The organism is Streptococcus rifensis (genome assembly GCF_053203525.1).
This window is the reverse complement of sequence record NZ_JBRUCW010000004.1, coordinates 1-115,343: the sequence shown is the minus strand read 5'-3', so window position 1 is coordinate 115,343 and position 115,343 is coordinate 1. Positions and strand designations below refer to the sequence as shown.

Sequence of the window (115,343 nt, the reverse complement as noted above, 5' to 3'; positions counted from 1 at the left end):
CATCCAGTTTATTCAAGACCACTCATCAACCATTCGAGCTGTTGCTGAGGATAATCGTGAAGTAATTGAGCAGTTGAATCGTCAGCAATTGGATAAAACAGTTTATGAGGACTACCTTGAGATTCAACGGTATTGGATTGCTCATGAGATCGAACGTTTTCGCCGCCTACAGGATTATCCCTATCATCTCATTGATTGGGGCGCAGAGGAGATTGCTTTTTACACCCTGCATTACCCGAAATCTATTGGTAAGGATTGGGATATCGAGCAGGCTTTGGCACCAGAGCTAGCAGCCTTAAAAGCTTGTTACCCGGAACGGGTCCTCTATTTAGACGCCATGCCTGAAACCCTTCTTGCCAGAAAGACTGGAGATGTGACGAGGAAGCGGAGCTTTTTCGACCATTATACGAATAAGCTGCTTCCTTATAAAAAAGAATGGCTGATGAGTCAGCTAACTGTCGATACTCTAACCGTAGACAATCTGACAGCTGAAGAGATGGGCTTGGCTGTTCTGAAATGGACGGAGGACCACTTTCAAATCAATCGAAAGGCTTGAAATCAAAACAGGAGTCTCCCTTTTGTGGTATAATAGAACAAGTAGTAAGATAAGGAGAGAGACATGACAAAGACAACCTTATATATTGCCCGTCACGGGAAAACCATGTTTAATACCATTGGCCGAGCGCAAGGGTGGAGTGATACCCCTTTGACAGTGGTTGGTGAGCGTGGTATCAAAGAATTGGGAGTAGGTTTGAAACAGTTTGACCTGACTTTTAATGAAGCTTTTTCCAGCGATTCAGGACGGACGATTCAGACTATGGAAATCTTGCTCAATGAGATTGGCCAGACCGATATTCCTTATACTCGGGACAAACGGATCCGTGAGTGGTGTTTTGGTAGTTTGGATGGTGGCTATGATGCTGAGCTGTTCATGGGAGTTCTGCCACGGATTTATGGGACTGAAACTGAATTTCGTAATTTGACCTATGAAGAGATGGCTAATGGCATTATGGAAGCTGATACGGCAGGCTGGGCGCAACCTTGGGATGTGATCAAAGAGCGCATTACTTCTGGATTTACAGATATTGCTCAAAAAATTGAAGCCCAAGGTGGAGGGAATGCTCTCGTGGTTTGTCATGGTATGACCATCAGTACCTTGGTTTACCTTATCAATCCTGAAATCCCTAAACAAAGCATTGATAATGGTTCTGTGACCGTTCTGACTTACGAAAATGGACAGTTTACAGTCGATATCGTAGGCGATATGTCCTATCGTGCTCATGGGGCAGAGGTGCTTGATGGAAGAGTTTGATATGCTAGAACCTGTTCTAGAGGACACTGTTAGCGAGGATGAAGTGACAGAAGAGGAAGATCAGACTGCGCTAACAGAATCAGACACAACTGATAAACCGATTAGCCTGTTTACGATTTTTGCTGGACTTCTGATGTTGTTGGCTCTCTTTATTGGGATTATTTTTGTACAAGAGTTTAGCAACCCGCAATTGAGTCGAGCAAAAGAACCATTGGCTCAGGCGACGACGGATACAAAATTGCTGACCTCTTTACAATCCGCTCAAGATTTGCCTGATCTGTCTCTCGACAGCTGGGATTTAGTCTTAGTTGGACCGAACTATGTGGCAGAGGAAATGAATCCTGAACTTAGAGAGGTATCGGGTGTTCTGGTGGATAGCCGAATCGCAGAAGCCACCGCTAATTTCTTAGCGGCAGCTCAGACGGTTGATCCAAGCGTGCATCTCATTTTAGGCTATCGCAGTCTAGCAGACCAATCGGGTCTTTATGAAACCTTCATTGCTCAAGAAATGGAAGCACAAGGAATCACACGGGAGGGAGCCATTCCCTTTGTGGATGCCTATTTCCAAGCGCCAGGCACCAGCGAACACATGACAGGTTTAGCGATTGATATGTCAACGGTAGATTATGTGAATCTCATGGATCCAGCTATTACAGCACAATTAGCAGCGATGGCTCCTGATTACGGTTTTGTTTTACGCTATAAGGAAAGCTATCAGGCCCAGACTGGGGTTGCGGCAGAGGATTGGCATTTCCGCTATGTCGGTGTGGAGGCGGCCCGCTATATGACAGATTATGACATGTCTCTAGAAACTTTCTTAACCCGTATCGCTAATGCCACAGGGACTGTTTTGGGAACCCGTCCATCTAGCAGTGCAGTGACGGATGAGGCAGATGTTAGTGATGCCGAAGAACAAATGGATGAAACTACTCCAGAAATGACGGAGATCACGGAGTGAACTGCATTGTTGGCAGCACTAGAACACATCTAAAGAGAGCCCTGTGGCTCTCTTTTTCATATAAAAAAGTAATGGGTACCATCATAGGAAAAACCTATTATCCAAGCTCTTAAAATTATGGTATCATAAGATATTCTATTTTTTAGGGGGAGTTATGGACAATCATAATTTTGAAAACGAAGGGCAGTTTAAGCGCGAGATGACTAGTCGTCACTTGCAGATGCTCTCGATTGGTGGGGTTATTGGGACAGGTTTGTTCTTGAGCTCGGGTTACACCATCGCTCAAGCTGGACCGTTTGGAGCTATCTTTTCTTACCTATTTGGTGGGATCATGGTGTATTTAGTCATGTTTTCACTGGGTGAACTTTCGGTAGCCATGCCTGTAACAGGGTCCTTTCATACTTATGCTACTAAATTTATCAGCCCAGGAACGGGCTTTATGGTGGCTTGGATGTACTGGCTTTGTTGGGTGGTTGCCTTGGCGTCGCAATTTATCGGAGCAGCACAGTTGACCCTTCGCTGGTTTCCAAGTGTGCCGATTTGGTTTTTTGCGACGCTTTATGCGATGTTAGTCTTTGGCCTCAATATGCTCAGTGTGGGATGGTTTGCTAAAGCTGAGGATTATTTCTCCAGCATTAAGTTTTACGCCATCATTATTTTTATCGTTCTTGGTGGTTTGGCTATTTTTGGTATCCTTCCATTTGAGGGAGCTTCTTCTGCACCGCTTTTTGCCAATATTACGGCTAACGGCTTTCTGCCAAATGGGATCATTGGTGTCATATCGGTCATGCTTGCGGTCAACTATGCTTTTTCAGGAGTCGAGATGATTGGGATTGCAGCTGGGGAGACGGATAACCCTAAGGTCGAAGTGCCCAAAGCCATCAAATCAACTATCGGCCTTCTGGTGGCCTTCTTTGTCTTGACCATGGTGGTCTTAGCCTCACTTCTTCCGATGGAGGCGGCTGGCGTCACAGAGGCCCCCTTTGTCACAGTTCTTGATAAAATCGGGATTCCTTATGCGGCAGACATCATGAACTTTGTTATCTTGACGGCCATCTTGTCAGCGTCAACTTCAGGTCTATACGCGTCTAGCCGGATGCTCTGGTCCTTAGCTAATGAAGGTATGATTAGTAAGAGTGTGGTGAAAATTAACAGATATGGTGTTCCTATGCGGGCCATGATTTTATCAATGGTCGGTGTCGTGATTGCCTTGGTTGCCAGCGTCTATTTTGAAGACACCATTTTCCTAGCCCTAGTATCCATCGCAGGCTTTGCGGTGGTCATCGCCTGGCTAGCGATTCCCCTAGCTCAGATTGGATTTAGGAAAGCGTTTCTCAAAAATCATACCGAGGACGAACTCGATTATAAGGCACCGTTCACACCAGTATTGCCATGGATAACTGTCATTTTGCTCTTGGTTTCCATCGTCGGAATCGCCTGGGATCCGTCTCAGCGAGCAGGTCTCTATTTTGGGGTACCGTTCATGATTTTGTGCTATGTTTATCACTATCTACGCTTTAAAAAATGGTAGGAGGCGCTTATGGGACAATTAAAAGAACTTTTAGCCACTAGAGCAGTCCTCATTTTAGACGGGGCTTTGGGAACAGAACTGGAATACCGAGGCTATGATGTGTCAGGTAAACTCTGGTCTGCCAAATACTTGGTTGAAAAACCGGAGGTTATCCAAGACCTGCATGAGACTTACCTCGAAGCAGGGGCGGATATCTTGACGACATCGACCTACCAGGCGACTTTGCCAGGTCTTATCGAGGCAGGTCTTTCTGATGCAGAAGCCGAGAAAGTCTTACGCTTGACAGTAGCCTTGGCTAAAGCTGCGCGGGACAAGGTTTGGGCAAAATTATCGGAAGAGGAAAAAAACAAGCGCCCTTATCCACTAATCGGAGGAGATATCGGGCCTTACGCTGCCTATCTAGCAGATGGGTCAGAGTACAGTGGGGATTATGGTGAGATTACTGTGGAGGCTCTTAAAGCCTTTCACCGTCCTCGCATAGCTATCTTATTAGAAGAGGGTGTGGATTTCTTGATTTTGGAGACGGTGCCAAATGGGAGTGAAGTCCAAGCTCTAGCAGAATTGCTCAGAGAGGAATTTCCAACGGTCGAAGCTTATCTCAGTGTGACCTCACCAAATGGTGAGGCTCTACCAGATGGGACAGTCTTAAAGAGTATTGGAGCTTTGGTGGAGGGGTCTAGCCAAATCCTAGCCGTTGGGATTAACTGCAGTGCGCCTAGGGTGGTCAGCAAGGCTTTGAGAGTCTTGCGCAAGGAGACTGACAAGCCTTTAGTGACCTATCCAAACTCAGGAGAGGTCTATGATGGGGCTACCCAGACCTGGTCAGAAGATGCAGACCACAGCCACAGCCTCTTGGAAAATACTAGAGTTTGGCAGGCACAGGGCGCCAAAATTGTGGGCGGCTGCTGCCGAACCAGACCTAGCGATATCGCAGAATTGAGTCAGGGGTTGAGAGGATAACTGCTTTAGAGGAAAGGTATTGAAACAGTGGCATCAGCCTTCAGACTGATTTTTGAGAGTGGGACAGAAGGCATGATTTCGAAGAAATTGACTTCGTTGTCCCACCTCCGCACAGTTGATTAGGATGGCCTCTAACAATTGCGTAGCAAGGGTTTAGGGCTTCCAATCAACCACTGCGTCAATCTGTTACTACTATCAAAAAGAGAAGCTTGAGACACTCTTGCCCCAAGCTCATTTTTTTGGTTTTTCTCAAAATAGGTATTTTTACGAGGGAAATTATAAAAATAAAGTTGCATATACCTAATTACCATCATCTCAGAACAACATCTGAAGTGTTTTTTGAACAAATGTCATTAACGAATGGCTATAAACAGGGTCTAAAGCTGTTTGTTTAGGGGGATTCTCCTTCGTCGACTTTTAGATGAACACCAAGATATTTTAGTTCTAAGCAGATTTTTAAGGGTCTCAATCGATTGAAAGAAGCTATCATCAATTGGATTTTGATGCAACAATTAAAAGGATTAAATATTATTATATAGAACTCAATCCATGTTTTTTAATAGTTTGTCTGACTTTTTGGAGAGACCTCAATTGAAACGCTTTTAGTATGGACATCCATGTCCTAACGCTTATCCGCAAAATAGAGTAAACTAGATTTAGCTAGAAAACAAAGGAGTTCGTATGACTTTTCTTGAAATTAAAAATGTTAGCAAGCATTATCAAATCTCTTCAACCGATTGGGAGAGGGCCTTGCAAGGGGTCAATCTACAGCTTGAACAAAACAAAATTATTGCCATCTATGGCCCCTCGGGCTGTGGGAAAACTAGTTTACTCAATATTATCAGTGGGCTGGACCGTGAATATGAAGGGGATGTTGTCTTTAAGGGGGAATCTCTGAGTAACTACTCTCAAGAAGAGTTGACTCTTTTTAGAAAAGAACATATCGGTTTTGTATTCCAGAATTTTAATCTTATTTCACACCAAACAGTCTTAGATAATGTTAAGATTCCTCTCTATCTCAAAGGTCTATCTGATAAGGAGATGAATCGCATTGCCGAGGAGCAGCTGGATAAGTTAAGTATGTCAGAATTTAAAAACAAGAATGTCAAACAGCTTTCTGGTGGACAGCGCCAACGGGTAGCCATTGCGCGCGCTTTGGTGAACTATCCCGAATTGATTGTAGCAGATGAGCCAACTGGTGCCTTAGACTCCCATTCTCAAAAAGTTGTGCTAGATATTTTTAAACAATTGGCAGACTCAGGCAAGACAATTATTATTGTTACTCATAATCCTGAAGTGGCACATTATGCCGATGTGATTATTAAAATGAAAGACGGTGAAGTCCTTGAAGAAATCAACTGTTAATCGAAATAAATTATCTTTTAGAAGTAAATATAAGCTATCCTTATCTAATTTTATGGAAAGGCGTTGGCGTAACCTAATGATTGCTATGGCAACGGCGATCGGTTTTATTGGGATTTTGATTTCCTTTGGTTTAGGAAATGCCATTGTTGATATGATCAATGAGGAAACAGATAATGGCAACTTACCAGCTCAAATCCAGATTTCGCTTAATAGTAAAGTAGCCAGTTCAAGTGTCCTCAATCAGACGGATATTGATACTATTACTGAGATTGTCGGAAAAGGTGAAATTAAGTATTTAGAAAGCCCCTTTTCAACCATGATGCAGAAGGTTAGTATTGATGGGAAGAATTTGGATTTAAGTACAACTTTACCAAACTATGCACAAGTTGTTAGTCTTTATGAAGATACCAGTATTTCTGTTTCTGCCAATACAAAAGATAGCATCTTGTCAGGAAAAGCATATCAGGACTCTTCTGAGCAGGGATTGACGGTCCCAATTACCTTTGTAGATGATTTTAATAGAGTTAATCAGACAAATTACACTGAGAAGACTATCCTTGGTAAAGAATTAGAAGTAGAGATTGTTGAAAATACGATAGAAGGAAGCCAGGTTGCTAGTATCCAAACGAAAATTGTCCGTGTTGTAACGGATGAGTTTGATGATAGCAATAGCTACATGGCACCTCAGCAGTTGAATAGTATTTTGGAAGCCAATGGTTTTTCAAAAAATAGGCCTTATCTCATTTTAGAATTAAATAATCCAGATAAAACGGCTACAATTACGGAAAGGCTTAAGGAACATCAAAAATATATGGTTCTGTCACAACAGGAAGTCCTCGATATTATTATTAATTTTATCAGGGTTATCCAGGGGCTTTTAATTGTCCTCTCGTCCCAAGCGATTGTTGTATCCATGGTCATGATTGGCGTTATTATCTATATCAATATCATGCAACGTTCTAAAGAAATTGGGGTCATGAAGGCGGTAGGCTACCTTAATAAAGACGTTAAAGCCATCTTTGTTTATGAATCCATGATTATTACCTTTGCCTCTCTTATCATTGCCTTTCTTGTAGCCCTTGGGATTGGAGGTCTGGCCAATATTATTGTTCGTCAACAATTTCCAAATATTAGTAAAGTCTTTGCTCTCAATTGGCAATCAGTCATTATCATGATTGCGCTTGCGACCATGATGGGATTTATAGCAGCTTACTTCCCCACTCGTAAAATCAGCAAGCTCGATCCAGTTGAATCTCTGAGATATGAATAAGGATATATATGATTGAAGCTAGTTTTTATGAGGAAGAGGAGATTGTTACCTATATTCAAGTGGAGAACAGGAGTAATAAGGATAGAGTCTGTCGCGTTTACGTTGATGGAAAGATGATAGGGATGGCAAAAATCGTAGCTCAGGGGCAACAGGTGTTTCCGGCAAGGAACTATAATGAAGGGAGTCTAGTTTCTATCAAAGGATAGGCAGTGATAACTGTTAATTGTAGTCAGGTATTAATGTTATTAACCTATTAATCTTTTCGGTGTTATTCTTATTAGTTGAAAAAGCATTGACTCATTAGAGTTTGTTTTAAATAGATACTTTACCAATACCGATGACTGTGATGAAAGTACTATCATAGTTATCGGTGTTTTTTGTAAAAAAGGAACGATATTAAAGGCATTTTGCAACAGGATTTGGTTATGTGTATGAAAAGCTCATAAGGTAGTTTTTATATTGGATTCTAACTTTAGAACCCCTTATCATTTAAGAATCATGACTAGGGGCTCCATATTGATATGGGGTACTGAGAGAATAGCTATGGATACAGAAGTTTATGCTTTTGGAGCGGAATCAATTTATTTGATATATTTTAAAAAACGAATGTCAGAATCTTTCAAAAATGATTGTAATAGTATATAATATCTGATATATAAATTTAAGCAAACAGGGGTTAAATGGGGATATGATTGATAAGGTATCATTAGGGCAACAGATCCAGAATATCCGAGAAAGTAAGGGAATGAGCCGTCAAGCGCTTTGTCAAGATGAGGAAATCTTGACAACCCGTCAATTGCAACGGATTGAAAAGGGAGTCTCATTGCCTAGTATTGCAACTGCCCATTACATTGCTCAGCAATTAGAAGTATCCTTAGATATCTTAGTTGATAAGGAAAGTTTGGAGTTGCCGCAAAGGTACTTAGATTTAAAATATCAGATAAAGCAAATCCACCATTATGGGAACGAGGAACGAATAGAAAAGCGTGAAGCTATTTTAGATGAGATTTACGAATGTTATTATGATAACTTACCTGAGGAGGAACAGTTGGCAGTTCAAATAGAACACGCTTTATTAGATATTTCAGCTTCTCAGAGTCCTGAATTTGACCAAGGGCTAGTGGATGAGTATCTGGAAAGTAGTCTTGCCAAGTCTCAATTGGACCTCAATGATATCGATATTCTTTTTTTAAGGCAGATGACGCTTGCTTTTGGGGAATTTAATAAGGAAGAGTTTGTGACTTTGTTAAGCCGTATTATCCAACAACGGTCTAATACAACTGTTGAAGGCTTGCACTTGATTCAGAATATCGTGATTACCAGTATTGGAGTTCTTTGCCATTACGAAGAGTATCATTTACTTTATCAGCTACATCAGGTTTTAGAGGAGATTATGGATAGTTTGAAGGATTATAATGACAAAACCTTCTTATACATGACAAGATGGAAAATCAATCTTTTTTTAGACAATGACCTTGAAAAAGCTAAGGAAAATTATAAATCAGCCCGTACCCTTGCGCACCTTTTATCAGAGGATTTGCTTTTCAACAACATCGGCCTAGAATGGGAAGAAGATATGAAAAAACTAGGATTAATCAATGAAAAAAGCTAGAGATTTCTAGCTTTTTTTTGACAGACTATATCGCAGTGTGATATACTTTTATATATCGAGGAACGATACATCGAAACTCTATATATGAGGTGCACATAATGGAAGAAAAAATTAAGCGAGTCTATATTCCCATGACGGAATCTGCTTTTTATATTCTCTTTGCCTTGCAGGAGGAACGGCATGGCTACGAGATTACCCAGCGAACTAAGGAGCTGACAGCTGGTCAGGTGGTCATTAGTCCAGGAACCATGTACGGAACTCTCTCCAAGATGGAGAAGGATGGCTTGATTGCCTTTGTGACGGAAGTCGAGAAACGTAAGCTCTACCGGATTACAGACTTGGGAAAAGAAGTCTTAGCAATTGAGCTAGCACGGATTGAACGGTTGTATAAAAATAGTAAGGGAGAAATCTTATGAAAATAAAAAAAGAATTCAAACTATTTCTGCTGACTGATTTTGAAAAAGAGGAAATCTATCTATCGGAAATGCATCATAAAGGCTGGAAATTTACCGGTGTTCAAGGAAGATTGCTTTATTGTTTCGAAGCTTGTAAACCAGCAGATGTGGTCTATAAAATTGATTTCAAGCGTAATAACCTGTCCGATCAGGAAAGTTATCACCAACTTTATCAGGATTACGGTTGGGAATACGTTGCAGTTTGCAATGGTTTTCATACTTTTCGCAAGTCTGATGCTGAGGATGGAGACATAGACATTTTCAGTGATAAGGCTAGTAAGTTAGATATGATTGAGCAGATTTTCAGGCGCCGCTTTTTACTATTATCATTCTTTTACCTGATGGCCTTCGGCTATGGATGGGTGTTTAAGAAACCAGATTTTGTATTAGGAGTAGCGACGATTGCCGTTCCGGTGACCATCTATTTGTTCTATCGTTTTTACCAATTGCGTAAAGAGTTAAAGGAGTAAGGAAGTTGAAGAATTGGACACCTAAGGTGCTACCAGCCCTCTCATTAAATGTGATTACTTTAGCCCTCTTTGTTGGGCCTCGTGTTGATTTCAAAACCACCAGTTTTGCAGGTTGGGCCATCAATGGTTTGGCTCTGGTGCAACTGGTGATGATTGTTGCTCTAGTGGTATTTCTTTTCAAAAAGAAAAAAGACTAGGTCCCCAGACTGATTTTTAGCACTCTTATAAAAAGAGTGCTAATTTTTTGAGTTTTCCTCTTGACTTTGTGCCAAAAAGGGGTATAATGAAATCATCAATTAGCACTCGAGGTATTAGAGTGCTAAAATTGAGGAGGTGAGGTTTTGATTACAGATCGTCAAAAGGCGATCCTTGATTTGATCGTTGACATCTTTACGCAAACGCACGAGCCAGTTGGCTCTAAAGCCTTGCAAGAGCGGATCAATTCCTCCAGTGCCACGATTCGCAACGACATGTCTACGCTGGAGAAGATGGGCTTGCTGGAAAAGGCTCACACCTCTAGCGGTCGTATGCCTAGTGTGTTAGGCTTTCAGTATTTTGTGAAAAATTCGCTGACCCTGACTCAGGTGGCTGAGCATGATGTCTACCAGGTGCTCAAAGCCTTTGATGACAATTTCTTCAAAATTGAAGACTTGTTGCAAAGAGCAGCGGACATCTTAGCTGAATTGACTGGCTACACTGCGCTAGCGCTTGATGTGGAAGCCAGTCGCCAAAAACTGACCGGTTTTGAATTAGTGACGACCTCCAACCATACAGGCCTTGCGGTCTTTACACTTGATGAGTCCTCAACTCTGACCAGCCAGTTCGCTATCCCTAAAAACTTTCTGCCCAGTGATTTGGCAACTATTCGTCAATTGGTGCATGAGCGTTTTATTGGAAAAACAGTTCTGGATATTCATTACCGCTTGCGGACGGAAATTCCACAGATTGTTCAGCGCTACTTTACCACGACAGACAATGTCATTGACCTGTTTGAACACCTTTTCAAGGATATTTTTTCCGAAAAAGTGCTGGTATCAGGCAAGGTCAGGCTCTTGGATTTTGCTAATCTTGATGCCTACCAATTCCTGGATAGACCCCAGATGGTGGCAAGAGAGATTCGTGAGAGTTTAGGCGAGGAGCAAATGCAGGTGGTTAAGGTGGCTGATAGCCACTCCTCAAATCTGTCGCAGTTAACGGTCATCAGTCAGAAATTCTTGGTGCCCTATCGGGGTTACGGAATTTTGACCTTAATTGGACCGATTAGCTTGGACTATAAGCGTATGGTCAATCAGGTTAATTTGGTCAATCAGGTGTTGGCTATGAAATTGACAGACTTTTACAGATATATGAGTAGTAATCACTACGAAGTGAATTAAAAAGGAGGCCAAGGTGTCTAAGAAAAAAGAAGAAAATAAAGAGCCAGAAGAAATTTTGGCAGACCAAGAAGAGGTCTTGGAAGAGGCAGTAGCAGAGGAGGCCATTCCTGAAACAGCTGAAGCTGCTGAACCTGAAAAATCAGAACTCGACTTGGCCAATGAGCGAGCAGAAGACTTTGAAAACAAGTACCTGCGTGCCCACGCTGAGATGCAAAACATTCAGCGCCGAGCAAATGAAGAGCGTCAAACCCTACAACGTTATCGTTCGCAGGACTTAGCTAAGGCTATTCTGCCAAGTCTAGACAATCTTGAACGAGCGCTGGCAGTCGAAGGCTTGACCGAAGATGTCAAAAAAGGCCTGGAAATGGTCCAAGATAGCTTGCTTCAAGCGTTGAAGGAAGAAGGGGTCACCGAAGTCTCAATGGAGAGCTTTGACCCGAATTACCACATGGCTGTTCAAAGTATTCCTGCAGACGACGACAATCCAGCAGATACCATCGCCCAAGTCCTTCAAAAAGGCTACCAACTCCATGAGCGCTTATTAAGACCAGCCATGGTGGTGGTGTATAACTAGGCCTATTTTTCACTCGCAACTCGTCGTTAAAGCCTTTCGCTGTACCGTCAGTACAAGCCACAAGGCTTTGCCTAGATTTGCATCGGAAAAATATCCCTAGCCCAGGTGGTCAAGATTTGATTTAAAGAACTTTATCACCAGACGGCAACCGCTATGGCGGCTTGCCTAGGGTCCTGGCAAGTTCTCGTCGTCCCAATAATTTTGTCTTAAATGACGGTAAACGATGAAAAGGTGGTGCATAACTCATGCTATCTTTACGAGAGATTGGAGAAGATAACTTCTTTGATTGTTTGAACTTAGACCCCGCCTTATCAGAAGATTACGTTGACCCTGTCGTCTTTTCCTTGGCGGAAGCTTGGTTGAATCAGAACTTTCGACCGTGGGCTATTTATCAGGAAGCTGAGTTGATTGGCTTCGTTTCCTTTTATGTTGGAGAGGAGCATTACCAAATCACCAATTTCTTGATTGACAAGGCCCATCAAGGTCGGGGGCTAGGTAAGCAGGCTGCTCAAGTTTGTCTTGCTTATTTGAAAACTCATTATGAGGCTAAACAAGTCTCGCTCCCTGTCCAACCAGACAATCACAAGGCTTACAGCTTTTGGGAGAGTCTAGGTTTCAAAGCATCAGATGTCATTGAAGATGGTTATGTCTTCATGAGATTGAGCCTATAAGCATTCGTCCGAAATGACGGTAAACTATATGAAATTGTCAATGATTTAGCGAGCGAGAGCGAGCTAGACCCATGGTTCACGCCGTGGCCAGAGTGAGATAAGCGTTAGCTTAGCTCACGAGGGAACTCTTGAGACCTTAGGCTCAAGAGTTAGGAATGGAACGCCTTAGGCGGTCGCTTCCGTCCCTGCCACCTAAGAGAACCATAAAAATAAAAGAAATAAAAAACAAGAGGTAACACACATGTCTAAAATTATCGGTATTGACTTAGGTACAACCAACTCAGCAGTTGCAGTTCTTGAAGGAACTGAAAGCAAAATCATCGCCAACCCAGAAGGAAACCGCACAACACCATCTGTCGTTTCCTTCAAAAATGGTGAAATCATCGTGGGTGACGCGGCTAAACGCCAAGCGGTAACAAACCCAGATACCATTTTGTCTATCAAATCAAAAATGGGAACGTCTGAAAAAGTAGAAGCTAACGGCAAAACTTACACACCACAAGAAATCTCAGCAATGATTCTTCAATACCTTAAAGGTTATGCTGAAGAATACCTTGGTGAAAAAGTAACCAAAGCTGTTATCACAGTCCCAGCTTACTTCAACGATGCCCAACGTCAAGCGACAAAAGACGCAGGTAAGATTGCAGGTCTTGAAGTAGAACGTATTGTTAACGAACCAACTGCAGCAGCTCTCGCTTACGGTCTTGACAAGCAAGACAAGGACGAAAAAATCTTGGTCTTCGACCTTGGTGGTGGTACCTTTGACGTGTCAATCCTTGAACTTGGTGACGGTGTCTTTGATGTCTTAGCAACTGCTGGTGACAACAAACTTGGTGGGGATGATTTTGACGAAAAAATCATGGACTACTTGGTGGCTGAATTCAAGAAAGAAAACGGCATTGACCTCAGCAAAGACAAGATGGCGATGCAACGCTTGAAAGACGCAGCTGAAAAAGCGAAAAAAGACCTTTCAGGGGTGACCTCAACGCAAATCAGCTTGCCATTTATCACAGCAGGTGACGCTGGACCGCTCCACTTGGATCTGACACTCTCTCGTGCTAAATTCGACGACTTAACGCGTGACCTTGTCGAACGGACGAAGACACCTGTTCGTCAAGCCCTTTCTGATGCTGGTCTTTCCTTGTCAGAAATCGACGAAGTTATCCTTGTCGGTGGGTCAACCCGTATCCCTGCTGTTGTTGAAGCCGTTAAAGCTGAAACAGGCAAAGAGCCAAACAAATCCGTTAACCCTGACGAAGTGGTTGCCATGGGGGCGGCTATCCAAGGTGGTGTCATCACAGGTGATGTCAAAGACGTTGTCCTTCTAGATGTAACGCCATTGTCACTCGGTATCGAAACCATGGGTGGTGTCTTTACTAAACTTATCGATCGTAACACAACCATCCCAACGTCTAAATCACAAGTCTTCTCAACGGCAGCGGATAACCAACCAGCGGTTGATATCCATGTCCTTCAAGGGGAACGTCCAATGGCAGCGGACAACAAGACGCTTGGCCGTTTCCAATTGACAGACATTCCTGCAGCGCCTCGCGGTATTCCACAAATCGAAGTAACCTTTGATATTGACAAGAACGGTATCGTATCTGTTAAGGCTAAAGACCTTGGTACGCAAAAAGAGCAAACCATTGTTATCAAATCAAATGATGGCCTTAGCGAAGAAGAGATCGATCGCATGATGAAGGATGCTGAAGCTAACGCTGAAGCCGATGCCAAACGCAAAGAAGAAGTAGATCTTCGCAACGAAGTAGACCAAGCCATCTTTGCGACTGAGAAAACCATCAAAGATACAGAAGGTCAAGGTTTTGACGCTGAACGTGATGCTGCTCAAACAGCCCTCGATGAGTTGAAAGCTGCGCAAGAAGCCAACAACATCGATGACATGAAAGCTAAATTAGAAAACCTCAATGAAAAAGCCCAAGCCTTGGCAGTGAAACTCTATGAACAAGCAGCTGCAGCTCAACAAGCCCAAGCAAACGCAGAAGGTGCTGAGTCAACAGGAGCAGCTGATAACGCAGGCGATGATGTCGTTGACGGCGAGTTTACGGAAAAGTAAGATGTGAGAGCGTTAAAATAACGACAGAAAAATAGGAACTTGACGATGAATGCTTGCATTCAAGGAAAGTTATCTTTTTTCCGAAGTTCTTAGCTCGAACTCAATTAAATCACATTACTATTTTGGTTACCTAGGTGTTTTAATAGGAAGTTCATCTTTTTCACTAGGATTTTAGGTCGTGTTCAGTTACAAAAGTCGCTATGGCGAATGGCCTAAACGACTGACTAGCTCGAACTCAATTAAATCATATTACTATTTCAGTCAAGCTGGGTGTTTTAATAACCCGTTAGCAATACAGTATCAATTTTGCATTCACACGTCGTAATAATGACTTGTGGGGAGAATCTTGAATAGCAAAAAAACAAGCATAGAGGTTGATCCCCAGCCTCTGTTTTTGGCTAAATAGATTTATTAGGAGGAGGAAACGATGAAAAAGTAGCTTGCTTGCTCTATCCCAATTTTTCACTATATGAGATTGCGCCTCTAACAAGTACGTTGGTCTTACATTTTGGTATAGAAATTGACTATATTGCTTCAAATCTTGAAACAGTCTTTTCGGAGGATGGGTTGCCCTGCGTGCCGACTAAAACCTTATCAGAAGTGCAGATGGATGATTATTCTTGCCTTTTGCTGCCAGGTATGATAGATTTTACATCGGCTTTGCTGGATGATGATCTCATTCAATATTTGGCGAATCTAGATACGCAACGTCTAAAAATCGTTGCCATTTCTTCGGCTCCAATCTTATTAGCTAAGGCGGGGCTACTAGATGACGCGACCTTTACAGGTGGCCTTTGGCAGAATTTCTTTGATTATTTCGATTTCCTTCCAAAAGAGAACTTTCGTCCTCTATCCGTTTGTGAAGATAAAAATATCATCACAGGGACAGGTTTTACGGTAAATGCCTTCTCACGAAAGGTTTTAGAAAGCTTAGACCTTGTGGAAAATGCTGATGGCTTTTTCAGAGAAAAGGAACACCTAGAGCCTAATGACTTGATTTTTACGCTTTCCGAGTCAGAATTTCAAGAATTTAAACAAAGTTTTGAAACAAATGCTATCAATAATCGGTAAATAGTGCTTCTTTGAGAGTAGCGAGAGTTAAGTCTACTGAACAAAAAAAGTTAGCATTCTACTAGATTTACAGAAAGAAATAAGTGTTCTTAACAGAACACGGGCTGAGGCGTATCATATCTGTTATAGATTTGAATACGCCTACGACTCTGTGAAAATCTTTTCTAATTTCCTGAACCTACTAATACAGAAAGGAATAAGTGTTCGCAACTGAACACGGGCTAGGGACTGGGCCAAAAAGATAATTTTAACTAGGACGCAAGACGTCCGTCATTAAAATTCCTATTTTGGCGGTGTCCCCTTAACGCCCTTTGTATCTTAATTATGAACAATACAGAATACTACGACCGTCTGGGCGTTTCAAAGAATGCCTCAGCGGATGAAATTAAAAAAGCCTACCGTAAGATGTCTAAAAAGTATCACCCTGACATCAACAAGGAGGCTGGTGCAGAGCAGAAATACAAGGATGTCCAGGAGGCTTATGAGACTCTGAGCGACGACCAAAAACGAGCTGCTTATGACCAATATGGCCCTGCAGGAGCTAATGGTGGCTTTGGTGGTGGCGCAGGCGGTTTTGGTGGCTTCGACAGCTCTGGCTTCGGTGGCTTTGAAGACATCTTCTCCAGTTTCTTCGGAGGCGGCGGTGCTACTCGTAATCCTAACGCTCCACGTCAGGGAGATGACCTTCAGTACCGTGTTAACGTCAAATTTGAAGAAGCTATTTTTGGAACTGAAAAAGAAGTCAAATACAATCGTGAAGCTAGTTGCCATACTTGTCATGGCTCTGGTGCTAAGCCAGGAACTAGTCCTGTTACCTGTGGCCGCTGTCATGGTTCTGGTGTTATCAATGTTGATACGCAAACACCTCTTGGGATGATGCGTCGCCAAGTGACCTGTGATGTCTGTCACGGTCGTGGTCAAGAAATCAAGGATCCTTGCCAAACCTGTCATGGAAGTGGTCATGAAAAACAAGCCCATTCGGTTAATGTAAAAATTCCAGCCGGGATTGAAACTGGCCAACAAATTCGTTTAGCAGGCCAAGGAGAAGCAGGTTTCAATGGTGGTCCTTATGGCGACCTTTATGTGGTGGTTAATGTCTTAGCCAGTGATAAATTCGAGCGCAATGGCACGACAATCCTCTACAACCTAGACATTAGTTTTGTCCAGGCTACTCTGGGAGACACAGTGGATATTCCAACGGTCCATGGGGATGTCGAAATGACGATTCCAGCAGGAACACAGACAGGTAAACGATTCCGCTTGCGTGGAAAAGGAGCGCCTCAATTGCGTGGCAATGGTCAAGGCGATCAGTTTGTCACCGTTAATATTGTAACGCCGACCAAGCTCAATGACCGTCAAAAAGAAGCTCTCAAAGCCTTTGCGGAGGCCTCAGGAGAGTCTGTTCAGCCCGGCAAGAAAAAAGGGTTCTTTGAGTCCATTAAAGATGCCCTCGAAGGGGAATAAAACACTAAGATAAAAGCTGATTCGTCAGCTTTTTTATTTAGGCTCTATAACTGTCCCCGTACAGACGCCGAGAGATTTCGTTGACTTCCCCCTTAAAAAGCGTAAAATAAGGTCTATGACACGATATAAAGCCATTATTTCTTATGACGGAACGCTCTTTTCAGGCTTTCAACGCCAGCCAGAAGCGCGGTCTGTTCAGGAAGAATTAGAAAAAACTTTAAAGCGCCTTAACCGAGGTCAAGAAGTGACCGTGCACGGGGCAGGTCGTACCGATGCGGGCGTCCATGCTTATGGGCAGGTCATTCATTTTGATTTGCCAGAAGTGCGGGATGTGGAAAAGCTGCGCTTTGGCCTAGACACTCAATCACCAGAAGACATTGACGTGGTGGCAGTGGAGCAGGTATCAGACGACTTTCACGCCCGCTACAACAAGCACAGCAAGACCTACGAGTTCTTGGTGGACAATGGCCGTCCTAAGAATCCCATGATGCGGCACTACGCGACCCATTATCCCTATCCGTTAGATTTGACCCTCATGCAGGAAGCCATTCAGGACTTGGTCGGTACTCATGATTTCACAGGTTTTACAGCCTCTGGCACTTCGGTCGAAGACAAGGTGCGCACCATCACAGAAGCGCGGGTTGAGCTGGATTCGCACACAGGGTTTCTCGTTTTTACCTTCTCAGGGAATGGCTTTCTCTACAAGCAAGTCCGCAATATGGTTGGCACCCTCTTGAAGATTGGCAATGGCCGTATGCCAGTGAGGCAAATCAAGGTCATCTTGGACAAGATGGACCGTAATCTAGCTGGTCCAACCGCTGCCGGAAACGGCCTCTATCTAAAGGAGATACATTATGACAACTAAGTATTTATTAGCTATTTCAGGCAATGACATTTTCAGTGGCGGCGGCCTCTATGCCGACCTCTCGACCTACTCAGCTAATGGCATTCATGGCTTTGTGGCAGTGACCTGCCTGACAGCCATAACAGAAAACGGCTTTGAAGTCTTTGGAACGGACGAAACTGTCTTTGGCCACCAATTAAATAGCCTCAAGGATGTGTCTTTTTCAGGTATTAAGTTAGGTCTCTTGCCCAATGTGGCTGTGGCTGAGCTGGCCTTAAACTTTGTCAAGGCCCATAAGGATATTCCTGTTGTCTTGGATCCTGTTCTGGTCTGCAAGGAGAGTCATGATGTCGAGGTCAGTGCCCTGCGGGACGAGCTCCTTAAGTTCTTCCCCTATGCCACCATCATCACCCCTAACTTGGTAGAAGCGGAGCTTTTAGCCCAAAGGCCAATCAAAACCCTTGAGGACATGAAGGCAGTGGCTAAGCACCTCCATGACTTGGGTGCAGCCAATGTTGTCATCAAAGGCGGTAATCGGTTCAGTCAAGAAGTGGCCCTTGATGTCTTTTATGACGGTGTGGACTATACGGTTCTGGAGTATCCAATCCTTAAGACCAACAATGTCGGGGCAGGTTGCACCTTTGCCTCTAGCATCGCTAGCCAGCTGGTCAATGGACAAGCTGTCAAGGAAGCGGTCCGCTTATCCAAGGATTTCGTTTATGAAGCCATTCGCCATTCAGATCAATATGGAGTAAAACAACACTATGAAAAAGACTAACCTACAAAAACTAACGCTTTTAGCTATTTTGACAGCTCTGACCATCACCATGGGGAATATCTTTCGCCTGCCAACACCGACAGGTATGGTGACCCTTCTGGATGCTGGGATTTTCTTCACTGCCTTTTACTTAGGCAAGCGTGAAGGAGCCATTGTCGGTGGTCTTTCAGGTTTCTTGATTGACTTAATTGCCGGATATCCGCAGTGGATGGTGGCTAGTCTTATCAACCACGGCTTGCAAGGCTATTTTGCAGGATTTAAGGGCAAGCTCTTCTGGCTTGGCCAAGTTTTGGCGCTGGTCAGCATGGTTGGGGGCTATTTTGTCTTCTCAGGTTTCATGCATGGCTGGGGCGCAGCCCTAGCCGATGTGCCGCATAACATCATGCAAAACCTTGTCGGGGCAGCCCTTGGCTATGCCCTCTACCGTCTCTTGGTTGTCGCAAAAGTCGTGGAGGCTTAGTCAGATGGATCTTAAAAAACTTTCACAGGAAACAAAGCTGATTCTAGCCGACATTCTAGAACGCAGTGCCATTTTAAAAGGCCAAATATTTGTCCTTGGCCTGTCGTCTAGCGAGGTTGCTGGTGGTGTTATCGGTAAGGCTTCTAGCCGTGAAATCGGTCAGGTCATTGTCAAAACGCTCTTGGACGAGTTGACCCAGCGTGGTATCTATCTAGCTGTCCAAGGCTGTGAGCACCTCAACCGTGCGCTGGTGGTCGAGCGGGAATTGGCGATTCAAAAAGACCTGGAAATCGTCAATGTTCTTCCCAGTCTTCATGCAGGAGGCAGCGGTCAGCTGGCGGCTTTTGACTATATGACGGACCCTGTTGAGGTGGAGTTTATCACTGCTCACACAGGCCTTGATATTGGAGACACGGCTATCGGCATGCACATCAAGCACGTCCAAGTTCCCCTAAGACCGATTCAGCGAGAATTGGGAGGGGCTCACGTGACCGCTCTGACCACGCGTCCTAAACTGATTGGAGGTGTGCGGGCCAGCTATCAGACGGATGCCATTCGTAAATTTTAAGAAATCATCTCATATGACATAGTGAGGCTGGGACAGAAATCCTAGCCTCGCTTTTTTAATTATCTGTCAGACAGGCGTAGCGATTGGGGAGCACATTTATTGGTTTTAGTAGCTTATTAGGTACCCCTGAATCCAGAGTCTCTTGCTGAGAGGTTTCTCATTTGCTGAACTCATGTAAATCATCTCTAGCCTCAACAGTCACAATTATGGCTGTTTGGGCAGTACGAGAGCCCTTGACAGGTCGAACGAACGATTGACAGAGTGATGGTAAATCCTGCCTAGAAGGTTTCCGATTTTTTCTACATCCACTTTTAGGTGGTTTCAAATCTTGGTTGTTTAACATTTTTATTTCCAAAATTGTAAAATGATAGCGTTTTCTATCAAAAAATGATATACTTTAAGTGTCGTAATATATTTAAGAAAATCAATAGAAAGGATTCTTTTATGCAAAAATTAACTCAATTTCCCCACGATGCTTTACCATTAGCCGGCAGTCCTTATGTCTCAATCATCATCGATCTAGACCCTGCTTCAGCTTACTCTGAAAAAGATGCCATCACCTTAAATAATTTTGTTAAGGAAGCGCAGTCCTTGACGGAGAAAGCTGGGGTAAACTTGAGCGATCAGCTGGAATTGGTCCAACGGGATGCTAGAACCTTGTTGAATAATACAGGGAGTCTCTTGCTTTATATTTCAGAAGATAGCATTGTTTATTATCATGTGGACACAGCAGTCTCGGACAAATTAGTTGTTGGTCAAGGGCCTTATGTAAAGCCATTGGTTCAGCATTATCAGTTTAACCATGATTTTGAATTACTGGTATTGAGTCAGGATGAGGCTCGGCTCTTCTCTGTCGGTTTGAACCATTTTGAAGAAATCACTGAAAATGACTGGCCCATCAGCTTAACAGACGCTTTGGGTGAAGAAAAAGTTGGTGGTGAATTGACACATGGAACCTACGGCTCTCGAGGCACAGCAGCAGAGCAAACCTACCATGGACACAATGAGACCAGTCAGGAAAAAGAAATTGACCGTGAAAACTTCTTCCGTTATGTTGACACCCATCTCGTTGAAAACCATGGCAATCAGCCCAGTCCTGGCTTAGTTCTCTTTGCACTCACTGAAAATCAGGCAGCCTTCCGGGGTATCAGCAAATACCAAGGCCTGTTAGAGCAAGGGATTGAGGCATCAGGTGCACAACTTTCAGATTTGGATATCGCAGAGGCGGCTAAGGCTTTCGCAAAAGAATCTGCTAATCGCCAAGAAGTAGATGTGTTGGAACGATTTAAGGAAACAGGACCAGAATTCCGCATTGATAATCACTTGGAAGACTTGGCGAATGCTGCTCATGAAGGACGCATTGATGAAGTTGTTATCTCAAGCGACTTGACTCAGGAAGGAAGTATCTCTACAGATGGTCGCTTTGATGGTGAAAGTGGTAATTTTGTCAAACAAATTATTCACCGAGTTCTAGGCTCATCTGGTAAGGTTTATATTCTGAGTCCAGATAAATTAGGCGAAGATGTTCAGATATCAGCGCGATTAAGATATTAGATTGGTCCAAGATTGAGGACCGAGCCATTGTGAGAAATTGGGTCGACTCTCCGTATAGGAGGAGGGTCGACCCTTTTCAGTACACTTCACCATGACGCTTAATACTCACTTTGAGACTTTAAGGAATTAGAGTTGCTCTTTGCTGAAAAGGGGAAATTCTGCTAGAATAGCTTTATGATTGATTTACAAGACTATGGCATTACCATGTGGGAAGAAGACAAAATTATCGCTTTTCGAAAGGCGCTTCTCGATTGGTACGATGCTAACAAGAGGGACCTTCCGTGGCGCAGGACGTCAAACCCTTACCATATTTGGATTTCAGAAGTCATGCTTCAGCAAACCCAGGTTGTAACGGTCCTTCCCTATTACAAGCGGTTTTTGGATTGGTTTCCAACGGTTGAGGATTTGGCTCAAGCGGACGAAGAGCGTCTGCTCAAGGCTTGGGAGGGTCTGGGCTATTATTCGCGTGTCCGCAATATGCAAGTGGCAGCCCAGCAGATCATGACTGACTTTGGTGGCGAATTTCCTCAGACCTATGCTGACATAGCAAGTCTCAAAGGCATAGGTCCCTACACGGCTGGGGCTATTTCCAGCATAGCTTTTGGTCTGCCTGAACCAGCTGTTGATGGCAATGTCATGCGGGTCATGGCCCGTCTCTTTGAGGTCGATTATGATATTGGAGACCCTAAGAATCGCAAAATCTTCCAGGCTATGATGGAAATCCTAATTGATCCTGATCGGCCAGGGGACTTCAACCAAGCCTTGATGGATTTAGGAACAGACATCGAAGGACCTAAAAATCCCCGTCCCGAAGAAAGTCCTATTAAGGCCTTTAGTGCGGCCTATCAGAATGGGACTATGGATAAGTACCCGATTAAAGAGCCTAAGAAAAAACCACGTCCTATACAGATACAGGCTTTTGTGATCAGAAACCAAGACGGTGCCTACCTCTTGGAGAAAAACAAACAAGGGAGACTTTTAGCAGGCTTTTGGTCATTTCCGATTATGGAAACTCAACTGCTTGAACAACAGCTCAGTCTTTTTGAAGGCAAGCCCCTTGTCATGGAGCGGTTATCCCAGACGGATAGTTTTGAGGATAAATACCAAATGAATCCCGTATGGTCAACACACACATTTTCAGCTGTCAACCATGTCTTTAGTCATCAAAAATGGCAGATTGAGCTGATCGAGGGAACGGTTGACACGGCAGACCTACCAAAAACAGGCCAGTTGGAATGGGTGGATCTGGAAGATTTTGAGGCCTATCCTTTTGCCACTCCGCAAAAGAAAATGGTCCAAGCTTACTTATCGGGAGACCGTTAGGACTAATGAAAGGATTTCAAAGCAGTGCTGAACCTTTCTTGGTCTGTCTTTTTTCACAAAAACCAGCAAAAACCTTTGAAAAATGCCAGTCTTATGGTAAAATTGTAAGGTATGTAATAAAACTTAAGGAGCGACATCAATGTCTGTATCATTTGAAACAAAAGAAACAAACCGCGGTGTGTTAACATTTACCATTGCACAAGCGGATATCCAACCGGAATTGACAAAAGTCTTCAACAAAATCAAGAAAGATATCTCTGTACCTGGTTTCCGTAAAGGTCACTTGCCACGTCCAGTATTCAATCAACGTTTTGGCGAAGAAGCCCTTTACCAAGATACTTTGAACAACCTCTTGCCAGAAGCTTATGAAGCAGCAGTTGAAGAAGCTGGTATCGAAGTGGTTGCTCAACCAAAAATTGATATCGCTTCTATGGAAAAAGGCCAAGACTGGACAATCACTGCTGAAGTGGTTACAAAACCAGACGTTAAACTTGGTGATTACAAAAACCTTGAAGTCTCTGTCGAAGATACAAAAGAAGTCACTGACGAAGAAGTTGACGCACGCTTAGAGCGCGAGCGCAATGGTTTGGCAGAACTTGCGATCAAAGAAGGAAAAGCTGAAAACGGCGACACTGTTGTAATCGACTTTGTGGGATCTGTTGATGGCGAAGAATTCGACGGTGGTAAAGGCGATAACTACTCCCTTGAACTTGGTTCAGGATCATTCATTCCGGGCTTTGAGGACCAATTGGTTGGTCACGAAGCTGGCGAAACCGTAAATGTTGAAGTAACTTTCCCAGAAGATTACCAAGCTAAAGATTTGGCTGGTAAAGCAGCAGTCTTTGTGACAACTATCCACGAAGTTAAGGCAAAAGAAGTGCCAGCCTTGGATGACGAATTAGCTAAAGACTTGGATGAAGAAGTGGAAACTTTGGACGAGTTGAAAGCTAAATACCGTAAAGAATTAGAAGCAAACAAAGAAGAAGCATACAACGACGCTGTAGAAGCAGCAGCAATTGAACTTGCGGTTGACAATGCAGAAATCGTTGATCTTCCAGAAGAAATGGTTCACGAAGAAGTTCACCGTGCTATGAACGAATTCTTGGGCAACATGCAGCGTCAAGGTATTTCACCTGAAATGTACTACCAAATCACTGGTACAACTCAAGACGACCTTCACAAACAACATGAAGCTGACGCTGACAAACGCGTGAAAACAAACCTTGTTATCGAAGCCATTGCTAAGGAAGAAGGCTTTGAAGCAACGGATGAAGACATCGAAAACGAAATCCAAACACTTGCTGACGACTACAACATGCCAGTTGATCAAGTTCGCGGCCTTTTGTCAGCAGATATGTTGAAACACGATATCGCCGTTAAAAAGGCAGTAGAAGTTATCACAAGCACAGCTAAAGTGAAATAAGTACAATAAGTTGAAAGTCTCACCGCTCAGGTGAGATTTTTTGGCTCATTGTCAACTGTAGTGGGTGACTTATATCATGTACGAGAGAGAATCAAGTTGGTTCTCTCTTTTTGCACGTTCAAAGCGATCAAAATTTTAGTTTTAAAGTTCTTGAAATTTCTAAATCCAAAGGCATTTCGTTTTATATCTTTGATCAGTTTATTAGTGGCTTCTAGTTTAGCGTTGGAATAAGGTAATTCTAGGGCATTAGTAATGTATTTTTTATATTTTTTAAAGGTCTTAAAGACGGTTTGAAAGGTTGAGTTGTTTGGTCACTTTTCATTATAGATCATATGGGACTTTCAGTTGAAATAGGAGTAGGAGTATATTAAAAGAAAAGGCTTTGTGAGGAAGCGTTATATTTCATAAAGAAAATCCTGACCATAATTGTTGACAAGTTTGTTTTTATGCCTTTGAAGAATTAGTTCTTGATGATCATTTCTGTGTGAAGTGGGGCAGAGAAGGCAACAGTAGCTTGCACGAGTGTGAGGTGTGTACTTAAAAGCCTCTTCAACTTAGTGTTGAAGAAGTCACTGATTAAAATTACACCTCATTCTTTTTGATTTGAGTTACTTCATAATTGAGTTGTAAATTGGAAAATCTACTGAATTGTGTTAAAATGTAGGCCAAAGATAGAAACTCTTTTATAGGTCATCCAATAAGATACGGAGATAGATATGACAATAATTCGAAGTGACATGACAGTAGCCCAGTCTTATGCTACAGGTCTTCAAAGCGCTGGCGAAGAACTGGCAGGCGTGGATCAGCCCCAGCAGGATAACCAGACAACTGTCGCAGGCAACACTAATGCGCACGAGGCTCTAGCAACGTCTCAGTCAACGCGGCAAAGTATAGCTTCTGCTATCACCTCTATGGTTACCAATCTTCGCAGTGTTGCCAGTGAGTTTGAAGCAGTGGACCAAGAGATCGGTAATCAGATATCTAATGGAGGAGACTGATATGACAGATTGTATAGAGGACAGCAGGCAGGCTGACAGCCCTAATTTGGAATTCAATTCGAAAAAAGTTGAAGCTAGTGTGTTGAAGAGTCAATCCCGGTTCAAGTTTGTTTACGAATTGGATATGGCGACAGCTGAACATCAGCAAACCAAAAAGGATCAACTTCAAAATTTTCAAGAGCAGGAAGAACTGAGACGGAAATTGTCCAATCAGCAAAAGATACTTGAGAGAATGGCTACCTCTCGCGACAGAGGACAAGTAGAATCACCCAAAAAAACTAAAGAGGAACGGATGGCCAATCTATTTCAGGAGGAAAGAAAGCGGTCTAATAAGGAGAGTGAATTAACTTATCGCATGCGACAATTATCGGATATGAAAGAGCGAATAAGTGAAAATGCCTATGATTTTCGTGCCCTTTATGAGCGGCTCATATTGACCTACCAGCCTAATTTCAAATTTGAAGCGTTTAATGAGGATATTCAAAGAAATTTCAATAGGATTAAAGACGAACTTGAGGCAGAAAATGCAGCTTTACAACAAGAGAAAAGGAAGGCTGTTGAGGAACAGGACCGTTTTTATTATGAGCGTATTCGTTTAGCTAACAGTCCAGATGAGGAGGGAAACGATGAGTATTGATATGTATCTAGAGCAATCTCAAAATCAGGCTTATAGCGCTTGGACCATGGCCGACAGTGAGATGCTAGCTTATGCACAGATTCGAGTAAGTCTATCGGAATTTGAAGCCAGTGCTGACCAACTCAAGGGTAAAGCTTTCGACTCGGCACGTGAGTATTCGTCGGCTGTCCTGCATCCTTTAGTAAGGGGTGGATACCTTTTAGCAGAAGCTATAGGGACAGCTATCAAGCGCTTTCCTGAGGCTTATGTAGAGCAGGTTACTGCTGAAAGCCTCAAAGAATCGGAATTAGAGACCGATATAGCAGCACTGGACAGTCAGATTACTTTAGCTAATCAACATCTTTTGGATCTAGTTAAAGAGGAGCTCAGTATTGGCAATTCTAGGTTAGTAAAGAGCTATCAGAATACCATTGATATAGCGACAGAGAGTCGTCAACTTTTACAGGATAAGCTTGATAAACTCCGTGCCTTTAATGCGAGCTCACCAAGTATTTTTAAAGAAATTTCGAATCTAAAAGGTTTCGTTAATCAAGGCCTAGCCCAATTGAGTACCGGTTGGGATGCTCAACGAGGCGTTTACGTGTTACCTACGAATCTGAATTGGGCAGCTAATATCAACAAGTTACCGATGAGTCCTCGAAGTCCTATGGATGACCTAACGCGTGAAGAGTTAGACTGGATTAAAATTCTCATGGAGCAATACGGATTTGATATGGAAACTGCTCAACTAATTGTTGACGTGAAGCGAGGAATTGATAAAAAATTTCCTAAGATGTCACAAGAAGATAAAGATTATCTATTAAACAGAGTATTGGGAGCACCTATCTATAATGGTTTCCAATGGGATAACACTGCAGGGGATTTAAAAGATTACTTCTCTGAGCTGGTTTATGAACCGGGTATGGCTTTTCCCGTACAATCCCCTTTATCTATAAAGGAGATTTTTCAGGAATTAGGACTTAGTGAAGCAGAATTTAATAAACTCTATTACGAAATTAGAAAACAATATGATTTCTCTGCCTTAGATAAGGGAGTAGTTATTGATCCAACAGCAACAAATTATGAAGACCGATTAAAGCTATACATAGATACCCATGATGTCTCGGGAATGACTAGAGCTGAAATAGAAGCAGCATTTAGAACTGACTGGTTAGAGCAGAACAGACGTTACGCAGATAAAACAGATTTTGCTCATCAGATGATTACAACCGCAACTCATCTCAATCCTGGCTTTCCATTAGCAGCCCTTGGTTTTGCTGGCCGTGGCGGTCTAGAGGAAGTTGCAGGCTGGCGCGGAGATGCAACTAAAGATGCTGAAGCGGAACCGAGCATGGGAAATGATGATTATCGTGCAGATTTAGATGCGGTAAATATTTCAGCAATTATGGAAGAGCAGAACCTATCTTATGTTGCTGCAGCCAATTATTATTATAATCACCTAGAGGACACTCCTAGTTTAGTGACTCCCAACCATTATACTAGAGCAGAGATATTTCTCCAGAATGTTGATTATAATCATGTCAAAGAAGAGCTTTATGATCTCGTTCCTGATTCGGCATCCGGCCGAGAAAAATATCATAGCCCTAGAACAGGGATGTCCTTTTACGAAGAACCGACTGAAGAGCAGAAAAGAGCCTACTTAAAAGAACATTATCCGGATTCATACCAGTTTTTAATCAGTTTGGAGAATAAAAGTAATGAACTGAAATAATCATCTGGAAATTATTGATACCCTAGGAGGTAATCTGATTGAGAAAAAATAGATTTGTGGTTTTATTGATACTTTTTTTAGCTGGCTTCATGTTTTTCTTCTTTGTTACAAAGCATGATGAAGCAGTTGATACTATTTTTGATGAAATTTATGTAGATGAGATGCGGTTCTTGCGCTCCAATACCAAAACTGGGACTAGGCTAGCACGAATAGAGGGAGCTGACCTTATCACGGAGAAAGAAAGCTCTGATTTTCAATCTGGTCTGGTCTTAGTGACCTATCAGTCTAAGCAGTTTCCTGATAGGAGCAATCTCAATATTATAGCTAGCGACAAGGATAGGTTGATACTAGATTTTGAGGAAAGTCTGGCAGATGATGTTCAACTGTCTTTAATCGATACTTATGATGTGTCTAAGAAAGAGCTCGTTAGGACTATCAAAATCTCTGATTATACTACAGAGAGTATTGAGATTCCGCAAAGTGCTTATGAGACTTATTTTAAAAAATATGGTCTACACAAAGAGAAAATTCAAAAGAGATTCTCTCTCTTTGAGCAGGCTCTCCTGAGTGAATGGATCTTAGTATATGATAGTCAGTTTTCTCCTGAAAATTGGGGAAATGTAAAGGTTATAGACAACTGGTGAGACTTGAGAAAAAACTGTCTTAAGATAATACTATTTTGCTAATTGAGCTATAAAATTTGCTATAATTATGATGTATAGGACTTCCAGATATCTTGTTACTAAGCATTATTCCTGCCCTAAACTCAACCCTCACTGTTTACTGGACAAAGCCTATCCTAGTCAGATTAGGGTACTGAAATCGGATCTTTTCTTGGAAAGTATAAACTCACAACATCATTCTTTCCTTTTCAAAAAAGAAAGTAGGCACTCATTTTATTAAATGTGTGAAGTTCGCGGCCTTTTGTCAGCAGATATGTTGAAACACGATATCGCCGTTAAAAAGGCAGTAGAAGTTATCACAAGTACAGCTAAAGTGAAATAAGTACAATAAGTTGAAAGTCTCACCGCTCAGGTGAGATTTTTTTGCTAGATAAGTTCCTATCCTAATGAAATGTTGTGAAATAGTTCCTAATCTCCTTAGAATCTGGTATAATGAAATCAGAAAGCGATTTTAAAAAGGAGGCGCTATGAAAGTTAAAGAAATAATGTCTATTTTAGAAGACATGAAAGTAGCTGTATTTGCAACGGTTGATAAGGATGGTCTCCCTCATGCCCGGCATGCCCATATCGGAGTTGCCAATGAAAAAGGGGTGTTCTTTATGACTAGCCCGACCACGAATTTTTACCGTCAAATGGTAGACACTGAGCATGTGGCCATTACGGCCATGTCACAGGAAGACTATCTGATTCAGGTGATAAGGATTGAAGGTAGGGTCAAGCAGGTTGGGCGTGATCGTCTGCAAGAATTGTTGAAAGATAACCCCTATGTCAACTATGTCTACCCAAGCAAGGAAGAGCAGGAAAGTGTTCAGGTTTTCCAGCTCTACGAGGGACAGGGGTTTTACCACAGTCTGACGCAAGGGCACAAGTATGTTTTCACCGTTGGATGTGAGAAGGAAACTTCAACTAGAACGATAGTGTAGAAGGCTAGAAGTTATTGTTGGGAAGAACAGGTCTAATTCCTTTTGATGACTTTTACAAAAAGTGCCTAATAGAGCTACATAAAAATAGACTAGAACAGATACTATAGCAAATTGTTTTACAGCTATTTGGCAGTCTATCCTTTTAAGATTGCTTTTACCCTTAAGCAGGTGAAAGAATTCATGGTTTGTGTTGATTTTATACGAGGAGGAATTTTATGCTAAATAAAGTGGTTTATAAAACGGCTATCTTGGCCAGTGTGTCACTTACCTTAGTGGCTTGTCAAACGGAGGGATCGACACCTGAAGAAAACACAAAACAGACGACAGAGGTGAAGAAAAGTTACCAAGGTATATCTGAATTTGCTAAAGCTGTAGAAGAAGCTAATAAAAAAGTGGATAGTGTCCATGTCGATACTCGCGTAGAATTTTATGACCAAAAGGATTCTCTTTCTCAGGCTATAGAGACGAAGGCTGATGTCACCTATCAAATGAATGAATGGAGCAGGATCAAAGGGGTGATAGAGGCTTTTGATGATGATCAAAAACAAATGCATTATGAGATTATCTCATTAGACGGGAAGTTATATGTCAAAGAAACCGAGAATGGCGATTTCGCCGAATCGACTTTTGACAATGCTGGAATCAGACCAGAGTATTTCACTCTATTGGATCACTTCTACGAAAATGCAGAAGATTTAAAATTTGAAGAAAAAAGTGATGAGTATCTTGTCACTTTAAAAAATAAAGACCTTAGCCTCATTTCAACGTTTGGCAAAGAATATGGTTTTTCCTTGAGTGGTTCCTTGACAGAAGAGGATGCTGAAAAAGAGTTAATGCTTTTATTTGATAAAGAAACACTCTTTATGAAAGAGATTAGGGTTGGACTCGCCATCGAAAAGAATGACCTCTATGGCGCCATCATTGGCTATTCCGAGTTCTCTCAGTGGAACGACATTAAGGAAGACGATATCCAAGCACCGATCTAATCCTGTGCGGATGAAGAGGTAAAAATCATTGGGGAAGACATGTATGATGGCTACGCTCTCACCCTACCCTTATAATAACGAAAACAGACACAAAGCCCTTACTAGGAATATCATCTTAGTGAGGGCTTTGCGGTTGATGAGGTCATCATTCTGTCTATGGAGGAGAAGACGGGAGTGGGAAAGAACTCGAAATGATAAAAAGAGTTCTTCCTGCTCCCTAATTTTTAGGTAAAAACCTGAAATAGTGTCTAAAATTTTTCAAAAAATGTAAAATACACTTGACAAAAAATGTAAAGCAAGCTATACTTATATTGTAAAGTTAACTTGACACTAAAAAGGAGGGAGTGTCGTGAAAAATCATATACAAACCCTGCGAAAATCCCAGAAGTTGAGTCAAGCTGAGCTGGCAGATGAACTAGAAGTGACTAGACAGACCATCATCTCTTTGGAAAAGGGGCGGTATAATGCTTCTCTAGAGTTAGCCTATAAGATTGCTCAATTTTTTGGAAAAACCATTGAAGAAGTCTTTGTGTTTGAAGATTAAGGGAGGAAAAAAGTTATTGAAAGAGTTAATTATCAATGGTAGAAAGTCAGAAGCCTCTTTTATCAAAAAGAAAAAGAGCAAGTTTAGTGTTTTCTATTGCTAGGAATTATATTTGGATTGTTGTCATTAATGCTTGATATCGAAGCTTTTTCTGCAGGAATGCTGTTTGGAATGGCAGTGGGTTTTTGATTCTGAGTGATCGAAACCTTTGGCTGTTAAGGGATAAGAAGCGACTCACGATGAACACAGCCTAGAAATCACACGATTAGCCATCAGTGGACTCTAGTCATTGTCAGCTCTATTGTGATTGTTTTCTTGCTACTGGATGTGTTTGTAGGCTATGGCATTTCCTATCGCATTTTTTAAATTCTGCTACTCTATGTTATCTTGCTAGGTTTTGTAGCAGTAAAAGTTATTTTAAATAAATTATTATAAAGGAGAAGTTTATGTTCTGGGAAAAAATAAAATATGTCTTACAAGCGTTTGGATTACTGGTTGTATACCAATTGCCGTCGCTCTTTGTAGGAATCTTAGTTGCTCTTGGCCAACAAACGGGACAATCAAGCCCTCTTTGGGGTTATGCTTTAGTGGCTCTATTGTATTTTTTAGTCATTGCTGGTTTTATCCTTTACGCTAAAAAGATGGGCTATTGGACACCCAAATCCCACTGGTTAAAGGGAAAGAATGCCATTATTATTATTGTGGGATATGTCTTAATCTTAGGGGTGAATATTGCGATTAGCCTTTTAGGGAATGTTGAAACCACAGCGAACCAGGAAGTGGTTGAAAGTTTATTGGGACAAGTGCCATTACCACTTTACTTTATCATGTTGGTCGTTGCGGCTCCCATTTGTGAGGAGATTATTTTCCGAGGGATTGTTTTTAAATCATTAGTTCCCAAGTCAGTGCCTCTGGCTTTTATCATCAGTATTGTAACGTTTGCCCTTGTTCATGGTCCGACAGACCTTGGGAGCTTTCTCATATACGCAGGCATGGGCGCTATTATCAGTTTGAGTTACTATCTAACCCAATCGCTAGAAGTATCTATTGGCGTCCATATGCTCAATAACTTTATTGCCTTTCTAGGGATTGTCCTTATGTCATACTTCTCCTAATAGAAAAACCTTTTGAGCAACTGTGGAGTTCGGGAGAGTAATTAGAAAAACCTTTGTTTCCTGATTGGAAGCAAAGGTTTTTTGACTGCTAGTAGTTTGTGATGGTTTCGTAGGTTGAACGGTCCAAGTTTTTGACGATGGCTTGGAGATAAGCTTGTGCTTGCTCAAAGTCTTCTAAACTAAAGAGGGTTTGATGCGAGTGGATGTAGCGGGCAACCACACCGATAGTCGTTGATGGAATGCCGTGATTTTTGAGGTGAGCCGCTCCCGCGTCTGTTCCGCCTTTAGAAGCAAAGTACTGGTACTTGACGCCAGCATCTTCAGCGGTGGACATGAGGAAATCACGCATATTCTTAAGCATCACATGACCTGGATCGTAGAAACGGAAAAGTGTTCCGCCACCCAGTTGGCCTTGGTCGCCATAGACATCGCCAGCAGCAGAACAGTCGACTGCCAGGAAAATATCTGGATTAAATTTAGTTGTCGAAACCGAAGCCCCACGCAGGCCAACCTCTTCTTGAACGTTAGCACCTGCGATTAAGGTGTTTGGCAAAGCTTGACCAGACAGACTTTCGAGGAGTTCTGTAACCATGAGGAGGCCAAAGCGATTATCCCAGGCCTTAGAGATGACATTTTTGCCATTAGCGGTCAAAATCGCTTCTGCTTGAGGAACGATGATGTTACCTGGTTGAACACCGTAGCTTTCGGCCTCTGCCTTATCTGTAAAACCAGCGTCAAAGACAATGTCTTCAATTTTTGGTGTAGTCGATGAGCCGAGATGTGGTGGGATAGAGCCAGAAATCACAGGAATTTTGGTCCCCTTGCTTGTGTGAAGGGTAAAGCGCTGGGCGCTAACGACCATAGGATTCCAGCCACCGATTGAGACCACACGGAAGGTCCCGTCTGCCTTGATTTGGTTGATCATAAAGCCGACTTCATCCATGTGCGCCGCCACCATGAGACGTGGCGCATCTTTTTCCGTGCTGTCTTTAATGCCAAAAAGACCACCCAGGCCGTCTGTCTCGATGCGATCAACGTGTGGGCTGATTTTCCCACGCAGGTAATCACGCACCTCGTGTTCATATCCTGCTAGCCCCTCGAGGGCTGTCACTTCTTGGATTTTTTGAAATAACTCAGACATATAGCCTCCTTAAAAAAGATTCTTGCCTCTATTCTACCATTTTGTGGTATAATTTTCTTATGAAAAGACAGAAACAGAGAAAATTAGCGATTGTAGGGGCAGGTTTAGGATTAGCTGTCCTGGCTCTTGGGACCAAAATTTATCTGGATGAGCAGCGGGAAGCGCATCTGGCTCAGGTTGTGCGTGAAGTGCGTGATTTTTTTGCTAATCTGGGGCCTATTGCCACGGTTTATATCGACCAAACCCAGTCTGACGAGGTTCAGACCAAGGGCGGTGTCATCATGGAAGACGGCAAGATCTACCTCTTTGACTACTTGGCTGGTGAAATTTTCTACGAGGAGGAAGCCTAGTGATTCAGCCAAAAACTTTAGAAGAATTAGCTCCACTGATCGAAAGTAACCAGCGGCTGGTCCTTGTTTTCATGACCGATTGGTGCCCGGACTGTCATTACCTAGCGCCTTATTTGCCTGAGATTGAGGCGGCTTTTTCTGCTTCGACCTTTGTGGAGTTGGACCGCGATGCCTTTATGCCCCTCGCTCAGCAGTGGGATATCTTCGGTATTCCCAGTCTTGTCGTTCTTGAAAACGGACAGGAAGTGGGACGCTTGGTCAATAAGGCCCGCAAAACCAAGGCCGAAATAATAGCATTTTTGGAAGGATTAGAAACGAAATGATTTATACCTATAACAAACCTTATGTCGGCGATGTGCTCATGGTCATAGTGGCGGACAGCCAAGGTCAAAAAGTGACCAGTGAGCGACGAGACAATGTCGCTGTGATTCGCCGTGCCGCAGATAACCAAGTGGTTGGAGTGAATATTTTTGACGTCTCAAACTTAATCACCATTGACGGTCAAGGCCAAGTTAGCCTCTCAGCAGATGATTTGGCTGTCCTCAATCAGGCTGTCGCGCAAGCAGGCTTTGAGCTGGTCCTTGAAGATGATGGTGCTCCAAAGTTCGTGGTCGGAGAAATTGTATCTATGGAAACCCATCCAGATAGCGACCACCTCAATATCTGTCAGGTAGCTATCGGAGCAGAGGAAACCGTGCAAATCGTGGCTGGCGCACCGAATGCAGCGGTCGGCCTCAAGACCATTGTGGCCTTGCCTGGTGCTATGATGCCAAAAGGCAACCTCATCTTCCCAGGTGAACTGCGTGGCGTGGCCTCCCATGGAATGATGTGCAGTCCCCGCGAATTAGCCCTGCCAAACGCACCGCAAAAACGTGGCATCATTGAACTCGCTCTAGACACCGCAGTCGGAGAGCCTTTTGACGCCAGTAAGCATTGGGGATAAAGAATATGAGGCTTGATTTTGGGATTAAAGCTTTGATCATCAATAAGGAGGGCCGTTTCTTAGCCGTGCACAAGTCTGGGCAACAATCACCACTACTGGAGCTTCCAGGTGGTAGGATGCAGTTTGGTGAGACGATTGAGGAAGCCCTTATCAGAGAAATTCAAGAAGAAACAGGATTGACGGTTGAACCAGTTTCAGTTCTTAGCACTTGGAATTACATGAAGAAGACGAGGGATTTCCAAGTAGCTGGCTTAATCTATAAAGTGACTGTTGGAGATTTTTCGGCATTTAAATTATCGGAAGAGCATGATGCCTACTATTGGTTAACATTTGAAGAACTGGATAAGTTAGTTCCTCATTTTAAAGAGAGCTTATTAAAAGCTTTGCCACTATCATAAATGCAAGGAAACCTAGGATGCCATTATCCTAGGTTTTGTGATTCTAATTGGTCAAAGGCTTTAAGAAGTTGTTCTTGTAAGACAAGTAGTTGTTCAGTAGTTATGAGCTTTTCTTCTGAGTACATTTCAGTATGTGGTAGCCACCAGACAGGGCCTTTGCCAGACATATCATGATTGCCAAGATCGCCAGATTTTCTAGGAAAGAGGTGCCAGTGAAGATGGGCATCGCCGTTGCCTAAGGATTCGATATTCATTTTCTCGGCTTCAAAAGCAATAGCTACAGCTTCTGAGGCAAGTGTCATGTCACTGAGGTGCTGTGTCTGACTGTTTTTATCAAGATAATGGAGTTCTGAGACATGCTTTTTGGACAAAAATAGTGTGTAGCCAAGAAAATGTTGGTGATCACCAATGACAACATAACCTGTTTCCAACTCTTTAACAAAATAGGGATTTTGATTTCTTGTAATGAGATTAATACGATCGCAAATGAGACACATACTCTATTCTCCTTGCTTCAAATAGGAAGCTGATGGTTGTCGGAAGGACTATTTTTCACAATCTCTGTAAAGCGGTGCGTGAAGCGGGCGGTCATGCCCCAGAGATTTTCATTGTCCTGGTTGTAGAAAGGCACCCGTCTGAAATGCTCTTTAAAATTGTAGTTGGCCCCGTTTGGGATACGTTCAAAAGGAAAATCCCTTGAGGGTGCGACAACAGCCGTTAGATCATAATAGGTCGGAGGAATCTCCAAAAGGAGATCCAAGGGGAGAGTGAAGAGGCGCTCCACTTCCTCATTGGGCTGGATCTGAGTCCAATCCTCAACCAAGAGTTGGCCGACAAAGCAGTGAATGGTGCGAGGACCATTGACCATGTAATCCATCTCACCGATAATAGTAACCTGGTCTGCTGAGAGATTGAGTTCCTCCATGGTTTCACGGATAGCCGCTTCTCTAATCATCTCTCCAGGTTCAACACGCCCACCGGGGAAAGCGACCTCCCCTGGTTGAGAGATGTGCTGGGCCCTGACTTGGTAGAGGATATGACAGACCCCATTGACCTTAATGAGGGGCAGTAAGACGGCATAGACCCTCTTTTCATCGATGGGCCTGGGCTGGTAATGGCTGAGTAGGTTCTTAATATCAGATAGGGTTTTTTCCATAAATCTTCTGGCCGCTTGGCCATCCTTTGTGCATTTTCTTTATTTTACCATTTTTTGAAAAAAGCTACGAATAAAGAAGCAGGAGGAAAATTTATGTTAAATAAAATGATTATGATTGGACGCTTGGTCCAAAATCCGGAATTGCAGACAACCGCATCGGATAAGCATGTGACCCGCTTTACGCTAGCCATTAACCGAAAATACAAGGGACAAGATGGTGAGCGTCAAACAGACTTTATTAATGCGGTAGCTTGGGGGAAAATGGCAGAAAACCTAGTTAGTTATGGCACCAAAGGTAGCCTTATTTCTGTTGATGGGGAACTGCGTACCCGCAAATATGAGAAAAACGGGGAAACGCATTACGCTTCAGAGGTGCTTTGTCATGGTTTTCAACTGCTTGAGAGCCGTGCTCAGCGTGCCATGCGTGAAAACAATGTCAGCCAGGATTTAGCAGACCTAGTCTTGGAAGAAGAACCATTACCTTTCTAACATATTATGAGACTGAGCAAACGTTCAGTCTTTTTTTGAATTGTGGGTCCCTGTTCCAAGAGCATTTTTTGATGATTTACCGATGTTTCTAAGTTTTATAAGTATCATTTTTAAAGTGAGTCAAACAACACCTTTTTTCTTGACTATTTCTGACCAAGTGATAAAATAGAATCAGAGTTAGCACTCTATCGTTTAGAGTGCTAAAATATAGTACAATTGGAGGTTTCTATGTTAAAACCCTTAAATGACCGTGTGGTCTTAGAAGTTCAAGAAGAAGCAGAAAAAACGGTTGGTGGTTTTGTTTTAGCCAGCGCTAGTCAGGAAAAACCACAGACTGCCAAAGTGATTGCGGTAGGTCCAGGGAAGCTATCGCACGGCAACCGTATTGCACCTAGCGTGGCGGTCGGTGACCGCGTGGTTTTTGAAAAATTTGCAGGTAGCGAGGTTAAGGACGGCGATCAAACCTATTTGGTTGTCCGTGAGAAAGACATTTTAGCAATTATAGACTAGAAAGAGGGAAGAGAATAATGGCAAAAGATATTAAATTTGCAGCAGATGCTCGTACAGCGATGGTCCGTGGGGTTGATATTTTAGCAGATACCGTTAAGGTGACGTTAGGTCCTAAAGGCCGCAATGTGGTCTTGGAAAAAGCTTTCGGCTCACCGCTCATTACCAATGACGGGGTAACTATTGCCAAAGAAATCGAATTGGAAGACCATTTTGAAAACATGGGCGCTAAGTTGGTGTCAGAAGTGGCATCAAAAACCAATGATATCGCTGGTGATGGGACAACGACAGCAACAGTTTTGACACAGGCTATCGTCCGCGAGGGGATTAAGAACGTCACAGCTGGTGCCAACCCAATCGGCATTCGTCGTGGGATTGAAAAAGCGGTCGCAACAGCTGTCTCAGAATTAAAAGAAATCGCAGCCCCTGTGTCAGGCAAGGAAGCTATCGCTCAAGTCGCAGCCGTATCATCACGCTCTGAAAAGGTTGGTGAGTACATCTCAGAAGCCATGGAAAAAGTGGGTAATGATGGGGTGATTACCATTGAAGAGTCGCGCGGGATGGAAACAGAGCTTTCTGTTGTCGAAGGAATGCAGTTTGACCGCGGCTATCTGTCTCAGTACATGGTGACTGACAACGAGAAAATGGTTGCCGAATTGGAGAATCCTTATCTCTTGATTACAGATAAGAAGGTGTCTCAAATCCAAGAAATCTTACCACTGTTAGAGTCTGTGCTTCAAACCAACCGCCCACTCTTGATTGTAGCAGATGATGTGGACGGCGAAGCCCTTCCAACCCTTGTCCTCAATAAAATCCGTGGCACCTTTAATGTGGTAGCTGTGAAAGCCCCAGGTTTTGGTGACCGCCGCAAGGCCATGTTAGAAGACCTTGCCATCTTGACTGGCGGTACGGTTATCACTGAAGAACTCGGTCTGGAATTGAAAGATGCGACTATCGAAGCTCTAGGACAAGCGGCTAAAGTTGTTGTCGACAAGGACCATACCACTATCGTTGAAGGGGCTGGATCTGCAGAAGCCATTGCGAATCGCGTCGCAGTCTTGAAAGCTCAGATTGAGACGACAACGTCAGAGTTTGACCGTGAGAAGTTGCAAGAACGCTTGGCTAAACTATCAGGTGGCGTCGCAGTCATCAAGGTTGGAGCGGCGACTGAAACAGAGCTGAAAGAAACCAAGCTCCGTATCGAAGATGCTCTCAATGCCACTCGTGCCGCTGTTGAAGAAGGGATCGTTGCCGGTGGAGGCACAGCCTTTGTCAATGTGCTTGGTAAAGTTGCCGAACTGGACTTGGCTGGCGATGAAGCGACTGGTCGCAGCATTGTTCTTCGTGCCCTTGAAGAGCCTGTCCGTCAAATTGCTCACAATGCTGGTTTTGAAGGCTCTATCGTCATTGACCGCTTGAAGAATGCAGAAGCAGGTCAAGGTTTCAACGCTGCCACAGGTGAGTGGGTAAACATGATTGAAGCAGGAATCATTGACCCTGTTAAGGTCACTCGTTCTGCTCTGCAAAATGCGGCCTCAGTGGCTAGTCTAATCCTCACAACCGAAGCTGTTGTGGCCAATCAGCCAGAACCTGCTGCACCAGCGCCAGCTATGGATCCAAGTATGATGGGTGGCATGATGTAGTAGCTGACGAAAGAGGCTGGGAAAAAAGTCCTAGCCTTCTAATCATTTATCATCAGTTAAACAAGACGCAGTGGTTGATTGGAAGCCCTAAAATGCTTGCTACGCAATCGTTAGAGGCCGTCCTAATCAACTGTGCGGAGGTGGGACAACGAAGTCAATTTCTGCGAAATCATGACTTTTGTCCCACTCTCCAGTCTGAAGACAAAGTTATTTTTGAAACTTTCCTTAGGTGATAACGGACGGTAGCGACTTCTTTCAGACGTCTGTTTCAAGCTATCGCTTGCTTTATTTCCAACCTTTAACAGTCTCCCAGACTGTTAAAGCAAAACTTCCGAGAGCCTGAAACTATTGCGTTTCAGGCTCTTTTATCACGGCGGAAAGTTTCCGTTTTTGCTCGCCTTGCTCGCTAAAAATCTATTATTTTAAATCATTAGCCAAACTTTTGAAGATCATTAATACAGAAAACAGGGTTTGTCTACGCTCTCAACCCTTGATTTTTCAAGGGTTTCTTTGTTTTCGATCTAATCATTTTTCATTTTGGGCATGTTGCTAATAAATAGCTTTTTAGTTGTATCCTCACTACATTCTCAGATGATTTCTAAAGAATGGACTGACTGAAAATAATTGGTCAATCATTAATGGCTTCTTTGCTCAAAATTAAGAAGAAAAAGCTAAACAACAAGTTGACATATGCTTTAATTCTATAGGTTGATGTCAAGTACCAAGAAAAGCTGATATAGAAGAAATGGCTTAAAAAATGGTATAATAACACCAACATAGATGAAGCACATTTGAATTTTAGAGGGGTACTTATTGATATGGAATTTAGACAATTAATCGATTCAGATTTATCATCTTTGCTTGATCTGTATCGCCAACTTGATGAAAATGCTGACCAGTGTGCTATTGAACAGAGCGAAAAAGCATGGAATGGGATTAAGAATAATTCAAATATCCAATACTTCGGTGCGGTTGAAAACGGCAAAGTTGTGTCGACCTGTTACGCTGTTTACATACCCAATCTTACTCGTGGCAATCGAGGGATCTGCTTCATTGAGAATGTCATCACAGATAAAGAATATAGAAAGCGTGGCCTAGCTTCTCATGTTATTGATATGGCTATTGAATTTGCGAAAGAGCGTCATTGTTACAAAGTAATATTGCAAAGCGGAATAACTCGAAAGGGAGCCCATCGATTTTATGAATATAAGGGATTTGATGGTGCATCAAAAAGAGCATTTGATATGCGACTCGACTGAGATAGAATAATGAAACAAGAGGAGTATATCGACTTTCAAAACAGTAAATCAAAAGGGTTACTGTTTTTTCTTTGTTCAAAATACACATAAATAAATGCTATCTTGGGTATCAGTCCAATTTTGAACAGTTGCTTGTGTAGTCTTTGGTCTTTTTGTTATCGCTTACAAAATATATAATGAACATGAAAATAAAACACATAAGGAGTATACCTATGGAAATCCTAACAAGTATACTAAATTGGTTCTCGCAAAATATCTTGCAGAACCCAGCGTTCTTTGTCGGTCTCTTGGTTCTGGTTGGTTATGCCCTGCTTAAAAAACCAGCACACGATGTCTTCGCTGGCTTTGTCAAAGCAACTGTTGGTTACATGATTCTTAATGTGGCTGCGGGTGGCTTGGTATCAACTTTCCGTCCCATCTTAGCAGCGCTTAACTTTAAGTTTAAGATTGGTGCGGCAGTTATTGACCCTTACTTTGGCTTGACAGCTGCCAATACTAAAATTGCTGAAGAGTTTCCTGACTTTGTCGGTGCAGCGACAACAGCTCTCTTGATTGGGTTTGGGGTTAACATCTTATTAGTTGCTCTTCGTAAAGTGACCAAGGTAAGGACCCTCTTCATCACTGGCCATATCATGGTTCAACAAGCAGCAACAATCTCTCTAATGGTGCTCTTCTTGATTCCACAGCTCCGCAATGCTTGGGGAACCTTAGCCATCGGTGTGATTTGCGGGCTTTACTGGGCGGTTAGTTCAAACATGACCGTTGAAGCGACACAACGCCTGACAGGTGGTGGTGGCTTTGCCATTGGTCACCAACAGCAATTCGCCATTTGGTTTGTGGATAAGATTGCAGATAAGCTTGGGAACAAGGAAGAAAACCTTGATAACCTCAAATTACCTAAATTCCTCAGTATTTTCCATGACACAGTGGTTGCTTCAGCAACCTTGATGCTCATCTTCTTTGGAGCGATCTTGACTATTCTTGGCCCAGAGATCATGTCCAACCCTGAAGTGATTACCTCAGGAACCCTTTACGCACCTGAAAAACAATCCTTCTTCATGTACGTCATTCAAACGGCCTTTACCTTCTCTGTTTACCTTTTCATTTTGATGCAAGGTGTCCGCATGTTCGTTGCTGAACTGACCAATGCCTTCCAAGGGATTTCTAGCAAACTCTTGCCTGGTTCTTTCCCTGCGGTCGATGTTGCGGCATCTTACGGTTTTGGCTCACCGAATGCAGTGCTATCAGGCTTTGCCTTTGGTTTGGTTGGTCAATTGATTACGATTGCCCTTTTGGTCATCTTCAAGAGTCCGATTCTCATCATCACTGGTTTCGTCCCTGTCTTCTTTGATAATGCGGCGATTGCAGTCTATGCTGATAAACGTGGTGGTTGGAAAGCGGCGACGATATTGTCCTTCTGCTCAGGCGTCCTTCAAGTGGCTGTTGGTGCCGTTGCAGTAGCCTTGCTTGATTTAGCAAACTTCGGCGGTTATCATGGCAATATCGACTTTGAAATCCCTTGGGTGCCATTTGGTTACCTCTTCAAGTACCTCGGTTTAGCTGGCTATGCTCTTGTTTGTGTCTTGCTTTTAGCCATTCCTCAACTACAGTATGCCAAAGCAAAGGACAAGGAAGCCTACTACCGCGGAGAAGCACAATAATAAGAATAAGATAGGTTGTCATTAAATTAGTAATAGCAGCTCTGCTATTGTCAAAAAAGATAGGAGTAAGATTATGGTTAAAGTATTAACAGCATGTGGAAATGGTATGGGATCATCTATGGTCATCAAGATGAAAGTTGAAAACGCCTTGCGTCAATTGGGAGTGACTGATGTGCAGTCAGCATCTTGCTCAGTTGGTGAAGCAAAGAGTTTAGCAGCGGGTTATGATATTGTGGTAGCGTCTAATCATTTGATTTCTGAATTGGAAGGGCGTACCAATGGTAAATTGGTGGGTCTTGATAACTTGATGGACGATAACGAAATTAAAACCAAGCTCTCAGCAGTTTTAGACTAACAACGGATGGAGGTTGGGGAATTTCCCGGCCTCTTCTCTATTAAACTTGCGAAAGGAAAATGATATGAATTTAAAAAAAGCATTTACAGAAAACGACTCGATTCGACTTGGTTTGTCAGCAACGACCTGGCAAGAAGCGGTTAAGTTGTCTGTGGAGCCCTTGATTGAAAGTGGGGCCATAACCGAAGAATATTACCATGCGATTATCGAATCGACAGAAGAGTACGGTCCTTATTATATTTTGATGCCAGGCATGGCTATGCCCCATGCAAGACCGGAAGCTGGAGTGAAGCGCGATGCTTTCTCCCTTGTGACCTTGACGGAGCCAGTCGCTTTCTCAGACGGCAAGGAAGTGAGTGTTCTCTTGGCGCTTGCTGCGACAAGTTCTGACATTCACACATCAGTTGCCATTCCACAAATCATTGCTCTTTTTGAGCTGGAAAATGCGATTGAGCGTTTGGTCGCCTGCCAAACACCTGAGGAAGTCTTGGCTATGGTAGAAGAGTCTAAAAACAGCCCTTACCTTGAGGGGCTAGATCTAGAGTCTTAAGAATAAAGCAGTAGATTGAAAGGATTATACAAATGACACAACACATTCCAAATTTACAAGTAGCGCTAGACCATTCTGATTTACAAGGCGCCATTAAAGCGGCTGTTTCAGTCGGTCACGAAGTCGATGTCATTGAAGCAGGGACGGTTTGCTTGCTCCAAGTGGGAAGTGAACTGGTCGAGGTGCTTCGCAGTCTCTTCCCTGAAAAAATTATTGTGGCGGATACCAAATGTGCCGATGCTGGTGGAACAGTTGCTAAAAACAATGCCGTTCGTGGCGCAGACTGGATGACCTGTATTTGCTCAGCGACCATTCCAACCATGAAGGCGGCTCTTAAAGCCATTCAAGAAGAACGTGGCGACAAGGGCGAAATTCAGGTAGAACTCTATGGGGACTGGACTTATGAGCATGCCCAACAATGGTTGGATGCAGGAATTTCTCAAGCCATCTACCACCAGTCCCGAGATGCTCTTCTTGCGGGTGAAACGTGGGGTGAAAAAGATCTGACCAAGGTCAAAAAATTAATTGACATGGGCTTCCGTGTATCGGTTACAGGTGGTCTTGATGTGGATACCTTGAAGCTCTTTGAAGGGGTCGATGTCTTTACTTTTATCGCAGGTCGCGGGATTACAGAAGCTCCTGATCCAGCACAAGCAGCCCGTGACTTCAAGGATGAAATCCGTCGCATTTGGGGGTAGGGGATGAAAAGACCTATTGGAATTTATGAAAAGGCTACACCTAAACACTTTTCCTGGCTAGAGCGCCTGCAATTTGCTAAAGAACTCGGTTTTGACTTCGTCGAAATGTCTATCGATGAGTCAGACGAGCGCTGGGCGAGACTTGATTGGAGCAAGGAAGAGCGACTGGACGTTGTAAAAGCTATTTATGAGACTGGCGTCCGCATTCCGACCATATGTTTTTCTGGTCATCGTAGGTACCCGCTTGGATCTGCTGATCCAGAGCTTGAAGCAGAAGCCCTCTCTGCCATGAAAAAATGCATTGAGCTAGCACAAGACTTAGGTGTTCGTGTCATTCAGCTGGCCGGTTACGATGTTTATTATGAAGACAAGTCTCCAGAGACTCGGGAGCGGTTCATTAAAAACTTACGCCAGTCCTGTGACTGGGCAGAGCAAGCTCAGGTTATGCTGGCGATTGAGATTATGGATGATCCTTTTATCAACTCGATCGAAAAGTATTTAGCCGTTGAGAAAGAAATTGATTCGCCCTATCTCTTTGTCTATCCAGATACAGGCAATGTCTCTGCTTGGCACAATGACCTTTGGAGTGAATTTTACCTAGGGCACCAATCCATTGCAGCTCTTCATCTCAAGGACACCTATGCGGTGACAGAGACGTCTAAGGGGCAGTTCCGTGATGTGCCCTTTGGTCAAGGCTGTGTGGACTGGGAACAGATGTTTGCTGTCCTGAAAAAGACCAACTATCAAGGACCATTTTTAATTGAAATGTGGTCTGAAAACTGTGAAACGGTAGAAGAAACGCGCGCTACTATCAAGGAGGCGCAGACCTTCCTCTACCCCTTGATTGAGAAAGCGGGGTTAGCTTAATGCCGAAAGATTTACAGGAAATGCGTCAACGGGTTTATGAGGCTAACATTGCCTTGCCAGCTCATGGTCTGGTCAAGTTTACCTGGGGCAATGTCTCAGAAGTTTGCCGTGAACTTGGCCGTATTGTCATCAAGCCATCAGGTGTTGACTATGACAAATTAAGCCCTGAAAACATGGTGGTGACAGACCTTGACGGCAATGTGGTCGAAGGAGACCTCAATCCGTCATCAGATCTTATGACTCATGTGGAACTCTACAAGGCTTGGGCAGAAGTTGGAGCGGTGGTTCACACCCATTCGACAGAAGCTGTCGGCTGGGCGCAAGCTGGTCGTGATATCCCTTTTTATGGAACCACCCATGCCGACTATTTCTACGGTCCAGTGCCTTGTGCACGCTCACTGACCAAGCAAGAAGTTGATTCGGCCTATGAAAAAGAGACAGGAACTGTTATCATTGAAGAATTTGAGCGTCGGGGTATTGACCCAGTAGCCATTCCAGGGATAGTTGTCCGTAACCATGGTCCATTTACTTGGGGGAAAGACCCTGCTCAGGCAGTTTACCACTCCGTTGTTTTAGAAGAAGTAGCTAAAATGAATCGCTATACGGAGCAGATTAATCCAGAAGTTGAGCCTGCTCCTCAATACATTTTAGACAAGCACTATCTCCGTAAACACGGGCCCAATGCCTACTATGGACAAAAAGGAGACGCTCACTAGTGGCGGGAAAGCAGGCACTGTGTTGTCTGCTTCTTTTGCCATTTAGGCTGTTTCATTTTTAGAAATTATGGTATAGTAATGTATCTATTGACTGTTTCAGAGAAAGGGAGGTCCCATGTTATTTTTAGATAAAGATTCCTATGCCTTATTGACCTACTTAATGGAACTTGAGGAACCAGAGACCATTATGGCTATCTCAAAGAAAATCAACCAATCTCGGCGAAAAATCTATTATAGCTTGGAAAAGGTTAATGAGGCACTGCCTGAGTCCGTTGGCACAATAGTCAGCATTCCAAGAGTCGGTGTACAACTGACACCCGCTCAAAAAGAGGCCTGCCAAGCTCTCTTGGATGAATTGGATGATTACAGTTATGTCATGAGTATGGAGGAGCGGATTCAACTGCTTTTGGTCTATATCCTAGTCTCTCCTGAGCGCGTGACACTGGAGCGCATGATGGCTTTAACAGATGTTTCGCGTAATACCACCCTTAATGATCTCAATGAAATTCGAGAGCGTCTCAGCAAAGAGTATTGTTACCTCCCGTTAACGGTTACTAAAAACCGCGGATACTTTATCAACTGTCATCTCCTAGATAAAATTCAGTACATTTATTCTCTCTTATTCTCCATTTTCCAATCTAGTAATGAGAGTTTTTTAGCCATTTTTGAGAAGAAATTTAAAACCTTGTCCTCCATATTTACTTCCCTGGATACAGATCGTTCGCTTGCCTTGCGTCAGTATTTCCATCGTCTCCAGAAGAACTGGGGAAAGGAAATGTATGAATCTGATATTGTCTTGACGGTTAAGATGTTACCTTATATCTTGATGAGTTATCGAAATAGCCATCTATCCGCAGAGGACAGAGACGATGTTTTGAAAGAGTTGAGCCTGGTTCATGAGAGGATTGAATATAAGGTTGCGCAAGACATCAGTCAATTTTTACTAGAGGAGTATCATCTCAAGCTTGATGATGTTGAAGAAGCCTTGATAGGCATTTTATTACTGTCCTCGCGGAAGAACCATGACAGCCACGTTAATACATTGGATTTTAGAGATGTCGAAGAAGCTATCGAACTCTTTCTACAAGCTTTTGAAATTCATACTCAGTATCAGTTTGTGGAGCGGACAGAATTAGCCGAGCGTCTCTTGATACACTGTAAAGCTTTGATTTTTAGAAAAACATATGGAATCCTCTCCAAAAATCCTTTGACCGCTCAGATCAAAGAAAAATACAGTCCGCTTTTTGAAGCGACGGCTGACTGCGTAGACGTTTTAGAAAATGCCTGGATGATACAATTAACAGACGATGATATAGGTCATTTAGCGGTCCACTTGGGGGGAGCTCTTAGAAGTATTGAACTCCAACGACCGCCAGAGAGAGTTTGTATCGTCTGTGATGAGGGATTACCTATTCAAAAACTTCTGGTCAGGCAGATGGAGTATCATTTTCCTAGAGTTACCATTGTGGCCGTCTTTACGACAGAACAATTTAAGAGCGTTGAAGACATTTTAGAAATGGATGCCTTGATCCAAACAAGTGATAGTTTAGACACATTGGTTCCTTCTGCTCAAGTCAGTCCCATTTTAAATCATGATGATATTCTGAAGATTAGCCAAGTTTTGTCACGCCCAAATCCTTTGAGGAGCCATACAGCAGACGATCTCAATGGCCTTATTGCCTCTTACATTACTGATGATGAAAGGCAAATTGCCTTTAAAACAAAATTACAGCAACTCATCCAAGAAAATTTAATGATGAGCCTAACGATAGATGATCTTGATTAAGAGCATTTAAAATGGTGTAACATCTGTATTTATATCCAACATTAAACAAAGAACAGTCCAAGAATGGACACAGTCTTGTGTCTGATTTGGGCTTTTTTTAGCGTTGTGAAGGCGTTATCATAGAAGTATCAAAAACATAGTTATGCCCTTTTAAAAGTCAGGAAAATACGATTGAGCTTGGTTTTTCTAGGGTATTAAAAAGGAGGCAGTCAAATGGCCAATGTTAAAGACATTACAAGAGAATCTTGGATTCTCAGCACTTTCCCAGAGTGGGGAACTTGGCTCAATGAAGAGATTGAAGAAGAAGCAGTTCCTGAAGGCAATTTTGCCATGTGGTGGTTGGGGAACTGCGGTGTCTGGGTGAAAACGCCAGGCGGAGCTAACATTGTCATGGACCTTTGGTCAGCACGTGGCAAATCAACCAAAAAAGTCAAAGATATGGTGCGCGGGCATCAAATGGCAAATATGGCGGGTGTCCGTAAGCTTCAGCCTAATCTACGAGTACAACCAATGGTGATTGATCCCTTTGCTATTAATGAATTAGATTACTACCTTGTGTCACATTTTCACAGTGACCATATTGATATCAATACGGCGGCGGCGATTATCAACAATCCAAAGTTAGATCATGTGAAGTTCGTTGGTCCTTACGAATGTGGTGAAATTTGGAAGAAATGGGGAGTACCTGAAGAACGCATCGTTGTCATCAAACCCGGAGAAAGCTTTACCTTTAAAGACATGACCGTTCATGCGGTTGAATCGTTTGACCGGACCTGTCTAGTGACCTTACCGGTTGATGGGGCGGATGCTCAAGATGGTGAGTTGGCAGGCTTAGCTGTCACGGATGAAGAGATGGCCCGTAAAGCTGTTAACTATGTTTTTGAAACGCCAGGTGGCACCATTTACCATGGCGCTGATTCTCACTTCTCAAACTATTTTGCCAAGCATGGCCGTGATTTTAAGATTGATGTTGCCCTGAATAATTATGGCGAGAATCCTCTCGGTATTCAGGACAAGATGACATCCGTTGATCTTCTTCGTATGGCTGAAAATCTTCGTGCAAAAGTGATTATTCCAGTGCATTACGATATTTGGTCTAACTTTATGGCTTCTACTGATGAAATATTAGAACTTTGGAAAATGCGTAAAGAACGTCTTCAATACGACTTCCATCCTTTTATCTGGGAAGTAGGTGGCAAGTACACTTATCCGCTTGATAAGGACCGTATTGAATATCATCATCCCCGTGGATTTGATGATTGCTTCTTAGAAGATTCCAATATCCAGTTTAAAGCCTTGCTTTAAAAAATACATAAACCTCCATTCACATCAAAGATCAGAGAAATCTGGTCTTTTTGCTAAAATAAATGGAATAACATAAAAAACTAAAGCGTATTCATTCATTTTATGATAAAATAGTAAATGAATTTAATGAAAAAGGTAACTCGGTTACCAGGCTAATGAAGGAGAACCTATGTCCAATACTTCTATTAATGCTATTCGCTTTCTTGGGATTGATGCGATTGAAAAATCAAAATCAGGCCACCCAGGAATCGTTATGGGCGCTGCGCCAATGGCCTACAGCCTCTTTACCAAGCACCTTCGTGTGAACCCAGAAGTTCCGAACTGGATTAACCGCGACCGTTTCGTGCTCTCAGCAGGTCACGGCTCCATGTTGCTCTACGCACTCTTGCACTTGTCAGGGTTCGAAGACCTCTCCATGGATGAGATCAAGAACTTCCGTCAGTGGGGCTCAACAACTCCAGGTCACCCAGAATTGGGCCATACTAAGGGTGTTGACATTACGACTGGTCCTCTTGGTCAAGGGATTGCCTCTGCAGTAGGGTTTGCCCAAGCAGAACGCTTCCTTGCAGCGAAATACAATAAAGACGGCTACAACCTCTTTGACCATTATACCTATGTTATTTGTGGTGATGGCGACCTGATGGAAGGTGTTTCAGCAGAAGCAGCATCCTATGCTGGTCTCCAAAAGTTGGATAAATTGATCGTTCTTTACGATTCAAACGATATTAACCTTGATGGTCCAACATCAGAATGTTTCACAGAAGATGTTCGTGCCCGTTATGATGCTTATGGCTGGCATACGCTTTTTGTAGAAGATGGTACAGATCTTGACGCTATTAATGCAGCGATTGAGGATGCTAAAAAAGCTGGCAAGCCAACACTTATCGAAATCAAGACGGTAATTGGCCATGGCTCACCTGCAAAAGCAGGTTCAAACGCTGCTCACGGTGCTCCTCTAGGCGCTGACGAAGCGCAAGCAACTCGTGAAAACCTTGGTTGGGACTATGCGCCATTTGAAATTCCTGAAGAAGTTTATGCAGACTTTAAGACTAATGTTGTGGACCGTGGCCAAGAAGCGCATCAGGCTTGGGAGACATTAGTGGCTGATTATAAGAAAGCCTTCCCTGAATTAGCGGAAGAATTGTCAGCTATCCTTGATGGGAAAGACCCTGTTGTCGTGACACCAGAAGATTTCCCAGCGATTGACAATGGCTTCTCGCAAGCGACTCGTAACTCAAGCCAAGACGTTCTTAATGTGATTGCGGCGAAAATGCCTAATTTCCTTGGCGGTTCAGCAGACTTGGCGCACTCTAACATGACGGTTATCAAAGGCGAAGGACTTCAAGATAATGAAGCACCGCTTAATCGCAACATCCAATTTGGTGTGCGGGAATTCGCTATGGGAACAGTTTTGAATGGTATGGCAGCTCACGGTGGACTCCGGGTCTATGGCGGCACCTTCTTCGTCTTTTCAGATTACCTCAAAGCAGCCATTCGCCTGTCAGCGATCCAAGGCCTTCCAGTGACCTATGTCTTTACCCATGACTCGATTGCAGTCGGTGAAGACGGTCCGACCCATGAGCCAGTAGAGCACCTTGCAGGCCTTCGTGCCATGCCAAACCTTAACGTGCTTCGCCCAGCGGATGCCCGTGAAACACAAGCGGCTTGGCATTTGGCTGTAACCAGCCCACAAACACCAACAGCCCTTGTCTTGACCCGTCAAAATTTGACTGTTCAAGAAGGGACTGACTTTTCTCAAGTAGCCAAAGGGGCCTATGTGGTTCACGAAGAAGCTGACTTTGACACGATTTTGATTGCGACAGGCTCTGAGGTTGAATTAGCAGTTAATGCTGCCAAAGCACTTGCTGAAAAAGGTACGAAAGTGCGCGTGGTCAGCATGCCATCAACCAATCTCTTTGATGCCCAAGATGCTGATTACAAGGAAGAAATCTTACCAAATGCAGTCCGTCGCCGCGTAGCGATTGAAATGGGTGCCACTCAAAACTGGTACAAGTATGTCGGTCTTGATGGTGCTGTAATGGGTATCGATACCTTCGGTGCCTCTGCACCAGCTGCAGAAGTAATTGCCAACTACGGTTTCACCGTTGAAAATGTTGTTGAAACAGTTGAAGCCTTAGATTAAAGGTTAGCACAATGCAAAAAAAAGTGGAAATTTTTCCACTTTTTTTATTTTTTTCGAATAAGGAGGTAGAAGCCCATTTGAAAAGGATCAATCAAAGGGAAGAAATAAGGAGACCAAAACCCATGAAAAAGTTTACACTTAGCCAATTTTTGTTAGCAACCACCGTTTTACAGTTGGCGCAACCCTATCTGGTTCAAGCAGAGGAACCAAGTGCTACAAGCCCGACTGTCGCAGTAACCGCGAAGTCATCAGCTGAAGACGGGGGAATGACTCTGGGAGGATCAGCCGCTTCAGCTACAGATCAAGGAGATAAAAAGGAGGCATCTGCTGATGGGGATACAACCTCCAATTCATCGGAAGAATCAGCTACCGTTAGCGACTCAGCGGAAGGCTCAGGAGAAGAAACTATCTCTACTAAAAAAACGGTAGAAGTTCCTACAGCACTTTCTACCCTAGATGATTCCAAGTTGCAAGCCTGGATAACGAAACATCAATTTCAGTTTGTGCAAACTTTGTTCCGAACGGATGGTGAAAACAAGGAGATTCATGCCAGTGTGGATGGGTATCAAGCTCCTTATGACTTGAAAGACTACACCTACCTATCGTCCATCATCACTACGACAGATAAAGGGCCGTCCTTGGTCCATATTTATCGCGATGCTTCTTACATTGACAAGGCGATTGTCCGTACAGAATATTATGATGGAACGTCTGGGAAAAAGCTTCAAAAAGATCAAAAAGGACAAGCTTTTGAGGAATCCATCGGTGAGCGTAAGTACTATTATGATGTGATTGTGGAAGAAAATGGGGAGAAGGTTTATAAAATTTTCTATCTAACAGATGAGGACTTTGTCGCTTATGGTGGTAGTAAATACTATGTCAGGCTAACGGATTACACTCGTTTTGTGGACCAATCAACAGGTCAGGAAATTGCGACCCAACAAGAAGGTTTTATTCCAATTTATGATGTGTCAGGCTACCACTTTGTTTCTGCAGAGATTATAGAAGAAAATGGTCTCAGTTATTTTGTTCAAACCTTTGCCAAGGATGAACCGTCAGAAGGGATTGCCGATACTGAGACGACAAATGATACAGGGCAAGTGGTTGAAAAAGACACAGATAACAGCACTTCTCAGGCAAAACCATCCAAAACTGATCTTCCTTCAACAGGGGAAAATCGTTCACTAGCAACTGTGCTCGGTATCGCTTTACTTGCTGTTTTAGCCTTTGTTGGCATTCGCTGGTCTAAGAGCAAGAACAAGAAGGTCAATGATTGAACCAGACCTATCTTCCTTTCTCTAGAGAGTTGATAGGAGGATAGTTTTGCTCAAAGACAATAAACAAGAGCTGGGGTGACCCAGCTCTTGTTCTCATTAGGTGAACACCTGAGACAAATGAACTTCAAAAGAAAGAAAGCATCAAAGAGGTCCCGTACAGGATTCCTATCGGAAGTCAATGATGAAGAGATATCAAAAACAATCAAGATAGGCCTTGCTCTATAAAAATAAAAATGGATAAGCGCTATAAGAGTTAAGGCTGTTCGTTTTCATTTTGTAAGAGTGTTGATATCTGGGGAGGAGACGGTTTGAACGATAGGCGTATCCTTTGAGTTTGACAATTATCCCATCATTGTGGAATCCTGATCGAGAAGTGTTACAGGTGCTCCAAGAAAAGCATATTGAGTATACCCATCAAGAGTGAGTGATGGGTGACAGAAACTATCCGCAGTTACGATGCGAGATTTTCAGAGCGATTTAGGATTTCAAGACAACCTTTTCTGTCCAAGGAGAAGCTGCTTCATCGATCACAGCGTTTAGATCTTCCATGTTTTGACGGCCATGCTCTGCCAACCAAGCGCGGCCAGCGTCATCACCATCTTTGGCGTATACAGCTACAGAATCAGCCCAAGTGGCACGTCCACAAAGGACACCGTTGAAGGTTGAGCCGGCTTCTTTAGCAAAGCGAAGCGTTTCTTGGAAGAGACTAGCAGAAACGCCAGCGCTGAGGAAGATGAATGGCAAGTGAGTCGCATCAGATTGCGCTTTAAAGAGGTCAAGAGCTTCTTGGTGGGTGTGAAGCGGTGTGACACCGTCTTTGGTAAAGCCTTCGACATAAGCCATGTTGATTGGAACTTCAACCTTAAGAACGTCTACGTTGTAACGGGCGTCTGAGAAGAGTTTCATGGCTTCGATGACTTTATGAGCTTTCACTTTAGCGTACTCTTCACCTTTAACATCGATATCACTGGCGTCATAGGTTAAGATTTCAAGGAAATACGGGATGTCTTCGGCCACACATTCAGAACCAACACGTTCGACCCAAGCTTTTTTGATGTCATTGATGTCTTCGCTTTCGTCAATGTCGAAGTAGATGAGCACTTTAACCGCATCAGCACCCAATTCTTTGATACGTTTAGCAGACCAGTTTGGCAAGAGGTCTGGAATACGACCAACTGTTGTCGCATCGTAGCCAGTCTTTTCATAGGCAACGATAAGGCCACTGTTTTCATCACGTAATTTTGTTGCAGGAACACCGTACTCTGGGTCTAAGAGGATGGAGGTTGAAAATGGTGTCAATTCTTGTGAGATGAGCTCTTTAAAATGAATGATGGATTCATCACCAGTAGAGCCACCACCAGCAGTAATCATCTTACGCAAGGCACCACGTTGGTCGATGGCAAGCGCACCGATGACATCCTTATCATTTGAGAGATTTTTCAAATGTTGTAATTTTCCTGGGGTTAATTGAAGTGTCGTCATAAGTTATCCTTTCTAAAGGTCTTAAAATGGGTTGGGGTTAGGTTTCCTTTTGAAAATAGACTTTGCCATCGATATAGGTGGCTTGGAGGTTCAGGTCATCGTCTAAAACGATGAAGTCTGCTGGATAGCCAGGATCGATCTTGCCACAACGGTCATCGATGCCAACTGAGGCAGCAGGGTTAAGACTGGCCATGCGAAGGGATTCAGCAGGTGTTGCGTTGCCCCATTTGACTACATTTTGGACAGCTGTAATCAATTCAAGCACAGAGCCAGCCAAGCTGCCATTGTGTTTGAGACGGGCGGTACCGCCTTCAACGATAACATCGAATTCCCCGAGGGTGGATTCGCATTCGCCCATGCCGCCAGCGCGCATACAGTCTGTAATCAAGACCGTTTTATCAGGACCGGCTGCCTGCATGACAATCTTGGCGGATACAGGATGGACATGATGGCCATCGCAAATGAGTTCATCATACTGGCCGAGTGTTAAGGCTGAGCCGACCACACCAGGTTCTCTATGATGAAGACCGCGCATGCCATTATAGGTATGAACAAAAATGTTAGCACCGGCTTCAACAGCTTGACGACAGTCTTCGTAAGTCGCATCGGTATGCGCGATAGCGCTGTAGATGTCCTTAGACTTGGCATGTTTAATAAAATCGACAGCTCCGTCGCGCTCTGGTGCAAGGGCAATTTTCTTAACCCAGCCTTGAGCTTTTTCCTGCCACTCATCGAGATAAGCGATAACCGGATCGCTCATATAACTAGGGTTTTGCGCTCCCTTGTAGGCTTCATTGAAGAAAGGCCCTTCAAGGAAAATCCCTTGAATTTTTGCCCCAGAAACCTTATCAACATTTTGTCCGATGGTTTCACAGACGTCGTTTAAAAGCTCGCGCTGAGCTGTTAACGTTGTAGGCAAATAGGAGGTTACCCCGCAAGAAGGCAGACCGTCTGAAATGACGCGCAAGCCTTCGGCAGAGTTATCCATAACATCATGGCCCATAAACCCATGAATATGAGTATCAACCAGCCCAGGGGCGATGCTGTAAGGACCGTAGTCGATAATGTCTCCGTCTGTTGGTTGTTCGGTCTGGTAGTGGCCAAGAGTACCGTCTTCTAGGACTGGCAAATAGCCTGGCCCCTTAACCTCATCAGTAAAGTAAAATTGTTTGGCATATAGATAACGTGTCATAAGTTGCCTTTCTATGTGAGAGGGTGAATAATAACCCCTTTCACGACGCGGTTGACAGTGCCGCTTGGAGATGGTGTGTCTGGTTTGTTTTCAACCTTGATGGCTGTTAGGAGCGAGACCGTTTGGCCGAAAATGGCGTAAGGTAGAGCGAGGTAACCATCAGGGATAGTGGCAAAGGCCTGGTCTAAGGTAAAGCTTTCCCCGTCAAAGTTGAAGGGCTTATCGACTTGAATACCACAGACAAGTGTTGCAATCTGATCACCAGAGAGTTCGTTTAAAATATCCACATCGTATTGACGTGTGTAGTCATCATTAGAGACAAAGGCAAAGGTTAGAGACTTGTCGTTGACGAAAGATTTTGGACCATGACGAAACCCAAGCGAGGAATCAAATGCTGTTGCAATTTGACCAGCTGTTAACTCGAGAATTTTGAGTTGCACTTCTCGAGCGAGTCCTGCAAGAGGACCAGAACCGAGATAGATGACACGATCAAAATCAAGGTCAACATAGGCCTGGATCCTTTCTTCAGCATCAAGGACGCTTTGACCAGCTTTAGCAATAGTCTTGACATAGCTTTCTTTTAGGGAGAGTTCTGTCTGATCGAAGACTAGTAGAGCAGTTAAGGTCATGCAGGTAAAGCTTCCAGTCATGGCAAAGCCAGCATCATTGGACCGTTCTGGCATAATCAAAAGCAAGTTACGCTCGTCTCCGGCAGCTTTTTGGGCCAGCTGCCCTTCAGGAGCACAGGTGATGGTGATTTGATAAAAATCCTTGACAATTTGCTGACCAAGCTGGACGCTGGCAACACTCTCAGGCGAGTTACCCGACCGAGCGAAGGAAACAAGCACAGTAGGCTCGTCAGCCTTGAAATATTCCTTCGGATTTGAGACGAGGCTAGTTGTTGCTACAGATTGGAAGTCAAACCGTTTTTCATCTCCGAACCGTTTGAGATGAGGTAGGATGGTATCACCGACATATTGAGAGGTTCCAGCCCCTGTAAAAATCACACGGAGCTTTTCGTGTGGCAAGTGGTTTAAGAAGGCTGAGATGCGCTCAAGGTTGGTTTTGTAGTAATCAAAAGCCTCAAGCCACAACTCTGGTTGCTGTCGAATCTCACGTGTCGTGATTTCAGCTCCAAGAGCCTCCAATTCAGCAGTTGATAGTTGAAACATAGTGTCCTCCTTTAGGAAAAATTGTTATTGATTTCGATAGTGACGGACCTGATAATAAAAACAATCATGACGGGCGACGCTGCTCGTGTATTCAACAATGACACGGTCTTGATTGTAAGATTTACGTGTCAAACTGAGGCAGGCATCTCCTTCGGTCGCGTTTAAATGGCTGGCCTGTTCAGGACTTAAAAGGTCAGCTGTAAAAACCTCATCTGCAAAAAGAATATATTGATCATAGACGGTTTCAAAAAGATCGTAAAGAGAGTGTTCTTCCAGATTATAACTGCTCAAATCTGGAAACAAATGAGATGGTAGATAGGTAATCTCAAGCATCATTGGCCGTTTATCGGCTAAACGCAAACGGTTGAGATACCAAACGGGTTCCCCTTGTTTGAGATGGAGTTCCTCTGCGACAAAAGAATCCGGAACGATTTGTCCAAAGCCTAGGATCTTACTACTTGGAACCTTATCAATGGCCTGCATTTGTTCCGTAAAGCTGTAGCCCATACTGAGTTTGGGACGGTCTTGCCAAGCATCTGAAGTAAAGGTTCCTTTTCCGTGATGCCTTGAAATATAGCCTTGACCTTCCAAATAGTCTAAGGCAGCTCGAACAGTTGTTCGGCTGACATCATATTGGCGGCAGATTTCCCGTTCGGATAAAAACTTTTGTGAACTGTCCATCTGTTTAATGGTCTGTATGAGTTGCTCGCTCAATTGTAGATATAGGGGGTTAAGTTCAATCATAAAAAACCTCCAACTGGTAACGACCAGTTACCTATAGTTACTTATATTGTATCGCTTCTACTAAAAAAAAGCCAGATAGTAATTTACCAAAATTGAATCTTTTTTTAACAGAACAAGTCAATTAATATACTAGATGAATACTATTATAAGATTAACGCTCATCTTTTTGTTAGTAGGGACTTAAAGTATTGAAATCAAACCGTGCTAAGCATGTAAAAAACAGGTTCGGTTAATTCCGGACCTGTTTTTAGTTAATAGATAAGTTGTAGCGCCTTAAATTTGCTTGTACAATTTTTTAGCATAGCTTGAAGGAGAGTAGCCAAAAGCGTTTTTAAAGGACCGTGAGAAAGCAGGAAGGGAATGGTACCCCACTAACCGTGCAATTTCTGTCAGCGAGTAACTAGAATCACGCATCAGGATTTTTGCTTGTTTCAGGCGTTGTTCTTCAATATAAGCATGGGGTTGCATTCCGACAAAACGGTGAAAGAGCGATTGTATGTTCGAACGAGACATGCCAAAGTGATGGGTCACGTCAATAACACGTGCTTCTGGGTGTTCCTTGATATATTCAGTGATTTGTTGCGTCAAATCTTGATCGTATTTTTCCTTCATGGATGACGCTTTTGAAGGATAAGGATTTGATTCGCTTATTAAGGAAAGAATAAAGAGTTTTAACCGGGCGATTAAATGATCATTCTTATAAGGAAAATGGTCCTCGTCACTGATACGAATAAAGGTTTCTATCTGAGCAATTTGGCCTGAACTCAAGTGGAAAATACGATTAAAAAATTGAGGATCAAGGAGCGTCATATCAAAGAGAACGGTGATATAAGTAGTTGTATCCTCTTCGTTGACAGCTTGCGTATGCGTTTGATTTCGCTGATATAAAATAGCGTCGTTCTTTCTCAGCAGATAGTGCTTACCATCAATAACCGTTTCTAATTCCCCTTGCTCGACAATCGTCAATTCACAATAGCGATGCTGTTCTGGCCCAAAATGATAGGGGGCTTTCTTGACTTGATAGTAGAGGGTGAAGATTTCAGAAATATGAACAGCAGGCGCAATTGGGTTCCATTCGATTGGTTCGAGTAAAACGGTTTCATTTTCATTAGAAAAAGGAGCAAGTTTCTTATTGATAGAACTTGCTTCAGAAACACTAGTCAGGTTATAAAAAGTACCTGGCAAAACTTTAATGGTTCCATGGAGGATGAATTTCTCAAAAGGACCTTGGATATCTCTTGAGACGACAAGCAATGAGATACCTGATGTTGCACTGAGATATACGGGTTTGTCGCAGGATAAAAGGGTAGCTACAGGGAGTTTTTCATAAAAAGACTCCGAAGAATGGTAGGATTTAGGACCGGGACCCACGACAGATTTAAAATGGATATTTTTATCAATTGCCGATGTTTTGGTAAACATAATAGGCATCCTTTCCAGAATAATAGACGAATTTGAAACTAATCTGAGGTTAATTTGAACTTGTAATAGTCCCATTTTTTATAAGACTCAATATGCTCGAAGATTTCCTGGGTTTCTTCGTTGAAGGTTGTCCGAACCTGTAAGATGGTAGGTTCGGTTTCAGTCGTTTCGAGGACCTTCGCTACTTGCTCTGGGGTCGGAAACTTAACTTCGTTTGTTTCTGTGAAACTCTCTTCGTTTAAATGAATATCATGAGCTGTCTTAAAGTGCTGATAAATGGAACTGTAGTAGGACATGTCATGGTTTTTGACATCGATGAACTTCTCTGGGATGAATGATTTTTGATAGATATAGGCTGTCCCATCTGCCCGACGCAATCGTTCAATACGGTAGTAAGCTCCGTTTTTCCCGAGTTTTAAGGTTTTTAAAATAGTTGGATCTTGCTCGCGGACGAGAGCTAATACGGTGACCTCATCCTTATCAAACGGAAAAACTTCCACATCTGAGAAGCGGACACGTTTCCCTTTGCGGGCTCTGGAAACGAAGGTCCCTTTTCCTTGCCGACGGGTGAGATATCCTTCTGTCACCAAGTCGTTGAGGGCCCTGATGACCGTAATCGAACTCACTTGGAAGATATCGATAAGCTCAGCTTCGGTATAAAATTTATCGCCGTTTTCAAACTTCCCAGAGCGCAATTGTTGCTTGAGATCGTTTTTAATCATCTGGTATTTTGGAATTCTCATAGTAAAAGACCTTTCTATAAATGTTGGTGTAGAGGTGTTGTTCTTACTTATAATATTAACATAAAATCAAAATTTAAGAAAGAATATCTCGGTTTTGTCATATAAAAAAGATATAGTGGTCATTTTGTCATAAAAAGTGAAAAAAGTAATTAAAAAAACTAAAAATGTAAAAAAACAATATTGACTTTTGGGGAAAGATAAGATACTATATTGATATACGAAAGCGCTATCTAAAATTTAAAAAGGAGGTGCCGAGTGATAAAATTTGAAGTATCGGATGACTTTTATTTGAATGGGGAGTCCTTTAAAATTTTATCGGGGGCTATCCACTATTTTAGAATTCATCCAGATGATTGGTATCATTCTTTATACAATCTTAAGGCCCTAGGGTTCAATACTGTTGAAACTTACGTGGCTTGGAACCTTCACGAACCGTCAAAGGGTCAGTTTAATTTTCAAGGGATTTTAGACTTAGAAAGATTCCTAGACACTGCAAAAGACCTTGGGTTATATGCGATCGTCAGACCATCACCTTTCATCTGTGCAGAATGGGAATTTGGTGGCCTACCAGCATGGCTGCTCAATGAAGATATTAGGATTAGAACATCCGATCAAAACTACTTAAAGCATGTCGCGGAATACTATGATGTCCTCCTGCCCAAGTTGGTCAAAAGGCAATTTGACCATGGCGGTAATATCTTGATGATGCAAGTCGAAAATGAGTATGGCTCTTTTGGGGAAGAAAAAAAATACCTGAGAGCTCTTAAAGACTTGATGACAACACGTGGTATCACTGTTCCCCTCTTTACGTCGGATGGCCCTTGGCGTGCTACTTTACGAGCAGGGTCGATGATTGAGGATGATATTCTGACAACAGGGAACTTTGGCTCTAAAGCAAGGCTTAATTTTAAGGACATGCAGGACTTCTTTGATGAGCATGGTAAGAAATGGCCACTCATGTGTATGGAGTTCTGGGATGGCTGGTTTAATCGGTGGAAAGAACCCATTATCCGGCGAGATCCTAAAGAGTTGGCAGAAGCAGTCAAAGAATGCATAGAACTAGGATCGATTAACCTGTACATGTTCCATGGAGGGACAAATTTCGGATTTATGAACGGGTGTTCCGCACGGGGCGTCACGGATTTACCGCAAGTCACTTCATATGACTACGACGCACCGCTAGACGAGCAAGGAAACCCAACTGCTAAATACTTTGCTCTCAAGGAGATGCTTCAGGAAGTCTTTCCAGATATTGAGCAGCTGGAACCTCTTGTTAAAGAAAGTTTTGAAAAGACGGGTATCCCTCTCAAAGACAAAGTCAGTCTCTTTAGCACGCTAGACACTTTAGCCCAACCGATTGAAACGGTTTACCCACTAACTATGGAAAAGCTTGGCCAGTCAACAGGCTATCTGCTTTACCGGACGGCAGTTGAAAATGATAAGCAAGAAGCCGAACGCTTCCGCCTGATCGATGGTCGTGACCGTGCCCAGTTCTTTATCAATGAGAAACACATCGCCACCCAGTATCAAGCTGAAATTGGTGAAGATATCATGCATCAGCTTGAGGATGGTAGGAGTCAGCTAGACGTTCTCATGGAAAATATGGGGCGCGTCAACTACGGTCACAAACTTCTGGCAGATACCCAGCGCAAAGGCTTGCGTCAAGGGGTTATGGCAGATTTGCACTTCCTAACAGGATGGCAACAGTATTCTTTACCTCTTGATCATGTCGATGCCATTGATTTTAGCGGCGAGTGGCAAGAAGGTCTACCAGCTTTTTATCGATACGAGGTTGATCTTGATCACCTTGAAGACACTTATCTGGACCTAGCAGAGTTTGGTAAAGGAGTCGCCTTTATCAACGGTGTAAACCTAGGTCGCTTCTGGAATGTCGGTCCAATTCTTTCCTTATATATACCTAAAGGGTTCTTAAGGGAAGGCAAAAATGAGATTATCATTTTTGAGACAGAAGGACAGGCGGCCCAAAGTATTCATTTAGTCAAAACCCATCACTATAAACAAATGGAGGAGGCCTAACTATGGCAATTATTGCAACACGGATTGACGGACGTCTCATTCACGGACAAGTCGCCAATCTTTGGACAACAAAGCTCAACATCAGTCGCATCATGGTGGTTGATGATGAGGTGGTTAACAATGACATTGAGAAGTCTGGCTTGAAGCTAGCAACACCACCTGGTGTCAAACTTTCAATCCTTTCTGTCGACAAAGCTGCTGCTAATATCTTAGCCGGTAAATACGATAGTCAGCGACTCTTGATTGTTGCTCGTAAACCAGATCGCTTCTTAGGTCTTTTAGAACGGGGCGTTTCGCTACCAGAGTTAAATGTCGGAAACATGTCCCAAAATGCTAACACGAAATCTGTGACACGCTCCATTAACGTTGAGCCTAAAGACATTGCAGATTTTGATGCACTAGCAGCCAAAGGTGTCAACCTCTATGCCCAAATGGTACCAGGTGACACTGCAAAACCTTTCATGCCATTGCTTGATAAGGTGAGATAATTACTTTCGGAATCATTCAAAAAATTTTTAGGAGGATACATCATGATTCAATGGTGGCAAATACTTTTACTCACGTTGTACTCAGCTTATCAAATCTGTGATGAGTTGACCATCGTATCGTCTGCTGGTTCGCCAGTTTTTGCAGGATTTATTTCCGGTCTTATCATGGGTGATATGGCAACCGGTCTTGCGATCGGGGCTAGCTTGCAGCTCATGGTTCTTGGGGTTGGTACCTTTGGTGGTGCTTCTCGTATTGACGCAACATCAGGTGCGGTATTGGCAACTGCTTTCTCAGTAGCACAAGGAATTGATCCTGAGTTAGCGGTAACAACAATCGCCGTTCCGGTAGCAGCTCTCTTGGTTTACACTGACATCTTGGGTCGTATGACCACAACTTACTTCGCTCACCGTGTGGATGCAGCAGTTGAACGTTTTGACTACAAGGGTATCGAACGTAACTACCTACTCGGTGCCATTCCTTGGGCCTTGTCTCGTGCCCTTCCAGTATTCCTTGCCTTGGCGCTTGGTGGTGGCTTTGTTCAAACAGTTGTTGACTGGATTGCAAGCGTTCAATGGTTTGCAAATGGTTTGACACTTGCAGGTCGCATGCTTCCAGGTCTCGGGTTTGCAATCTTGCTTCACTACTTACCAGTTAAACGTAATCTTCACTACTTGGCAGCAGGTTTCGGTATCACAGCTATGTTGACTGTTATCTACTCTAACATTCAAACCTTGGGTGGTACTGTTGCGAGCTACCTTGCTCCAATCAACGAATTGCTTCCAGAAGATGGTGCTCTTGCCTTTAGCAACAACTTCAAAGGCCTTCCAATGATTGGTATTGCGATTATCGGTGCTTTGCTTGCAGTGCTTCATTACAAAAACAGCCAACGCACAGTTGTAGCGCCAACTACTTCGAACGTAGAAAGTGGGGAAATTGAAGATGACGAAATCTAATTACAAATTAACAAAAGAAGATTTTAATCAAATCAACAAACGTAGTCTCTTTACCTACCAATTAGGATGGAACTACGAACGGATGCAGGGATCAGGTTACCTTTACATCATCTTGCCACAACTTCGTAAAATGTATGGAGATGGCACACCTGAATTAAAAGAAATGATGAAGATGCACACGCAATTCTTCAACACGTCAAACTTCTTCCATACTATTATCACTGGTATTGACCTTGCCCTCGAAGAAAACGAAGGGGTAGCGTCTAAGGATGCGGTCAATGGTATCAAGACAGGTCTCATGGGACCATTCGCCCCAATCGGTGACTCTATCTTTGGGTCTCTCGTTCCAGCTATTATGGGGACTATCGCAGCAACTCTAGCAGCCCAAGGTAACCCAGTCGGAATTTTACTCTGGGTAGCAGCTGCCATGGCTATCAACGTTTTCCGTTGGAAGCAGTTGGAAATTGCCTACCGTGAAGGAACTAAATTGATCACGACGATGCGAGATCGCTTGAATGCTTTGGTAGATGCGGCTACTGTTATGGGGGTATTCATGGTTGGTGCCTTGATTGCCACTATGATCAACTTCGAAGTATCTTGGATGCCTCAAATCGGTGAAAAAGTAATCGACATTCAAGACTTGCTCAACTCTATCTTCCCTCGTCTTGTACCAGCGCTCTTCACTGGATTTGTCTTCTGGCTTCTTGGTCGTAAAGGCATGACCTCTACCAAAGCTATCTTAATCATCATTCTTTTAGCAGTAGGTTTCTCTGCGATCGGACACTTCTTGTTTGGAATGGCGTAGACTATGGCAAAACAATTAGTGCTAATCAGTCATGGGTCGTTTAGCGAAGGACTAAAAGCCAGTACAGAAATGCTGATGGGACCTCAAGATAACATTCACACCGTTGTACTTGAACCTTCTGAGGGAGCGGATGATTTCCGTGCCAAGTTAGAAGAGGTTATTAAAGACTTTGATGAGTTTGTCATCTTTGCTGACTTGCTCGGTGGAACGCCATGCAATGTAGCTTCTCGCTTGCTCTTAGAAGGGCGTGAATTCGAGCTTTACGCTGGGATGAGCATGCCTATGGTCATCGGTTTCATCAATAATGAACTGGTTGGCATGAATGAGGATTTGGTGGTCTTTGCGACAACTAATACCAAGAAAGTCAATGATTTGTTAAACGCGTCTGATGACGAAGACGACGAAGATGAATAAAAAAACAAAAAACCTAGTCTTTAGTTAACATTTTCAAAAGAAAGCGCTATACTAAAGATAAGCCTAATTAAGAAAAGGACTTCTAACCTTTAGGTGGAAGTCCTTTTAAAAATAAGAAGGAGAATAGGATGACAATTACAGTTAGTGATTTTGGAGCAGAGCAATCCAAACTTTATCGCTTGACAAGTGAAACAGGAGTGGAAGTAGCCCTGACCAACTTTGGGGCTCGTATCGTTGAGTTTTGGGTGCCTGCTCCTGGTGGCAAACGCAATATCGTTGTTGGCTACGCTAGCGATGAGGCTTACCGCCAGGAGGATATCTATATCGGTGCCATGGTGGGTCCGGTTGCAGGGCGCTTATCTGGGGCTGAGATCACTCTAGGTGAGGAGACTTTCTCTCTAACGGCCAACGAAAAAGGCAACAACCTTCACGGTGGTCCAGAAAGCTTGCACACGGCCTATTGGGACACAGAGCTTTTGAGCGATTCTTCTCTAGCTTTCACAACCGTCTTAGCAGATGGGCAAAATGGCTTCCCTGGCCCGATTGCCGTCAAGGTCATCTACGAGTTGGTTGACAATGCCTTAACCTATCGTGTCGAAGGGGTATCTGAAAAAGAGACTATCTTTAATCCGACCAACCACGTCTACTTTAACTTGGATGGCGATGTGACAACAGTTATCGATGAGCACCAGCTGAAGATTAAGGCTGACAAATATGCTCCTCTCAAAGAAGACAATACCCCCGCAGGGCATTTGGAAGGCGTTGGTGGAACTGTCTTTGATTTTCGTGACTTTGCGCCGATTGGCCAAGGCTTTTATCGCGATGACCTGCAGCATCAGATCGCACAAGGCTATGACCACGCTTGGGTGCTTGAAGGAGATGCTCCTCAAGTGGAAGCGAAATCCTCTGATGGTAAGGTTAGCTTGACCTTGGACACAGACCTGCCATCTGTTGTTATCTATACCTATGGTTGGCCTGTGGCAGACGGGCGTGAGATTGTCCCGCACGGTGCCTTTACCTTAGAGACGCAGCTCTTGCCAGATGCCATGGTTAATCCTGGTTTTGGCGACATTACCCTAAAAGCAGGGGATGTCTTTACCAGTAAGACGACCTTTACAGTTACACTCATTTAATAAGGACTAAACCTTGTGACCCCTCCACTTCTTTTGAATGGTGGGGCTTTTACTCTTCAAGGGGTGTAATATCGCCTTTTTGCCCATAATGGACAATTCGCAGATACTCGCCCCAGACACGGGAGCGCCCCGTAGCAGTGGTCATCCAGTTGTCTCGTGTGATAGGAAGGCCCTGATAAATGGTGTCAAAGGCATAGGGGACAAACGTGATATGAGCGGGCAGGTGTTTGGTCAGGGTCCGCCATTGGCGACCGGTAGCGTGAGCCTTGCAGACAAAAAGGAGGGAGCTAATCTGAGCAAAATCAAAGACCTCCTTGGCACAAGTGACATTTTCAAGGGTGTTGCTAGACTTTTTCTCTGAAATAATAACAGACTCTGGCACCCCTGCGGCCAAGAGATACTTGATGATGACATCGGACTCTGTCTCACCAGTCCAGTCGGGATGTGGCGTTCCTGTTAGGCTCCGGCCACCTGTCACAAGGATGGTCTGGCAAAGGCCTTTTTGATAGGCTTCGATAGCCTTTTCCCAGTGGCCGGGATGTGTCCCGCTAAAGACAAAGAGGACATCGCAAGGTCTTGGCGTTATAGATGGACCGAAGGTGACCTCTGTCAAAAAGAGCATGTCCTCTGCGCTCAAATCAGGAACATCAGGGGATTTGGGAATGATGGGTTTCATCTGCTTCACAACCATTCTATCTTTCATTAGCTATCTTGCAATGCCTCAAGCAAAGACGCTTTGTCTAGGTCTAGAGCTATTGGCGAAACGCTCTCCCAGAAACCATCACCCGTTTGTCTGGGAATGGCATGGACATGCAGGTGTGTGCCTGGGTCCATGAGTTGCCCATTGTTACAGACGAAGGTCCAGTCGTAGTCTGGGCAGAGGTTATAGAGGGCACCAATCAACTGTTTTTGGATCTGTAAAAGCTCTAGCGCAGCTAGATCAGATAAGTCCGTCAGATTGGCCAAATGCGCTTTAGCGATAATCAGCAAATGCCCTGTCTGGATAGGGTCGATGTCAAAGACCAGGTAAAAATGGTCGGTTTCAAGTAGAGGGGATTCGTGCTGGAGTTGGCAAAAGGTACAGGTCATGGGTCTCTCCCTTATCATGTGATGGAATATAGTTTAGTATAGCATAGGGGCTTACAAAGTCAAGAAAATCTGATAGAATAGCCTTATGGAATACACACTTGAAGAAAAAGAAGGCTTTATGCGAGAAGCCTTAATGGAAGCTGAGAAGTCTTTGGCCAAGGACGAGATCCCCATCGGTTGTGTTATTGTCAAAGATGGGGAAATTATAGGCCGTGGACACAATGCGCGTGAGGAGCTCAATCAGGCGGTTATGCACGCTGAAATCATGGCGATTACTGAGGCCAATGCCCATGTGGGCAATTGGCGACTTTTGGATTGCACTTTGTTTGTGACCATTGAACCCTGTGTCATGTGTAGCGGTGCTATCGGTTTAGCCCGCATTCCAAAAGTCATTTATGGAGCGGCCAATGCCAAGTTTGGTGCTGCGGGTAGCCTCTATGATATTTTGACCGATGAGCGTCTCAATCACCGGGTTCAGGTGGAGTCAGGAATTTTAGAGGAAGCGTGTGCTAGTGTCATGCAAGCTTTTTTTAGGGCCAGACGAGAGCAGAAAAAGCTGGACTAGTGCCCCTTTCAGCTGAAGCTCTATGAGACTTGCGTATCTGTTAATTTGTGATATAATAGTCTTTGGAGCAACATCTTTGCGTGAAGTGGGTCAGGGGAGGAATCCAGCAGCCCTAAGCGAGGTAAGGTGTGTGCTCTTTTTTGGTACTTTCAAAAGCCCTGTGAAAACAGAATGATGTATAATGGCTCGTCTGCTGTTAGAAAAAATAGAGAATGAAGAAGAGCGGAAAAACCTTGAATTAATAGGAATACAGTGTTAGAATAAGAACAGAAATCTTGCAAAACGAACGGAGACGATATGAAAAAATACGCCAGCTTAGGTTTAACGTGCCTAACCCTGTTGACCCTAGTAGCCTGCACGAGCAAATCTGAGGAGACCAAGGCGTCCTCTTCATCCAAAACGAGTCAAGAAGCGACAAAATCAACATCAAAGGCAACAACTTCGTCTCAAAACACAGACGCATCAAAAGGCTCTCTTACAGATCAAGCCTCTTCAGTTGGGTCATCTGAATTTTCAAATGGCTCAACAGTGACCAATAATGGGACTTACTATAGCGTGACGGGCAAGTACGGCGATGAGATAATCATCGTTAATAAAAGGCACCCTCTACCTGCTAGCTATGCTCCAGGTGAAAATCCCACTGCCTTAGCTGCTTTCCAACAGTTGCAAGCGGATATGATGGCCCAAGGATTTGGTATTTCTTATGGGTACAGTGGCTTTAGAAGTTATGAAACTCAAGCGCAGCTCTACCAGGATTATGTGGCTAGAGATGGCCAGGCAGCAGCAGATCGTTATTCAGCAAGGCCTGGCTATAGTGAGCACCAAATGGGTTTAGCCTTTGACCTCACAGATGCTGCTGGGAATTTACTGGAAGAACCACAAGCATCCGCTTGGCTTCGGGACAACGCACACCATTATGGTTTTGTGGTCCGCTACCTGCCTGGTAAAGAATCTGTAACAGGCTATATGCCTGAAAGCTGGCATGTTCGCTACATTGGGCAAGAAGCAACAGACATTTACCAATCAGGTTTGACGTTAGAAGAGTATTACGGTGTTGATGGTGGCGATTACGCCCAGTAATGTTAAGGTTGATAAGCAAAGCAAAAATCACAAAAACGAGGTCTATTGGCTTCGTTTTAACCTTTCCAAATAAATGAATCAAGACCAACCCAAATGGTCTAAACTATGCTATAATAGAAACGATTGAAAACGAACAGGAGAACAGTAATTGACTAAGCCAATTCGTGTGCGTTACGCACCAAGTCCAACTGGGTTATTGCATATCGGTAATGCCCGCACAGCTTTATTTAACTATCTTTATGCCCGCCATCACGGGGGGAGCTTCGTCATCCGTATCGAGGATACGGACCGCAAGCGTCATGTCGAAGATGGCGAGCGTTCGCAGCTTGAAAATTTGCGTTGGTTAGGGATTGATTGGGATGAAAGTCCAGAAACCCATGAGAATTACCGCCAATCAGAGCGTTTGGAACTCTACCAAAAAGTCATTGATCAGCTTTTAGCCGAAGGCAAGGCCTATAAGTCTTATGTGACCGAAGAAGAATTGGCGGTAGAACGCGAACGCCAAGAAGCAGCAGGTGAGACACCGCGCTACATCAATGAATTCCTAGGGATGTCTGAAGACCAAAAAGCAGCCTACATCGCCGAGCGTGAAGCTGCTGGTGTCGTGCCAACTGTCCGTTTGGCTGTTAATGAAGCAGGACTCTATAAGTGGGATGACATGGTCAAGGGTGAAATCACTTTTGAAGGTGGTAATATTGGTGGTGACTGGGTTATCCAGAAAAAGGATGGCTACCCGACCTATAACTTCGCTGTCGTTATTGATGACCACGACATGGGCATTTCCCACGTTATTCGTGGAGATGACCATATTGCCAATACGCCAAAACAGCTCATGGTTTATGAGGCACTGGGTTGGGAAGCGCCAGCCTTTGGCCACATGACCCTGATCATCAATAGTGAGACGGGTAAAAAATTGTCTAAGCGTGACACCAACACCCTCCAGTTTATCGAAGATTACCGCAAAAAAGGCTACTTGCCTGAGGCGGTCTTCAACTTCATCTCCCTTTTGGGATGGAATCCTGGTGGTGAAGAGGAAATCTTCTCCCGTGAGCAGTTGATTGAGCTCTTTGATGAAAACCGCCTCAGCAAGTCTCCAGCTGCCTTTGACCAGAAAAAACTAGATTGGATGAGCAACGACTACATCAAAAATGCTGATTTGGAGACGGTCTTTGAACTTTGCAAACCATTTTTGGAAGAAGCAGGTCGCCTGACCGATAAGGCTGAGAAATTGGTGGAACTCTACCAGCCACAGCTTAAATCAGCTGATGAAATTGTCGCTTTAACTGACCTTTTCTTTTCTGACTTCCCAGAATTGTCAGATGCTGAGAGAGAAGTGATGGCTGGAGAAACGGTACCGACTGTTCTTGAGGCCTTCAAAGCTAAATTAGAAGCTATGTCTGATGAAGAATTTGTCACAGAAAACATCTTCCCACAAATCAAGGCTGTTCAAAAAGAAACAGGTATCAAGGGGAAAAACCTCTTTATGCCGATTCGGATTGCTGTCTCAGGTGAAATGCATGGTCCAGAATTGCCAAATACCATTTATCTCTTAGGGCGTGAAAAGTCGATTGCGCATATTGAACAAACCCTCAACAGGATTTCATAAAAATTGAGAGTTGGAAGTTTATTTCCAGCTCTTTTTTGTTATCTTGTACAAGAAATCAGCTGATTCAACAATGGTTTGGGCAAGGGTGAGAGGTCATTAACTTTTAGAGTTAATTTTCTTGATAATTATTTTCTATCAGAGTCATTGAAAATCTCTATTACCCAAAAAGAACTCCTGGTGGTATCATGGATTTAGGAGGACTAAAATGGTAAAAAAGAAATTATTGATCGCCCTGACTTTGGTCGCTGGATTAGTTTTGGGGGCCTGTCAGACATCTGAAAGAGCAAAATCGGCAGATAGCGAAGTAAAAGAGATTATCGTGGTAACAGCAGGTGATGTTAGACCGTTTTCCTATGAAGAGGGAGAGGAACTCACTGGTTACGATATCGAGGTGTTAAAGGCTGTAGATGAGTCGCTGGAAGATTATAGTTTTATCTATAAGAAGACTTCTTGGGAGAGTATCTTTATCGGCCTTGACAGCGGGCACTACCAAGTCGCTGCCAATAATTTAAGCTATACTGCTGAGCGGGCAGAAAAGTATCTCTATTCTTTGCCAATCGCGACCAATCCTATGGTTATGGCGGTCGTACCAGACTCACCAATCACGTCTCTAGATGATATTGGGGGCAAAACAACTCGTGATGATACAGGGACATCGACCGCTCAGTTGGTTGAAGAGTGGAGTGAGGAACACCCAGATAATCCGTCCATCGTTGAGTATTCTGGTGAAAATGTCACCAAGCGCCTGATTGACTTAGAGGCAGGACAGTTTGATTATTTGATTTTTGACAAAGTTTCCATTGAAAATATTATTAGAGAACAAGGGCTTGATCTCAAGGTTGTTGAAATCGAAACTGAGGGAAATCCGATGAACTATTTCATTTTTGCAGATGACCAAAAAGAGTTGCAAGAAGCCTTTAATCAAGCGCTTAAAGAGCTATACAAGACCGGTAAACTCGAAGAGATTAGCCAGGAATTCTTTGGTGGGTCATACTTACCAGATGAAGCAGAATTACAATAACAAATACAATCAGGGCTCTCAAGGTCCTGATTTTTTATAAAAATATAGAACTGCAATATTAAAAGACTAGACTTTTAAAAAATGAAAGCGTATAATAAAGGAAAATGGAAGAAGGAGGTGCTTGTTATCGGTAAGGTAAAACCCAAATACCTTAAAATTGCAGAGGCCATTCGGGAAAAGATACGCGATGAGGTTTATCCTGTGAACAGTCTGCTTCCAGACGGCTCAACACTCGCTAAGGAATACGAAGTCAGCTTGATGACCTTGAAGCAAGCCTTGGATGTTCTGGTGGCAGAAGGCTATATCTTGAGGCGCCGTGGGGCTGGGACTCTGGTCAGAGACTGGAAAGCGACGCAGCGCCCCCATCTTTATTCGCTAAAAGGAACGTCTCACGATTTTCCAAAAGGGTTAACATCAAAAGTGCTTACCTTTGATGTCACGCGCCCATCAGAGGAAATGGCTGAGAAATTATCCTTGTCGACGGACGATTTTGTCTATGAGATTGTGCGTTTGCGTGTCTTAGAGGGCAGGCCGATTATTATGGAGTACACCTACATGCCAGTTGATGTCATTCCTGGATTGAAGCGCGAACACCTCGAAAACTCTATCTATAACTACATCTCAGAGGGACTAGGGCGAAAGGTATATAGCGCTTTTGTTAAGGTCTCAGGTGTGCGACCGAATGACTTGGAAAAACAGGAAATGCAACTGACGGAGACCGATTTTTTGATGGAGGTGTCTCAGGTCAGCAGTCTGGATGATTGTCGGGTCTTTGAGTATTCAATTTCTCACCATTTGCCTGATGTTTTTGATTTTGAAACCATTATGTTTAACCAATAATGTTTAAAAAGGAGTAATACATGGAAAATTTTAGATTACAGATTCCGACGGATATCCGATTCGGGAAAGATCGCTTGGGCGAATTACCAGAAGTGTTAGCACCACTTGGAAAACGTGTCTTGCTGGCCTACGGTGGTGGCTCGATTAAGCGCTCAGGCCTTTACGATAAGGTCGTTGACCTCTTGAATGACAATGGCTTTACTTTTGTAGAATTAGCAGGAATTGAGCCCAACCCTAGGATTGACTCTGTCCGTGAGGGTGTTCGCTTGATTCGTGAGAATGACCTTGATGTGATTCTTGCTGTTGGTGGTGGCTCTGTTGTTGATGCTTCTAAAGTAATTGCAGGTGGGGTTTACTATGACGGAGACGCTTGGGATTTAGTTTTAGACAGCAGTAAGATTGGGAAGGCTGTTCCTATTGTCGATATTTTGACCTTAGCTGCGACAGGAACAGAGATGAACCGCAATGCTGTCATTTCAAATCCTGAGACCAATGAAAAATTGGGGACAGGTGGCTGGGACTTGATTCCACGGGCTTCGTTTTTAGACCCTACCTTGACCTTTACGGTTAACAAATGGCAAACAGCTGCTGGCTCTGCCGATATGATGAGCCATCTCTATGAGCAGTACTTTAACCATACGCCTGCAGTAGATGTTCAGGACGGGATTGCTGAAGGCTTGATGAAAACCATTATCAAACACGCACCCGTAGCGATCAAAGAGCCTGATAATTACGATGCGCGTGCTAATCTTCTTTGGGCGTCTACACTTGCCCTTAATGGATTGGTGGCTCGTGGCCGAAGTGGTGGTTGGACCTGCCATGCCATTGAGCATGAGTTGTCTGCTTACTACGATATCACCCACGGTATTGGACTTGCTGTTTTGACTCCACGATGGATGCAGTTCTGTATCGATAAGGACGCTAAATCGCATGCTAAACTCGCAACCTATGCCCGTAATGTCTGGGGCTTGACAGAAGGCTCTGATGAAGACCTAGCCCGTCAAGCTGTTGAGAAAACCTATCGCTTCCTCCATGAAGACTTGAAAATTCCAATGACCTTACCAGAAGTAGGGATTGAAACCAAGGACTTGGTCTTGGAAATGAGTGAAAAGGCTGTTCTTCATGGCGGTCTTGAACACGATAAGTTTGTTAATTTGACTGTTTCAGATGTTGAAGCGATTATCCTAGCTTGCTTTGAAGAAATGACCTTCTAAGCGGATTAACTATCAAAAAGAAAGAGGAAGACCATGGAACATTATATCTTATCAAATGGCGTTACTATTCCAAAACTTGGTTTTGGAACCTGGCAAATGAAAGAAGGCGATGAAGCTTATAACGCAGTGGCTCACGCCCTCAAAGTTGGCTATACTCATATTGACACAGCTCAAGCCTATAAAAACGAAGCCAGCGTTGGCCGTGCAATTGCTGACAGTGGCTTGTCACGCAAGGATATTTTCTTAACGACAAAGGTTTGGAATGCGCATCATGATTATGAGTCAGCGCGCGCCTCAATTGAAGAATCCCTTCAAAAACTTGGCGTTGACTATATCGACCTTCTCTTGATTCACTGGCCAAACCCAGCTGCTGCGCGTGAAACTGTAGGTTTTAAAGAACGTAATGCAGGTGTCTGGAAAGCTATGGAAGAAGCTTACAATGCTGGCAAACTCCGTGCTATTGGGGTTTCCAACTTTATGGTTCACCATTTGGAGGCTTTATTTGAAACTGCTGAAGTCCAGCCACATGTTAACCAAGTGCTCTTGGCGCCAGGGTGTCCACAAGAAGAGCTTAATGCCTTCTGTCAGAAGCATAACATCCTTCTAGAAGCCTACAGCCCACTGGGAACAGGGTCTATCTTCCAAAATGAATTAGTTGGCAAGTTGGCTGAAAAATACAACAAGTCTATTGCCCAAGTAGCCCTTCGCTGGTCTCTTGATAAAGGTTTCTTGCCACTGCCTAAGTCTGTAACACCTGCTAATATCACCTCAAACCTAGATGTCTTTGATTTCGAACTCGAATCCGGTGACATCGAGCAGTTGGACCATGTGCAAGGGGTTAGCCAGCAAAAAGACCCAGATCAAACAACTTTTTAAGGATAACAAATGATGGATATTAAAGGGAAATGGGCCTTAGTAACAGGGGCCAGTCGAGGAATTGGACGCGAAATGGCTCTGGCGTTAGCCAAAGAAGGGGCCAACCTAGTGGTTCACAGTCGAGAGCTTCAACATACCGAGAGTCTAGTGGCTGAGATAGCTGCACTGGGAGTGGAAGTTTTTGCTGTTGAGGCTGAGCTGTCCGATGAGCAAGCGGTGCGCCAAATGGCCAAAACTGTTCTAGATAAAGTCGCTATCGACCTTTTGTTTAACAATGCCGGTGTTCAGCCCAAGTCTCAAGAAAACCCTTGGGCAGTGGCGACTGAAGACTATATCTGGTCTTACCAAGTCAATGTCATTGCGCCGATGATTTTAATCGAGGCTTTCTTGCCAGGCATGCTAGAGCGTGACTTTGGTCGTATTGTCAATACGACCAGTGGGATTAAGAATCAGCCTGAACAAGGTGCTTACGCAGCCTCGAAAGGCGCTCTGGATAAAATTACCAGAGATTATGCCGGAAAATTAGCGGGTCATAATGTGACCCTCAATGTTGCAGATCCAGGTTTGATCCGTACAGATCTTGGAGGTCCCAATGCCAGTCATGCGGTTGACACAGTGATTCCTGGAATGATTCTAGGAGGCTTTGTAGATGCTGACATCAGAGGCCAGTGGATCAGTGCCCAAAAATTCAAGGGGATGGCTTTGAATGAAGCGGTTCATGCATTCCAGGAATCACTCAAATAATAATTAGTCTAGGAAATGTCTGTTCAATCGAGATCAAAACATTTATCTGACGGGAGAAGGACAGAAGTGATTTTGACAATCGTCTGTCCTTTTTTATGGAGAAAAGAGATAGCACTGCCTCAAATTTAATGACTAGTTTAGAAAATTTCCTTTTCAAAAAGGAATAATTGGTGCTATCTAAGATAACGTTTTCAACATATAATTAAAACATAGAGAAGAAGGGGGTGTCAGATGTTAGCCAAACGTGAGTGGCAAATACTCAAACTTTTAACACAACACCAAAACTTTGCTCTTAAGGGAGAACAATTAGCACAAGAGTTAGCTATCACAACGCGAACCTTGCGCAAATCAATTGTAACGCTTTCAGAAGCATTACAAAACTCAGGCGCTAGGCTAGACCGTAAACGAGGACAAGGGTACCAGTTGATTCTTGAAGATGAGTATTTATTTTACCAGTTCCTTCAGAATGAGGAAGAGTTACAAGAGTATAGCTTAGATGCAAGAAGACTAGAGACCCCAAAAGACCGTGAACACTATATTTTAAATCGTTTATTTTTTGAAGAAGTTTATTTGACAGTTGACCAGCTATCGCAAGAGTTGTTTGTTAGTCGTGCAACTGTTCTAGCTTGTTTAAACAGCCTTCGACAACAATTAAAACAATATGGTATTCAGATTGTTGCGAAACATAATAAAGGGCTAACAATTGAAGGAACAGAAGAAAAACAACGGCGTTTTTTAATCGGCTACTTTTTTCCTCAAGCCAAGGAAGCAGACTTTATATCACAATTAGAGGCGGACAATATTCTAGAAGAAATCTCTCTGGAAGATTTGACGGTTCTGGTTTGGCAGGTTTGTCGCCAAAATGATGTTAAGATGTCTGATTATGCTATTCAAAACTTAGTCTTACATATTGCTCTTTCATTTAAACGTTTAAAAACAAATAGACGATTTCAGTTTGATTATTCAAACCCTCTTGAGCCAGATGAGCATTCCTATCAGGTGGCTCGAGAAATTCTGACGCAACTAGAAGAACGCTTTGCTATAGTGTTTCCAGACGCAGAAGCCAGGTATATTTCCTTGCATCTTATGGGAAAATCTCATGGGGGACAAACAACAAAGGTTCAGGAACGACTGCAATCGGAAGTCCAAACTTGTTTGGCAAAACTGTCTGATATTTTAGAGTTACCTTTGACAGAAGACAGTGCCCTTTTACAAGGACTGATTGCTCATTTCACGCCCCTGCTGATTCGATTGGAATCACAGATTGTCATGGAAAATCCGATGTTAGAGGATTTGAAAGAACATTATGGATCTGAACTGTCCATAGTCAAGGATGTTTTTGTTACTATGCCATTACTAGAATCGTATCCCATCAGTGACGATGAGTGGGCTTACATTGCCATTCATGTGATTAGTAGTATTCAACGACTGCGTCAGGAGGGAAGCAAGCGAGTACTAGTTATCTGTGCCACTGGTTATGGTAGTGCACAAATGTTGATGAATCGCTTGCAACAGTTATTTGCTAGGCAGTTAGAAATCGTTGAAGTTATCAGTTATTATGAATTGGCGGATGTTAGCTTAGACTCTATTGATTTGGTTTTATCAACCGTAAACTTGGATTCTATTATGCTTCCAGTTCCTGTACTTCAGGTCAATGCTTTGCTTTTGGATGATGACATCAATAAGATTCAAAAATTTTTAAACCTTCGAGCTAGAAAAAACACAGAGATAGGGCAGAAATCTGAGGATTACCTAACTCCTGAAGCCTTGGAAATATTTAATTCAGTCTTTGATGCCTCTCGGTTCATAGTCATACAGAAATCAAATGTTACACGAGAAGAAGTCTTAGAGCGAGCTTTGGACACGCTAACGGATGTTGGACTAGAAGATTTCAAACATCATTTTAAAGCGCAACTAGCGATGCGAGAGCAACTCGGCAGTATTGTCTTTCAAGAACACTTTGCCTTTCCGCACCCAAGTGCTTCTATAGGGTTAAAAACGGAGATCGCTGTGATTATGACACCGAATGGTTTATTCTGGGATCAAGAACACCGAGAGGTGAGGTTCACAGCCTTAATGTCTCCTGCTAAACAGAATGCTAAGGCTATGAAATATATTTCCCCTGCCTTTGTGCAGTGGATACAGGATCCGATGAATTTAGAGAGGCTATCTCAATGCCCAACATTTGAAAACTTTAAATCACAATTTTTACCATTGTTGAATGTACAACTAAAAGGAGGAAACTAATATGGTAACCATTATGCTTGTCTGTAATGCTGGGATGTCCACCAGTATGTTAGTTAGTAAGATGCAAAAGGCTGCTGAAGCTAAAGGTGTGGAAGCAACTATCTTTGCTGTTCCAGTCTCTGAAGTGGATGCGGAAGTGGCTAAGCAAAAAATCGATATTCTTCTTACTGGTCCTCAAGTCAAATTTATGGTGAAGCAGTATAAAGAGAAATTTGAACCTGAGATTAAGGTGGATGCTATTGATATGGTAGCTTATGGCACAATGGATGGTGAGAAGGTTTTGGGCACAGCCCTAGAAATGGCAGGTATCTAATGACACAGCATTTAGAAGCAATTATGGGACTGATCATGCATGGTGGTGATGCTAAGAGCAATGCTGTTGAAGCCATCCGTGCCGCTAAAGGCTATGATTTTGAAACGGCAGATCAAAAGCTCAAGGACGCAACTGCAGCTTTAAATGTTGCCCACCGTTCTCAGACAGACTTACTGACACAGGAAGCGTCTGGAGATGCTGTTGAACTATCGCTCCTCATGGTTCACGGTCAAGATCATTTGATGACTGCTTTGACCTTCATCGATATGGCCAAGGAAGTGGTCGATGTCTATAAAGAAATGGATAAAGTGAGAAAAGAGCTTAAAGGAGGTTAGTATGGAAGTTCAAGGGCACTATCATGTCGATGGTCAGAGGTTGTTTGATTTCTTATTGGAGCAGTTCAGGGGAGATTACTATCAAAATACAGGGGAGGACATTGCTTTATCAGCTATTCAACCCGGCTTTTCCTTTATCAAATCATTTGGGAAAAACCAAAGCAATCAGGTGAAAGTGACCGTTTTAGAGCTCGAATCTCCCCGTATCTATAAAGTTCAATTGAAATCCAATCGTGGAGAAAGCCTAGTGACTTATGAAATCGAGGAACAAGATTCAGGAACTTTGGTGACTTATCGTGAGGAGATGGCGACAGATGGCCGTCTACAAGGATTGAACTACAAATTACTTTATCCTTTTTTAAAGAAACGAATGCAAAAACAGATGAAGTTGCGGTTAGATTATCTTATCAGTCACTTAAAAGCAGAACCTTAGGTTATCTAAGAGGAAGAAAGGAAACGCACATGTCACAAACATTTCCAAAGGATTTTTTATGGGGCTCTGCCTCAGCAGCCTATCAGGTTGAAGGAGCCTGGGACGAGGACGGTAAGTCCCTGTCTATCTGGGACGTCTATGTCCAAGAACCTGGGAGAACCTTTAAAGGAACTACGGGCCAAACAGCTGTCGACCACTACCATCGCTACAAAGAAGATGTCAAACTTATGGCCGAGCAAGGCTTGAAAGCCTATCGTTTTTCAGTAGCTTGGACACGCATTCTGCCAGAAGGCCGTGGTCCTGTCAATGAAGCAGGTATTCAGTTCTATGAGAACTTAATCGATGAACTGTTGAGTTATGGGATTGAACCGGTTGTGACACTCTACCACTGGGATTTGCCGCAATGTCTGCAAGATGAATATGGTGGTTGGGAATCACGTCAGGTTATCGATGATTTTGCTGCCTATACCAAGGTTTTGTTTGAACGCTTTGGTGATAAGGTCAACTATTGGGTCAGCTTAAACGAGCAAAATGTCTTCATGAGTCTGGGCTACCAATTAGCAGCTCATCCACCAGGTGTGACAGACAATCAGCGTATGTACCGTGCTAATCATATTGCCAACTTGGCTAATGCGACAGTCATCAACCAATTCCATGATATGGGCATGAAGGGTCAGATTGGACCAAGTTTTGCCTACTCTCCTAATTATAGCTTTGATGCCCTGCCGGAAAATGTCTTAGCTAGCGAGAATGCGGAAGATCTTAATGCCCATTTCTGGTTGGATGCCTATCTTCTCGGACGTTATCCTAGAGCTATCCTCACCTATTTGGAAAAACAAGGTATTGATTTGGATATCCGAGAGGGTGATATGGACCTGCTTGCTTCTGCTAAACCTGATTTCCTTGGCATCAACTATTACCAATCTAATACCATTAAATTCAACCCGATTGATGGTGTTGGTCAAGGTAAGATGAATACCACTGGTGAAAAAGGAAGTGGAGAAGAAGGAGGCCTTCCTGGTATGTTCAAACGCGTGGCAAACCCGCACGTTGAGCGGACCAACTGGGATTGGGAAATTGACCCAGCCGGCCTTCGCATTGCCTTGCGTCGTCTAACCAGTCGCTACGATGTGCCAATTCTGATTACAGAAAATGGTCTTGGCGAATATGACAAGAAGACTGAAGATAACCGTATTCACGACGATTACCGGATTGATTTCCTGCAAAAACACGTGGACGAGATCGAAGCAGCTATCTCAGAAGGTGCCCGTGTCCTTGGCTATTGCACCTGGTCTTATACAGACTTACTGTCATGGCTCAATGGCTACCAGAAACGTTACGGTTTTGTCTATGTGGACCGTGAGGAAGAAGAAGGTGGACCTCTGACACGCTACAAGAAGGACAGCTATTTCTGGTACAAGGACTTGATTGCCAAGCATTCGTAAGAAAACGAGACTGACAAAAGAGAAAATCTTTATGAGATAGTCGTTTGTAATCGCCGCAAACAAGCAAGGCCTTGTTGAAGAATAGGAGGTAATGATGCAAAAGAGAAGTTGGTTAACCTTTTTAATGGCGGTAGGCTTTCTGATGATTGCCATGCATCCTTTTGCAGATGGCTATGGTTTACTCATAATGGGTTTGCTGACTGTGGCCTTCTCTTACTTTAAGATGAAGCAGTCTAAAAAATAGTTGCCACTAAACAATAGAAGCTGATGCGTTTTTGCTCAGCTTCCTTTGTGTTGTTGAAAAACGGCTTGAACCTAAATGGATAAAAAGTCTATCTAGGAACTTGAACACCTGAGAAAACTCATTTAAAAAAGGAGAAAGAAGATGGCTATTTTAGCATTCGATATTGGAGGAACGGCAGTTAAGTATGGGATTTGGGAAGATGAGGCAATATCTGAGGGTGGGAGTTTTCCAACACCAGCAACCTGGGAAGAAATGAAAAATTCGCTCTTAACAGTGAAGCGCCAATTTGAGTCAGATTATGAACTAAAGGGAGCTGCTTTTAGTGCTCCGGGAGCCGTTGATACGACTACAGGTATTATAGGTGGGATTAGTGCTCTAGATTATATCCATCATTTTCCGATTGTGGCAGAGTTAGAAGAGCTTTTAGGTTTGCCTGTTAGTATGGAAAACGATGCCAACTGTGCAGCTCTGGCAGAGGTCCATTATGGAGCAGCCAAGGAAGTGAATAACTGCTATTTCATGGTCATCGGATCTGGTATTGGTGGCGCTTTGGTGATTAATCGCCAGCTCATCAAAGGGAAACATCTCTTTGGTGGTGAGTTAGGTTACATGTTACTGAACAAAGAGGATACTCTCAGCAAACTTGGTAGCCCTGTTGTCATGACTAAGACGTTCCAAGAAAAGCATCAAAACTTAGTGACAACAGAAGAGATTTTTGACCTAGCTGCGGATGGGGATTCAGATGCTATAGAAGCCATCGATAGCTTCTATAAAGGCCTTGCTCAAGGGCTGCATAATATCTTGGTGACTATTGACCCGGATTGTATTGTTCTTGGAGGGGGCATTTCTCAGAGATCAGATTTGCTCAGTCGTATTCAAACAGAAGTTGAAACCTTATTACAACAAACCCACGCTGATGATATCCAGCCAGATATTCGGATATGTCAGTACCGTAATCAGGCCAATTTGATAGGGGCAGTAGCGCATTTTGAGCAAACTCAAGGCGGTTAATGAGACTCATTCTTAAAGATGGTATAATAGACCGTGTCAAATGGTGTTTTTTAAAGAAATAAACAAAGGAGGTTCTTATGAAATACAAGCAACTGGGTAACACAGACATGAAGGTCAGCGAAGTGAGTTTTGGGACTTGGGCGATTGGTGGTGATTGGGGCGATGTCTCAAAGGACGATGCGATTAAAGCTCTACACCATGCTATCGACAGAGGCGTTAACTTCTTTGACACAGCCGATGTCTATGGTGCAGGTCGCAGTGAGACCTTGATTGGACAGGTCCTCAAAGAACGTTCGGAAGAGGTCTATGTGGCGACCAAATTTGGCCGACGTGATAATTTTGCGGACCTGTCCAACTATACCTATGATAAGGTCAAGGCCTACTGTGAGCAAAGCCTACGCAACTTGGGGACTGAGGCCATTGACCTCTATCAGATTCACTGCCCAAGCACTGAAGTCCTGACCGATCAAGGTGTCTTTGAGGTGCTTGAAACCCTGAAACAAGAAGGCAAAATCCGCTACTACGGTGTCAGTGTGGAAACCGATGATCAAGGTAAGTTTGTGCTTGACAATACCAAGGCTAGTAGTCTCCAAGTGATTGTCAACTTGCTGCGCCAGAAGCCGGTCAAGGAGATGATTGCACAAGCGGCCAAGCAAAATGTGGGGATTTTGGCGCGTGTGCCCCTAGCCAGCGGTCTTTTGACGGGCAAGTACACCAAAGATAGCCAGTTCCCTGAAAATGACCACCGCAACTATAACCGCGATGGAGCTGCCTTTAACGTCGGTGAGACCTTCGGTGGCCTTCCCTTTGAAAAAGCGATTGACTTGGTGGATCAGCTTAAGTGGATTGCTAATGGCAGAGGAAGCATGGCTGATGCGGCGCTCAAGTGGATTCTCCAACAAGAAGGGGTGACGACCGTCATTCCTGGCTTTAAGTCCATCGCCCAGATTGATGCCAACCTCAAGGCAGCAGACACCAAGCCGTTTACCGAAAAAGAGCTTGTGACCCTATCTGAGTTTTACTGGAGTCAGGTCCACGACCATATTCGTGGTGATTATTAGTGATAGAAAAAGAACCCAGAATTCGACTAAGAATTCTGGGTTTTCGTGTGTGTTTGAGGGTCGTTAATCTTTCTGGTAGGTCCATCCCTGATCATCATGGTAGATCATGAGCTTGGTCATGCCACCATCAACGGTGATATTCTCAGCTGTAATAAATCCGGCCTGCTCAGAACTGAGAAAGAGGGCCAGATTAGCGATATCCTCAGGACGCCCAATACGACCGGCAGGGTGCTGGATATGGTCTGTCAGACTTTGCTCCTCCCCTGCCGTGTCGATCCAGCCGGGTGAGATACTATTGACCCGGGCTTTGCCAGCCAGGCTAACCGCCAAGGCATGAGTGAGGGCGGCAATCCCGCCTTTAGCAGCAGTATAGGTCTCAGTCTCAGGCTGGCTCATACGGTCACGGCTAGACGAGAGCATGAGAACACTGGCGCCGGGATTGAGGTGGTCTTTAAAGAGCTTGGTCAGGTAAAAAGGCGCTGTCACACCGACCTGGAGCGCATTGGTAAAGTCCTCGTAGCTGGCGCTTGAAATGCCCTTCATGAGAGGAGCGGCATTGTGGATGAGAACATCGATGCTAGGATGTTTTTCAAGAACAAAGTTCGCAAAGGCTTCGAGGTCTGCTTGCTTGGCCAAATCGCCAATAAAGTCCGCGGGAGCTGTTAAATCCATGGTATAGACGCGGGCTCCAGCTTCCCGAAAGGACATTGCCATCTGAGCACCGATCCCTCTGGCCCCACCAGTAATAAGGACAATTTTATCGTGAAATGCTGTCATCTTGAATCTCCTGACTGTATGTGTTACTTTGATTATACCAAAGAATGCTCTCCTTCGCCTTTTTTATTGGAGTAGCCTTGTTCCTGCTATAGAAAAGTGGTATACTGTGATAGTATTTTAGAGAAAATGAGGGAAAAGAATGAGATTATCTAAAAAAGCTCTCTTAGGATTGATCGGAGGCGGAGCAGTTGTCGTTACTATTGTGTTAACGCAAGTTAATCGTAACGAAATGGTTGAGCCAACAAAGCAAGAAACATCAATAAGCACTAGTGAAAGTACGACAAGTCAAAGTAATGACAAAAAAGAGGTGGATAAAACCCTCTACCAGCCTATCATTGACCGCTATAAGACGGCCTTGGAAAAAGATCAGGCTGACCAAACCATCAATCTCTTAACGACCCACTATTATTCCACTTATGAGACGGATACAGGGTATGCTTACTATGACTTTGATGGCAATGGCATTGAGGAGCTGGTGGTGGCTTTCTTACTAAGTAAACTGTTTAAATCACCGATGATTACGGACTTATATACGATTACAGAAGACAATGAGGTCAAGCGTTTAACAAATGAAGAGCTAAACCTCAATATGATTGGGGAGCGGATGACCTTGATTGCTCTGCAAGATGGGACCTTTTCCTATTATGGCAGTAGTGGTGCTGATCAAGGTGTTTCCTATGGCTATCGGTTTTCGACAGCAGGAGATAGCCTTGAGCGGACGGATACCGTCAGTGATTCAGACACTTTCGATATTAATGCCTTAGCATGGACCAATATATCACCGGACCATAAAGAAGAAAAGGCGGAGACCTCTCAGTCAGCAGGCTCTCAAGGAACAATGACGGTAACCGTTGATGTCTTGAACGTCAGAGATACACCAAGCAAATCAGGTCAGGTTGTGGCGACCTTGAAACGTGGGGATAAGGTGACTTTTGACCAAAAAGAAACCAGAGATGGGTATATTTGGGTTTCTTATATGGCTACTGACTCTAAGCTCCGTCGCTATGTCGCTGCGGGAACTGAAGCAGGGGAAACCTATGCAACTATGGAGGGAAGCACTGTTTCGACAGCTTCTTCTACTGTCTCACTACCACCAGGATTGGTTGGAACTTGGCGAGGAACAACACCTAATGGAACAGCTAAGGTTACCTATGAGGCTGACGGAACTATAACCATTGAAGAAAATGGCGAAGTGCGAAAAGGGATGTTATCGTCTTATGAAGAAGTTGAGCCCGGACTTTACCGTGTGACATCGGATTTGGCACAGTATGACATGCCTACTTTCAATCTAGGCGGATCCGGAATGCGCTGGGAAAACGGCCTTCGATTATCTGGAAATCAATTGACCTATGCTTTCTGGTCAGGGCCACTAAATACAAGCTTTAATCCGGCAACCGATAAGTTGACCGAATTATCTTCTGAGGGTAAATTTACCTTCATCAAGGAATAAATGGTTGAATAGAGTATGAGATGACTATTCGCTGAATTGACCAGCTGGCGTTAATCTAAGACTCTCCTTTTATCGGTATGGCTCTTTTGATCGTTAATTTCCTGAAATCCGGTCCCTTTTAGATAAAACGAAGAAAATGTGATATAATGAGCTTGTAAAAAATTTTTAAGGAGACTATTTCCAAATGGCAAAATTAACTGTTAAAGACGTTGACTTGAAGGGCAAGAAAGTCCTCGTTCGTGTGGATTTCAATGTGCCTTTGAAAGATGGCGTGATTACAAATGACAACCGTATTTCTGCGGCCTTGCCAACCATCAAGTACATCATCGAGCAGGGTGGCCGTGCCATCCTCTTCTCTCACCTTGGGCGTGTTAAAGAAGAAGCAGACAAAGAAGGCAAATCATTGGCGCCAGTTGCTAAAGACTTGGCAGCTAAATTGGGTCAAGACGTTGCTTTCCCTGGTGTGACTCGAGGTAGCGAATTAGAAGCAGCGATCAACGCTCTTGAAGATGGGCAAGTGCTTTTGGTTGAAAACACTCGTTTTGAAGATGTTGATGGCAAGAAAGAGTCTAAGAATGACCCTGAACTCGGTAAATACTGGGCTTCACTTGGCGATGGTATCTTTGTCAACGATGCCTTCGGTACAGCTCACCGTGCTCACGCATCAAACGTAGGTATCTCAGCTAACGTTGAAAAAGCAGTTGCTGGATTCCTCTTGGAAAACGAAATTGCCTATATCCAAGAAGCAGTTGAAACACCTGAGCGCCCATTTGTGGCTATCCTTGGTGGTTCAAAAGTATCTGATAAGATCGGTGTTATCGAAAACTTGCTCGAAAAAGCAGATAAGGTCCTTATCGGTGGTGGTATGACCTACACCTTCTACAAGGCTCAAGGTATCGAAATCGGTAACTCACTTGTGGAAGAAGACAAGCTTGATATCGCTAAGGAATTGCTTGAAAAAGCAAATGGTAAATTGATTTTGCCTGTTGACTCAAAAGAAGCGAATGCCTTTGCGGACTACACAGAAGTGCGTGATACTGAAGGCGAAGCTGTTTCAGAAGGTTTCCTTGGTCTTGACATCGGTCCTAAGTCTATCGCTAAGTTCGACGAAGCCTTGACTGGTGCTAAAACTGTCGTTTGGAACGGCCCTATGGGTGTCTTTGAAAACCCAGACTTCCAAGCAGGTACAATCGGTGTCATGGACGCTATCGTCAAACAACCAGGCGTAAAATCCATCATCGGTGGTGGTGACTCAGCAGCAGCAGCCATCAACCTTGGCCGTGCAGACAAGTTCTCATGGATTTCAACAGGTGGTGGTGCCTCTATGGAGTTGCTTGAAGGTAAAATTCTTCCAGGTTTGGCTGCGTTAACAGAAAAATAGGCGGTAAGTCAGCTGAAACGATCTGAGGGATCGTTTCAGGTTGGAAATAGACGACGTTACACTTCTGCCAACGTATTAATAAAAGCTAGAAAGGGTGTCGAAAGGCACCTTTTTTGACTGGGAACCACATTAATTTGTGTAAACCATTAGCGAGACTGTTTGAGGTGGGAAAAAGTAGTTATTTCAAAAGTTGTGGGATAAATCATTCCAGAATAATGCTTAAACAAGTCCAGCATTTATTCCCATTTGCTTTTCAAGATGATATAATAGACGGTAAAGGAGACCTGGTATGAAGTTGAAGATTGATTGGCGCCAGTTAAAGCCAGGAATGAGAGTCTTTAAAACAGGGTTGGCTGTTTTCTTTACTCTTTTGGTTTTTAAGTTATTTGATTGGGAAGGAGTTCAAATTGCTGCTCTGTCTGCAGTTTTTAGCTTACGCGAAGATTTCGATAGCAGTGTCCATTTTGGAGCCTCGAGAATTTATGGCAATACCATTGGAGGGATATTCGCCTTTCTCTTCTTCTTAATTGAGGTGGTGGTTGGTCAAAGTTTCTGGCTAACCTTGATTGTGGTGCCACTTTTTACCATGTTAACCATTTCGACCAATGTGGCTATGGATAATAGAGCGGGAGTCATCGGGGGTGTTTCTGCCTTTCTGATCGTGACCCTAGCTTTCCCTACAGGCAATCGTCTCATCTATGCTCTTGTTCGGGTAGCTGAAACGTTTGTGGGTGTGTTTATCGCCATTCTCATTAATTCCGAGTGGAAAAACTTACAAGAGAAGTTAGGTTCAAAAAAGCACAAAAAATAATGTTAGAAAACCTAACATTATCTCTTGACGAAAATTGAAAAACGGACTATAATAAAACACAGGAGTGAAATCGTGAAGGAAAAAGAACTACGACGTAACTTATCAGTCTTTCCGATTGGTAGCGTTATGAAGCTGACAGATTTGACAGCTAGACAGATACGATACTACGAGGATCAAGGGCTTATCCACCCTGAGCGTAATGAGGGCAATCGTCGCATGTATTCGCTTAATGACATGGATCGTCTCTTGGAAATCAAGGATTATTTGGCGGATGGCTTGAATATTGCAGCCATCCAGCGGAAGTACGAAGAACGTGCGCTCAAAAAGAAACAATCGTTGTCTGATAGTGAAGTGCGTCAGCTTCTCCAAAACGAAATCTCTCAACAAAGTCGTTTTACTACTAATGCGAATCCTTTTGGATTTGGCAGATAAGAGAAAAATTGGAAAGAGGAGTTTCCATCTATGGTTATCACAACCAACGATATTCGTCGTGAAATTGAAGAAAAAAATGTTACCTTCCTTCGTCTCATGTTCACAGATATTTTGGGATCAATGAAGAACGTCGAAATTCCTGCAACACCTGATCAAGTTGAGAAGGTTTTATCTAATAAAGCGATGTTTGACGGATCTTCCATAGAAGGATTTGTTCGGATTAATGAGTCGGATATGTATTTGTATCCAGACCTAGATACATGGACTGTTTTTCCTTGGGGAGATGAGAATGGTGCGGTAGCAGGCTTGCTCTGTGATATCTACACACCAGACGGCAAACCGTTTGCTGGAGATCCTCGCGGAAATCTTAAGAAGGCTCTTCGCCATATGGAGCAAGTTGGATTTCAGTCTTTCAACTTAGGTCCTGAGCCAGAATTTTTCCTCTTTAAAATGGATGAATTTGGTAACCCAACACTTGAAGTAAACGACAAGGGTGGCTACTTTGATTTAGCCCCAACGGACCTCGCTGATAATACCCGCCGTGAAATTGTCAACGTTTTGACTAAGATGGGCTTTGAAGTCGAAGCCAGTCATCACGAATGTGCTGTTGGGCAACATGAAATTGATTTTAAATATGCAGATGTGTTGAAAGCCTGTGACAATATTCAGATTTTCAAGCTTGTTGTGAAGACGATTGCTCGCAAACACGGTCTTTACGCAACCTTTATGGCCAAGCCAAAATATGGGATTGCTGGTTCTGGTATGCACTGCAACATGTCCCTTTTTGACAAGGATGGTAACAATGCCTTTTACGACCCTAAGGATCCACGAGGTATGGAACTTTCTGATAATGCCTACCATTTCTTGGCTGGATTGTTGAGCCATGCTTATGGGTATACAGCCATCACAAATCCTACAGTAAACTCATATAAGCGTCTTGTTCCTGGCTTTGAAGCTCCAGTCTACATCGCTTGGGCTGGTCAAAACCGCTCGCCCTTGGTTCGTGTCCCAGCCTCACGCGGTGTGAGCACACGCTTAGAGCTTCGTTCAGTAGACCCAATGGCCAATCCTTATTTGGCAATGGCAGTGCTCCTTGAAGTAGGCTTGCACGGTATTGAAAACAAATTAGAGGCTCCTGCACCAGTAGAAACCAATATTTATGCCATGACCGAGGAAGAACGCAAAGAAGCAGGTATTACAGATTTACCATCTACTCTTCGCAATGCTGTCAAAGGACTACGTAAGGATGAGGTTGTCCGCAATGCTTTGGGTGAGCATATCTACACAAATTTTGTGGATGCTAAGAACTTTGAATGGGCTAGTTACGCAACCTTTGTTTCCCAATGGGAAATTGACAACTATCTTGATTTATATTAAAAAAAATGGCCTCTAGGGGTCATTTTTTTGGTCTATGATTTATACGGATTGAAGCAGTTGTCTCAGGTTATCAAACATCGCCCTGAGGTTTTTATTGTTTTAATGGATGAACTGCAAAGCTACAGGTAATACATGAGAAAAGGTAGGGTTATCGAACTACAAAATTTCCTCTAACTGGGTTTGTTGCGGCTTGAATCCGAGGCGCTGGTAAAAGCGCAAGGCACCTTCGTTGTCATTCCAGACATTGAGGGTCAAGTTGTAGCAGTTTCGCTCCTTGGCGTAGGTTTTAGCAAAGGTATAGAATTGTTGGCCGATGCCCTGGCCTCGAGTGTTTTCGGCTACACAAAAGTCTTCAATATAGAGGGATTTAACAGGCTTTCTGGCGCTATTGCCGTAGTGTTTGATTTCTAAGAAGAGATGGCCTAGGACCTGTCCCTTGTCATCCTCGTAGACAAAGATAGGACGATCGGGTTGCGTCATGAGGTCAGCAAGTTCCTCATCGCTGAATTTACTACCAGTCGGGTGAAAGAGGTCAGGGCGTGCCTCGTGGTGAACCAAAAGTACCTGGGCTAAGAGGTCTTGAATGGCTGGGATATCAGATGGTTGAGCTAAGCGGATGGTCATGTTTTTCTCCTTACAGGCTATGCTTGCGACGGGCAAACTCGACGAATTTGAACTTGTCTAACTTGTGACGACTTTCCGTATACTGGAATTGTTGGGCATTGCCAAGAAAAACACGGGATTTAATCAAGACTAGGAAGTCGTCTTTAGTCTGCATCAATTTTTTATCTTCTGTACGTGTCGGCTCGACGGTAATTTCTTTTTGAGCGTAAGAAATGTCGAACTGGAGGTCGTCTTCGAGGTAGGCGTAGATAGACTGGCTAGCAATACCTTCGGTCAGCTCAGGAACCAACTCATAAGAGAGGTAGTCGGTATCAATAACGACGACTTTGCCATCAAGGGCTCTTGTACGGACAACTTTCCAAGCCTTGCTGTGATGGTCAAAGCCTGTTAAGAGGGCCAGATTGCTGTCAATCGTGACCAATTCAAGGGAGATGACAACTGTTTTGGACTTGAGGTCCTGGGTTTCGACCAATTCCTGATAAGAGGTAAGGCCAGATACGGGAAAATCAACCTGTTCGCGCTTGATGACGACGGATCCCCGACCCTGAACTTTTTGGATAAAGCCCATATCAGTCAAGAGGGAGAGGGCCTTTCGTACCGTATCACGACTAACCTGATAAATATCTTGTAAGTCCTGCTCGGTGGGGAGGAGCTGTTCGGCCTTGTAATAGCCTGTTAGTATTTTTTCTTTCAAATCATTGAAAACTTCTTGATATTTTTTCATAAATCTCTTTCATTGGTAGGTAATTAGTCATATAACCGTTTATATTATACCAAAAAATCAAAAATTTTAAATTTTTTAAGCGAAAAGGCTTGCATAATGAGTGGTAATCGGTTACAATAACCTTATAAAATTTGTACGAACAAATTTATAAAATAAGGAGGAGGATGATTCTGCAGAATCATCAAGCAAATCAAATGGGAAAATTTGAACAAGAAGCCAAAGACCTGCTCCAAGCGGTCGGTGGCAAAGACAATATCTCGGCTGTAACGCACTGTGCAACCCGCATGCGTTTTGTCCTGAACGATGACGGCAAGGCAGATGTTGCTGCTATTGAGCAAATCGGTGCCGTTAAAGGAACCTTTACCAACGCTGGTCAGTTCCAGGTCATCATTGGAAATGATGTGCCAATCTTTTATAACGACTTCACAGCCGTGTCAGGTGTAGAAGGTGTTTCTAAAGAGCAAGTTAAGGCAGCAGGTGCCAAAAAGCAAAACAAATTGCAACAGGCAGTGGCTTTCTTAGCGGAAATCTTTACACCTATTATCCCAGCTATTATCGTCGGGGGGTTAATCCTCGGTTTCCGTAACATCCTTGAGGGTGTTGGTTTTGAAGCCCTTGGACAACAGGTGGTTGATGGGGTCAAGGTATTTGATGCAGAAGGCAACCCAGTTTGGAATACGATTACGATGGTATCGACTTTCTGGAATGGGGTTAACCACTTCTTGTGGCTACCAGGGGAAGCGATTTTCCACTTCTTACCAGTAGGGATTACTTGGTCTGTGACCCGTAAATTGGGAACCACACAAATCTTGGGGATTATCTTGGGGATCACCTTGGTATCGCCTCAATTGCTCAATGCCTATGGGGCAGCGAGCGCTCTTGCGACGGGTGAAGTCCCACAGTGGGATTTTGGTTTCTTCCAAGTAAATATGATTGGTTACCAAGCGCAGGTCATTCCAGCCCTCTTAGCAGGTCTTGCCCTAGCTCATCTTGAAATCTTCTGGCGCAAACGTATTCCAGAAGTGGTTTCGATGATTTTTGTGCCCTTCTTGTCCTTGATTCCAGCCCTTATCTTAGCCCATACTGTCCTTGGTCCAATCGGTTGGACTATCGGTAAAGCCATCTCGACCGTTGTTTTGGCTGGTTTGACAGGCTCTTTCCGCTGGTTATTTGGTGCTATTTTTGGGACGCTTTATGCGCCACTTGTTATTACAGGCTTGCACCACATGTCTAATGCCATCGATACCCAGTTGATTGCCGATGCTGGTGGCACCATGCTTTGGCCGATGATTGCTCTTTCAAACATTGCCCAAGGTTCTGCAGTATTTGCCTACTACCTTAGTCATCGTAATGACGAGAAAGAAGCGCAAATTTCACTTCCAGCAGCCATCTCTGCCTATCTGGGTGTAACGGAACCAGCCCTCTTTGGGGTCAACCTTAAATACGTTTACCCATTTGTTGCGGGTATTATCGGTTCTGGTGTAGCAGGTCTCTTGTCAACAACCTTTGGTGTAACGGCTAATGCGATCGGTGTTGGTGGATTGCCAGGTTTCCTTGCCATCCAATCAAAATCCATGCTCATGTTCATCGTGTGTATGCTCGTTGCGATTGTGGTACCAATGGTCTTGACCTTCACCTTCAAAAAGACAGGATTGTTTAACAAAAAAGCTTAATAGGAATGGAGGAAGTTACGGCTTCCTTTCTTCCGTTTACTGATAGAGAAGAGGACTAGTATGGTGAATGAGAAGCACCGCAAGGTGGTTTATCAGATTTATCCAAAATCATTCAAGGATACAACAGGTGATGGGGTCGGAGATCTTCGTGGGATTATCGAGAAATTGCCTTATTTGGCGGACCTGGGTGTGGATATGGTCTGGCTGAATCCATTTTATCCCAGTCCGCAACGGGACAATGGCTATGATGTAGCGGATTACACAGCGATTGACCCGCGATTTGGGACCATGGCAGACTTTGAGGAAATGGTGGAAAAGGCGCGCGGTTACGGCATTGGCTTTATGCTGGATATGGTCTTGAACCATTGTTCGACCGAGCACGAGTGGTTCCAAAAGGCCTTGGCAGGAGACCCTTATTACCAAGACTTCTTTATCTTAAGAGATGAGCCGACGGATTGGGTGTCAAAGTTTGGGGGCAATGCCTGGTCGCCCTTTGGAGATACGGGAAAGTACTATCTGCATCTCTTTGATAAGACCCAAGCGGATCTCAACTGGCGCAATCCGCATGTGCGGGAAGCCCTGTTTGGTGTCGTGAATTTCTGGCGAGCTAAAGGCGTCGAGGGCTTCCGCTTTGACGTCATTAACCTGATCGGTAAGGACGAGAGTTTAGACAATTGCCCTATTCATGATGGCAAGCCTGCTTACACGGATCGTCCGATTAACCACGACTATATTCACGAAATGGTTGAGAAAAGCTATGGTCAAGATTCGGCTCTCATGACTGTTGGGGAAATGAGCTTTACCACCATTGAGCAGTGTCTGTTATATTCCAATCCTGATCGTCAGGAATTGGACATGGTTTTTAATTTTCACCATCTCAAGGTGGACTATGAAGAAGGTCAGAAATGGACGCTCAAGCCCTTTGATTTTGAAGAGCTCAAGCGCCTCTTCCATACCTGGGGAGAGGAGATGAGCAAGGGAAATGGCTGGAATGCTCTCTTTTGGAACAACCATGACCAACCCCGAGCCCTCAACCGTTTTGTGGATATTGAGCATTTCCGTGAGGAGGGCGCAACCATGCTGGCTGCCTCCATCCATCTTTCCCGTGGCACTCCTTATATCTACATGGGGGAAGAAATCGGCATGGTCGATCCGGATTATGACACGATGGACGACTACGTCGATGTGGAGAGTCTGAACAACTATCAGATTTTGCTTGATCAGGGCAAGGAGCCTGAAGATGCCTTTGCCATCATCAAAGCCAAATCCAGAGACAATGCACGGACCCCAATGCAGTGGGATAACTCAGAAAACGCTGGCTTCACCAAGGGGACCCCTTGGCTCAAGCCAGGAAAGTCCTACCCAAACATCAATGTCGCCAAGGACCAAGGAGGTGTCATCTACACCTTTTATAAGGACTTGATTAAACTGCGCAAGGACATGGCACTGATTGCTGAAGGTAGTTACAAGGCTAGCCATCAGAATCACCCGCAGGTTTATGCTTTTGAACGCCATTATGAAGGTCAGGCTCTCCTTGTTCTCAACAACTTCTACGGGCAGGCTACAGAAGTGGACCTTGGAGACTTCGCGACGGGTCGCGTTTTGATCTCTAACTACGAGATACCACATCTTGGACAGACCGTGATCTTACAACCCTATCAGACCTTGGCAGTTCTGAGAAGGCAGTAGAATTTCAAAAACGATTCATATACAATCAGATAAAAAGGATTGCTAGCTATTTTTTAGCTAACAATCCTTTTTTATTACCGTTTGGCCATGGAGACAAAGGTCACTTGATCGGGGCGGTAACTAATACTGCCATACTGGAAGGGCTGACCATCGTCCAGGTAGGTTGTGCTGCTGACCACCACAACCATATCATAGTCGCCAAGGTCCATGTATTGGCGCTCTTCATCATTGGCATGGCGGAAGGTAATTTCCCGTCTGGAGTGAGAGATTTTAAGATGGAGATGATTTTCCAGATGGTTATAGATAGAGGCTTCAACAATGTCTTGATTGAGATAGGGAACAACTCTACGATCAAAGTAAGATAGCTCGTACTCTAAGCGTTGCCCATCAATGCTACGAATCCGTGCCACTCGATAAAAATCCATCTCAGCGGTGACATCAAATGTTTCCATCAAATCCTCTTCACCCTGCACGATATAAAGAGCAACCAACTTGGTTTCAATGTCGTGAAGGGCTGAGCGGTTAAGTTCACTGACGGTCTTAATTTCAGATAGAAATTGCTTGTTAACCAGATGATGATTTAAAATGATGGAGTTGCGCCCTTGACGCTTCTCAATATACCCATCTATTGCCAGCATGGACAAGGCCTTGCGGATGGTATCTTTGGAATAGGAGTAGTACTCCATTAGTTCGTTTTCTGTGGGTAATTCTTGGTTTTCCTGCCAAATGTTTTCTTCGATTTTCTGTTTAATATCTTTATAGACATGCATATATTTACTCATAATGACTCACCTATTACTATCTCTTCTCTTTTAGTTTACCATAAACAGGAGGATAATCGTAGGGCTGATGACGATTTAAGAACAGAAATCATTTCTTTTACGTAACAATTTTAAGATATTACGTAAAACCTATTGACAATTGAAAACGGTTACGTTAAAATAAAGCATATCAAAAGATAAGGAGATAACCATGACAGCAAGAACGAGCGGCATTCTAATGCCTGTAACCTCTCTTCCTGGACAGTTCGGGATAGGGACCTTTGGGAAAGAAGCCTATGCCTTTGTGGATTTTTTAGTAGAAACTAAGCAGACTTACTGGCAAATCTTACCCCTAACAACAACCAGTTACGGTGATTCCCCTTATCAATCCTTTTCTGCTATAGCCGGCAATCCCAATCTGATTGACTTTGAGTTGCTTGAAGATGAAGGCTTATTAGCCGAAAATGACTATGTGGCACTCTCTTTTGGTGAGGATTCCACTAGCATAGATTATGCCTTGCTCTATCAGGTTCGTCGGCCACTCTTAGAAAAAGCGGTTAAGGCTTTTTTGCAAGATGAAAATGGGAAACAGGCCTTACTAGCCTTTGAAAAAAACAATGCGTCTTGGCTAGCAGATTATGCAGAGTTTATGGCTATCAAGGAGTTCTTTGGAAATCGTGCGTTACAAGAGTGGGAGGACGAAGCCGTTCTTTCCCGCAACGAGGAAACTTTGGCCAAATATCGTCAGGATCTCGCTCAGCAAATAGACTTCTTCAAAGTTTGTCAATATTTCTTTTTCACACAATGGCAGCGCTTAAAACAGTACGCTAACGACCGGCAGATAAAGATTATTGGGGACATGCCCATTTATGTCTCTGGAGATAGCGTAGAAGTTTGGACCAAACCCCAACTGTTCAAGCTGGATAAAAAGAGAAGGCCAACCTATGTCGCAGGGGTACCAGCTGATCAATTTAGTGCAGAAGGTCAACTTTGGGGAAATCCTTTATATGACTGGGAGGAGCACGCAAGGACGGGTTATAGCTGGTGGATTTATCGGATTCACGAAAGCTTTAAACTCTATGACGTTTTGCGGATTGACCACTTCAAAGGGTTTTCAGATTACTGGCAAATTGATGCCAGAGCAGAGGTGGCGACCGAAGGGACTTGGGAACCTGGTCCAGGCTATGCACTCTTTAAAGCCATTAAGGAAGCTTTAGGTGATTTGCCCATCGTCGCTGAGGATTTAGGCAATATTGATGCTAAAGCTCGCAAGCTTTTGAATGACTGTGGCTATCCGGGGATGAAGATTTTCCAAGATGGCCTTAAGGACCTAACAGGTAAAAGTGTTGATGCGCCACACCATGTGATTCCTGATTCAATTGTCTATATCGGAACCCATGACAACGCAGTGGTCAATGGCTGGTATGACCAACTGACGCCTGAGCAAAAAGATTATGTGGACGCCTATAGCCACCGCCAACCATCTGAGCCTATTTCACAGGCGATGTTGCGACTTTTATTTGCCTCTGTCAGCAAAACTGCCATCGCAACCATGCAAGATATTCTTGATTTAGGACCAGAGAGTCGGATAAACCTTCCTTCAACGGTCGGGGGCAACTGGCAATGGCGAATGAGGAAGGAAGACCTGACCGCAGAACGGAAAGCTTTTTTGGTAAAAATGGTCCAACTTTATCACCGTGAAAATGAAGCGATAGGACAGATGAGTCACCATTCTTAATACTCGAAGACTTATCCAAAGCTTGAAAAGGACAGAAAGGAGGCAACTTCGTGAAACTGTTAACGGTAAATGTCCACGCTTGGCTTGAAGAAAATCAAGATGAAAAGTTAGAGATTTTGGCTGAGACCATTGCAGAGAACCAATATGATGTCATCGCTCTTCAGGAGGTCAATCAAACCATCGATGCCCCTCAGGTAGCAAAAGGATTGAAAGCTGATAATTACGGCCTTGTTTTACTAGATAAAATACGGCGTTTAGGTATTGAGGGTTACTCCTACTTTTGGACTTATTCCCATATTGGTTATAGTACCTATGACGAGGGAATCGCGCTTCTGACAAAACTTCCTGTCTTCCAGGTTGACACCTTTTATTGTAGTCAACATCAGAAACCAGACTCTATCTTGTCTCGGAAAGTCATTGGTTTGACCCTTTACTATCAAGGCCAATTGGTAGACGTTTATTCCTGTCACATCAATTTGCCTGATGCCGATGGTGAAAGTCAAGTCGATAATGTTAAGGCTATTGTCCATCGAACGGCGTCCGACCACCTTAAATTAGTGATGGGAGATTTTAATGCGGATGCCCTTGATGAGCAGTCACATTATCAAGCGATTAAGGGTCTCGGCTTGATAGACAGTTATGACCTTGCCCTCCAAAAGGATAGAGGAATCACTGTTGCGAAAGCGATAGATGGCTGGCAGGGGCAGGCCCAAGAGAAACGCTTGGATTATATCTTTTTAACTGAGGAAAGGAGGGTCTTATCACATCAGGTTATCTTTAATGGCAAAAATCGTCCGCCTATTTCTGACCACTTTGGTGTGGCAGTAGAGATAGTAGTGTAAAGGGGCAGTCATAGTCCAGCGTATATAAAAGAAAAGGGAATTGATGCTTATCTACCAGCTCGTCAAATCAGCGGAGCTATATGATGGGTGGCAAGATAATCGTCTAACTTTGTGAGGGGAGAAAAAATGTCCTATCCCCATTTTAGAAGGAGGAAGCATGAAGAAATTATTGAGCTTTGAATTTTGGCAAAAATTCGGGAAATGTTTGATGGTCGTTATAGCAGTGATGCCTGCGGCCGGTTTAATGGTCAGTGTTGGGAATTCAATTCCCTTAATCAATCCTGACTCAGAACTGTTAATTCGTATTGGGAATATTATCGCCCAAATTGGTTGGGGGATAATCGGTAACCTTCACCTGCTCTTTGCCCTAGCCATCGGTGGTAGCTGGGCCAAGGAACGTGCTGGAGGGGCTTTTGCGGCCGGTTTGTCTTTTATCTTGATGAACCTTATCACTGGGCACTTTTTTGGTGTGACGACAGATATGCTATCAGACCCTGAAGCGACTGTAAAGACTGTTTTTGGCACCGTTATTCCTGTTTCCAACTATTTCATTAATATTTTAGGCCAACCAGCCCTTAATATGGGTGTGTTCATTGGGATTATTGCTGGTTTTGTAGGGGCAACAACCTACAACAAATACTACAATTACCGCAAATTACCAGATGTATTGACCTTCTTTAATGGGAAACGGTTCGTCCCATTTGTGGTTATTTTGCGGTCTGTTATAGTAGCCTTGATTTTGGCGATTTTCTGGCCACTGATTCAAACTGGCATTAACAACTTCGGCAAATGGATTGCGACCTCGCAAGACACAGCTCCAATATTAGCACCATTTGTCTATGGAACGCTCGAACGGTTGCTCTTACCATTTGGTTTGCATCACATGTTAACCATTCCGATGAACTACACTTCTCTAGGTGGAACATACGATATTTTGACCGGTTCACAGGCTGGTAGCCAAGTCTTTGGACAGGACCCTCTTTGGTTGGCTTGGGTAACTGATTTGATTAACATTAAGGATTCAGGAGACATGGGCCAGTACAATGATTTGTTAAGCTCTATCACTCCAGCTCGTTTTAAAGTTGGTCAAATGATTGGTTCAAGTGGTATTTTGATGGGCTTGACCTATGCGATGTACCGCAATGTTGACAAGGACAAGTTGAAAAAATACAAAGGAATGTTTCTTTCTTCGGCCCTTGCTGTATTCTTGACAGGTGTCACCGAACCAATAGAGTTTATGTTTATGTTTGCAGCCCTGCCACTTTATATTGTCTATGCCTTGGTTCAAGGAGCTGCCTTCGCCATGGCGGATATTGTGAACCTTCGGGTACATTCTTTCGGTAATATTGAATTTTTAACACGGACTCCGATGGCTATTAAAGCTGGGCTTGGGATGGATCTAATCAACTTCGTTTGGGTGTCAGCTCTTTTTGCGGTCATCATGTACATTATCGCAAGCTTTATGATTAAAAAATTCAATCTTGCAACAGCAGGTCGAAACGGTAATTACGATGCTGAATCAGCAGAGGAAGCTCCAACTGGAGAAGCCGGTGCTGCTGATCCTCAATCGCAGGTCGTTCAAATTATCAATCTTCTAGGGGGACGCGACAACATTTCAGATGTTGATGCTTGTATGACACGTTTGCGCGTGACGGTTAAGGATGTTGAGCAAGTACACCCTGAAGCAGATTGGAAAGCAGCTGGTGCTATGGGCTTAATCGTTAAAGACTCTGGGGTTCAAGCTGTCTATGGTCCAAAAGCAGACATTCTAAAATCTGATATTCAGGACCTTCTTGACTCAGGAGTTGCGATTCCAAAAACTGAAATGACTGCTAAAGAAGCAATGCCGTCATCAAGTTTTAAAGGTGTTGCGACAGATGTTTATGCTGTTGCAGACGGTCAAGCGATCTCACTGTCAGAAGTCGATGACCCTGTTTTCTCTCAAAAAATGATGGGGGATGGCTATGCGATTGAGCCAGCTAATGGAAATATCTATTCACCAGTATCAGGTGTCGTAACCAGTGTCTTCCCATCCAAACACGCTCTGGCTCTCTTAACAGATGAAGGTTTAGAGGTTCTTATCCACATTGGTATTGATACAGTGGCCCTAAATGGGGCTCCTTTCTCGGTCAAAGTTTCTGATGGCCAACGAGTAGCAGTTGGAGATTTACTGCTAGTGGCAGATTTTGAAGCGATTAAGGCTGCTGGTCGTGAGACAACGGTTATTGTTGTTTACACCAACACAGCTGAAATTCAAGATGTTATTCACCAAAATCTTGGACAAGTTAGCCCTAAAACGCTAATGACAACTGTTCATTTGTAACAGACAGTCTCTAAAAAAGTAAAAATTGCCTGCTATTTCTAGCAAGCAATTTTTTATATTCTATAGAGGCAAAGAAATAGTAACTTATTCTGTCTCACCCGTTGATAAGTCGTAAGCTTCTTGGACGTATTGATCATACTGACCAGAGTCGACGAGTTCTTTGACAACCTTGTTAACGGCTTCTAATAGCTTTTCGTTTCCTTTAGGAAGGGCAACTGCATATGCGTCTGTCTCAGAAGAATCTAGCTCCAATGTTGACAAGGTAATGCCAGCATTGTTGGCGATATACCCTTTAGCAATCGGTTCTTCTAAGATAACCGCATCAACTTTACCTGCTACCAATTCTGCAATCATGTTGCCGTTAGAAGTGAGAGAGACAATTTTAGCATCCGGTAATTGTTCTTTGGCAACCGCTTCTTGAACAGAGCCTTTTTGCACAGCGATGGATTTTCCAGCAAAGCTATCAACAGTTGTCAATTCACCAGCAGCCCCTTCTTGGACGATGACCACGTTTTTAGCAGTGTAGTAAGCGTCTGAGAAATCATAGACCTTAGCCCGTTCCGCTGTTGCAGAAATACCAGAAATCGCAATGTCGGCTTTACCGGATTGCAGGCTACCAAGAACGTTATCAAAACTCATTGGAGATAACTCCAAGTTCACACCAAGCTCATCAGCAATCGCTTGAGCCAACTCTACATCTGAACCAACAATGGTATTTTTTCCATCTACTAGTGTTTCGAATTCAAACGGTGCGAACTCAGGGTTCATGGCAACAACGATTTTGCCTTTTTCAGTAATCGTATCTGCTAAGTCCGTTTCAGATGATGTGGCTCCGCCACACGCTGCTAATGTTAGAGTAGTAGCTGCAGCGACAACTCCTAAAATCATTTTCTTGAATGTCATGTCCATTCCTCCTAAAAAATATTGTGTATAGATATGCATTATAAAGTTTAAATATACACTTGTCAAGTTATTTTTGAAAATTTATTCTAAATAATAATTGAAAAACTAAAAAATATAACATAAAACAGTTGACAAAAGCATAATTATTCACTAAAATACTGCATATAGCAATTTAATGCATAGCATTGTTTAGAATAAGGGAGAAATTTTTATGTCGAAAGAAACAGTTGTTTTAGCCTATTCAGGAGGATTGGACACATCAGTCGCGATTGCTTGGCTAAAAGAAAAATATAACGTCGTTGCCGTTTGTATGGACGTTGGTGAAGGAAAAGATTTAGAGTTTATCCATGATAAAGCCTTAGCTGTAGGAGCGGTGGAATCTCATGTCCTGGATGTTAAAGATGAGTTTGCAGAAGAGTATGTCCTTCCAGCGCTTCAAGCCCATGCCATGTATGAACAAAAATACCCACTAGTTTCGGCGTTAAGCCGTCCAATTATTGCCAAAAAGTTGGTTGAAGTGGCGCATAAGGTAGGAGCCACAACCATTGCTCATGGATGTACCGGTAAGGGGAATGATCAAGTGCGTTTCGAAGTCGCGATTGCGGCTATGGCGCCGGACCTGAAGGTAGTTGCACCAGTTCGTGAATGGAAATGGTCTCGTGAAGAAGAGATTGCTTATGCCAAAGAAAACAACGTGCCAGTACCGGCTAATTTAGATTCTCCGTATTCCGTAGACCAAAACCTATGGGGACGGGCCAATGAGTGTGGTGTTTTGGAAAATCCTTGGAATGAAGCTCCTGAAGACGCTTTTGGGATTACCAATTCTCCAGAAACCGCACCTGATCAACCAGAATATGTTGAGATTACCTTTGAAAAAGGTGTCCCTGTAGCCTTAGATGGGAAAGCCTACAAATTGGCTGATTTAATTCAGGAGCTGAATGTTCTAGCAGGTAAACACGGTGTGGGACGGATTGACCATGTTGAAAACCGCTTGGTTGGTATCAAATCGCGTGAAATTTACGAATGCCCAGGAGCGGTTACCCTTCTTGCTGCTCATAAAGAAATCGAAGATTTGACCTTGGTACGTGAATTGTCGCATTTCAAACCGATTGTTGAAAATGAGTTGTCTAACCTCATTTACAATGCGCTTTGGTTTAACCCAGCGACACAAGCATTGATTAGCTATATCAAACAGACCCAAGAAGTTGTGAATGGAACGGCTAAGGTAAAATTATACAAGGGCTCTGCTAAGGTTGTGGCTAGAAAGTCACCTAATTCACTCTATGACGAAAACTTAGCGACCTACACGAGCGCAGATACCTTTGATCAGGATGCTGCTGTTGGCTTTACCAAACTTTGGGGCTTACCGACAAAGGTTAACGCTGAGATCAATGGTAACCCGTTAACAAAATCATAATAAGAATACTGGCATAAACTAAGGAGAAACAATGACATCAAACCAAAAACTTTGGGGTGGGCGTTTTGAAGCGAGTCTGGAAGACTGGGTAGAAGAATTTGGAGCTTCTATTCGCTTTGATCAAAAACTAGCAAAATATGATATTCTCGGCTCAATCGCCCATGTGACCATGTTGGGGTCAACAGGCATTTTACCAGCAGATGAGGTCGACCAAATAAAGGGTGGTTTGAAGTCTCTGTTAGCAAAATACGACCAAGGACAGTTGGTCTTTGATGTTAGTAACGAAGACATCCACATGAACATCGAGTCCTTGCTAACAGCTGAAATCGGTCCGGTGGCAGGCAAGCTCCACACGGCTCGTTCCCGTAACGATCAGGTGGCGACAGACATGCACCTCTACCTTAAAGACAAGCTTTCAGAAGTGCTCGAAAAATTGGGGCGTCTTCAAGAAGTTCTGGTTTCGGTAGCCGAAGACCATGTTGAAACGATTATGCCGGGCTATACTCATCTTCAGCATGCCCAACCAATTTCCTTTGGTCACCATCTGATGGCTTATTACAGCATGTTTAAGCGCGATAGTGAACGGTTTGCATTTAACCAAAAGCATGCTGACCTATCTCCCTTAGGCGCAGCTGCCTTGGCTGGAACAACCTTTCCTATTGATCGTCAAGAAACCAGTGATTTAATGGGATTTGAAAGCCTCTATCGTAATTCGCTGGATGCGGTGAGTGATCGGGATTTCATCCTAGAGTTTCTAAGCAATGGCAGTTTGCTCATGATGCACATGTCTAGGCTCTGTGAAGAAATCATTTCCTGGTGTAGCCATGAATACCAGTTTGTGACTTTATCTGATACTTTTTCAACTGGATCTTCTATCATGCCTCAAAAGAAAAACCCTGACATGGCGGAGCTTATCAGAGGGAAGACGGGACGTGTCTATGGGAATCTCTTTGGTCTTTTGACCGTTATGAAATCCTTGCCACTTGCCTATAACAAGGACCTTCAAGAAGATAAAGAAGGAATGTTCGACACAGCTGAGACGATAACCGTTGCCATTGATATCCTTGCAGGCATGTTGTCTAGCATGACCGTTAATACGGAAAAAATGGCTAAGTCGACAGAACAAGACTTTTCAAATGCCACAGAACTAGCAGATTATCTGGCTGATAAAGGGCTACCGTTTAGACAGGCCCATGAAATAGTTGGTAAGTTAGTCCTAGAATGCAGTAAGGCAGGACATTTCTTGCAAGATGTTTCTTTGGAAGACTACCAAGCGATTTCGCCCTTGATTGAGAAGGATATCTATGATGTGCTAGCTAGCAAAACAGCTGTCCAACGCCGTCAATCGATCGGAGGGACAGGTTTTGACCAAGTCCGTTGGCAAATTTCTCTGGCGAAAGAGGATTTAGCGCAAGATGTTGAAAAAAAGTAAAAAAATAGAAGAAAAAGTCAAGAATTTGTAAGGAATCTTGGCTTTTTTGTAAAATGTGATATAATGATAAGGTAATTGTCAGATGGAGGATCTTTTGAAGAAGAGTTATCGTGTCAAACGTGAAAAAGATTTTTCCGCTATTTTCAAGCAAGGACAAAACGTTGCCAATCGAAAGTTTGTTCTTTACCATTTAGAGAAGGAGCAAAATCATTTTCGCGTAGGCTTATCAGTCAGTAAAAAACTAGGCAATGCGGTTGTGAGAAATCGAATTAAACGCCTGATGAGACATGTTTTGATTACGCACCGCCAACAAATAAAGGCTGAGGATTTTGTCCTGATCGCCCGAAAAGGGGTTGAAGACTTGGATTATCAAGAGATTGAGAAGAATCTGTTGCATGTTTTAAAACTGGCCCATTTATACCAACAAGAAGAACGAGAAGGAAGAGACTTTGAAACGAACGACTGAGCGAATGAGTTTATTGGCAGGAAGCGCCCTCTTTTTATCCGCATGTGCGCAGACCCCAGCCAATCAATCAATGATTACGAGTGAATCAACAGGTTTTTGGAGCCAATTTGTTTATTATTTTGCTGAAGCCATTCGCTTTTTAAGCTTTGGTGGTAGTATCGGAATCGGTATTATTCTCTTTACCATTTTAATTCGGACCATACTGTTGCCTTTATCCAAGATGCAGATTGCATCTAGTCGAAAAATGCAGGAGCTTCAACCGCAATTAAAAGAATTAAAGGAAAAGTATCCTAGCCGAGAAGACATGACTCTTCTAAACGAGGAAACACAGCGCCTTTACAAGGAAGCTGGAGTTAACCCAATGGCTTCGATGATTCCGACCCTTATCCAACTCCCAATATTGATGGCGCTATTTCAAGCCCTCAGCCGCGTAGAGTTCTTAAGGACAGGTCATTTTCTCTGGCTCAATCTTAGTGAGCAAGATCCGACTTACGTCCTTCCAGTGTTAGCGGCAATCCTTACTTTTCTGAGTTCTTGGTTGATGAGCAAGGCTCAATTAGAGAAAAACGGTATGATGTCAATCATGACCTACGGATTCCCGATCATGATTTTCTTCTTTGCTGTTTCGGCATCCAGTGGGGTAGCCTTATACTGGACCGTCAGCAATGCTTACCAAGTGTTCCAGACATTGCTCTTTAATAATCCTTTTAAGATCATAGCAGAGCGGGAAGAAAAACGTCGAGAAGAAAAAGAACGTCAGGCTAAGATTCGTCGTGCCCAGAAAAAAGCATTGAAAAAAAGAAAATAATAAGCTAGGAGAATTCTTATGTTATTCACAGGAAGTACAGTAGAAGAAGCGATTCAAGCCGGATTAAAGGAACTGCAGATTCCACGTCATAAGGCTCATATCACTGTTGTTGCGCGTGAGAAAAAAGGTTTCCTTGGGATTGGTAAAAAACCAGCTCAAGTAAAAGTAGAGGCTATTAAAGAAACAACTGTTCAGAAAGCTGATCAGCAGGCTGTTCGTGGTGTTCCTGATGAAGTTAACCAAAAAAATGCCCCTGTTAAGAGTGTCAGCGAAGAGACACGTGACCTCAGCCGAGTAGTGGCTGCTGTCAAAAAAGCCGAGCAAGAAGGGGAGTTGGTCGATGAGGACGTCAAGGTTCAAATTTTGAAAAATGACAAGCCTGCAACTACCATACTTGAAGAATCTGGACAGACAGCCATTTTACAAGAAGTTGATAAGCAAGCTACTTCGGATTCCACGATTCAAGAAGCATCAGATTCGGAACAAGATAGCTCTGAGCTAGTAGAACAGATTTCCACAGAACCTTCATATAAGGTGGAGACAGTGGCTAGTGAAGTTGCCAGCTATCTCCAGACAATCATAGACGGGATGGACGTTGAGGCTGAATTAGAAGTGACCCATAGCCATCGGTCTATTAGTGTTCAAGTAGAAACGAATGAGCCTGGCCGTGTTATAGGCTATCATGGAAAGGTTTTGAAATCACTGCAATTACTGGCACAAAATTATATCTATAATAATTATGCTAGAAACTTCTATATTACGGTCAACGTTAATGACTATGCAGAGCATCGGGCAGAGGTTCTCCAAGGTTATGCTCAAAAGGTTATTGATAAAGTCTTGGAAACAGGATCAGCCTATCATACGGATCCTATGTCAAATAATGAGCGTAAAATGATTCACCGCATTGTTTCAAAAATCAATGGCGTAACTTCTTATTCCGAAGGAAACGAACCACATCGTTATGTTGTGATTGACATTGACGGTCAAGATATCTAAAAAAAAGCGAACTTGAGATGACTGTCTCAGGTTCACTTTTTTTCTATAGTTGTAGAAACTTAGAAACAAAATTTAAACTTTTTTCAAAAATTTGAGCGTTTCCACTTGCATTTTTTTGAAAAATAAGGTAAACTAACAACATAGAAATAAATAAGTGTGGTCACTTTAGAAATAAGTGGTTCTACATACAACTACTTATTTCTAGAAAATTTTTAAGCAGATGCACAGCATCAGAAAGGGAGGAACTCATTATGGGTTTATTATGGTCACTAATCGTCGGAGCACTTATTGGAGTGATTGCAGGAGCCTTGACAAATAAAGGTGGCTCTATGGGTTGGATTGCTAACATTGTAGCAGGTCTTGTTGGATCAGCGGTTGGTCAATCATTGTTTGGAACATGGGGACCGGCTTTAGCAGGTATGGCACTTGTTCCATCCATACTAGGTGCGGTTATCGTAGTTATTGTCGTATCCTTTGTCTTGGGACGTAGCAAGTAAGATATCATGAACCTCGTGAAATAAAGTGTTTAAAGTGGTTCAGAAATAACATCAAAAAATAAATGTACTGAAAAAGAAAGAGAGGAACTCATTATGGGTTTATTATGGTCACTAATCGTCGGAGCACTTATTGGAGTGATTGCAGGAGCCTTGACAAATAAAGGAGGCTCTATGGGCTGGATTGCTAACATCGTAGCAGGTCTTGTTGGATCTGCCCTAGGTCAATCATTGTTTGGAACATGGGGACCTGCTTTAGCAGGTATGGCACTTGTTCCATCAATACTAGGTGCGGTTATCGTAGTCTTAGTTGTATCCTTTGTTTTGGGACGCAGTAAGTAAAAATAAGAAAGTTTAGTTTTAGAAGATTATCGTTAATCTTTAAAAAGATTTCAAGTCAAGTGATATAAAGTAGGTAAGGAATGGCAGATTGCCTTACCTGACCTACTTTTTCATTATATAATTGGTAGTTAGATAGTCATTTATATTTAAATAAACAAAATTCAATTAAAAAGAGGTAGTTTATTGTACGTTTGATATAATTTGATATAAAAGTGAGAAGGTGTTAGCTATGAATCAATCCGTTCAGCGTAGGAGTTGGGGGAATATTGCAACCTATCAAAAAATTGCAGTTGCAGTAGCTAAAAAAATTGCTACAGGAGATTATAAAGTTGGCCAAAAGATTAAATCACGGACAACTCTTGCTTCTCTCTTTCATGTTTCTCCAGAGACCGTTCGAAAAGGGATTAATATCTTAGCTGATCACAAAATTGTGACAACAAAACAAGGTAGTGGTGTATGGATCACTTCTCAGGACAAGGCACTGGCGTTTGTTCAAAGCTATGAGCAAGAACACTCCCTGGCTATTATAAGACAAGATATTGAAGATAAACTTGAGTCACAAAGACTTGAAATGAAAAAACTGGAACAAGCACTGGAAGAGTTGTTCCAACAAACTAAGAAATCGCGGGGGCATTTTGCCCTCCAACTGTATCGTTTGGTCTTGAATAAGCCATTGAAGGAGCCAAATGTTTCATTGAATAAACGAAATATTTGGCAAAATAGTGGTGCAACCATTGTTGCTTTAGCACGAGATGAGACCTTAAAAATTTCTCCTGATCCTAAACTTATTCCTAAACAAGGAGACGTGCTCTACTTTGTAGGTAATGAGGAGTCACAGGAACAAATGGGAGTACTTTTTGACCAATCGCTATCAGAAATGAACGAAAAGGAGGCTCATTATGGCCAGACGTAAAATTAAAATTATGGATGTTGTAAAATTAGTTAGTGTAGCATTGCCGGCAATCCAGTTAATCCGTCAAATGTTGAAAGATGATGATACCCCTACAAAAAAATAAGGGGCATTAGAAAAGAGGCTTACCATGACTAAAAAGAAAAGCAATGTTTTGTTCGGGTTAGGCTTGCTAGCAACAGCAGCTTCCCTTGCATACTTACGGCTAACGCCAGAGCAAAAGAAAAAAATCGGTAATGTTAAGGATGATGTGTTAAAAACTGCTTCTAACCATGTCAATACAGCGACAGAAAGTTTGAAAGATGTCACAGATTCTATCGTTGATGAAGCTGGTAACGTTAGTGAAAATGTCTCAGAAAAAGTTACAACTTCTTCTGAGAAAGCTCAAACCAATATTGATGATGTTATTAATCTGGTTGAGGAAAAACTTGAAGATTTTAGAAAGTATCTTCAAAATAAATAAGCCAACCAACTCCAGAGGCCAAGCATTTGCTCAGCCTCTTTTTACCTGCTTAACCAGAAAAATTTTTGTAAGAAGTTATTTTAGTTTCTCTCAAAATAGGGGCACCTAAGGAATTGCATCCAAGTTCTCAGATTAAAATTTTAGCCAGGTAACTTGACAAATGATAGACTTTCCGATAGAATGATTAAGTATGTTTAGTAACTGATCAAAATAGCCGGCTAAACGAATACGAAAATTCTAGAGGAGGTATTCACCGTGAAACGTACATTTCAACCAAGTAAAATCCGTCGTGCTCGCAAACATGGTTTCCGCAACCGCATGTCTACAAAAAACGGACGTCGCGTATTAGCAGCTCGTCGCCGTAAAGGCCGTAAAGTATTAGCGGTTTCTTAAAATAGATACATTTAAACCAATAGGAACTCGAGCCTATTGGTTTTTTACAATTTTTTTTGTATATTAAAAAAATAACATTTGGCTAAATATGAAGATGACTTACTAGAAAATGAAATAAAAGTATTGACAATTAGATGGAGACCTGTTAGAATAGATTCTGTTGTTAGCGGAAATGGCGGAATTGGCAGACGCGCAGGACTAAGGATCCTGTGGCCGCTTTAGGCTGTGGGGGTTCAAGTCCCCCTTTCCGCAGAGAGGTAAAGTAGTTGCTGAGGCAACTATTTTTTTATGTTTACAACAGAAAAGAGTGATGGTATGTCTCAAAAAGGAGCACCTAAGCACAAGATTGGTTGGATTATTTTCTTTCAACTTATCGTTGTTTTTTTATCTTATATAGAAACCAAAGACATTGTGCATATTGGTCTCGTGCCATATTTGTCTGTATGAATGATGCAGTTTACTTTTCTATCTTAGATGATTTATTTTTTCTACCGACTTATGACACATATCTATAGAGGTATAAAGAGGTAAAATGCCTACCAAGAATTATTTGAAGGCATGCTCGGCTTGTTATTAGCTGTGATACTGACTGTTGGAGGAATAATGCTGGCTGTCTATCTCTATGGTATGTATCGCAGATGTTTAGCTGAGATTTTCCAGCTGCCACTTGAATCAGAATCTCTTCGACATTTTTCTTTTAGTACATTATCAACTATTATTTGTGTCATCAGTTGTCTAGTTGCTTTTGACGGCCCATTTATAGAGCGATGCTATATGGTAAATCTAGTGACATTAATCTCGACCTCGCTTATTTTGCTCGAGTATTTAACTATAGGCCTAACAACCGAACGAGAGAGCTACTGTTTTCTTCTTATTGGAAATCGACGGATCCTTATAAAATTATACACTTATGACCTATGTTAGTATAGTCCTTATAAGTGCTTTGATGTTTTTAGTGACCAGATATTTTTAAAAGAAAGTACAGGCTTCGAATTCCGAAGTGTAAATATGGATGAAAATTTACAGGATATTCAAATTTAACTAGCAATTTCATTGAAAAAGTGATAAAATGAACTTGTATGGGGGTTCCCCAAAAAATAATAGGAGGCTATTAAAATGCCATTAGTTTCAGCAGAAAAATTTGTCAAAGCAGCTCGTGAAAACGGTTATGCTGTTGGTGGGTTTAACACAAACAACCTTGAGTGGACTCAAGCGATTTTGCGTGCAGCGGAAAGCAAGAAAGCGCCAGTTCTTATCCAAACTTCTATGGGTGCTGCTAAGTATATGGGCGGTTACAAAGTTGCTCGTAACTTGATCGCTAACTTGGTTGAGTCAATGAACATTACAGTTCCTGTTGCGATTCACCTTGACCATGGTCACTATGAAGACTCTCTTGAGTGTATCGAAGCTGGTTACACTTCAATTATGTTTGATGGTTCACATCTTCCAGTTGAAGAAAACCTTGCAAAAGCGCGTGAAGTCGTTGAATTGGCTCACTCTAAAGGTATCTCAGTAGAAGCTGAAGTAGGTACTATCGGTGGTGAAGAAGACGGTATCGTTGGTAAAGGTGAATTGGCACCAATCGAAGATGCTATTGCTATGGTTGAAACAGGTATTGATTTCTTGGCTGCTGGTATCGGTAATATCCACGGTCCTTACCCGGAAAACTGGGAAGGCCTTGACCTTGATCACTTGAAGAAATTAACTGAAGCAGTTCCAGGATTCCCAATCGTATTGCACGGTGGTTCAGGTATTCCTGACGATCAAATCCAAGAAGCTATCCGTCTCGGTGTGGCTAAAGTTAACGTTAACACGGAAGGTCAAATCGCTTTTGCTAACGCGACACGTGAATTCTCTCGTGCTTATGATGCTGACGAAGCTGGTTACGACAAGAAAAAACTTTTCGACCCACGTAAATTTTTGGCACCAGGTATTAAAGCCGTTCAGGATGCTGTTGAAGACCGTATCGATGTCTTCGGTTCAGCAAACAAAGCATAACCTCCTCATAAACATGATTAAATCAAGGCTTATCCGTAAGGATAAGCCTTTTTAGTATGATTTTGCCCCCAATTTGCCACAGAATAACCTTTAATAACTCATTATTGAGTCAATGAATCTATCAAAGGAGTGATTGTATCTTTTGTTTTTTGAGTTACATGAAGGTATATATTAGTTACTCGACTACCTCTATTATGGCCTACTCGATCTTGGATAGCTTCGAGCGGGACTCCTGTTATGCAAGGAAGCTTATATGAGTGTGCCTGAAAATATGTGTGGAGATATGTTTATTAAAACTTGAAAAGGCAACACTTTTCTGTACAATTTTTATAAAGTGTTTTTGTTAAGCAATAACTCGCCTAGCCATGGGTGTTTGGTAATTGAGACTCCCGTGGATGCGGTGATGATTCCACCAGTGGACATAGTCCTTGGTTTTCAGGGTTAGTTCTTCAAGTGTCTGAAAGGTTTCTTGATGAATAAACTCCAGTTTAAAGGAGCGATAGGTGCTCTCAGCTACCGCATTGTCATACGACAGCCAGCTTGACTTAGCGAACGGGTGATGCCAAAGGCTCCTAACACTTCATCAATCAGCTGATTATCAAACTCCTTACCACGGTCAGAATGAAAAAGATGGACCTTCGTTAAAGCATAAGGAATGCTTTGAATGGCTTGTTTGACAAGTTCTGCAGTCTTCTGCCAACCGACTGATAAACCAATAATTTCACGATTAAAGAGGTCAATCATCCAGCAAACATGAGCCCAACGCTGACCAACACGGACATAGGTCAAATCTGTCACAATCGCTTCCAGCGGTTTTTCTTGGTGGAATTGTCTTGCTAAGCGATTTGGAATAGGAGCTTCGTTTTTCCCTTTAGAGTGTGGCTTGAAGCTAGCCTGCTGGTAAACCGATACGAGATTTAAACGCTTCATTATGCGACGAATACGACGGCGAGATAGGGTAATTCCGTCTGTAGCCAGACATTGCTTGATCTTTCGAGCCCCGTATCGTGATTTGCTTTCAAGAAAAATCTGTTCACCCTTTCTTTAAGATCAGCTTCAGATACTGACTCTGTAGCTTTGTAGTAATAGCTGGAACGAGGGAGATCCAACCAACGACACATGGCTGAAATGCTGTACTTGTCTTTGTTAGCAGTGATTATTTCTCTTTTTGTGCCATAATCACCGCCGCTTGCTTTAGGATGTCTAGCTGCATTTCAAGTTCTTTGTTTCGCTTTCTAAGGGCAATCAGCTCCCGCTGTTCATCGGTAAGATTATCAATTGATTTGAAGGATCCCGTTGTTTTAGCTTGTCTCACCCACTTGTCAAAGGTCGAGGGGGTTAAATCATATTCTTTGATCAGCGCACTTCGTTTCATCCCTGCAGTGTGAAGGTCAACGATTTGTTGTTTAAAGTCATCCGTAAAATGACGGCGTATTTTTCTAGACATATTGTTTCTCCTGTTTTCTTTAGTGTAGAACACTTTATAAGACTGTCTAGTTTAGTGTAACCGATTCATTGTTTATATTTTACCATTTTATAAGTAATTAATCTTATTATTCAAGTAAGTCTTTCTTCAAAATTATTTTTAATAAATTAGAACATTTTACATTTGATCTAATTACCAAAAATATCTTTATCTTATAATTAACTTTTTACAGAACAAATATTTAATTAATTGTATTTTAAAGTAATTAGATCATATTTTGATGTTCATTTAAACATATAGTACTCTTAGTTTAGTTAGTATCTATATAGCAAGCTATAGATAACGGTATTGATCTTTTATTAAGTGGCTTGACCAATTTGAACATTTCCATACTTCAGAAGATTTAATCTTTAAAACTACTGATTATAGTCTCCCATGTTATTTTTAATTGTAGAATAAATTATGAAATGTTAGCGGATATACGTTTAATTCCTACTATGTTTCGAAAGTTCTAAAATGAAGTTAGCCACTTTCTAGTTGAGAAAAAGTATACAAAAACACCTCAGAGAGATATAATGTAGTTCACCACAAACACATTAGAAAGGCTCCCTGAGATGCAACATCATTATACACTAAAAGGCAAGCACTTGACAATCACTGAGCGTTATTTGATTGAACGGTGGAATCGTGACGGCAAATCCAATCGACAAATAGCCGAACTACTTTGAAAAGCGCCACAAACCATTCATAATGAAATCAAACGAGGAACTATCCTGAAACAAGTTCGTAAAGGCAAGTTCGAGAAAACCTATTCAGCAGGCTATGCGCAACTTGACTACGAATACAATAGAAAAGCCTCTGTTCGCAAGGTGTCAATTGCTCAGGAAACTAAGGAGTCGATTGTCCACTATATCAAGGAGAAATGGTCTCCTGAAATGATGGTCAAAACAAAGGGAATTCCTGTGCCTGTTTCAACCATCTACTATTGGATTCATAAGGGACATCTCGGTCTAACCGTAAATGACATGTTATACCCTAGAAACCCAAAAACGGTAACGAAAAAAGCGAGTCCTCACTTCAAACCTGCTGGGCAATCCATTGAGAAGAGACCGGAAACTATCAACTTACGGTTAGAAAGTGGACATTATGAGATTGACACAGTGCTCTTAACCAAAGCGAAAAATCATTGCTTACTAACATTGACAGACCGCAGAAGTCGCCATCAAATCATTCGATTATTACCTGATAAAACTAGTAAATCTGTGAACAATGCCATTGTGGAGATCCTTAACAACTGGACGATTAAGTCAATAACAGCTGATAATGGTAAGGAATTCGATAGCTTAGCGGAGGTATTTCCAGAAGACCATCTTTACTATGCCCATCCCTACGCCTCTTGGGAAAGAGGGACCAATGAGAACCATAATCGGCTCATTAGACGATGGTTGCCTAAAGGAACTAAGAAAACGACCCAGAAACAGGTCGCTTTCATCGAAAATTGGATCAATCATTATCCTAAGAAAATTCTGAACTATTTGTCTCCTGCACAGTTTCTTGAAAATGGCTAACTTCTACTTGAAATTTAGCCTTTAAAATTACTACTTTAATCTTAAATAAAAATTATTGAAAACGTTGATTTTAATGAATTTTTATGTTATTATTTTAAATAATAAGTAAAGAGAAAGTTGTGTAGACAGCTTAAAAATCGGATATTAAAAGCGTATATGGGGTTTCTTGGTGTACGTTTTTGGTAATGCTTGATTTTTGAGATGTTTTTTTTCATCTAAAATTTTTAAAATTTCTAAGGAGAACTGTATGCTACAAAAATATAGTTATGAGGATTTGGTTTTCTTACCTGACAGTATAGGTGATAAAGTAGTTTATGAAATAACCCTTGATGAATACGACTGGGTTAATGAACAATTAAATGGACTATTCAGGACAGCAGACCAAGATATTGCTTTTTTAATAGATTATTTAGGTACCGCATCTTCAACGGTTTATCTAAAAATCAGAGATAGGCAAGGACATATGAGAGTTCTTGAAGGAGATTTTGATTCTAATATATATATAACATATATGACGAAGCTCTTAGAACTGAAAATTTCAAATCTGAAAGCATTTAATGCAAATAACCCCGGTGATCGTATCGTTATCGATTTTTATAATGAGATAGTTAACCATGTCAATGTAAGAGACGAGATATTTAATGAGTTTAGATTAGAAAAATGGGCATATGATTTAAGTATTTTAAATGTTTCTGATGATAAAGAGTAAAAATATTGTTGAGATAAAGTTATTTAGATGAAGTTGCAGAGATAGGAGAAAAAGGAGAAAGTTTTGGCAAGATACAAAATAGGAACTAGTTCTGACACATGGACTTTTAACCGTGCGTATGAAATCGCTCAAGATGGAGATAGTCTAGTATTTGATGATGATTTCTCACTTAACATACCAGTGGATATAGACTTTGTAATAGATAAAAATATAAAGTTAATAGGTGGAAACTCCATGGATAAATATGGCAAATCTAAGAATAAGATTTATTTGGAAGGGAGACTTACTATAGATAATGAGTCAGATGTGACCATTGAAAGACTTCATCTTATTACTAACAGGAACCAATCTTTGATAAATGTGATAAATAAATCGCAATTGACTATTAATTCATCCCAATATGCTAACAATCAAACCGAAAATAATAATCTAGATGACAGGATGTATATAAGGGTCTCAGACCAATCTGCTTTACATTTAAATAATGTAGATATATATAATGGTCATGCAGGCTATCTATATTGTCAAAACAATTCTATAATAAATATTAACGATTCAGATATCAAAATGTGTAGATTGCTAATTAATTTATCTAGTACGTTGAATATAACCAATTCAGAAATTACAACTAACTATTTAAATGGGATTAATGGGTCAAATCATTCAAAAATTTTTATAGCTGATTCAGAAATTTTCAACCAAAACTACGACTCTAGAAAATATTCCGCGATTGGTATAAATAATAGTTTCATATCGACCAAATGTGTTACTGTTTATCAACAAGATGAGTCATATGGTATTATTTTAGCAGACAGATCTAAGATTATCTCTACTGGAACAGAAACATCCTTAATGTTACAAGAGTCTGTAGGTTTTTTAAATAATGACAATATTAGTCAATTATCTGTAGAAAGCGAATCCTATGTTAATGCCAAAGGGGAATTAACATGCTATTATGGTCCCGAAGAATATACAGATATCATGATAAAAGAAAATTCCACTTTAATTGCTGAAGATATAAGAATTATAAATGCAAAGACTCCCAATTTTAAAATTCATGATAATTCATTTTTTTATTATAATTCCATTTTATGTTACCAGGAAATAATTGAAGATGAACTATTTGATGTTTCACCAGATTCCCAAGTTATCTATGGGGAAGAAAATTATGCTTCAGACCAGCAAGAAAAAATTGATAATAATGAAAAAATCAGGAACGATGAAGGTACTGAATTTGAAGAATTTGATAACCTAATAGGTTTGTCCAGCGTTAAACGGCAGATTGAAGATATGATCAATCAAGTTAAAGCCAACAATCTACGAGTTAGTAAGGGACTGAAACCAAAACAGCAGATATTGAATTCGGTATTCATGGGGAATCCGGGGACAGGGAAAACTACCGTGGCTCGAATGTTAGGAAAATTATTATTCGAGAACGGCGTTTTATCTGGCGAAGAATTTAAGTTTATAGAAGTAAGTGAATCAGATTTAATTTCTCAAAATGTGGGAGGCACTGCAATTCAAACTAAATCCTTTTTAGATCAAGCTAGAGGCGGAATCTTATTTGTAGATGAAGCATATACTCTGAACAAAAGTGGTAGTGTGAATTTTGGCCAAGAAGCTATTAATACAATCATGAAATATATGGAAGACTATCGCGATGAAATTATGATTATTTTCGCGGGTTATACAAAGGAGATGGAGGAATTTTTAAGGACAAATCCAGGACTAGTTTCCAGATTGCCAAATCGTTTTATTTTCGAGGATTTTTCATCTGATGAAATCGTTCAGTTAGGAAAACAACTGTTTTATAATGATCAATTTAAATTAGAAGATGAAGACTATTATTCTAAACAGGTTGCCAAGAGTTATAGCCGTAGCTTAGATAAATCAAATGGGAGATGGATTCGGAATTTTAACGATGAGTTAATAAAAAGCAAGTTGAGTCGTGCTGTGAAGCTCAAAGATGCGGATGTAGAAACTATTTCAAATATCGATATTGATATAGTTCTAAATCAAGGAGAATTTAAAAATAATGAAGGTGACAGTGCTAAGGATGATAGCATGGAGCGCTTGAACGATTTAATTGGCATTAATAATGTTAAACGTCAAGTTCAAGAATTTATTTATCAAGTAGAAGCGAATCAAAAGAAAGAATCAATAGGAATGCGAGTCAGTGATTTCACACTGCATTCTCTATTTTTGGGAAATCCAGGAACGGGGAAAACCACTGTAGCTCGTATTATTGGAGAAGTTCTCTATCAAAAGGGAATAATTAGCCAAAAGAAATTTATTGAAGTGAGTAGAAGCGACTTAGTAGCAGGATATGTGGGACAAACAGCTATTAAAACCAGAGAAGTCCTCGAGTCTGCTCTTGGAGGTGTTCTCTTTATTGATGAGGCCTATACACTAGGTAGTTCAGGTGGTAATGATTTTGGTAAGGAAGCGATTGAAGAAATTTTGAAGTTTATGGAAGACCATCGTAGAGATATTGTCATTGTATTTGCAGGATATACAAAAGAGATGGACGAATTCTTGCAAATCAACTCGGGCCTAAAGAGTAGAATCCCAACGGTATTTAATTTTGAAGATTATACACCAGATGAAATAGTTCAGATTGGTTTAATGGGATTAGAAGGGTATAAACTGAATGAATCTTTATACCGGCAAATGGTTATAGATTCATATAGTCGTAGTGATGATAATAGTAACGGAAGATGGATTAGAAACATTAATGAAAAACTCCTACGGATACAATCTGCTAGACTGATAGAATTCGAAGAAGCTGATTATGATGTTATTTCAGATAACGACATTATTAAGACACTAGAGGGATGAAATGGATATTAATAGAAAACAACAAAAGAACAGATATGATACTAGTGATGACGACTTCGTGGCACCACCGCAACTAGACGATGACGACTTCGTGGCACCACCGCAACTAGACGATGACGACTTCGTGGCACCACCGCAACTAGACGATGACGACTTCGTGGCACCACCGCAACTAGACGATGACGACTTCGTGCCACCACCGCAACCGGATGATGATGAGTTTGTTTCACAAGATGAGACGTTAAATAAAAAATTTGCGACATCAGCAAATGAAAAAAATAAGTACATTAATGATGAGTTAGAAAAAAAACAATTTGAATATGATACTGCTGAAGAGACAACAGAAGAAGAACTGGATAAGAAAAAAATTGGCCTTTTAAATTTTGATCGCGTTTTTTGGTTTAGTAATTTAGCCTGGTCGTTATTTTTCTTCGGGATCCTTAACTACTACCCTGCTTATGTTGTTTTGATGTTTTTGTCGCTTCCTTTAATTGAGATGGTAGCTAAATACTTCGTTGATAAAGAACCTTTAGTACACAATCTTTTAACTGCAGATTTAAAATTCTTATTTACAAATAATCTTAAAACAGTAGCTTTGTTGCTTGGTTTTAAACTGTTATTTTATTCATTAATCAGAGTGGCGTTTATTATAATGGCACCCATTACGCTAATACTGTTGGCGTATAAATTTTTGAGGAAAGAAAATGCAACGTCTAATAAGTGAAATTTTAACGAACATTTCTATTTTGTTTGGTATAATCATTGTTATTTTATTATTATCTAAGTCTAAAAATTTTTCTAAATTTATCAAAAAACCAAAATTGAAATATATTCTCTCGCCATTTAAGTTTTTTATCAGAGTAGGCAGATTTGTGTCTAAGAAGGTTGGAAATTCTACTGATGATATTTATAGAGACATTTCTAATAATATCTCAACAAAGGTTTATGATGAACTGAATCCTCGTTTTAGAGATAGGGTTTATTACAGGCTCGAGAAGATAGACAAAGTAAGGTATGCTGATGAATTAAAGAGTGAGGCAGAATATTTAGATAAAATAGCAAGAAGAACCGGATTAAAAGAAGATAAAGTCAAGGCAAAGATTGCAAGAAAAAGAGCAAGAAAGGCTTATGAGAAATCTATGTTTTGATTGATGAGTTAGCATATTAGTATTATCGCAATTAAAGTATACTGATTTGAATCGTTTATTGAATACTTCTTTGAATAAATAGTGGTCCAGTAGAACATTCCTTCTTACTTAATCGTAGCAAAAAATATTTCCGTTTCTAAAATCAAATAAATTAGAATTTAAAATGATTGAAATGATAGTTAATATTACACTTCTGTCTACCTTTTAGTAATATAGCTCTTTTCAATAGATTAAATTGTAGAGATTGGAATTAGGACTTAAAAAATGAAATGAGTGCTCCTTTAATCTTTGCCACGAATTTGCCACAGTTTTTAATGAAGTATAAGGAATATTAGTATAAAAGTTCAATGTTACGATTATTTTAACTCTTTTAAAACCAGGTTTTCAGGCGCATAAGGAAGCATCCAGAGTTATTCTAACAAAATCAGCAAACAAAGCATAACCTCCTCATAAACATGATTAAATCAAGGCTTATCCGCAAGGATAAGCCTTTTTAGTATGATTTGGCCCCCATTTTACCACAGAGAGTTTGGAGCCTTTTGAGTTGTGATGATGTAAATACAAAATTTTAAAATGAAAGGCTTTTAAAGAATGTCCCTCATTATCTTCGGAAAAATTTAAAATAAAAGAGCAAATGTCCTGTCAATCGAAAATGAAAATGTCCCGCAAAACTAGGTCTTATTTGTGTCAAAACCACTGTTATTTTGTTGAGACATAGTTTATACTAGTATGTGGTTGGGTAAGATTTTCTTTCTCAGCCAGATAT

At 42.5% G+C, this 115,343-nt stretch carries 112 protein-coding genes, 1 tRNA gene, 1 other RNA gene and 4 pseudogenes (1 of these 118 running past the window's edge); 100 read left to right on the top strand and 18 right to left on the bottom strand.

Annotated features, from left to right (window positions below; genetic code table 11):
* The 24 genes from ACVRYP_RS03755 to tig all read left to right on the top strand — a co-directional run.
* Positions 1-556 carry the 3' portion of an AAA family ATPase gene (locus ACVRYP_RS03755; RefSeq protein WP_447467434.1) on the top strand. It extends 47 nt beyond the left edge of the window, so the window shows 556 of its 603 coding nt (coding positions 48-603); the start codon falls outside the window, past its left edge; the stop codon is at positions 554-556.
* A gap of 63 nt (positions 557-619) precedes the next feature.
* Complete coding sequence (locus ACVRYP_RS03750; protein ID WP_447467433.1) at positions 620-1,312, top strand: histidine phosphatase family protein; 693 nt, start codon at positions 620-622, stop codon at positions 1,310-1,312.
* A gap of 1 nt (position 1,313) precedes the next feature.
* On the top strand, positions 1,314-2,270 hold the full coding sequence (locus ACVRYP_RS03745) for a M15 family metallopeptidase (RefSeq protein ID WP_447467432.1): 957 nt from the start codon (positions 1,314-1,316) through the stop codon (positions 2,268-2,270).
* 154 nt (positions 2,271-2,424) lie between these two features.
* The gene (locus tag ACVRYP_RS03740) at positions 2,425-3,801 is read left to right on the top strand and encodes an amino acid permease (RefSeq protein ID WP_447467431.1); all 1,377 of its coding nucleotides are present in this window, start codon (positions 2,425-2,427) and stop codon (positions 3,799-3,801) included.
* A 9-nt stretch (positions 3,802-3,810) separates the two neighbouring features.
* Positions 3,811-4,761 carry a homocysteine S-methyltransferase gene (mmuM, locus tag ACVRYP_RS03735; RefSeq protein ID WP_447467430.1) on the top strand — a complete coding sequence of 317 codons (951 nt, stop codon included), beginning with the start codon at positions 3,811-3,813 and terminating at the stop codon, positions 4,759-4,761.
* 681 nt (positions 4,762-5,442) lie between these two features.
* Positions 5,443-6,126: an ABC transporter ATP-binding protein gene (locus ACVRYP_RS03730; RefSeq protein ID WP_447467429.1), complete on the top strand. Its 684-nt coding sequence runs from the start codon at positions 5,443-5,445 to the stop codon at positions 6,124-6,126.
* Between the two features lie 76 nt (positions 6,127-6,202).
* Positions 6,203-7,396: an ABC transporter permease gene (locus tag ACVRYP_RS03725; RefSeq protein ID WP_447467428.1), complete on the top strand. Its 1,194-nt coding sequence runs from the start codon at positions 6,203-6,205 to the stop codon at positions 7,394-7,396.
* A gap of 688 nt (positions 7,397-8,084) precedes the next feature.
* The gene (locus ACVRYP_RS03720) at positions 8,085-9,008 is read left to right on the top strand and encodes a helix-turn-helix domain-containing protein (RefSeq protein ID WP_447467427.1); all 924 of its coding nucleotides are present in this window, start codon (positions 8,085-8,087) and stop codon (positions 9,006-9,008) included.
* Between the two features lie 98 nt (positions 9,009-9,106).
* Positions 9,107-9,424, top strand: coding sequence for a PadR family transcriptional regulator (locus ACVRYP_RS03715; RefSeq protein ID WP_307122082.1), 318 nt, complete (start codon positions 9,107-9,109; stop codon positions 9,422-9,424).
* Complete coding sequence (locus ACVRYP_RS03710; protein ID WP_447467426.1) at positions 9,421-9,933, top strand: DUF2812 domain-containing protein; 513 nt, start codon at positions 9,421-9,423, stop codon at positions 9,931-9,933. Before ACVRYP_RS03715 ends, ACVRYP_RS03710 begins: the two co-directional genes overlap by 4 nt.
* Positions 9,934-9,938: 5 nt before the next feature.
* Entirely contained in the window at positions 9,939-10,130 is a 192-nt protein-coding gene (locus tag ACVRYP_RS03705; RefSeq protein WP_447467425.1) for a hypothetical protein, read from the top strand.
* A gap of 144 nt (positions 10,131-10,274) precedes the next feature.
* The gene (hrcA, locus tag ACVRYP_RS03700) at positions 10,275-11,309 is read left to right on the top strand and encodes a heat-inducible transcriptional repressor HrcA (protein ID WP_447467424.1); all 1,035 of its coding nucleotides are present in this window, start codon (positions 10,275-10,277) and stop codon (positions 11,307-11,309) included.
* A 13-nt stretch (positions 11,310-11,322) separates the two neighbouring features.
* Positions 11,323-11,883, top strand: coding sequence for a nucleotide exchange factor GrpE (grpE, locus tag ACVRYP_RS03695; protein ID WP_447467423.1), 561 nt, complete (start codon positions 11,323-11,325; stop codon positions 11,881-11,883).
* Positions 11,884-12,128: 245 nt separating this feature from the next.
* Positions 12,129-12,554: a GNAT family N-acetyltransferase gene (locus tag ACVRYP_RS03690; protein ID WP_447467422.1), complete on the top strand. Its 426-nt coding sequence runs from the start codon at positions 12,129-12,131 to the stop codon at positions 12,552-12,554.
* Positions 12,555-12,795: 241 nt separating this feature from the next.
* Positions 12,796-14,628 (top strand): molecular chaperone DnaK, encoded by a 1,833-nt coding sequence (gene dnaK, locus ACVRYP_RS03685; RefSeq protein ID WP_447467421.1) that lies wholly within the window; start codon positions 12,796-12,798, stop codon positions 14,626-14,628.
* Positions 14,629-15,030: 402 nt separating this feature from the next.
* Positions 15,031-15,699, top strand: coding sequence for a DJ-1/PfpI family protein (locus ACVRYP_RS03680; protein ID WP_447467491.1), 669 nt, complete (start codon positions 15,031-15,033; stop codon positions 15,697-15,699).
* A 324-nt stretch (positions 15,700-16,023) separates the two neighbouring features.
* Complete coding sequence (gene dnaJ / locus ACVRYP_RS03675) at positions 16,024-17,163, top strand: molecular chaperone DnaJ (protein ID WP_447467420.1); 1,140 nt, start codon at positions 16,024-16,026, stop codon at positions 17,161-17,163.
* A 115-nt stretch (positions 17,164-17,278) separates the two neighbouring features.
* Complete coding sequence (gene truA / locus ACVRYP_RS03670) at positions 17,279-18,028, top strand: tRNA pseudouridine(38-40) synthase TruA (protein WP_447467419.1); 750 nt, start codon at positions 17,279-17,281, stop codon at positions 18,026-18,028.
* On the top strand, positions 18,018-18,785 hold the full coding sequence (locus ACVRYP_RS03665; protein WP_447467418.1) for a bifunctional hydroxymethylpyrimidine kinase/phosphomethylpyrimidine kinase: 768 nt from the start codon (positions 18,018-18,020) through the stop codon (positions 18,783-18,785). Before truA ends, ACVRYP_RS03665 begins: the two co-directional genes overlap by 11 nt.
* Entirely contained in the window at positions 18,772-19,245 is a 474-nt protein-coding gene (locus tag ACVRYP_RS03660) for an ECF transporter S component (protein WP_447467417.1), read from the top strand. The genes ACVRYP_RS03665 and ACVRYP_RS03660 overlap by 14 nt, the downstream gene beginning before the upstream one ends.
* 4 nt (positions 19,246-19,249) lie before the next feature.
* A complete protein-coding gene (locus ACVRYP_RS03655; RefSeq protein WP_447467416.1) occupies positions 19,250-19,813 on the top strand; it encodes a TIGR01440 family protein in 564 nt (187 codons plus the stop codon).
* 444 nt (positions 19,814-20,257) lie between these two features.
* Positions 20,258-21,367, top strand: a complete 1,110-nt coding sequence (locus ACVRYP_RS03650) for a baeRF6 domain-containing protein (RefSeq protein WP_447467415.1) — start codon at positions 20,258-20,260, stop codon at positions 21,365-21,367.
* 174 nt (positions 21,368-21,541) lie between these two features.
* On the top strand, positions 21,542-22,690 hold the full coding sequence (gene mutY / locus ACVRYP_RS03645; RefSeq protein WP_447467414.1) for an A/G-specific adenine glycosylase: 1,149 nt from the start codon (positions 21,542-21,544) through the stop codon (positions 22,688-22,690).
* Between the two features lie 139 nt (positions 22,691-22,829).
* Positions 22,830-24,113, top strand: a complete 1,284-nt coding sequence (gene tig, locus ACVRYP_RS03640) for a trigger factor (protein ID WP_447467413.1) — start codon at positions 22,830-22,832, stop codon at positions 24,111-24,113.
* A 74-nt stretch (positions 24,114-24,187) separates the two neighbouring features.
* On the opposite strand, the pseudogene ACVRYP_RS03635 reads toward tig, so the two are convergent.
* A pseudogene (locus tag ACVRYP_RS03635) lies at positions 24,188-24,418 on the bottom strand (transposase); the annotation flags it as partial.
* Positions 24,419-24,829: 411 nt separating this feature from the next.
* Here ACVRYP_RS03635 and ACVRYP_RS03630 point away from each other — a divergent pair.
* The 8 genes from ACVRYP_RS03630 to ACVRYP_RS03595 all read left to right on the top strand — a co-directional run bounded on the left by ACVRYP_RS03630 (position 24,830) and on the right by ACVRYP_RS03595 (position 31,710).
* Complete coding sequence (locus tag ACVRYP_RS03630; RefSeq protein ID WP_447467412.1) at positions 24,830-25,111, top strand: TIGR04197 family type VII secretion effector; 282 nt, start codon at positions 24,830-24,832, stop codon at positions 25,109-25,111.
* Position 25,112: 1 nt separating this feature from the next.
* Positions 25,113-25,748, top strand: a complete 636-nt coding sequence (locus tag ACVRYP_RS03625; protein ID WP_447467411.1) for a hypothetical protein — start codon at positions 25,113-25,115, stop codon at positions 25,746-25,748.
* Positions 25,738-27,459: a hypothetical protein gene (locus ACVRYP_RS03620; RefSeq protein ID WP_447467410.1), complete on the top strand. Its 1,722-nt coding sequence runs from the start codon at positions 25,738-25,740 to the stop codon at positions 27,457-27,459. Before ACVRYP_RS03625 ends, ACVRYP_RS03620 begins: the two co-directional genes overlap by 11 nt.
* A gap of 38 nt (positions 27,460-27,497) precedes the next feature.
* Entirely contained in the window at positions 27,498-28,103 is a 606-nt protein-coding gene (locus tag ACVRYP_RS03615) for a TipC family immunity protein (RefSeq protein ID WP_447467409.1), read from the top strand.
* A gap of 506 nt (positions 28,104-28,609) precedes the next feature.
* Positions 28,610-29,065, top strand: coding sequence for a pyridoxamine 5'-phosphate oxidase family protein (locus tag ACVRYP_RS03610; RefSeq protein ID WP_307122034.1), 456 nt, complete (start codon positions 28,610-28,612; stop codon positions 29,063-29,065).
* Between the two features lie 215 nt (positions 29,066-29,280).
* Positions 29,281-30,051, top strand: a complete 771-nt coding sequence (locus ACVRYP_RS03605) for a hypothetical protein (protein WP_447467408.1) — start codon at positions 29,281-29,283, stop codon at positions 30,049-30,051.
* A 349-nt stretch (positions 30,052-30,400) separates the two neighbouring features.
* Positions 30,401-30,595, top strand: coding sequence for a helix-turn-helix transcriptional regulator (locus ACVRYP_RS03600; RefSeq protein WP_447467407.1), 195 nt, complete (start codon positions 30,401-30,403; stop codon positions 30,593-30,595).
* A gap of 446 nt (positions 30,596-31,041) precedes the next feature.
* On the top strand, positions 31,042-31,710 hold the full coding sequence (locus ACVRYP_RS03595) for a CPBP family intramembrane glutamic endopeptidase (protein ID WP_447467406.1): 669 nt from the start codon (positions 31,042-31,044) through the stop codon (positions 31,708-31,710).
* Between the two features lie 88 nt (positions 31,711-31,798).
* On the opposite strand, the gene pepA is transcribed toward ACVRYP_RS03595, so the two are convergent.
* The gene (gene pepA / locus ACVRYP_RS03590; RefSeq protein ID WP_447467405.1) at positions 31,799-32,851 is read right to left on the bottom strand and encodes a glutamyl aminopeptidase; all 1,053 of its coding nucleotides are present in this window, start codon (positions 32,849-32,851) and stop codon (positions 31,799-31,801) included.
* 59 nt (positions 32,852-32,910) lie between these two features.
* Between pepA and ACVRYP_RS03585 the strand changes: the two genes are divergently transcribed.
* Genes ACVRYP_RS03585 through ACVRYP_RS03570 form a run of 4 tightly spaced genes read left to right on the top strand, consistent with a single transcriptional unit; the run spans position 32,911 to position 34,542 of the window.
* Positions 32,911-33,201, top strand: a complete 291-nt coding sequence (locus tag ACVRYP_RS03585) for a DUF4651 domain-containing protein (RefSeq protein ID WP_447467404.1) — start codon at positions 32,911-32,913, stop codon at positions 33,199-33,201.
* A complete protein-coding gene (locus ACVRYP_RS03580; RefSeq protein ID WP_447467403.1) occupies positions 33,201-33,524 on the top strand; it encodes a thioredoxin family protein in 324 nt (107 codons plus the stop codon). The genes ACVRYP_RS03585 and ACVRYP_RS03580 overlap by 1 nt, the downstream gene beginning before the upstream one ends.
* On the top strand, positions 33,521-34,144 hold the full coding sequence (gene ytpR, locus ACVRYP_RS03575; RefSeq protein WP_447467402.1) for a YtpR family tRNA-binding protein: 624 nt from the start codon (positions 33,521-33,523) through the stop codon (positions 34,142-34,144). Before ACVRYP_RS03580 ends, ytpR begins: the two co-directional genes overlap by 4 nt.
* Positions 34,145-34,149: 5 nt before the next feature.
* Positions 34,150-34,542 carry an NUDIX domain-containing protein gene (locus ACVRYP_RS03570; RefSeq protein ID WP_447467401.1) on the top strand — a complete coding sequence of 131 codons (393 nt, stop codon included), beginning with the start codon at positions 34,150-34,152 and terminating at the stop codon, positions 34,540-34,542.
* 23 nt (positions 34,543-34,565) lie between these two features.
* Here ACVRYP_RS03570 and ACVRYP_RS03565 read toward each other — a convergent pair whose 3' ends face one another.
* A complete protein-coding gene (locus ACVRYP_RS03565) occupies positions 34,566-35,039 on the bottom strand; it encodes an HIT family protein (RefSeq protein WP_447467400.1) in 474 nt (157 codons plus the stop codon).
* Positions 35,040-35,056: 17 nt separating this feature from the next.
* Positions 35,057-35,698 carry an NUDIX hydrolase gene (locus tag ACVRYP_RS03560; RefSeq protein WP_447467399.1) on the bottom strand — a complete coding sequence of 214 codons (642 nt, stop codon included), beginning with the start codon at positions 35,696-35,698 and terminating at the stop codon, positions 35,057-35,059.
* 93 nt (positions 35,699-35,791) lie between these two features.
* Here ACVRYP_RS03560 and ACVRYP_RS03555 point away from each other — a divergent pair, with 93 nt between their 5' ends.
* From ACVRYP_RS03555 to ACVRYP_RS03490, 14 genes are all read left to right on the top strand, one after another.
* Positions 35,792-36,187: a single-stranded DNA-binding protein gene (locus ACVRYP_RS03555; RefSeq protein ID WP_447467398.1), complete on the top strand. Its 396-nt coding sequence runs from the start codon at positions 35,792-35,794 to the stop codon at positions 36,185-36,187.
* A gap of 228 nt (positions 36,188-36,415) precedes the next feature.
* Positions 36,416-36,697, top strand: a complete 282-nt coding sequence (groES, locus tag ACVRYP_RS03550) for a co-chaperone GroES (RefSeq protein WP_447467397.1) — start codon at positions 36,416-36,418, stop codon at positions 36,695-36,697.
* Between the two features lie 17 nt (positions 36,698-36,714).
* Complete coding sequence (groL, locus tag ACVRYP_RS03545; RefSeq protein ID WP_447467396.1) at positions 36,715-38,337, top strand: chaperonin GroEL; 1,623 nt, start codon at positions 36,715-36,717, stop codon at positions 38,335-38,337.
* 818 nt (positions 38,338-39,155) lie between these two features.
* Positions 39,156-39,596, top strand: coding sequence for a GNAT family N-acetyltransferase (locus tag ACVRYP_RS03540; RefSeq protein ID WP_447467395.1), 441 nt, complete (start codon positions 39,156-39,158; stop codon positions 39,594-39,596).
* Positions 39,597-39,808: 212 nt separating this feature from the next.
* Positions 39,809-41,257: a PTS ascorbate transporter subunit IIC gene (gene ulaA / locus ACVRYP_RS03535; protein ID WP_447467394.1), complete on the top strand. Its 1,449-nt coding sequence runs from the start codon at positions 39,809-39,811 to the stop codon at positions 41,255-41,257.
* A gap of 73 nt (positions 41,258-41,330) precedes the next feature.
* Positions 41,331-41,612, top strand: coding sequence for a PTS sugar transporter subunit IIB (locus tag ACVRYP_RS03530; protein WP_307122023.1), 282 nt, complete (start codon positions 41,331-41,333; stop codon positions 41,610-41,612).
* A gap of 64 nt (positions 41,613-41,676) precedes the next feature.
* Positions 41,677-42,162: a PTS sugar transporter subunit IIA gene (locus ACVRYP_RS03525; protein WP_447467393.1), complete on the top strand. Its 486-nt coding sequence runs from the start codon at positions 41,677-41,679 to the stop codon at positions 42,160-42,162.
* 32 nt (positions 42,163-42,194) lie between these two features.
* The gene (locus tag ACVRYP_RS03520; RefSeq protein WP_447467392.1) at positions 42,195-42,860 is read left to right on the top strand and encodes a 3-keto-L-gulonate-6-phosphate decarboxylase UlaD; all 666 of its coding nucleotides are present in this window, start codon (positions 42,195-42,197) and stop codon (positions 42,858-42,860) included.
* Positions 42,861-42,863: 3 nt separating this feature from the next.
* Entirely contained in the window at positions 42,864-43,727 is an 864-nt protein-coding gene (locus tag ACVRYP_RS03515) for an L-ribulose-5-phosphate 3-epimerase (protein WP_447467391.1), read from the top strand.
* Entirely contained in the window at positions 43,727-44,443 is a 717-nt protein-coding gene (locus ACVRYP_RS03510) for an L-ribulose-5-phosphate 4-epimerase (RefSeq protein ID WP_447467390.1), read from the top strand. Before ACVRYP_RS03515 ends, ACVRYP_RS03510 begins: the two co-directional genes overlap by 1 nt.
* Positions 44,444-44,558: 115 nt before the next feature.
* Positions 44,559-46,229, top strand: coding sequence for a BglG family transcription antiterminator (locus tag ACVRYP_RS03505; RefSeq protein ID WP_447467389.1), 1,671 nt, complete (start codon positions 44,559-44,561; stop codon positions 46,227-46,229).
* 213 nt (positions 46,230-46,442) lie between these two features.
* On the top strand, positions 46,443-47,534 hold the full coding sequence (ulaG, locus tag ACVRYP_RS03500) for an L-ascorbate 6-phosphate lactonase (RefSeq protein ID WP_447467388.1): 1,092 nt from the start codon (positions 46,443-46,445) through the stop codon (positions 47,532-47,534).
* A 169-nt stretch (positions 47,535-47,703) separates the two neighbouring features.
* Complete coding sequence (gene tkt, locus ACVRYP_RS03495) at positions 47,704-49,677, top strand: transketolase (RefSeq protein WP_447467387.1); 1,974 nt, start codon at positions 47,704-47,706, stop codon at positions 49,675-49,677.
* 122 nt (positions 49,678-49,799) lie between these two features.
* Entirely contained in the window at positions 49,800-50,954 is a 1,155-nt protein-coding gene (locus tag ACVRYP_RS03490; protein ID WP_447467386.1) for an LPXTG cell wall anchor domain-containing protein, read from the top strand.
* 477 nt (positions 50,955-51,431) lie between these two features.
* Here the strand turns inward: ACVRYP_RS03490 and lacD are convergent, their stop codons facing one another.
* From lacD to agaR, 6 genes are all read right to left on the bottom strand, one after another.
* A complete protein-coding gene (lacD, locus tag ACVRYP_RS03485) occupies positions 51,432-52,436 on the bottom strand; it encodes a tagatose-bisphosphate aldolase (protein WP_447467385.1) in 1,005 nt (334 codons plus the stop codon).
* Positions 52,437-52,473: 37 nt separating this feature from the next.
* Positions 52,474-53,628 carry an N-acetylglucosamine-6-phosphate deacetylase gene (nagA, locus tag ACVRYP_RS03480; protein WP_447467384.1) on the bottom strand — a complete coding sequence of 385 codons (1,155 nt, stop codon included), beginning with the start codon at positions 53,626-53,628 and terminating at the stop codon, positions 52,474-52,476.
* Positions 53,629-53,639: 11 nt separating this feature from the next.
* Complete coding sequence (locus ACVRYP_RS03475) at positions 53,640-54,800, bottom strand: SIS domain-containing protein (protein WP_447467383.1); 1,161 nt, start codon at positions 54,798-54,800, stop codon at positions 53,640-53,642.
* A 24-nt stretch (positions 54,801-54,824) separates the two neighbouring features.
* The gene (locus ACVRYP_RS03470; RefSeq protein ID WP_447467382.1) at positions 54,825-55,544 is read right to left on the bottom strand and encodes a GntR family transcriptional regulator; all 720 of its coding nucleotides are present in this window, start codon (positions 55,542-55,544) and stop codon (positions 54,825-54,827) included.
* Between the two features lie 273 nt (positions 55,545-55,817).
* A complete protein-coding gene (locus ACVRYP_RS03465; RefSeq protein WP_447467381.1) occupies positions 55,818-56,966 on the bottom strand; it encodes an AraC family transcriptional regulator in 1,149 nt (382 codons plus the stop codon).
* Positions 56,967-57,004: 38 nt separating this feature from the next.
* Entirely contained in the window at positions 57,005-57,709 is a 705-nt protein-coding gene (agaR, locus tag ACVRYP_RS03460; protein WP_447467380.1) for a transcriptional regulator AgaR, read from the bottom strand.
* 255 nt (positions 57,710-57,964) lie between these two features.
* On the opposite strand from agaR, the gene ACVRYP_RS03455 reads away from it, so the two are divergent.
* From ACVRYP_RS03455 to ACVRYP_RS03430, 6 genes are all read left to right on the top strand, one after another.
* Complete coding sequence (locus ACVRYP_RS03455) at positions 57,965-59,746, top strand: glycoside hydrolase family 35 protein (protein WP_447467379.1); 1,782 nt, start codon at positions 57,965-57,967, stop codon at positions 59,744-59,746.
* A 2-nt stretch (positions 59,747-59,748) separates the two neighbouring features.
* A complete protein-coding gene (locus tag ACVRYP_RS03450) occupies positions 59,749-60,234 on the top strand; it encodes a PTS sugar transporter subunit IIB (RefSeq protein WP_447467378.1) in 486 nt (161 codons plus the stop codon).
* A gap of 42 nt (positions 60,235-60,276) precedes the next feature.
* The gene (locus ACVRYP_RS03445) at positions 60,277-61,188 is read left to right on the top strand and encodes a PTS mannose/fructose/sorbose/N-acetylgalactosamine transporter subunit IIC (protein ID WP_447467377.1); all 912 of its coding nucleotides are present in this window, start codon (positions 60,277-60,279) and stop codon (positions 61,186-61,188) included.
* Positions 61,175-61,993, top strand: a complete 819-nt coding sequence (locus ACVRYP_RS03440; protein WP_447467376.1) for a PTS system mannose/fructose/sorbose family transporter subunit IID — start codon at positions 61,175-61,177, stop codon at positions 61,991-61,993. The genes ACVRYP_RS03445 and ACVRYP_RS03440 overlap by 14 nt, the downstream gene beginning before the upstream one ends.
* A gap of 3 nt (positions 61,994-61,996) precedes the next feature.
* The gene (locus ACVRYP_RS03435; protein WP_307122004.1) at positions 61,997-62,407 is read left to right on the top strand and encodes a PTS sugar transporter subunit IIA; all 411 of its coding nucleotides are present in this window, start codon (positions 61,997-61,999) and stop codon (positions 62,405-62,407) included.
* Positions 62,408-62,535: 128 nt separating this feature from the next.
* Complete coding sequence (locus tag ACVRYP_RS03430) at positions 62,536-63,540, top strand: aldose epimerase family protein (protein WP_447467375.1); 1,005 nt, start codon at positions 62,536-62,538, stop codon at positions 63,538-63,540.
* 49 nt (positions 63,541-63,589) lie between these two features.
* On the opposite strand, the gene ACVRYP_RS03425 is transcribed toward ACVRYP_RS03430, so the two are convergent.
* Complete coding sequence (locus tag ACVRYP_RS03425) at positions 63,590-64,216, bottom strand: YdcF family protein (protein WP_447467490.1); 627 nt, start codon at positions 64,214-64,216, stop codon at positions 63,590-63,592.
* 26 nt (positions 64,217-64,242) lie between these two features.
* Positions 64,243-64,629, bottom strand: a complete 387-nt coding sequence (locus ACVRYP_RS03420; protein WP_447467374.1) for an HIT family protein — start codon at positions 64,627-64,629, stop codon at positions 64,243-64,245.
* 85 nt (positions 64,630-64,714) lie between these two features.
* On the opposite strand from ACVRYP_RS03420, the gene tadA reads away from it, so the two are divergent.
* The 17 genes from tadA to ACVRYP_RS03335 all read left to right on the top strand — a co-directional run bounded on the left by tadA (position 64,715) and on the right by ACVRYP_RS03335 (position 79,664).
* Positions 64,715-65,194, top strand: a complete 480-nt coding sequence (tadA, locus tag ACVRYP_RS03415; RefSeq protein WP_447467373.1) for a tRNA adenosine(34) deaminase TadA — start codon at positions 64,715-64,717, stop codon at positions 65,192-65,194.
* Positions 65,195-65,248: 54 nt separating this feature from the next.
* An RNA gene (gene ffs, locus ACVRYP_RS03410) (signal recognition particle sRNA small type) lies at positions 65,249-65,346 on the top strand.
* A 145-nt stretch (positions 65,347-65,491) separates the two neighbouring features.
* Positions 65,492-66,274: an LD-carboxypeptidase LdcB/DacB gene (ldcB, locus tag ACVRYP_RS03405; protein WP_447467372.1), complete on the top strand. Its 783-nt coding sequence runs from the start codon at positions 65,492-65,494 to the stop codon at positions 66,272-66,274.
* 148 nt (positions 66,275-66,422) lie between these two features.
* Positions 66,423-67,880, top strand: coding sequence for a glutamate--tRNA ligase (gltX, locus tag ACVRYP_RS03400; protein WP_447467371.1), 1,458 nt, complete (start codon positions 66,423-66,425; stop codon positions 67,878-67,880).
* 205 nt (positions 67,881-68,085) lie between these two features.
* On the top strand, positions 68,086-68,901 hold the full coding sequence (locus ACVRYP_RS03395; RefSeq protein ID WP_447467370.1) for an amino acid ABC transporter substrate-binding protein: 816 nt from the start codon (positions 68,086-68,088) through the stop codon (positions 68,899-68,901).
* A gap of 81 nt (positions 68,902-68,982) precedes the next feature.
* On the top strand, positions 68,983-69,741 hold the full coding sequence (locus tag ACVRYP_RS03390) for a GntR family transcriptional regulator (RefSeq protein WP_447467369.1): 759 nt from the start codon (positions 68,983-68,985) through the stop codon (positions 69,739-69,741).
* Positions 69,742-69,761: 20 nt separating this feature from the next.
* Positions 69,762-70,955, top strand: coding sequence for an iron-containing alcohol dehydrogenase (locus ACVRYP_RS03385; RefSeq protein ID WP_447467368.1), 1,194 nt, complete (start codon positions 69,762-69,764; stop codon positions 70,953-70,955).
* A 33-nt stretch (positions 70,956-70,988) separates the two neighbouring features.
* Entirely contained in the window at positions 70,989-71,831 is an 843-nt protein-coding gene (locus tag ACVRYP_RS03380) for an aldo/keto reductase (RefSeq protein ID WP_447467367.1), read from the top strand.
* A 9-nt stretch (positions 71,832-71,840) separates the two neighbouring features.
* On the top strand, positions 71,841-72,575 hold the full coding sequence (locus ACVRYP_RS03375; protein ID WP_447467366.1) for an SDR family NAD(P)-dependent oxidoreductase: 735 nt from the start codon (positions 71,841-71,843) through the stop codon (positions 72,573-72,575).
* A 231-nt stretch (positions 72,576-72,806) separates the two neighbouring features.
* A complete protein-coding gene (locus ACVRYP_RS03370) occupies positions 72,807-74,822 on the top strand; it encodes a BglG family transcription antiterminator (protein WP_447467365.1) in 2,016 nt (671 codons plus the stop codon).
* A gap of 1 nt (position 74,823) precedes the next feature.
* Positions 74,824-75,135, top strand: a complete 312-nt coding sequence (locus ACVRYP_RS03365; RefSeq protein ID WP_447467364.1) for a PTS sugar transporter subunit IIB — start codon at positions 74,824-74,826, stop codon at positions 75,133-75,135.
* A complete protein-coding gene (locus tag ACVRYP_RS03360; protein WP_447467363.1) occupies positions 75,135-75,470 on the top strand; it encodes a PTS lactose/cellobiose transporter subunit IIA in 336 nt (111 codons plus the stop codon). Before ACVRYP_RS03365 ends, ACVRYP_RS03360 begins: the two co-directional genes overlap by 1 nt.
* 1 nt (position 75,471) lies before the next feature.
* A complete protein-coding gene (locus ACVRYP_RS03355; protein WP_447467362.1) occupies positions 75,472-75,903 on the top strand; it encodes a DUF3284 domain-containing protein in 432 nt (143 codons plus the stop codon).
* A gap of 29 nt (positions 75,904-75,932) precedes the next feature.
* Positions 75,933-77,348: a glycoside hydrolase family 1 protein gene (locus ACVRYP_RS03350; RefSeq protein WP_447467361.1), complete on the top strand. Its 1,416-nt coding sequence runs from the start codon at positions 75,933-75,935 to the stop codon at positions 77,346-77,348.
* 94 nt (positions 77,349-77,442) lie between these two features.
* Positions 77,443-77,592, top strand: a complete 150-nt coding sequence (locus ACVRYP_RS03345) for a hypothetical protein (protein ID WP_447467360.1) — start codon at positions 77,443-77,445, stop codon at positions 77,590-77,592.
* A 141-nt stretch (positions 77,593-77,733) separates the two neighbouring features.
* The gene (locus ACVRYP_RS03340) at positions 77,734-78,603 is read left to right on the top strand and encodes an ROK family protein (RefSeq protein ID WP_447467359.1); all 870 of its coding nucleotides are present in this window, start codon (positions 77,734-77,736) and stop codon (positions 78,601-78,603) included.
* 77 nt (positions 78,604-78,680) lie between these two features.
* Complete coding sequence (locus ACVRYP_RS03335; RefSeq protein WP_447467358.1) at positions 78,681-79,664, top strand: aldo/keto reductase; 984 nt, start codon at positions 78,681-78,683, stop codon at positions 79,662-79,664.
* Positions 79,665-79,727: 63 nt separating this feature from the next.
* Here the strand turns inward: ACVRYP_RS03335 and ACVRYP_RS03330 are convergent, their stop codons facing one another.
* Positions 79,728-80,441 carry an SDR family oxidoreductase gene (locus ACVRYP_RS03330; RefSeq protein ID WP_447467357.1) on the bottom strand — a complete coding sequence of 238 codons (714 nt, stop codon included), beginning with the start codon at positions 80,439-80,441 and terminating at the stop codon, positions 79,728-79,730.
* A 139-nt stretch (positions 80,442-80,580) separates the two neighbouring features.
* Here ACVRYP_RS03330 and ACVRYP_RS03325 point away from each other — a divergent pair, with 139 nt between their 5' ends.
* The 5 genes from ACVRYP_RS03325 to glnA all read left to right on the top strand — a co-directional run bounded on the left by ACVRYP_RS03325 (position 80,581) and on the right by glnA (position 85,892).
* Positions 80,581-81,891: an SH3 domain-containing protein gene (locus ACVRYP_RS03325; RefSeq protein ID WP_447467356.1), complete on the top strand. Its 1,311-nt coding sequence runs from the start codon at positions 80,581-80,583 to the stop codon at positions 81,889-81,891.
* 184 nt (positions 81,892-82,075) lie between these two features.
* Positions 82,076-83,272, top strand: a complete 1,197-nt coding sequence (locus ACVRYP_RS03320) for a phosphoglycerate kinase (protein ID WP_447467355.1) — start codon at positions 82,076-82,078, stop codon at positions 83,270-83,272.
* A 289-nt stretch (positions 83,273-83,561) separates the two neighbouring features.
* Positions 83,562-84,083, top strand: coding sequence for an FUSC family protein (locus ACVRYP_RS03315; protein WP_447467354.1), 522 nt, complete (start codon positions 83,562-83,564; stop codon positions 84,081-84,083).
* 72 nt (positions 84,084-84,155) lie between these two features.
* Positions 84,156-84,515 carry a MerR family transcriptional regulator gene (locus ACVRYP_RS03310; protein ID WP_447467353.1) on the top strand — a complete coding sequence of 120 codons (360 nt, stop codon included), beginning with the start codon at positions 84,156-84,158 and terminating at the stop codon, positions 84,513-84,515.
* A gap of 30 nt (positions 84,516-84,545) precedes the next feature.
* Entirely contained in the window at positions 84,546-85,892 is a 1,347-nt protein-coding gene (gene glnA / locus ACVRYP_RS03305) for a type I glutamate--ammonia ligase (RefSeq protein WP_447467352.1), read from the top strand.
* Between the two features lie 156 nt (positions 85,893-86,048).
* Here glnA and ACVRYP_RS03300 read toward each other — a convergent pair whose 3' ends face one another.
* Both ACVRYP_RS03300 and treR read right to left on the bottom strand, forming a co-directional pair.
* Positions 86,049-86,516 (bottom strand): GNAT family N-acetyltransferase, encoded by a 468-nt coding sequence (locus ACVRYP_RS03300; RefSeq protein ID WP_447467351.1) that lies wholly within the window; start codon positions 86,514-86,516, stop codon positions 86,049-86,051.
* 10 nt (positions 86,517-86,526) lie between these two features.
* Positions 86,527-87,240, bottom strand: a complete 714-nt coding sequence (gene treR, locus ACVRYP_RS03295; protein WP_447467350.1) for a trehalose operon repressor — start codon at positions 87,238-87,240, stop codon at positions 86,527-86,529.
* Positions 87,241-87,434: 194 nt separating this feature from the next.
* On the opposite strand from treR, the pseudogene treP reads away from it, so the two are divergent.
* Positions 87,435-88,904, top strand: a pseudogene (treP, locus tag ACVRYP_RS03290) (PTS system trehalose-specific EIIBC component); the annotation flags it as partial.
* Between the two features lie 69 nt (positions 88,905-88,973).
* Complete coding sequence (gene treC, locus ACVRYP_RS03285) at positions 88,974-90,602, top strand: alpha,alpha-phosphotrehalase (RefSeq protein ID WP_447467349.1); 1,629 nt, start codon at positions 88,974-88,976, stop codon at positions 90,600-90,602.
* A gap of 74 nt (positions 90,603-90,676) precedes the next feature.
* Here the strand turns inward: treC and ACVRYP_RS03280 are convergent, their stop codons facing one another.
* Positions 90,677-91,384, bottom strand: coding sequence for a GntR family transcriptional regulator (locus tag ACVRYP_RS03280; RefSeq protein WP_447467348.1), 708 nt, complete (start codon positions 91,382-91,384; stop codon positions 90,677-90,679).
* Positions 91,385-91,574: 190 nt separating this feature from the next.
* On the opposite strand from ACVRYP_RS03280, the gene malQ reads away from it, so the two are divergent.
* The 3 genes from malQ (at position 91,575) to ACVRYP_RS03265 (ending at position 96,266) form a co-directional block, all read left to right on the top strand.
* Complete coding sequence (malQ, locus tag ACVRYP_RS03275) at positions 91,575-93,101, top strand: 4-alpha-glucanotransferase (protein WP_447467347.1); 1,527 nt, start codon at positions 91,575-91,577, stop codon at positions 93,099-93,101.
* Between the two features lie 50 nt (positions 93,102-93,151).
* Positions 93,152-93,943 carry an endonuclease/exonuclease/phosphatase family protein gene (locus ACVRYP_RS03270; protein WP_447467346.1) on the top strand — a complete coding sequence of 264 codons (792 nt, stop codon included), beginning with the start codon at positions 93,152-93,154 and terminating at the stop codon, positions 93,941-93,943.
* A gap of 157 nt (positions 93,944-94,100) precedes the next feature.
* Entirely contained in the window at positions 94,101-96,266 is a 2,166-nt protein-coding gene (locus tag ACVRYP_RS03265) for a PTS transporter subunit IIBC (protein ID WP_447467345.1), read from the top strand.
* An 84-nt stretch (positions 96,267-96,350) separates the two neighbouring features.
* Here the strand turns inward: ACVRYP_RS03265 and ACVRYP_RS03260 are convergent, their stop codons facing one another.
* Positions 96,351-97,169, bottom strand: coding sequence for a transporter substrate-binding domain-containing protein (locus ACVRYP_RS03260; RefSeq protein ID WP_447467344.1), 819 nt, complete (start codon positions 97,167-97,169; stop codon positions 96,351-96,353).
* 211 nt (positions 97,170-97,380) lie between these two features.
* On the opposite strand from ACVRYP_RS03260, the gene ACVRYP_RS03255 reads away from it, so the two are divergent.
* The 12 genes from ACVRYP_RS03255 (at position 97,381) to ACVRYP_RS03200 (ending at position 106,888) form a co-directional block, all read left to right on the top strand.
* The gene (locus tag ACVRYP_RS03255; protein ID WP_447467343.1) at positions 97,381-98,586 is read left to right on the top strand and encodes an argininosuccinate synthase; all 1,206 of its coding nucleotides are present in this window, start codon (positions 97,381-97,383) and stop codon (positions 98,584-98,586) included.
* A gap of 31 nt (positions 98,587-98,617) precedes the next feature.
* Positions 98,618-100,018 (top strand): argininosuccinate lyase, encoded by a 1,401-nt coding sequence (gene argH / locus ACVRYP_RS03250; protein WP_447467342.1) that lies wholly within the window; start codon positions 98,618-98,620, stop codon positions 100,016-100,018.
* A gap of 94 nt (positions 100,019-100,112) precedes the next feature.
* Entirely contained in the window at positions 100,113-100,484 is a 372-nt protein-coding gene (gene rnpA, locus ACVRYP_RS03245; protein ID WP_447467341.1) for a ribonuclease P protein component, read from the top strand.
* Complete coding sequence (locus ACVRYP_RS03240) at positions 100,468-101,292, top strand: YidC/Oxa1 family membrane protein insertase (protein WP_447467340.1); 825 nt, start codon at positions 100,468-100,470, stop codon at positions 101,290-101,292. Before rnpA ends, ACVRYP_RS03240 begins: the two co-directional genes overlap by 17 nt.
* An 18-nt stretch (positions 101,293-101,310) precedes the next feature.
* The gene (jag, locus tag ACVRYP_RS03235) at positions 101,311-102,288 is read left to right on the top strand and encodes an RNA-binding cell elongation regulator Jag/EloR (protein WP_447467339.1); all 978 of its coding nucleotides are present in this window, start codon (positions 101,311-101,313) and stop codon (positions 102,286-102,288) included.
* Positions 102,289-102,539: 251 nt separating this feature from the next.
* A complete protein-coding gene (locus ACVRYP_RS03230) occupies positions 102,540-102,785 on the top strand; it encodes a GlsB/YeaQ/YmgE family stress response membrane protein (protein WP_447467338.1) in 246 nt (81 codons plus the stop codon).
* A 93-nt stretch (positions 102,786-102,878) separates the two neighbouring features.
* A complete protein-coding gene (locus ACVRYP_RS03225; RefSeq protein WP_447467337.1) occupies positions 102,879-103,124 on the top strand; it encodes a GlsB/YeaQ/YmgE family stress response membrane protein in 246 nt (81 codons plus the stop codon).
* Positions 103,125-103,353: 229 nt separating this feature from the next.
* Positions 103,354-104,037, top strand: coding sequence for a cation:proton antiporter regulatory subunit (locus tag ACVRYP_RS03220; protein ID WP_447467336.1), 684 nt, complete (start codon positions 103,354-103,356; stop codon positions 104,035-104,037).
* A gap of 127 nt (positions 104,038-104,164) precedes the next feature.
* Entirely contained in the window at positions 104,165-104,497 is a 333-nt protein-coding gene (locus tag ACVRYP_RS03215; protein ID WP_447467335.1) for a hypothetical protein, read from the top strand.
* A gap of 255 nt (positions 104,498-104,752) precedes the next feature.
* Entirely contained in the window at positions 104,753-104,890 is a 138-nt protein-coding gene (gene rpmH, locus ACVRYP_RS03210; protein WP_083903309.1) for a 50S ribosomal protein L34, read from the top strand.
* Positions 104,891-105,056: 166 nt separating this feature from the next.
* Positions 105,057-105,142 (top strand) — tRNA-Leu (locus ACVRYP_RS03205).
* 864 nt (positions 105,143-106,006) lie between these two features.
* Positions 106,007-106,888 carry a class II fructose-bisphosphate aldolase gene (locus ACVRYP_RS03200; RefSeq protein WP_447467334.1) on the top strand — a complete coding sequence of 294 codons (882 nt, stop codon included), beginning with the start codon at positions 106,007-106,009 and terminating at the stop codon, positions 106,886-106,888.
* A 343-nt stretch (positions 106,889-107,231) separates the two neighbouring features.
* On the opposite strand, the pseudogene ACVRYP_RS03195 reads toward ACVRYP_RS03200, so the two are convergent.
* Positions 107,232-108,335, bottom strand: a pseudogene (locus ACVRYP_RS03195) (IS3 family transposase).
* 593 nt (positions 108,336-108,928) lie between these two features.
* Between ACVRYP_RS03195 and ACVRYP_RS03190 the strand changes: the two are divergent.
* The 5 genes and pseudogenes from ACVRYP_RS03190 to ACVRYP_RS03170 all read left to right on the top strand — a co-directional run bounded on the left by ACVRYP_RS03190 (position 108,929) and on the right by ACVRYP_RS03170 (position 114,577).
* Positions 108,929-109,882: pseudogene (locus tag ACVRYP_RS03190) on the top strand (IS30 family transposase).
* Between the two features lie 247 nt (positions 109,883-110,129).
* Complete coding sequence (locus tag ACVRYP_RS03185) at positions 110,130-110,591, top strand: hypothetical protein (RefSeq protein ID WP_447467333.1); 462 nt, start codon at positions 110,130-110,132, stop codon at positions 110,589-110,591.
* A 63-nt stretch (positions 110,592-110,654) separates the two neighbouring features.
* On the top strand, positions 110,655-113,429 hold the full coding sequence (locus ACVRYP_RS03180) for an AAA family ATPase (protein ID WP_447467332.1): 2,775 nt from the start codon (positions 110,655-110,657) through the stop codon (positions 113,427-113,429).
* A gap of 1 nt (position 113,430) precedes the next feature.
* The gene (locus ACVRYP_RS03175) at positions 113,431-114,153 is read left to right on the top strand and encodes a hypothetical protein (RefSeq protein WP_447467331.1); all 723 of its coding nucleotides are present in this window, start codon (positions 113,431-113,433) and stop codon (positions 114,151-114,153) included.
* Positions 114,154-114,301: 148 nt separating this feature from the next.
* Positions 114,302-114,577, top strand: a complete 276-nt coding sequence (locus tag ACVRYP_RS03170; RefSeq protein ID WP_447467330.1) for a hypothetical protein — start codon at positions 114,302-114,304, stop codon at positions 114,575-114,577.
* Positions 114,578-115,343: the final 766 nt, after the last annotated feature.

Bases quoted from the DNA above. Each gene is read 5' to 3' on its own strand.
- ACVRYP_RS03665 (WP_447467418.1), top strand. From the start codon at position 18,018: ATGACAACTAAGTATTTATTAGCTATTTCAGGCAATGACATTTTCAGT.
- groL (WP_447467396.1), top strand. From the start codon at position 36,715: ATGGCAAAAGATATTAAATTTGCAGCAGATGCTCGTACAGCGATGGTC.
- ACVRYP_RS03585 (WP_447467404.1), top strand. From the start codon at position 32,911: ATGAAAAGACAGAAACAGAGAAAATTAGCGATTGTAGGGGCAGGTTTA.
- ACVRYP_RS03560 (WP_447467399.1), bottom strand. From the start codon at position 35,698: ATGGAAAAAACCCTATCTGATATTAAGAACCTACTCAGCCATTACCAG.
- agaR (WP_447467380.1), bottom strand. From the start codon at position 57,709: ATGAGAATTCCAAAATACCAGATGATTAAAAACGATCTCAAGCAACAA.
- ACVRYP_RS03385 (WP_447467368.1), top strand. From the start codon at position 69,762: ATGGAAAATTTTAGATTACAGATTCCGACGGATATCCGATTCGGGAAA.
- ACVRYP_RS03470 (WP_447467382.1), bottom strand. From the start codon at position 55,544: ATGATTGAACTTAACCCCCTATATCTACAATTGAGCGAGCAACTCATA.
- glnA (WP_447467352.1), top strand. From the start codon at position 84,546: ATGGTTATCACAACCAACGATATTCGTCGTGAAATTGAAGAAAAAAAT.
- ACVRYP_RS03745 (WP_447467432.1), top strand. From the start codon at position 1,314: ATGCTAGAACCTGTTCTAGAGGACACTGTTAGCGAGGATGAAGTGACA.
- ACVRYP_RS03555 (WP_447467398.1), top strand. From the start codon at position 35,792: ATGTTAAATAAAATGATTATGATTGGACGCTTGGTCCAAAATCCGGAA.
- ACVRYP_RS03330 (WP_447467357.1), bottom strand. From the start codon at position 80,441: ATGACAGCATTTCACGATAAAATTGTCCTTATTACTGGTGGGGCCAGA.
- ACVRYP_RS03355 (WP_447467362.1), top strand. From the start codon at position 75,472: ATGGAAGTTCAAGGGCACTATCATGTCGATGGTCAGAGGTTGTTTGAT.
- ACVRYP_RS03625 (WP_447467411.1), top strand. From the start codon at position 25,113: ATGACAGATTGTATAGAGGACAGCAGGCAGGCTGACAGCCCTAATTTG.
- ACVRYP_RS03325 (WP_447467356.1), top strand. From the start codon at position 80,581: ATGAGATTATCTAAAAAAGCTCTCTTAGGATTGATCGGAGGCGGAGCA.
- ACVRYP_RS03525 (WP_447467393.1), top strand. From the start codon at position 41,677: ATGAATTTAAAAAAAGCATTTACAGAAAACGACTCGATTCGACTTGGT.
- ACVRYP_RS03605 (WP_447467408.1), top strand. From the start codon at position 29,281: ATGCTAAATAAAGTGGTTTATAAAACGGCTATCTTGGCCAGTGTGTCA.
- tadA (WP_447467373.1), top strand. From the start codon at position 64,715: ATGGAATACACACTTGAAGAAAAAGAAGGCTTTATGCGAGAAGCCTTA.
- ACVRYP_RS03315 (WP_447467354.1), top strand. From the start codon at position 83,562: ATGAAGTTGAAGATTGATTGGCGCCAGTTAAAGCCAGGAATGAGAGTC.
- nagA (WP_447467384.1), bottom strand. From the start codon at position 53,628: ATGACACGTTATCTATATGCCAAACAATTTTACTTTACTGATGAGGTT.
- ACVRYP_RS03490 (WP_447467386.1), top strand. From the start codon at position 49,800: ATGAAAAAGTTTACACTTAGCCAATTTTTGTTAGCAACCACCGTTTTA.
- lacD (WP_447467385.1), bottom strand. From the start codon at position 52,436: ATGACGACACTTCAATTAACCCCAGGAAAATTACAACATTTGAAAAAT.
- ACVRYP_RS03230 (WP_447467338.1), top strand. From the start codon at position 102,540: ATGGGTTTATTATGGTCACTAATCGTCGGAGCACTTATTGGAGTGATT.
- mmuM (WP_447467430.1), top strand. From the start codon at position 3,811: ATGGGACAATTAAAAGAACTTTTAGCCACTAGAGCAGTCCTCATTTTA.
- treC (WP_447467349.1), top strand. From the start codon at position 88,974: ATGGTGAATGAGAAGCACCGCAAGGTGGTTTATCAGATTTATCCAAAA.
- truA (WP_447467419.1), top strand. From the start codon at position 17,279: ATGACACGATATAAAGCCATTATTTCTTATGACGGAACGCTCTTTTCA.
- ACVRYP_RS03370 (WP_447467365.1), top strand. From the start codon at position 72,807: ATGTTAGCCAAACGTGAGTGGCAAATACTCAAACTTTTAACACAACAC.
- ACVRYP_RS03265 (WP_447467345.1), top strand. From the start codon at position 94,101: ATGAAGAAATTATTGAGCTTTGAATTTTGGCAAAAATTCGGGAAATGT.
- ACVRYP_RS03715 (WP_307122082.1), top strand. From the start codon at position 9,107: ATGGAAGAAAAAATTAAGCGAGTCTATATTCCCATGACGGAATCTGCT.
- ACVRYP_RS03505 (WP_447467389.1), top strand. From the start codon at position 44,559: ATGTTATTTTTAGATAAAGATTCCTATGCCTTATTGACCTACTTAATG.
- ACVRYP_RS03540 (WP_447467395.1), top strand. From the start codon at position 39,156: ATGGAATTTAGACAATTAATCGATTCAGATTTATCATCTTTGCTTGAT.
- jag (WP_447467339.1), top strand. From the start codon at position 101,311: ATGTTATTCACAGGAAGTACAGTAGAAGAAGCGATTCAAGCCGGATTA.
- ACVRYP_RS03610 (WP_307122034.1), top strand. From the start codon at position 28,610: ATGAAAGTTAAAGAAATAATGTCTATTTTAGAAGACATGAAAGTAGCT.
- ACVRYP_RS03740 (WP_447467431.1), top strand. From the start codon at position 2,425: ATGGACAATCATAATTTTGAAAACGAAGGGCAGTTTAAGCGCGAGATG.
- ACVRYP_RS03750 (WP_447467433.1), top strand. From the start codon at position 620: ATGACAAAGACAACCTTATATATTGCCCGTCACGGGAAAACCATGTTT.
- ACVRYP_RS03375 (WP_447467366.1), top strand. From the start codon at position 71,841: ATGATGGATATTAAAGGGAAATGGGCCTTAGTAACAGGGGCCAGTCGA.
- ACVRYP_RS03595 (WP_447467406.1), top strand. From the start codon at position 31,042: ATGTTCTGGGAAAAAATAAAATATGTCTTACAAGCGTTTGGATTACTG.
- ACVRYP_RS03730 (WP_447467429.1), top strand. From the start codon at position 5,443: ATGACTTTTCTTGAAATTAAAAATGTTAGCAAGCATTATCAAATCTCT.
- ACVRYP_RS03475 (WP_447467383.1), bottom strand. From the start codon at position 54,800: ATGTTTCAACTATCAACTGCTGAATTGGAGGCTCTTGGAGCTGAAATC.
- ACVRYP_RS03710 (WP_447467426.1), top strand. From the start codon at position 9,421: ATGAAAATAAAAAAAGAATTCAAACTATTTCTGCTGACTGATTTTGAA.
- ACVRYP_RS03260 (WP_447467344.1), bottom strand. From the start codon at position 97,169: ATGACATTCAAGAAAATGATTTTAGGAGTTGTCGCTGCAGCTACTACT.
- ACVRYP_RS03630 (WP_447467412.1), top strand. From the start codon at position 24,830: ATGACAATAATTCGAAGTGACATGACAGTAGCCCAGTCTTATGCTACA.
- ACVRYP_RS03655 (WP_447467416.1), top strand. From the start codon at position 19,250: ATGGATCTTAAAAAACTTTCACAGGAAACAAAGCTGATTCTAGCCGAC.
- ACVRYP_RS03440 (WP_447467376.1), top strand. From the start codon at position 61,175: ATGACGAAATCTAATTACAAATTAACAAAAGAAGATTTTAATCAAATC.
- groES (WP_447467397.1), top strand. From the start codon at position 36,416: ATGTTAAAACCCTTAAATGACCGTGTGGTCTTAGAAGTTCAAGAAGAA.
- ACVRYP_RS03360 (WP_447467363.1), top strand. From the start codon at position 75,135: ATGACACAGCATTTAGAAGCAATTATGGGACTGATCATGCATGGTGGT.
- ACVRYP_RS03390 (WP_447467369.1), top strand. From the start codon at position 68,983: ATGAAAGCGTATAATAAAGGAAAATGGAAGAAGGAGGTGCTTGTTATC.
- ACVRYP_RS03345 (WP_447467360.1), top strand. From the start codon at position 77,443: ATGCAAAAGAGAAGTTGGTTAACCTTTTTAATGGCGGTAGGCTTTCTG.
- ACVRYP_RS03380 (WP_447467367.1), top strand. From the start codon at position 70,989: ATGGAACATTATATCTTATCAAATGGCGTTACTATTCCAAAACTTGGT.
- ulaG (WP_447467388.1), top strand. From the start codon at position 46,443: ATGGCCAATGTTAAAGACATTACAAGAGAATCTTGGATTCTCAGCACT.
- ACVRYP_RS03690 (WP_447467422.1), top strand. From the start codon at position 12,129: ATGCTATCTTTACGAGAGATTGGAGAAGATAACTTCTTTGATTGTTTG.
- treR (WP_447467350.1), bottom strand. From the start codon at position 87,240: ATGAAAAAATATCAAGAAGTTTTCAATGATTTGAAAGAAAAAATACTA.
- ACVRYP_RS03395 (WP_447467370.1), top strand. From the start codon at position 68,086: ATGGTAAAAAAGAAATTATTGATCGCCCTGACTTTGGTCGCTGGATTA.
- ACVRYP_RS03445 (WP_447467377.1), top strand. From the start codon at position 60,277: ATGATTCAATGGTGGCAAATACTTTTACTCACGTTGTACTCAGCTTAT.
- ACVRYP_RS03465 (WP_447467381.1), bottom strand. From the start codon at position 56,966: ATGTTTACCAAAACATCGGCAATTGATAAAAATATCCATTTTAAATCT.
- ACVRYP_RS03185 (WP_447467333.1), top strand. From the start codon at position 110,130: ATGCTACAAAAATATAGTTATGAGGATTTGGTTTTCTTACCTGACAGT.
- ACVRYP_RS03660 (WP_447467417.1), top strand. From the start codon at position 18,772: ATGAAAAAGACTAACCTACAAAAACTAACGCTTTTAGCTATTTTGACA.
- ACVRYP_RS03200 (WP_447467334.1), top strand. From the start codon at position 106,007: ATGCCATTAGTTTCAGCAGAAAAATTTGTCAAAGCAGCTCGTGAAAAC.
- ACVRYP_RS03430 (WP_447467375.1), top strand. From the start codon at position 62,536: ATGACAATTACAGTTAGTGATTTTGGAGCAGAGCAATCCAAACTTTAT.
- ACVRYP_RS03255 (WP_447467343.1), top strand. From the start codon at position 97,381: ATGTCGAAAGAAACAGTTGTTTTAGCCTATTCAGGAGGATTGGACACA.
- ACVRYP_RS03720 (WP_447467427.1), top strand. From the start codon at position 8,085: ATGATTGATAAGGTATCATTAGGGCAACAGATCCAGAATATCCGAGAA.
- argH (WP_447467342.1), top strand. From the start codon at position 98,618: ATGACATCAAACCAAAAACTTTGGGGTGGGCGTTTTGAAGCGAGTCTG.
- dnaJ (WP_447467420.1), top strand. From the start codon at position 16,024: ATGAACAATACAGAATACTACGACCGTCTGGGCGTTTCAAAGAATGCC.
- dnaK (WP_447467421.1), top strand. From the start codon at position 12,796: ATGTCTAAAATTATCGGTATTGACTTAGGTACAACCAACTCAGCAGTT.
- ACVRYP_RS03300 (WP_447467351.1), bottom strand. From the start codon at position 86,516: ATGACCATCCGCTTAGCTCAACCATCTGATATCCCAGCCATTCAAGAC.
- ACVRYP_RS03425 (WP_447467490.1), bottom strand. From the start codon at position 64,216: ATGAAACCCATCATTCCCAAATCCCCTGATGTTCCTGATTTGAGCGCA.
- ACVRYP_RS03435 (WP_307122004.1), top strand. From the start codon at position 61,997: ATGGCAAAACAATTAGTGCTAATCAGTCATGGGTCGTTTAGCGAAGGA.
- ACVRYP_RS03650 (WP_447467415.1), top strand. From the start codon at position 20,258: ATGCAAAAATTAACTCAATTTCCCCACGATGCTTTACCATTAGCCGGC.
- ACVRYP_RS03450 (WP_447467378.1), top strand. From the start codon at position 59,749: ATGGCAATTATTGCAACACGGATTGACGGACGTCTCATTCACGGACAA.
- ulaA (WP_447467394.1), top strand. From the start codon at position 39,809: ATGGAAATCCTAACAAGTATACTAAATTGGTTCTCGCAAAATATCTTG.
- ACVRYP_RS03320 (WP_447467355.1), top strand. From the start codon at position 82,076: ATGGCAAAATTAACTGTTAAAGACGTTGACTTGAAGGGCAAGAAAGTC.
- ACVRYP_RS03725 (WP_447467428.1), top strand. From the start codon at position 6,203: ATGATTGCTATGGCAACGGCGATCGGTTTTATTGGGATTTTGATTTCC.
- ACVRYP_RS03515 (WP_447467391.1), top strand. From the start codon at position 42,864: ATGAAAAGACCTATTGGAATTTATGAAAAGGCTACACCTAAACACTTT.
- ACVRYP_RS03620 (WP_447467410.1), top strand. From the start codon at position 25,738: ATGAGTATTGATATGTATCTAGAGCAATCTCAAAATCAGGCTTATAGC.
- ACVRYP_RS03340 (WP_447467359.1), top strand. From the start codon at position 77,734: ATGGCTATTTTAGCATTCGATATTGGAGGAACGGCAGTTAAGTATGGG.
- ACVRYP_RS03220 (WP_447467336.1), top strand. From the start codon at position 103,354: ATGAATCAATCCGTTCAGCGTAGGAGTTGGGGGAATATTGCAACCTAT.
- tig (WP_447467413.1), top strand. From the start codon at position 22,830: ATGTCTGTATCATTTGAAACAAAAGAAACAAACCGCGGTGTGTTAACA.
- ACVRYP_RS03280 (WP_447467348.1), bottom strand. From the start codon at position 91,384: ATGAGTAAATATATGCATGTCTATAAAGATATTAAACAGAAAATCGAA.
- ACVRYP_RS03335 (WP_447467358.1), top strand. From the start codon at position 78,681: ATGAAATACAAGCAACTGGGTAACACAGACATGAAGGTCAGCGAAGTG.
- ACVRYP_RS03225 (WP_447467337.1), top strand. From the start codon at position 102,879: ATGGGTTTATTATGGTCACTAATCGTCGGAGCACTTATTGGAGTGATT.
- ACVRYP_RS03365 (WP_447467364.1), top strand. From the start codon at position 74,824: ATGGTAACCATTATGCTTGTCTGTAATGCTGGGATGTCCACCAGTATG.
- ytpR (WP_447467402.1), top strand. From the start codon at position 33,521: ATGATTTATACCTATAACAAACCTTATGTCGGCGATGTGCTCATGGTC.
- tkt (WP_447467387.1), top strand. From the start codon at position 47,704: ATGTCCAATACTTCTATTAATGCTATTCGCTTTCTTGGGATTGATGCG.
- ACVRYP_RS03510 (WP_447467390.1), top strand. From the start codon at position 43,727: ATGCCGAAAGATTTACAGGAAATGCGTCAACGGGTTTATGAGGCTAAC.
- ACVRYP_RS03350 (WP_447467361.1), top strand. From the start codon at position 75,933: ATGTCACAAACATTTCCAAAGGATTTTTTATGGGGCTCTGCCTCAGCA.
- ACVRYP_RS03175 (WP_447467331.1), top strand. From the start codon at position 113,431: ATGGATATTAATAGAAAACAACAAAAGAACAGATATGATACTAGTGAT.
- pepA (WP_447467405.1), bottom strand. From the start codon at position 32,851: ATGTCTGAGTTATTTCAAAAAATCCAAGAAGTGACAGCCCTCGAGGGG.
- ACVRYP_RS03570 (WP_447467401.1), top strand. From the start codon at position 34,150: ATGAGGCTTGATTTTGGGATTAAAGCTTTGATCATCAATAAGGAGGGC.
- ACVRYP_RS03530 (WP_307122023.1), top strand. From the start codon at position 41,331: ATGGTTAAAGTATTAACAGCATGTGGAAATGGTATGGGATCATCTATG.
- ACVRYP_RS03565 (WP_447467400.1), bottom strand. From the start codon at position 35,039: ATGTGTCTCATTTGCGATCGTATTAATCTCATTACAAGAAATCAAAAT.
- ldcB (WP_447467372.1), top strand. From the start codon at position 65,492: ATGAAAAAATACGCCAGCTTAGGTTTAACGTGCCTAACCCTGTTGACC.
- ACVRYP_RS03215 (WP_447467335.1), top strand. From the start codon at position 104,165: ATGACTAAAAAGAAAAGCAATGTTTTGTTCGGGTTAGGCTTGCTAGCA.
- mutY (WP_447467414.1), top strand. From the start codon at position 21,542: ATGATTGATTTACAAGACTATGGCATTACCATGTGGGAAGAAGACAAA.
- ACVRYP_RS03420 (WP_447467374.1), bottom strand. From the start codon at position 64,629: ATGACCTGTACCTTTTGCCAACTCCAGCACGAATCCCCTCTACTTGAA.
- ACVRYP_RS03520 (WP_447467392.1), top strand. From the start codon at position 42,195: ATGACACAACACATTCCAAATTTACAAGTAGCGCTAGACCATTCTGAT.
- malQ (WP_447467347.1), top strand. From the start codon at position 91,575: ATGACAGCAAGAACGAGCGGCATTCTAATGCCTGTAACCTCTCTTCCT.